General features: G+C 64.4%; 108 protein-coding genes and 1 tRNA gene (1 of these 109 only partly in view). 48 read left to right on the top strand and 61 right to left on the bottom strand.

Annotated elements, in window-relative coordinates; translation table 11 throughout:
* The 10 genes from murD to GTP44_RS05040 form a co-directional block, all read left to right on the top strand.
* A protein-coding gene (murD, locus tag GTP44_RS05085; RefSeq protein ID WP_161018582.1) for a UDP-N-acetylmuramoyl-L-alanine--D-glutamate ligase crosses the window boundary here: on the top strand, positions 1-215 show its final stretch. 1294 nt of this gene lie to the left of the window's left edge; 215 of the gene's 1509 nt are visible here — the last part of the coding sequence; its start codon lies beyond the left edge, outside the window; its stop codon occupies positions 213-215.
* Positions 215-1435 carry a putative lipid II flippase FtsW gene (ftsW, locus tag GTP44_RS05080; RefSeq protein ID WP_160989488.1) on the top strand — a complete coding sequence of 407 codons (1221 nt, stop codon included), beginning with the start codon at positions 215-217 and terminating at the stop codon, positions 1433-1435. Before murD ends, ftsW begins: the two co-directional genes overlap by 1 nt.
* Positions 1432-2511 (top strand): undecaprenyldiphospho-muramoylpentapeptide beta-N-acetylglucosaminyltransferase, encoded by a 1080-nt coding sequence (gene murG / locus GTP44_RS05075; protein ID WP_161018581.1) that lies wholly within the window; start codon positions 1432-1434, stop codon positions 2509-2511. The genes ftsW and murG overlap by 4 nt, the downstream gene beginning before the upstream one ends.
* Positions 2508-3911: a UDP-N-acetylmuramate--L-alanine ligase gene (gene murC / locus GTP44_RS05070; protein WP_160989486.1), complete on the top strand. Its 1404-nt coding sequence runs from the start codon at positions 2508-2510 to the stop codon at positions 3909-3911. Before murG ends, murC begins: the two co-directional genes overlap by 4 nt.
* 3 nt (positions 3912-3914) lie before the next feature.
* Complete coding sequence (locus GTP44_RS05065; RefSeq protein WP_161018580.1) at positions 3915-4901, top strand: D-alanine--D-alanine ligase; 987 nt, start codon at positions 3915-3917, stop codon at positions 4899-4901.
* Positions 4902-4908: 7 nt separating this feature from the next.
* Positions 4909-5703 (top strand): cell division protein FtsQ/DivIB, encoded by a 795-nt coding sequence (locus GTP44_RS05060; RefSeq protein WP_160989485.1) that lies wholly within the window; start codon positions 4909-4911, stop codon positions 5701-5703.
* Positions 5704-5717: 14 nt separating this feature from the next.
* Entirely contained in the window at positions 5718-6950 is a 1233-nt protein-coding gene (gene ftsA / locus GTP44_RS05055) for a cell division protein FtsA (protein ID WP_160989484.1), read from the top strand.
* 158 nt (positions 6951-7108) lie between these two features.
* Positions 7109-8335: a cell division protein FtsZ gene (gene ftsZ / locus GTP44_RS05050; protein ID WP_160989483.1), complete on the top strand. Its 1227-nt coding sequence runs from the start codon at positions 7109-7111 to the stop codon at positions 8333-8335.
* 77 nt (positions 8336-8412) lie between these two features.
* Positions 8413-8916: a peroxiredoxin gene (locus GTP44_RS05045; protein ID WP_160989482.1), complete on the top strand. Its 504-nt coding sequence runs from the start codon at positions 8413-8415 to the stop codon at positions 8914-8916.
* An 87-nt stretch (positions 8917-9003) separates the two neighbouring features.
* Entirely contained in the window at positions 9004-9393 is a 390-nt protein-coding gene (locus tag GTP44_RS05040) for a ClbS/DfsB family four-helix bundle protein (protein ID WP_229256790.1), read from the top strand.
* Here GTP44_RS05040 and GTP44_RS05035 read toward each other — a convergent pair.
* From GTP44_RS05035 to GTP44_RS04995, 9 genes are all read right to left on the bottom strand, one after another.
* Positions 9383-10390: an FAD:protein FMN transferase gene (locus GTP44_RS05035; RefSeq protein ID WP_161018579.1), complete on the bottom strand. Its 1008-nt coding sequence runs from the start codon at positions 10388-10390 to the stop codon at positions 9383-9385. The genes GTP44_RS05040 and GTP44_RS05035 overlap by 11 nt on opposite strands.
* 73 nt (positions 10391-10463) lie before the next feature.
* Positions 10464-10772, bottom strand: coding sequence for a c-type cytochrome (locus GTP44_RS05030; RefSeq protein ID WP_160989479.1), 309 nt, complete (start codon positions 10770-10772; stop codon positions 10464-10466).
* Positions 10773-10838: 66 nt separating this feature from the next.
* Positions 10839-11351 (bottom strand): nitrous oxide reductase accessory protein NosL, encoded by a 513-nt coding sequence (locus tag GTP44_RS05025; protein ID WP_161018578.1) that lies wholly within the window; start codon positions 11349-11351, stop codon positions 10839-10841.
* Positions 11348-12172 carry an ABC transporter permease gene (locus GTP44_RS05020; RefSeq protein ID WP_202423988.1) on the bottom strand — a complete coding sequence of 275 codons (825 nt, stop codon included), beginning with the start codon at positions 12170-12172 and terminating at the stop codon, positions 11348-11350. Before GTP44_RS05020 ends, GTP44_RS05025 begins: the two co-directional genes overlap by 4 nt.
* Positions 12156-13109, bottom strand: coding sequence for an ABC transporter ATP-binding protein (locus GTP44_RS05015; RefSeq protein ID WP_161018577.1), 954 nt, complete (start codon positions 13107-13109; stop codon positions 12156-12158). The genes GTP44_RS05020 and GTP44_RS05015 overlap by 17 nt, the downstream gene beginning before the upstream one ends.
* On the bottom strand, positions 13078-14358 hold the full coding sequence (locus tag GTP44_RS05010; RefSeq protein ID WP_161018658.1) for a nitrous oxide reductase family maturation protein NosD: 1281 nt from the start codon (positions 14356-14358) through the stop codon (positions 13078-13080). Before GTP44_RS05010 ends, GTP44_RS05015 begins: the two co-directional genes overlap by 32 nt.
* Positions 14359-14381: 23 nt before the next feature.
* Entirely contained in the window at positions 14382-16550 is a 2169-nt protein-coding gene (locus tag GTP44_RS05005; protein WP_161018576.1) for a NosR/NirI family protein, read from the bottom strand.
* A 53-nt stretch (positions 16551-16603) separates the two neighbouring features.
* Complete coding sequence (nosZ, locus tag GTP44_RS05000; RefSeq protein WP_160989475.1) at positions 16604-18517, bottom strand: TAT-dependent nitrous-oxide reductase; 1914 nt, start codon at positions 18515-18517, stop codon at positions 16604-16606.
* A 131-nt stretch (positions 18518-18648) separates the two neighbouring features.
* Entirely contained in the window at positions 18649-19407 is a 759-nt protein-coding gene (locus GTP44_RS04995) for a class I SAM-dependent methyltransferase (protein WP_161018575.1), read from the bottom strand.
* Positions 19408-19501: 94 nt separating this feature from the next.
* Between GTP44_RS04995 and GTP44_RS04990 the strand changes: the two genes are divergently transcribed.
* The 3 genes from GTP44_RS04990 to lpxC all read left to right on the top strand — a co-directional run bounded on the left by GTP44_RS04990 (position 19502) and on the right by lpxC (position 22347).
* Complete coding sequence (locus GTP44_RS04990) at positions 19502-20278, top strand: helix-turn-helix transcriptional regulator (RefSeq protein ID WP_161018574.1); 777 nt, start codon at positions 19502-19504, stop codon at positions 20276-20278.
* Positions 20279-20545: 267 nt separating this feature from the next.
* Entirely contained in the window at positions 20546-21388 is an 843-nt protein-coding gene (locus GTP44_RS04985; RefSeq protein WP_161018573.1) for a DMT family transporter, read from the top strand.
* A 23-nt stretch (positions 21389-21411) separates the two neighbouring features.
* Positions 21412-22347 (top strand): UDP-3-O-acyl-N-acetylglucosamine deacetylase, encoded by a 936-nt coding sequence (lpxC, locus tag GTP44_RS04980; RefSeq protein ID WP_161018572.1) that lies wholly within the window; start codon positions 21412-21414, stop codon positions 22345-22347.
* Positions 22348-22433: 86 nt separating this feature from the next.
* Here the strand turns inward: lpxC and GTP44_RS04975 are convergent, their stop codons facing one another.
* Positions 22434-23111 (bottom strand): DUF3108 domain-containing protein, encoded by a 678-nt coding sequence (locus GTP44_RS04975; protein ID WP_161018571.1) that lies wholly within the window; start codon positions 23109-23111, stop codon positions 22434-22436.
* A 307-nt stretch (positions 23112-23418) separates the two neighbouring features.
* On the opposite strand from GTP44_RS04975, the gene GTP44_RS04970 reads away from it, so the two are divergent.
* Positions 23419-25002: an isocitrate lyase gene (locus GTP44_RS04970; protein WP_161018570.1), complete on the top strand. Its 1584-nt coding sequence runs from the start codon at positions 23419-23421 to the stop codon at positions 25000-25002.
* A gap of 25 nt (positions 25003-25027) precedes the next feature.
* Here GTP44_RS04970 and GTP44_RS04965 read toward each other — a convergent pair whose 3' ends face one another.
* From GTP44_RS04965 to GTP44_RS04870, 20 genes are all read right to left on the bottom strand, one after another.
* Entirely contained in the window at positions 25028-26230 is a 1203-nt protein-coding gene (locus GTP44_RS04965; RefSeq protein WP_161018569.1) for a PI-PLC domain-containing protein, read from the bottom strand.
* A 30-nt stretch (positions 26231-26260) separates the two neighbouring features.
* Positions 26261-26581 carry a hypothetical protein gene (locus tag GTP44_RS04960; protein WP_161018568.1) on the bottom strand — a complete coding sequence of 107 codons (321 nt, stop codon included), beginning with the start codon at positions 26579-26581 and terminating at the stop codon, positions 26261-26263.
* Positions 26578-27651, bottom strand: a complete 1074-nt coding sequence (locus tag GTP44_RS04955; RefSeq protein ID WP_161018567.1) for a hypothetical protein — start codon at positions 27649-27651, stop codon at positions 26578-26580. The genes GTP44_RS04960 and GTP44_RS04955 overlap by 4 nt, the downstream gene beginning before the upstream one ends.
* A gap of 28 nt (positions 27652-27679) precedes the next feature.
* Positions 27680-28021 (bottom strand): hypothetical protein, encoded by a 342-nt coding sequence (locus tag GTP44_RS04950; RefSeq protein ID WP_160989465.1) that lies wholly within the window; start codon positions 28019-28021, stop codon positions 27680-27682.
* Positions 28022-28030: 9 nt separating this feature from the next.
* Complete coding sequence (locus GTP44_RS04945; protein WP_161018566.1) at positions 28031-28531, bottom strand: RebB family R body protein; 501 nt, start codon at positions 28529-28531, stop codon at positions 28031-28033.
* Positions 28528-28722, bottom strand: coding sequence for a RebB family R body protein (locus GTP44_RS04940; protein ID WP_371867145.1), 195 nt, complete (start codon positions 28720-28722; stop codon positions 28528-28530). Before GTP44_RS04940 ends, GTP44_RS04945 begins: the two co-directional genes overlap by 4 nt.
* A 33-nt stretch (positions 28723-28755) precedes the next feature.
* Positions 28756-29028 (bottom strand): RebB family R body protein, encoded by a 273-nt coding sequence (locus tag GTP44_RS04935; protein ID WP_160989463.1) that lies wholly within the window; start codon positions 29026-29028, stop codon positions 28756-28758.
* 52 nt (positions 29029-29080) lie between these two features.
* Positions 29081-29350, bottom strand: coding sequence for a RebB family R body protein (locus tag GTP44_RS04930; protein WP_160989462.1), 270 nt, complete (start codon positions 29348-29350; stop codon positions 29081-29083).
* Between the two features lie 43 nt (positions 29351-29393).
* Complete coding sequence (locus GTP44_RS04925) at positions 29394-29663, bottom strand: RebB family R body protein (RefSeq protein WP_160989461.1); 270 nt, start codon at positions 29661-29663, stop codon at positions 29394-29396.
* 46 nt (positions 29664-29709) lie between these two features.
* On the bottom strand, positions 29710-30000 hold the full coding sequence (locus GTP44_RS04920) for a RebB family R body protein (protein WP_160989460.1): 291 nt from the start codon (positions 29998-30000) through the stop codon (positions 29710-29712).
* Between the two features lie 146 nt (positions 30001-30146).
* Entirely contained in the window at positions 30147-30596 is a 450-nt protein-coding gene (locus tag GTP44_RS04915) for a helix-turn-helix domain-containing protein (protein ID WP_161018565.1), read from the bottom strand.
* Between the two features lie 151 nt (positions 30597-30747).
* The gene (gene rng, locus GTP44_RS04910) at positions 30748-32214 is read right to left on the bottom strand and encodes a ribonuclease G (protein WP_160989441.1); all 1467 of its coding nucleotides are present in this window, start codon (positions 32212-32214) and stop codon (positions 30748-30750) included.
* A gap of 44 nt (positions 32215-32258) precedes the next feature.
* Complete coding sequence (locus GTP44_RS04905; RefSeq protein WP_161018564.1) at positions 32259-32879, bottom strand: Maf family protein; 621 nt, start codon at positions 32877-32879, stop codon at positions 32259-32261.
* Positions 32880-32884: 5 nt separating this feature from the next.
* Complete coding sequence (rlmH, locus tag GTP44_RS04900; RefSeq protein WP_160989439.1) at positions 32885-33355, bottom strand: 23S rRNA (pseudouridine(1915)-N(3))-methyltransferase RlmH; 471 nt, start codon at positions 33353-33355, stop codon at positions 32885-32887.
* Between the two features lie 6 nt (positions 33356-33361).
* On the bottom strand, positions 33362-34051 hold the full coding sequence (gene rsfS, locus GTP44_RS04895; protein ID WP_161018563.1) for a ribosome silencing factor: 690 nt from the start codon (positions 34049-34051) through the stop codon (positions 33362-33364).
* Positions 34051-34710, bottom strand: a complete 660-nt coding sequence (locus tag GTP44_RS04890) for a nicotinate-nucleotide adenylyltransferase (RefSeq protein WP_161018562.1) — start codon at positions 34708-34710, stop codon at positions 34051-34053. Before GTP44_RS04890 ends, rsfS begins: the two co-directional genes overlap by 1 nt.
* A gap of 13 nt (positions 34711-34723) precedes the next feature.
* Positions 34724-35638, bottom strand: a complete 915-nt coding sequence (gene hemF / locus GTP44_RS04885; protein WP_161018561.1) for an oxygen-dependent coproporphyrinogen oxidase — start codon at positions 35636-35638, stop codon at positions 34724-34726.
* A gap of 1 nt (position 35639) precedes the next feature.
* Positions 35640-36908, bottom strand: a complete 1269-nt coding sequence (purD, locus tag GTP44_RS04880) for a phosphoribosylamine--glycine ligase (RefSeq protein ID WP_160989435.1) — start codon at positions 36906-36908, stop codon at positions 35640-35642.
* Positions 36909-36914: 6 nt separating this feature from the next.
* Entirely contained in the window at positions 36915-37640 is a 726-nt protein-coding gene (locus GTP44_RS04875) for a YebC/PmpR family DNA-binding transcriptional regulator (protein WP_160989434.1), read from the bottom strand.
* 64 nt (positions 37641-37704) lie between these two features.
* Positions 37705-38820, bottom strand: a complete 1116-nt coding sequence (locus GTP44_RS04870) for a glycosyltransferase family 9 protein (protein ID WP_229256789.1) — start codon at positions 38818-38820, stop codon at positions 37705-37707.
* Positions 38821-38965: 145 nt separating this feature from the next.
* Here GTP44_RS04870 and GTP44_RS04865 point away from each other — a divergent pair, with 145 nt between their 5' ends.
* The 4 genes from GTP44_RS04865 (at position 38966) to GTP44_RS04850 (ending at position 43447) form a co-directional block, all read left to right on the top strand.
* Positions 38966-41479: an alkaline phosphatase D family protein gene (locus GTP44_RS04865; protein ID WP_161018560.1), complete on the top strand. Its 2514-nt coding sequence runs from the start codon at positions 38966-38968 to the stop codon at positions 41477-41479.
* A 90-nt stretch (positions 41480-41569) separates the two neighbouring features.
* A complete protein-coding gene (locus tag GTP44_RS04860; RefSeq protein ID WP_161018559.1) occupies positions 41570-41950 on the top strand; it encodes a methylglyoxal synthase in 381 nt (126 codons plus the stop codon).
* Between the two features lie 19 nt (positions 41951-41969).
* Positions 41970-42986 carry a quinone oxidoreductase family protein gene (locus GTP44_RS04855; protein ID WP_161018558.1) on the top strand — a complete coding sequence of 339 codons (1017 nt, stop codon included), beginning with the start codon at positions 41970-41972 and terminating at the stop codon, positions 42984-42986.
* On the top strand, positions 42983-43447 hold the full coding sequence (locus tag GTP44_RS04850; protein ID WP_161018557.1) for a DUF6328 family protein: 465 nt from the start codon (positions 42983-42985) through the stop codon (positions 43445-43447). Before GTP44_RS04855 ends, GTP44_RS04850 begins: the two co-directional genes overlap by 4 nt.
* Positions 43448-43534: 87 nt before the next feature.
* On the opposite strand, the gene GTP44_RS04845 is transcribed toward GTP44_RS04850, so the two are convergent.
* Positions 43535-44167, bottom strand: a complete 633-nt coding sequence (locus GTP44_RS04845) for a DUF4136 domain-containing protein (RefSeq protein ID WP_161018556.1) — start codon at positions 44165-44167, stop codon at positions 43535-43537.
* 205 nt (positions 44168-44372) lie between these two features.
* Between GTP44_RS04845 and pepN the strand changes: the two genes are divergently transcribed.
* The 4 genes from pepN (at position 44373) to GTP44_RS04825 (ending at position 49212) form a co-directional block, all read left to right on the top strand.
* On the top strand, positions 44373-47027 hold the full coding sequence (gene pepN, locus GTP44_RS04840) for an aminopeptidase N (RefSeq protein ID WP_161018555.1): 2655 nt from the start codon (positions 44373-44375) through the stop codon (positions 47025-47027).
* 25 nt (positions 47028-47052) lie between these two features.
* Positions 47053-48057: a class 1 fructose-bisphosphatase gene (locus GTP44_RS04835; protein WP_160989427.1), complete on the top strand. Its 1005-nt coding sequence runs from the start codon at positions 47053-47055 to the stop codon at positions 48055-48057.
* Between the two features lie 105 nt (positions 48058-48162).
* Positions 48163-48238 (top strand) — tRNA-Thr (locus GTP44_RS04830).
* A 506-nt stretch (positions 48239-48744) separates the two neighbouring features.
* Positions 48745-49212, top strand: a complete 468-nt coding sequence (locus GTP44_RS04825) for an Imm42 family immunity protein (protein ID WP_161018554.1) — start codon at positions 48745-48747, stop codon at positions 49210-49212.
* 59 nt (positions 49213-49271) lie between these two features.
* On the opposite strand, the gene GTP44_RS28175 is transcribed toward GTP44_RS04825, so the two are convergent.
* The 3 genes from GTP44_RS28175 to GTP44_RS04815 are packed head-to-tail and all read right to left on the bottom strand — an operon-like array spanning position 49272 to position 49974.
* The gene (locus tag GTP44_RS28175; protein ID WP_371867144.1) at positions 49272-49382 is read right to left on the bottom strand and encodes a hypothetical protein; all 111 of its coding nucleotides are present in this window, start codon (positions 49380-49382) and stop codon (positions 49272-49274) included.
* A gap of 15 nt (positions 49383-49397) precedes the next feature.
* On the bottom strand, positions 49398-49613 hold the full coding sequence (locus GTP44_RS27150) for a hypothetical protein (protein ID WP_202423987.1): 216 nt from the start codon (positions 49611-49613) through the stop codon (positions 49398-49400).
* 49 nt (positions 49614-49662) lie between these two features.
* The gene (locus GTP44_RS04815; RefSeq protein ID WP_161018553.1) at positions 49663-49974 is read right to left on the bottom strand and encodes a helix-turn-helix domain-containing protein; all 312 of its coding nucleotides are present in this window, start codon (positions 49972-49974) and stop codon (positions 49663-49665) included.
* Positions 49975-50348: 374 nt separating this feature from the next.
* Here GTP44_RS04815 and GTP44_RS04810 point away from each other — a divergent pair, with 374 nt between their 5' ends.
* The 3 genes from GTP44_RS04810 (at position 50349) to GTP44_RS04800 (ending at position 53138) form a co-directional block, all read left to right on the top strand.
* Positions 50349-51041 carry a response regulator transcription factor gene (locus tag GTP44_RS04810; RefSeq protein WP_161018552.1) on the top strand — a complete coding sequence of 231 codons (693 nt, stop codon included), beginning with the start codon at positions 50349-50351 and terminating at the stop codon, positions 51039-51041.
* A complete protein-coding gene (locus GTP44_RS04805; RefSeq protein WP_161018551.1) occupies positions 51034-52203 on the top strand; it encodes a sensor histidine kinase in 1170 nt (389 codons plus the stop codon). The genes GTP44_RS04810 and GTP44_RS04805 overlap by 8 nt, the downstream gene beginning before the upstream one ends.
* A gap of 71 nt (positions 52204-52274) precedes the next feature.
* On the top strand, positions 52275-53138 hold the full coding sequence (locus GTP44_RS04800; RefSeq protein WP_229256788.1) for an extracellular catalytic domain type 1 short-chain-length polyhydroxyalkanoate depolymerase: 864 nt from the start codon (positions 52275-52277) through the stop codon (positions 53136-53138).
* Positions 53139-53182: 44 nt separating this feature from the next.
* Here the strand turns inward: GTP44_RS04800 and GTP44_RS04795 are convergent, their stop codons facing one another.
* Both GTP44_RS04795 and GTP44_RS04790 read right to left on the bottom strand, forming a co-directional pair.
* Positions 53183-53350: a Flp family type IVb pilin gene (locus GTP44_RS04795; protein WP_160989425.1), complete on the bottom strand. Its 168-nt coding sequence runs from the start codon at positions 53348-53350 to the stop codon at positions 53183-53185.
* A gap of 301 nt (positions 53351-53651) precedes the next feature.
* Positions 53652-54698 (bottom strand): FUSC family protein, encoded by a 1047-nt coding sequence (locus GTP44_RS04790; RefSeq protein ID WP_161018550.1) that lies wholly within the window; start codon positions 54696-54698, stop codon positions 53652-53654.
* A gap of 90 nt (positions 54699-54788) precedes the next feature.
* Between GTP44_RS04790 and GTP44_RS04785 the strand changes: the two genes are divergently transcribed.
* The gene (locus GTP44_RS04785) at positions 54789-55676 is read left to right on the top strand and encodes a LysR family transcriptional regulator (protein WP_161018549.1); all 888 of its coding nucleotides are present in this window, start codon (positions 54789-54791) and stop codon (positions 55674-55676) included.
* A gap of 11 nt (positions 55677-55687) precedes the next feature.
* Here the strand turns inward: GTP44_RS04785 and GTP44_RS04780 are convergent, their stop codons facing one another.
* Positions 55688-56110 (bottom strand): response regulator, encoded by a 423-nt coding sequence (locus tag GTP44_RS04780; RefSeq protein ID WP_161018548.1) that lies wholly within the window; start codon positions 56108-56110, stop codon positions 55688-55690.
* A gap of 200 nt (positions 56111-56310) precedes the next feature.
* Between GTP44_RS04780 and msrA the strand changes: the two genes are divergently transcribed.
* The 5 genes from msrA to GTP44_RS04755 all read left to right on the top strand — a co-directional run bounded on the left by msrA (position 56311) and on the right by GTP44_RS04755 (position 60931).
* Entirely contained in the window at positions 56311-56814 is a 504-nt protein-coding gene (gene msrA, locus GTP44_RS04775) for a peptide-methionine (S)-S-oxide reductase MsrA (RefSeq protein WP_160989421.1), read from the top strand.
* 108 nt (positions 56815-56922) lie between these two features.
* Positions 56923-57321, top strand: a complete 399-nt coding sequence (locus GTP44_RS04770) for a DUF1842 domain-containing protein (RefSeq protein WP_160989420.1) — start codon at positions 56923-56925, stop codon at positions 57319-57321.
* A 78-nt stretch (positions 57322-57399) separates the two neighbouring features.
* Positions 57400-58131, top strand: coding sequence for a YoaK family protein (locus GTP44_RS04765; RefSeq protein ID WP_161018547.1), 732 nt, complete (start codon positions 57400-57402; stop codon positions 58129-58131).
* 107 nt (positions 58132-58238) lie between these two features.
* Positions 58239-60467 (top strand): ATP-binding protein, encoded by a 2229-nt coding sequence (locus tag GTP44_RS04760; RefSeq protein WP_161018546.1) that lies wholly within the window; start codon positions 58239-58241, stop codon positions 60465-60467.
* Between the two features lie 8 nt (positions 60468-60475).
* On the top strand, positions 60476-60931 hold the full coding sequence (locus GTP44_RS04755; RefSeq protein WP_160989418.1) for a response regulator: 456 nt from the start codon (positions 60476-60478) through the stop codon (positions 60929-60931).
* On the opposite strand, the gene GTP44_RS04750 is transcribed toward GTP44_RS04755, so the two are convergent.
* The gene (locus GTP44_RS04750) at positions 60918-62528 is read right to left on the bottom strand and encodes a response regulator (RefSeq protein ID WP_229256787.1); all 1611 of its coding nucleotides are present in this window, start codon (positions 62526-62528) and stop codon (positions 60918-60920) included. The genes GTP44_RS04755 and GTP44_RS04750 overlap by 14 nt on opposite strands.
* A 133-nt stretch (positions 62529-62661) precedes the next feature.
* Here GTP44_RS04750 and GTP44_RS04745 point away from each other — a divergent pair, with 133 nt between their 5' ends.
* Positions 62662-63240 carry a biliverdin-producing heme oxygenase gene (locus GTP44_RS04745; RefSeq protein WP_308494312.1) on the top strand — a complete coding sequence of 193 codons (579 nt, stop codon included), beginning with the start codon at positions 62662-62664 and terminating at the stop codon, positions 63238-63240.
* Here GTP44_RS04745 and GTP44_RS04740 read toward each other — a convergent pair.
* Together GTP44_RS04740 and GTP44_RS04735 are read right to left on the bottom strand one after the other, a co-directional pair.
* Positions 63203-64324, bottom strand: coding sequence for a branched-chain amino acid ABC transporter substrate-binding protein (locus GTP44_RS04740; protein ID WP_160989415.1), 1122 nt, complete (start codon positions 64322-64324; stop codon positions 63203-63205). The two genes, GTP44_RS04745 and GTP44_RS04740, sit on opposite strands and share 38 nt — an antisense overlap.
* A 94-nt stretch (positions 64325-64418) precedes the next feature.
* Positions 64419-65192 carry a hypothetical protein gene (locus GTP44_RS04735; RefSeq protein ID WP_161018544.1) on the bottom strand — a complete coding sequence of 258 codons (774 nt, stop codon included), beginning with the start codon at positions 65190-65192 and terminating at the stop codon, positions 64419-64421.
* A gap of 180 nt (positions 65193-65372) precedes the next feature.
* On the opposite strand from GTP44_RS04735, the gene GTP44_RS04730 reads away from it, so the two are divergent.
* From GTP44_RS04730 to GTP44_RS04715, 4 genes are all read left to right on the top strand, one after another.
* The gene (locus tag GTP44_RS04730) at positions 65373-65726 is read left to right on the top strand and encodes an ElaB/YgaM/YqjD family protein (RefSeq protein ID WP_161018543.1); all 354 of its coding nucleotides are present in this window, start codon (positions 65373-65375) and stop codon (positions 65724-65726) included.
* Between the two features lie 164 nt (positions 65727-65890).
* A complete protein-coding gene (locus tag GTP44_RS04725; protein ID WP_161018542.1) occupies positions 65891-67513 on the top strand; it encodes an MFS transporter in 1623 nt (540 codons plus the stop codon).
* Between the two features lie 3 nt (positions 67514-67516).
* On the top strand, positions 67517-68722 hold the full coding sequence (locus GTP44_RS04720; protein ID WP_161018541.1) for an HlyD family secretion protein: 1206 nt from the start codon (positions 67517-67519) through the stop codon (positions 68720-68722).
* Entirely contained in the window at positions 68719-70098 is a 1380-nt protein-coding gene (locus GTP44_RS04715; protein WP_161018540.1) for an efflux transporter outer membrane subunit, read from the top strand. Before GTP44_RS04720 ends, GTP44_RS04715 begins: the two co-directional genes overlap by 4 nt.
* A gap of 11 nt (positions 70099-70109) precedes the next feature.
* Here the strand turns inward: GTP44_RS04715 and GTP44_RS04710 are convergent, their stop codons facing one another.
* From GTP44_RS04710 to GTP44_RS04665, 11 genes are all read right to left on the bottom strand, one after another.
* Positions 70110-71273 (bottom strand): hypothetical protein, encoded by a 1164-nt coding sequence (locus GTP44_RS04710; protein ID WP_161018539.1) that lies wholly within the window; start codon positions 71271-71273, stop codon positions 70110-70112.
* Positions 71274-71314: 41 nt separating this feature from the next.
* The gene (locus GTP44_RS27145; protein ID WP_202412697.1) at positions 71315-71491 is read right to left on the bottom strand and encodes a hypothetical protein; all 177 of its coding nucleotides are present in this window, start codon (positions 71489-71491) and stop codon (positions 71315-71317) included.
* 6 nt (positions 71492-71497) lie between these two features.
* Positions 71498-71638: a hypothetical protein gene (locus tag GTP44_RS04705; protein WP_160989408.1), complete on the bottom strand. Its 141-nt coding sequence runs from the start codon at positions 71636-71638 to the stop codon at positions 71498-71500.
* Between the two features lie 131 nt (positions 71639-71769).
* The gene (locus tag GTP44_RS04700) at positions 71770-72228 is read right to left on the bottom strand and encodes an AraC family transcriptional regulator (RefSeq protein WP_161018538.1); all 459 of its coding nucleotides are present in this window, start codon (positions 72226-72228) and stop codon (positions 71770-71772) included.
* Positions 72200-75322, bottom strand: coding sequence for an efflux RND transporter permease subunit (locus GTP44_RS04695; RefSeq protein ID WP_161018537.1), 3123 nt, complete (start codon positions 75320-75322; stop codon positions 72200-72202). The genes GTP44_RS04700 and GTP44_RS04695 overlap by 29 nt, the downstream gene beginning before the upstream one ends.
* Positions 75323-75331: 9 nt before the next feature.
* Positions 75332-76444 (bottom strand): efflux RND transporter periplasmic adaptor subunit, encoded by a 1113-nt coding sequence (locus GTP44_RS04690; protein ID WP_161018536.1) that lies wholly within the window; start codon positions 76442-76444, stop codon positions 75332-75334.
* Positions 76445-76459: 15 nt separating this feature from the next.
* Entirely contained in the window at positions 76460-77872 is a 1413-nt protein-coding gene (locus GTP44_RS04685) for an efflux transporter outer membrane subunit (RefSeq protein ID WP_161018535.1), read from the bottom strand.
* Entirely contained in the window at positions 77869-78576 is a 708-nt protein-coding gene (locus GTP44_RS04680; RefSeq protein WP_160989403.1) for a CerR family C-terminal domain-containing protein, read from the bottom strand. Before GTP44_RS04680 ends, GTP44_RS04685 begins: the two co-directional genes overlap by 4 nt.
* Positions 78577-78860: 284 nt before the next feature.
* Positions 78861-80216, bottom strand: a complete 1356-nt coding sequence (locus tag GTP44_RS04675) for a hybrid sensor histidine kinase/response regulator (protein ID WP_160989402.1) — start codon at positions 80214-80216, stop codon at positions 78861-78863.
* Between the two features lie 66 nt (positions 80217-80282).
* On the bottom strand, positions 80283-81023 hold the full coding sequence (locus GTP44_RS04670; protein ID WP_161018534.1) for a 2OG-Fe dioxygenase family protein: 741 nt from the start codon (positions 81021-81023) through the stop codon (positions 80283-80285).
* A 5-nt stretch (positions 81024-81028) separates the two neighbouring features.
* Positions 81029-81487, bottom strand: a complete 459-nt coding sequence (locus tag GTP44_RS04665; RefSeq protein WP_160989400.1) for a MarR family winged helix-turn-helix transcriptional regulator — start codon at positions 81485-81487, stop codon at positions 81029-81031.
* A 115-nt stretch (positions 81488-81602) separates the two neighbouring features.
* Between GTP44_RS04665 and GTP44_RS04660 the strand changes: the two genes are divergently transcribed.
* On the top strand, positions 81603-82688 hold the full coding sequence (locus GTP44_RS04660; RefSeq protein WP_161018533.1) for an HD domain-containing phosphohydrolase: 1086 nt from the start codon (positions 81603-81605) through the stop codon (positions 82686-82688).
* A gap of 2 nt (positions 82689-82690) precedes the next feature.
* Positions 82691-84601: a CHASE domain-containing protein gene (locus GTP44_RS04655; protein WP_202423986.1), complete on the top strand. Its 1911-nt coding sequence runs from the start codon at positions 82691-82693 to the stop codon at positions 84599-84601.
* Here GTP44_RS04655 and GTP44_RS04650 read toward each other — a convergent pair.
* Both GTP44_RS04650 and GTP44_RS04645 read right to left on the bottom strand, forming a co-directional pair.
* Positions 84592-85407 (bottom strand): sugar phosphate isomerase/epimerase family protein, encoded by an 816-nt coding sequence (locus GTP44_RS04650; RefSeq protein WP_161018532.1) that lies wholly within the window; start codon positions 85405-85407, stop codon positions 84592-84594. The genes GTP44_RS04655 and GTP44_RS04650 overlap by 10 nt on opposite strands.
* A gap of 21 nt (positions 85408-85428) precedes the next feature.
* The gene (locus GTP44_RS04645) at positions 85429-86268 is read right to left on the bottom strand and encodes a phytanoyl-CoA dioxygenase family protein (RefSeq protein WP_161018531.1); all 840 of its coding nucleotides are present in this window, start codon (positions 86266-86268) and stop codon (positions 85429-85431) included.
* A 110-nt stretch (positions 86269-86378) separates the two neighbouring features.
* Between GTP44_RS04645 and GTP44_RS04640 the strand changes: the two genes are divergently transcribed.
* Entirely contained in the window at positions 86379-87311 is a 933-nt protein-coding gene (locus tag GTP44_RS04640) for a LysR family transcriptional regulator (RefSeq protein WP_229256786.1), read from the top strand.
* Positions 87312-87314: 3 nt separating this feature from the next.
* Here the strand turns inward: GTP44_RS04640 and GTP44_RS04635 are convergent, their stop codons facing one another.
* Positions 87315-88370 carry a hypothetical protein gene (locus GTP44_RS04635; protein WP_371867143.1) on the bottom strand — a complete coding sequence of 352 codons (1056 nt, stop codon included), beginning with the start codon at positions 88368-88370 and terminating at the stop codon, positions 87315-87317.
* A 164-nt stretch (positions 88371-88534) separates the two neighbouring features.
* Here GTP44_RS04635 and GTP44_RS04630 point away from each other — a divergent pair, with 164 nt between their 5' ends.
* Positions 88535-88987 carry a hypothetical protein gene (locus GTP44_RS04630; RefSeq protein ID WP_160989680.1) on the top strand — a complete coding sequence of 151 codons (453 nt, stop codon included), beginning with the start codon at positions 88535-88537 and terminating at the stop codon, positions 88985-88987.
* Positions 88988-89072: 85 nt separating this feature from the next.
* The gene (locus GTP44_RS04625; RefSeq protein WP_229256356.1) at positions 89073-89405 is read left to right on the top strand and encodes an apolipophorin; all 333 of its coding nucleotides are present in this window, start codon (positions 89073-89075) and stop codon (positions 89403-89405) included.
* Positions 89406-89422: 17 nt separating this feature from the next.
* On the opposite strand, the gene GTP44_RS04620 is transcribed toward GTP44_RS04625, so the two are convergent.
* The 4 genes from GTP44_RS04620 to GTP44_RS04605 form a co-directional block, all read right to left on the bottom strand.
* The gene (locus tag GTP44_RS04620; protein ID WP_308494311.1) at positions 89423-91438 is read right to left on the bottom strand and encodes a tetratricopeptide repeat-containing diguanylate cyclase; all 2016 of its coding nucleotides are present in this window, start codon (positions 91436-91438) and stop codon (positions 89423-89425) included.
* A gap of 176 nt (positions 91439-91614) precedes the next feature.
* Positions 91615-93393 (bottom strand): ABC transporter ATP-binding protein, encoded by a 1779-nt coding sequence (locus tag GTP44_RS04615; RefSeq protein WP_161018529.1) that lies wholly within the window; start codon positions 93391-93393, stop codon positions 91615-91617.
* Complete coding sequence (locus tag GTP44_RS04610) at positions 93383-95137, bottom strand: ABC transporter transmembrane domain-containing protein (RefSeq protein WP_161018528.1); 1755 nt, start codon at positions 95135-95137, stop codon at positions 93383-93385. Before GTP44_RS04610 ends, GTP44_RS04615 begins: the two co-directional genes overlap by 11 nt.
* Positions 95138-95272: 135 nt before the next feature.
* Entirely contained in the window at positions 95273-95788 is a 516-nt protein-coding gene (locus GTP44_RS04605) for a phasin family protein (protein ID WP_161018527.1), read from the bottom strand.
* Positions 95789-95969: 181 nt separating this feature from the next.
* On the opposite strand from GTP44_RS04605, the gene GTP44_RS04600 reads away from it, so the two are divergent.
* From GTP44_RS04600 to GTP44_RS04590, 3 genes are all read left to right on the top strand, one after another.
* Entirely contained in the window at positions 95970-97244 is a 1275-nt protein-coding gene (locus tag GTP44_RS04600) for an amidohydrolase family protein (RefSeq protein WP_161018526.1), read from the top strand.
* Positions 97245-97321: 77 nt separating this feature from the next.
* Positions 97322-97843 (top strand): GNAT family N-acetyltransferase, encoded by a 522-nt coding sequence (locus GTP44_RS04595; protein WP_161018525.1) that lies wholly within the window; start codon positions 97322-97324, stop codon positions 97841-97843.
* Positions 97840-98352: a GNAT family N-acetyltransferase gene (locus tag GTP44_RS04590; protein WP_160989389.1), complete on the top strand. Its 513-nt coding sequence runs from the start codon at positions 97840-97842 to the stop codon at positions 98350-98352. Before GTP44_RS04595 ends, GTP44_RS04590 begins: the two co-directional genes overlap by 4 nt.
* Before the next feature lie 43 nt (positions 98353-98395).
* On the opposite strand, the gene GTP44_RS04585 is transcribed toward GTP44_RS04590, so the two are convergent.
* Positions 98396-100210: a M2 family metallopeptidase gene (locus GTP44_RS04585; protein WP_161018524.1), complete on the bottom strand. Its 1815-nt coding sequence runs from the start codon at positions 100208-100210 to the stop codon at positions 98396-98398.
* 141 nt (positions 100211-100351) lie between these two features.
* On the opposite strand from GTP44_RS04585, the gene GTP44_RS04580 reads away from it, so the two are divergent.
* Together GTP44_RS04580 and GTP44_RS04575 are read left to right on the top strand one after the other, a co-directional pair.
* Complete coding sequence (locus tag GTP44_RS04580) at positions 100352-101986, top strand: ATP-binding domain-containing protein (RefSeq protein ID WP_161018523.1); 1635 nt, start codon at positions 100352-100354, stop codon at positions 101984-101986.
* Positions 101987-102086: 100 nt separating this feature from the next.
* The gene (locus GTP44_RS04575) at positions 102087-103718 is read left to right on the top strand and encodes an alpha-D-glucose phosphate-specific phosphoglucomutase (RefSeq protein ID WP_161018522.1); all 1632 of its coding nucleotides are present in this window, start codon (positions 102087-102089) and stop codon (positions 103716-103718) included.
* On the opposite strand, the gene GTP44_RS04570 is transcribed toward GTP44_RS04575, so the two are convergent.
* A complete protein-coding gene (locus GTP44_RS04570; protein WP_161018521.1) occupies positions 103708-105462 on the bottom strand; it encodes a sensor domain-containing phosphodiesterase in 1755 nt (584 codons plus the stop codon). The genes GTP44_RS04575 and GTP44_RS04570 overlap by 11 nt on opposite strands.
* Before the next feature lie 236 nt (positions 105463-105698).
* Between GTP44_RS04570 and GTP44_RS04565 the strand changes: the two genes are divergently transcribed.
* Entirely contained in the window at positions 105699-107774 is a 2076-nt protein-coding gene (locus GTP44_RS04565) for a TonB-dependent siderophore receptor (protein ID WP_161018520.1), read from the top strand.
* Here GTP44_RS04565 and GTP44_RS04560 read toward each other — a convergent pair.
* The gene (locus tag GTP44_RS04560; RefSeq protein WP_161018652.1) at positions 107758-109314 is read right to left on the bottom strand and encodes a POT-type proton-dependent oligopeptide transporter; all 1557 of its coding nucleotides are present in this window, start codon (positions 109312-109314) and stop codon (positions 107758-107760) included. The two genes, GTP44_RS04565 and GTP44_RS04560, sit on opposite strands and share 17 nt — an antisense overlap.
* Positions 109315-109565: 251 nt before the next feature.
* Here GTP44_RS04560 and GTP44_RS04555 point away from each other — a divergent pair, with 251 nt between their 5' ends.
* Entirely contained in the window at positions 109566-111446 is a 1881-nt protein-coding gene (locus GTP44_RS04555; protein ID WP_161018519.1) for a glucokinase, read from the top strand.
* Positions 111447-111621 lie beyond the last annotated feature (175 nt).

Genomic DNA, 111621 nt, shown 5'->3' with positions numbered 1-111621 from the left:
CCGCGCTGGCCGATACCGGCGTTACGCTGGAAGACTGCAGCACCGATCTGCCGCAAGCCGTTCAGCGCGCGCGCGACTTGGCGCAAGCCGGCGACGCCGTGCTGCTGTCGCCCGCGTGCGCCAGCATGGACATGTTCAAAAACTACGCGCATCGCGCCCAGGTGTTTATCGACACCGTGCGCGATATCGCCCTCGACGCTGGACAGGAGCTCTGATGGCCTTCCAGCTGCCGTTCCGCTTTGGTGCCAAGTCGGCTGAATCGCCGCTGGAGAGTCGCGCGCGGCAGTCGAAGATGATGGAATACGACCAGCCGCTGGTCTGGGTCACGCTGCTGCTGATGCTGTTCGGGATGGTGATGGTGTACTCGGCCTCGATCTCGCTGCCGGATTCGCCGAAGTTTGCCGCCTACGCGCGCTGGCAGAACGTCTACTTCCTTCAGCGTCAGGCGATGTTCATCGCGGTCTCGCTGATCGCCGGCCTGTTCGTGTTCCGCATCCGCGTCGCCGACTTGCAGAAGGCCGCGCCATATTTGTTCATCGGCACGCTGGTGCTGCTGGTGCTGGTGCTGATCCCCGGCATTGGCGTGGTGGTCAACGGCGGCCGCCGCTGGCTGTCGCTGAAGGTGTTCAATGTGCAGCCGTCGGAACTGATGAAGGTCGTCGCCGTGCTGTACGCCGCCGACTATACGGTACGCAAGCAGCAGTACATGCACAAGCTGACCAAGGGTTTCATGCCGATGGCGGCGGCGATCGGCTTTGTTGGCCTGCTGCTGCTGCTGGAGCCGGACCTGGGCGCTTTCGGCGTGATTGTTTGTATCGCCATGGGCATTCTGTTCCTGGGCGGGATCAACGCCATCTGGTTCGGTGGTATCGGCGCCGTGCTGGTGACGATTTTTGTCTCGATCATCGCGCTGTCCAAATTCCGCCGCGAGCGTTACTTCGCCTACCTGAATCCGTGGGAAGAAGACAATGCGCTGAACAAGGCTTATCAGCTGACCCACTCGCTGATCGCTTTCGGGCGCGGCGAGATTTTTGGCGTGGGCCTGGGGGGCAGCGTGGAAAAGCTGCACTACCTGCCGGAAGCGCATACCGACTTCCTGCTGGCGGTGATCGGCGAGGAACTGGGCCTGGCCGGCGTGCTGGTGGTGATCGCGCTGTTCTACTGGATCATCAAGCGCGCCTTCGACATCGGCCGCCAGGCCATCGCCATCGACCAGACCTTCGCCGGCCTGACGGCCAAGGGCATCGGCATCTGGATCGGCGTGCAGACGTTTATCAACATGGGTGTGAACCTGGGCTTACTGCCAACCAAGGGCTTGACCCTGCCGCTGATGAGCTATGGCGGCACGGGCGTTGTAATTAACTGCATCGGACTCGCGATCCTGCTCCGGATCGACTACGAGAACCGGGTACTGATGCGCGGTGGCAGACTATGAAACGACTGATGATCATGGCGGCGGGCACCGGCGGCCATATTTTCCCGGGTCTGGCGATCGCGCAAACGATGCGCGAGCGCGGCTGGGAAGTGAGCTGGCTGGGCACGTCCACCGGCATGGAGCAGGAGCTGGTGCCGAAGCACGGCATCGCGATGGACAGCATCAACTTCACCGGCATGCGCGGCAAGGGCCTGAAGCACTCGCTGGGCGGCGCGCTGAAGATGGTGAAGGCGTTTGCCGACTGCTTCGGCTTCATCGGCCGCCGCAAACCGGACGTGGTGCTGGGCATGGGCGGTTACGTCACCGTACCGGGTGGCCTGATGTCGCGCATGCGCGGCACGCCGCTGGTGCTGGTGAACGCCGACGCGGCGCTGCTGCTGTCGAATAAAACGCTGGTGCCGTTCGCCGACCGCGTGTGCTTCGGCTTCCCGGCCGATTTCGGCAGCGCGGCCAGCAAGGCGGTGGTGTCGGGTAATCCGGTGCGCAAGGAAATTTTGGACATGGCGTCGCCGGCGCAGCGTTTTGCCGGCCGCGAAGGCCCGCTGCGCATCCTGGTGGTGGGCGGCAGTCTGGGCGCCAGGGCGCTGAACGATGTGCTGCCGGCGGCGCTGGCGCTGATCCCGGAAGCACAGCGTCCGCTGGTGACGCACCAGTCGGGCAAGAAGAATATCGATGCGCTGCGCCAGGCGTATCAGCAGGCCGGCGTGACGGCCAATGTGGTCGACTTCATCGACGACATGGCGGCCGCCTACAGCGCGGCTGATCTGGTGATTTGCCGCGCCGGCGCCATCACCGTGTCCGAGTTGACGGCGGCGGGTGTGGCCAGCGTGCTGGTGCCGCTGGTGGCGTCGACCACCAGCCACCAGCGCGACAACGCGCAGTGGATGGCGCAGCAGAAGGCGGCGATCCATATGCCGCAGACGGAATTGAGCGCGCAGAGTGCCGCGACGCTGTTGAAAACGCTGACCCGCGCGTCCTGCCTGGCGATGGCCGAGGCGGCGCGCGAAGTCGGCAAGCGCGATGCGAATGAAGCAATCGCAGTCGTTTTGGAAGAATTAGCATTGGATAAGCTGTGAAACACAAAGTACAGAACATACACTTCGTCGGCATTGGCGGCAGCGGCATGAGCGGCATCGCCGAAGTGCTGCTCACGCTGGGCTACAACGTGTCCGGCTCGGACCTGGGCAGCAACGCTGTCACTCAGCGTCTGGCCGACATGGGCGCGACCGTGTATCAGGGCCATGCGGCGGAAAACATCGGCCAGGCCGATGCCGTCGTCACCTCGACCGCTGTACAGCAGGACAACCCTGAAGTCGTGGCGGCGCGCAGCCGCAAGATTCCCATCGTGCCGCGCGCGGTGATGCTGGGCGAGTTGATGCGCCTGAAGCGCGGCATCGCCATTGCCGGCACCCACGGCAAGACCACCACCACCAGCCTGGTGGCATCGGTGCTGGCGCAGGGCGGCCTCGATCCGACCTTCGTCATCGGCGGTCGCCTGACCAGCGCCGGCGCCAACGCCAAGCTGGGCACCGGCGACTATCTGGTGGCGGAAGCCGACGAGTCGGACGCCTCGTTCCTGAACCTGACGCCGATGATCGAAGTGATCACCAACATCGACGCCGATCACATGGAAACCTACGAGCACGATTTCGAGAAGCTCAAGCAGGCCTTCGTCCACTTCACGCATCGCCTGCCGTTCTACGGCCGCGCCATGCTGTGCATCGACGATCCGCATGTGCGCTCGATCCTGCCGCACGTGACCAAACCGGTCACCACCTACGGCTTTGCCGAAGACGCCGAAGTGCGTGCCGTGAACGCGCGCGCCGTCGGCGTGGAAATGCACTTCACCGTTCAGCAGGAGGGCTATCCGGACCTGGACGTGGTGCTGAACCAGCCAGGCCTGCACAATGTGCAGAATGCCTGCTCGGCCGTCGCGATCGCCCGCGAGATCAATATCCCGGACAGCGCCACGCAGGCCGGCCTTGCTGGCTTTGCCGGCGTTGGCCGCCGCTTCACGAAGTACGGCAACGTGGCGATCGTTGGTGACAATGCCGGTGGCGGCACGTTTACTTTGGTGGACGACTTCGGCCACCACCCGCTGGAAATGGACGTGACCATGGCCGCCGCGCGCGCCGCCTATCCGGGCCGCCGCCTGGTGCTGGCCTTCCAGCCGCACCGTTACAGCCGCACGCGCGACCTGTTCGAAGACTTCGTCAAAGTCCTCGGCACGCCGGACGTGCTGGTGCTGGGCGAAGTGTACGCCGCCGGCGAAGCGCCGGTGGTGGCGGCCGACGGCCGCGCGCTGGCGCACGCGCTGCGCGCACGCGGCAAGACGGAACCAATTTTTGTTGAGGCCATCGGCGATATGCCGGAGACCATCATGGGCGTGGTGCGTGACGGCGATGTCGTCATGACCATGGGCGCAGGCTCGATCAGCGGCGTCCCTGCCAAACTGACTAATTATCCAAAGGTCTGAATCGTGAGTACCCTCGTTAATCCATTAAGCGCACAAGATGCAAAAGCATTCGGCAAAGTTGGCGTGCTGCTTGGCGGCCGCTCGGCGGAACGCGAAGTGTCGAACATGTCCGGCGCCGGCGTGCTGGCGGCGCTGCAAAGCAAAGGCATCGACGCCCATCCGTTCGATCCGGGCCAACGCTCGCTGGCCGAACTGGCGGCGGAAAAATTCGACCGCGTGTTCATCGCGCTGCACGGCCGCTACGGCGAAGACGGCAGCCTGCAGGGCGCGCTGGAACTGCTGGGTATTCCCTACACCGGTAGCGGCGTGATGGCCAGTTCGGTGGGCATGGACAAGATCACCACCAAGATCGTGTGGCTGAACGCCGGCCTGCCGACCCCGCGCTATGCGGTGCTGAACGCGCAGTCGGACCTGGCGGCCACCGCCGCCGATCTGGGCTTGCCGCTGATCGTCAAGCCGCCGCATGAAGGTTCGACCATCGGCATCACCAAGGTGAACGAAGCGGCTGAATTCAAGGCCGCCTACGACACCGCCGCCGCGTTGGACGACTCGGTGCTGGCGGAGGAATTTGTCACCGGACGCGAATTCACGGTCGCCATCCTGGGCGGCGGCGGCACCGCGCGCGCGCTGCCGGTGGTGGAAATCGTCGCGCCGGAAGGCAATTACGACTACCAGAACAAGTACTTCACCGACGATACCCAGTATTTCTGCCCGGCCGCGCTGCCCGAAGCGCTGAGCGAGGAAATGCGCCGTATCGCCGTGGAAGCTTATCGCGCGCTGGGTTGCGAGGGCTGGGGACGCGTGGACGTGCTGCTGCGCGAGCGTGACCAGAAGCCTTTCCTGCTGGAGGTGAACACCTCGCCGGGCATGACCGGGCACTCGCTGGTGCCGATGGCGGCGCGCGCGGAAGGCGTCAGCTATGAAGACCTGTGCGTGGAAATCCTGCGCGGCGCGCGCTTGAAGTTGGCTCAACCTCAGATGAAGGGGTAAGCAGTAGATGTGGCATGACGCGAAGGCTTTGAATGCTACCGCCAGCGGCCTGTTGGTGCTGACGATCCTGGCCTGTATCGCGTCGGGCGTGTGGTGGGTGTCGCAGCGTCCGATGTTCAACCTGCGCACCATTCGTATTGAGAATATCGGTAACGAAGAACTGAGGCATGTGAATCACCTGACGCTGCGTAACAGCGCGCTGGGACGTATCAAGGGCAATTTCTTCACCACCAATCTGGACACGGTGCGGCAGGTGTTCGAGGCGGTGCCCTGGGTACGCCGCGCAACGGTGCGCCGCGAATGGCCGGACCAGTTGATCGTGGCGCTGGAGGAGCATGAGGCACTCGGCACCTGGGGCGAGGATGGGCGGCTGCTGTCGGTCAAGGGCGATGTGTTCACCGCCAATTTGGCCGAGGCGGAAGAGGACCATGCGCTGCCGGCGTTCGACGGACCGGATGGAAGTGAGAAGGAAGTGTTGTCGCGGTACGGCGAGTTGCGCAGCTGGTTCGCGCCGCTGAAGCTGGTGCCGCAGGCGCTGTCGCTGTCCAGCCGCTACGCGTGGACGGTGACGCTGGATAACGGCACCAGCGTGGCGCTGGGACGGGAACAGAGCAGCGCTACATTGAAGGAAAGGGTGGACCGCCTGGTGGGGATTTATCCGCAACTGGTGGAGCATCTACCAAATATAGACACGATAGACATGCGGTATCAGAACGGTTTGGCGCTGAGTGCACAGGGATTGAAGATTCCGGCGGAAGGCGCCAAACCAAAACCGAAAAAAACGGCACCGAAGCATAACTAGCAGGCAGAAAAGAAATGACTAAAGACGCGAAAAACCTGATCGTCGGCCTCGATATCGGCACCTCCAAGGTGGTGGCGGTGGTGGCCGAGGTGATGGGCGATGGACGCCACGAAGTGATCGGCCTGGGCCAGCACGAATCGCGCGGCCTGAAAAAGGGTGTAGTGGTCAACATCGAGGCGACCGTTGAATCGATCCAGCGCGCGCTTGAGGAAGCGGAGCTGATGGCCGACTGCAAGATCCGCAATGTCTACGCGGGCATCGCCGGCAGCCATATCCGCAGCTTCAATTCGAGCGGCATGGTGGCGATCAAGGACAAGGAAGTAACGGCCACCGACGTAGCGCGCGTCATCGAAACGGCAAAGGCGGTTAACATCCCGACCGATCAGCAATTGCTGCATACGGTGCCGCAGGAGTTCATCGTCGACAGCCAGGAAGATGTGCGCGAGCCGATCGGCATGAGCGGCATCCGGCTGGAGGTGAAGGTGCACATCGTCACCGGCGCGGTGTCGGCGGTGCAGAACATCGTCAAGTGCGTGCGCCGCTGCGGCCTGGAAGTGTCGGACCTGATCCTGCAGCCGATGGCTTCGGCCGACGCGGTGCTGACCGGCGACGAGAAGGAACTGGGCGTGGTGCTGATCGACATCGGCGGCGGCACCACCGACGTGGCGGTGTTCTCGGACGGCGCGATCCGTCACACGGCGGTGATCCCGATCGCCGGCGACCAGATCACCAACGACATCGCCATGGCGCTGCGCACCCCGACCACCGAGGCGGAAGAGATCAAGATCCGCTACGGCGTCGCCAAGCAGGTACTGGCCGATCCGGGCGAATCGCTGGAGGTGCCGGGGCTGGGCGACCGTGGTCCGCGCAACCTGTCGCGTCAGGCGCTGGCCGCCGTCATCGAGCCGCGCGTGGAAGAGTTGTTCGCGATGGTGCACCAGGTGGTGCGCGAGTCGGGTTACGAGGGCGTGCTGTCGTCGGGCATTGTGCTCACCGGCGGCACCTCGATCATGCCGGGCATGGTCGAGATGGCGGAAGATATTTTCCTCAAGCCGGCGCGCCTCGGCACGCCGGACTACCGCGGCCAGCTGGCCGACGTGGTGCGCAGCCCGCGCTACGCGACCGTGCTTGGCCTGCTGCAGGAAGCGAAAAAGCAGTACCTGCGTGGCCACATCGTCACGCGGCAGGATGGATCGGTTAAAGCAGTTTGGCAGCGCATGAAGGAATGGTTCCTCGGGAATTTCTGAGGCAGTACGAAATACGCAGTACGAAATAACGCAGCACGACAAACAACGCAGCACACACAACGAAATTTTTTATATTAAACCGCAGTTTTCAATCTCCAGTTCTCCTACCATTATGAGGACTGGCGCTTGGAAACCGCATACTGATAGGGAGTCACATCATGGAGTTCGATATGGTCGATAACGCAGCTTTGGGCACCGTCATCAAGGTCGTCGGGGTCGGCGGTGCGGGTGGCAATGCGGTGCAGCACATGATCAACAAAGGCATGTCCGGCGTGGAGTTCATCGCCGCCAATACCGACGCGCAGGCGCTGGCGACCTCCAAGGCCGGCAACGTGATCCAGATCGGCGACACCGGTCTGGGCGCCGGCATGAAGCCGGACGTCGGCCGCAAGCTGGCGGAAGAATCGCGCGCGCGCATTGAAGACGCGCTGCGCGGCGCGCACATGGTGTTCATCGCCGCCGGCATGGGCGGCGGCACCGGCACCGGCGCCGCGCCGATCGTCGCCGAAGTGGCCAAGTCGCTGGGCGCACTGACGGTGGCGGTGGTCTCGAAGCCGTTCTCGCACGAAGGCCAGAAGTGCATGGACATCGCCGACGAAGGCCTGGAACAGCTGTCGGCCAACGTCGACTCGCTGATCGTCATCCTGAACGAGAAGCTGGAAGAGATCTACGAGGACGAATCGCTGATCGAATGGCTGCAACACGCCGACGATGTGCTGAACAACGCGGTCGCCGGTATCGCCGAGATCATCAACGTGCCGGGCCACATCAATGTCGACTTCAACGACGTCAAGACCATCATGGGCGAGCAGGGCAAGGCGATGATGGGCACCGCCACCGCCGCCGGCGTGGACCGCGCTCGCATCGCCGCCGAACAAGCCGTGGCTTCGCCGCTGCTGGACGGCGTCGACCTGTCGGGCGCCCGCGGCGTGCTGGTGAACGTCACCGCGTCGCGCGGCCTGAAAGGCAAGGAGATCAAGGAAGTCATGGCCGCCGTGCGCGCCTTCGCCGCGCCGGACGCGTCGATCGCCCAGGGTATCGCCTACGACGACGACATGGGCGACAGCATCCGCGTGACCGTGGTTGCGACCGGCCTGGGCAAAGCCAAGAAACACGTGCAACTGGTACCGCAGCAAATGCTGCGCACCGGCACCCACAACAGCCCGATGATGCCATCGGCTGGCATGGGCGGCGCGGCGGCGTCGCAGGGTCTGTCGATGGGCGCGGCCGGCGGCATGGGCGGCGGCGCGGCACCGGCGTTCGACGGCATGAAGGCGCCGGCGGTATGGCGTCGCGAGTCGGCGTCGGAGCAAGTGCGCGCGATGGAGAAGAACGGCATGGAAACCTACGACATTCCAGCCTTCCTGCGCAAACAGGCCGATTAAGGCATACTTCGGGTTCCACCCAAGGAAAGAGCCGCACCTTGGTGCGGCTCTTTTTATATTTATAAAAGGAGTTATCCATGACCATCAAGATCGGCGACAAACTGCCGGAAGGCAGCCTGTCCGAATTCATCGAAACCGAAACCGAAGGCTGCGCGCTGGGCCCGAATACCTTCAACGTGCAGGATCTGGTCAAGGGCAAAACCATTGCCATCTTCGGCCTGCCGGGCGCCTACACCCCGACCTGCTCGGCGCAGCACGTGCCCGGCTACGTCAAGCTGGCCGACCAGCTGAAAGCCAAGGGCGTGGATGAAATCTGGTGCATCTCGGTCAATGACGCCTTCGTCATGGGCGCATGGGGCCGCGACCAGAAAGCCACCGGCATCGTCCGCATGATGGCCGACGGCAACGCCGCCTACGCGAAAGCGCTGGGGCTGGACGCCGACTTCAGCAAGTTCGGCATGGGCACCCGTTCGCAGCGCTACTCGCTGCTGGCGGTGGATGGCGTGGTCAAGCAGCTCAACGTCGAGCAGGGCGGCAAGTTCGAGGTGTCGAACGCTGAAACCCTGCTGGGTCAGCTGTAATCAGCAAGACGGCGCCGCTGGCGCCGTTTTTACTTTCAGATCGCCGACCTGGCGAAGGTTCCGATTCACCGTTCGCGCGAGGCGACGTTGGCGGGACACGTCGCGGCACCCACCATGAGCCCCGCCGATCTGGTGGCGTATCTGCTGGGATGGAACGAGCTGGTGTTGAAATGGCTGGAGCGCGACGATCAAGGGCTGCCAGTGGATTTTCCCGAGACCGGTTTCCAATGGAATGAACTCGGTCGCCTGGCGCAAAAGTTCTATCAGGATTACGGCGAGCTGAGTTACCCGCAATTATTGGACGCGCTGGTGCACGTCAAACAGCGGCTGGTGGGCGCTATCGCTGCGCGCTCGGACCAGGAGCTGTATGGCCGCGCATGGTACGGCGAGTGGACCAAGGGCCGCATGATTCAGTTTAATACCTCGTCGCCCTATGCGAACGCGCGCGGGCGCATTCGCAAATGGCTCAAGGCTTAGCGGCTTCGATACGGGCGCGCATCGCCGGTGTCATGTGCACCTGGCGCTGGGCGTCGACCAGCAGCACTTCTTTCAGGTCGAGCTTGTCCGCCATGGCTTGCCAGCCTTCGGGGCCTGTGATGAACAGCGGCTTGGAGTGGCCGTCCGAGCGCAGGCCGGGATCGCGGCCGCCACCGGCGATGATCGTCACCGACGCCACCATGTCGATCGGGTAGCCGCTGCGCGGGTCGATGATGTGCGGGCGGCGTTTGCCGTCTTTCATGAAGTAGCGCTCGTAGTCGCCGCTGGTGCCGATGGCTTCGTTGTCGCGCAACGCGATCTGCGCGACCGTGCCCTCGCCGCGCGGGTCGCGGATGCCCACCTGCCACGGCCGCTCGCCCGGCTTGCCGATCGCGATGACGTTACCGCCGATGTTGACCAACGCGGCCTTGACGTGGGCTTCGCGCAGGATCAGGGCGGCGCGGTCCAGCGCGTAGCCTTTGGCGTAGCCGCCGAGATCGATCATCACCGCCGGGTTGACGCTGGTGATGGTGTTGCCGTCATAGCGCAGGTCGGACAGCGACGGATGCGCGTCGACCCAGCGTTTGATCTCGGCGTCGTCCGGTCCTTGCGCGCCGATGTCGTTTTTCTGGAAGCCCCACAGCCGTATCAGGTGGCCGATGGTCGGGTTGAACAGCAGGCCGGAACGCACCGACAGCTTCTCGGCCGATTTGAGCAGGCCGACCATTTCGGCGTCGGCACGGAAGAGCTGCCCCCTGGCGATGCTGTCGTTGAGCGCGGTCAGCATGCTGGGTTCCCAGGCGTGGAATTTGCGGTGCAGGCGGTCAAACTCGCGCAGCACGTCGCCGCCGAGCAGCTCGGCGCGCTGTTGCGAGCCGCCGTAGATGGTGACGGACACCGTGGTGCCGAATACGTGGCCTTCGGTTTTGTAGAGACGGTCGTCACTGGAGCAGGCAGTCAGGAGCAGCAGGATGGCCAGCAAGGCGCGGGTGAACATGGTGTTTTCTCCGAATGAGGCCGCCGCACGCCGGCGGCGGCCCGCGGTCTTGGTTGCTTAGTTACTTAGTTACTTAGTTACTCTTGGCGATCATGTAATCGACGATGGCTTTCAGTTCGTCGTCCTTCAGGCCGGGATTGCCGCCGCGTGGCGGCATCATTCGCACGCCGCTGATAGCGCTGGCGTACAGCGCCGGCTTGCCTCTGGCGATGCGCGGTTTCCATGCGGCCTTGTCGCCGACTTTCGGCGCGCCCATGATGCCGGCGCCGTGGCAGGCCGCGCAGGTGGTGGTGTAGGTTTTCTCGGTCTTGGCCGCGTCCGGCGCGGCGCTGACGCTGGTGGTGGCGGCCAGCATGGCTGCCAGTGCTAGTAGTTTTTTCATTGTGAGTTTCTCCTCAAAAGTGGACCGGCAAAATCGCCGGGATAAAAAAGGACACGTCCAAACCGTTTAATGCTCCATGCCGTGCGACGGCATGCCGCCACTGGTGCTGTTCAGCATGGACAGCGTGATCTGGTCGAAGCGCAGCACCTTGCCGCCTTGCTGGCGCACGAAGGCGTCCGCGTCGGCCTGCTGGCCGAAGGAGGCGATGGTCGCGCCCATCGACCCCTGCGCCTTGCTGCCGGTGACGTAGAAGGCGCCGCGCGCCGGTATCCAATGGCCTTTCGGTTTCTGCCAGTCGGCCTTGCCCATGTCCTGCACGTAGAAACTGCTGGTGGCGCGGTGCTGTTCCGGCGCTAGCATTTCGCTCAGCAGTTCCATGACGTCGCAGAAGTAGTCGGTCTTGCCGTCGATAAAGCGGATCTGGGCCTTGGGGCCGGCGAAGTCGCGCAGCAGCATGCCGTCCAGCGCGCAGGCGGTGTCGTCGGAGGGATCGATGGCCGGCAGTGTCGCAGCCGTGTGCGTGCAGGCGGCCAGCACGAGCGCGGCCAACGTGCTCCAGCGCAGGCGGGTGGGGTTCATGAAAATCTCCTGAGGGCGATTGAAAACGGTAAAACGATCCAGGCCAGCATCACGCCGGCCAGCAGCGCCGGATTGGTCCAGCTGTCCGGCATGACGGTGGCGAGGCCGTACATGGCTTGTGCCTGGTCGGAGCTGAAGACATTCAGCAGGCGGAACACGTCGGCCGGGTTCAGCATCAGCAGGGCGGCGAACAATCCGCTGCTGAGCTTGCCCTGGCTGAGCACCATGACGCCCATCAGCAGCAAGTCGAACACCAGCACGAACAGGAACCACAGCGTCAGCGCGATGCCGCTGGCGCGGATGCGGTCGCGGGTGCTGACCGAGACCAGCATGGCGATGCTGAGGAAGGCCAGTCCCATCAGCACGGCGCTGCCGACGAACTGCGTGTAGCGCCAGCCTTCCGCCACGCTCAGCTGCGAGAACAGCGGTAGCAGGCCGGCGCCGAAGCCGATGGCGGTGGCGCTGGTCAGCGCCGCCGCCAGGCCAAGATATTTTCCGAGCAGGACTTCCAGTCGCGTCACCGGCATCGACAGCAGCAGCTCCAGCGCACCGCGCTCGCGCTCACCGACGATGGCGTCGTAGCCGAGGATCAGCGCGATCAGCGGCACCAGATAGATGACCAGGCTGGACAGGCTGGCGATGGTGGCGTCGATGCTGTGAAAGCCCACTTGCCCCTGCTGCGCCGCGCCGAAGTAGGCGATGGCCAGCGCGAAGATGGCGAACAGCACGGCCACCGCCAGCACCCAGCGGTTGCGCAGGCGGTCGCGCCATTCCTTGGCGGCCAGCACGCCGACCTGGCGCCATTCAATGCGTGCCGGCATGCGCGCCTCCGTAGCCGAGGAATACTTGTTCCAGTGTGGATTCGTGGATGGCGACATCGCTGGCGCAGCCGGCCAGCTCGCGCAGCACGGCCATCTTGCCGGCGCTGTCGCAGCGCACGCGCAACTGCTCGCCGTGCGCCTCCAGTGTCAGCGCCACCGGCAAAGCCGCCAGCGCCACGCGCGTGGCCGCTTGCAGCGGCAGCGGGACGGTGGCGGAGATGGTCAGCGCCAGAGGCGCGTCCATGCCGGCGCGCAGTTGCGCCAGCGTGCCTTGCGCCGCCACTTGGCCGACCTGCATGATCAGCAGTTGATCGACGCGGTGCTGGATCTCGGCCAGAATGTGCGAGGTGATGACGATGCTGGCGCCGCGCTCGCGCACCGTGCGCAGGATGGCGTAGAAGTCGGCGATGCCTTGCGGATCGAGGCCGTTGGTCGGCTCGTCGAGGAAGATGATGTCCGGCTCGCCCAGCAAAGCCTGCGCGAGGCCGAGACGCTGGCGCATGCCCTTGGAGTAAGTCTGCACCGCGCGGCCAGCCGCGTGCGTCAGCCCCACCAGTTCCAGCAGGGCGGGGCAGTCGGCGCGCGGAATGCGCTTCAGGTCGGCAAAGAAATGCAGCACTTCCTGGCCGCTGAGGTTGTCGTAGGTGACGAAGCTTTCCGGCAGGTAGCCGATCTGCCGGCGCGTCTGGCGGAACGCCGGTTCGGCGGCGTTCTGGCCCAGCACATGCAGCGTGCCGGCCGACGGCGTGATCAGCCCGAGCATCAGCTTGAACAGCGTGCTCTTGCCAGCGCCGTTGTGGCCGATCAGGCCGAACATGGCGCCGCGCGGGATGTCGAAGCCGACGTCCCGCAATACGGTGAAAGCGCCATAGCGGTGCTCGATGCCGCGCAGGCTGACGGCGGCATCAGTGGGGGGCGATGCGGGGAGCGATGTCATTCCATTTCTTCCAATTCTGTGAGATTGGCCGCATGCGCGGGTGGCGATCGAGCACGCTCGGCGCGCGCAGCAGCGGGAACTGGCGCGCGGCGAAGCGCAGCGTTTGCAGCGCCGGGCTGGCGCTGAGCATTTTGAGCAACGGGTATTGCCAGTTCAGGCGGTCGACCAGGTCGTTGGCCTCATACGGGACGTCGCCCCGGCCGTCGGCGTTCTGGTCCCAGCCGTTGTAGTTGCTCCAGTAGTTGCCTTGCCGCTTGCCCCACTCGACGTCGCGCGCGGCGACGAAGCGCACCTGCTCCTGATTGCCGATGAAGTCGTTGCCATCGACCTCGTTGTTCGACGAGCCGGCCGACAGGTGCACGCCGGTGCGGTTGTTGATGACCAGGTTGCCGCGCAGGATGTTGTACTCGGCGTCGTAGACGAAGAAGCCGCGGTCGTTGCCGGCCACCACGTTGTCCTCAATCACCGAGTCCTGGATGGTGCGCAGCATGATGCCGTGGTCGGTGTTGCCCCACGCGATATTGCGGCGCACAGTCAGGCTGCGCACTTCCATCAGCGCCAGGCCGGCGCGGTTCAGGTAGACCTCGTTGTCTTCCCAGGTGCTGTGGTTGGTGTTCATGTAATGCGTACCGTAGCGCACGTGGTGGATGCGGTTGTGGCGGAACTCGGCGTCGCGCGAGACATCGACATAAATGCCGTCGCGCGTGGTGCTGATTTCGTTGCCGATGACGCGCACGCCGCGCGTGTCGTACACCTGGATGCCGTTGCCGCGCTGCGCCGATTGCAAATCGCGCCGGCCGGTGATGATGTTGTTGGTCAGCCGCGCATCGTCCACGCCCTGCAGCCAGATGCCGAACAGGTTGGCCACCAACTGGCAGGCGCTGATGTGCACGCGGTGCGCGCCGGGCAGGATGGTAATGCCGGCGTTTTGCGCGGTCAGGTCTGCGCCGCTGTCGCGCACGATCAGGCCGGTGAGTGTGACGTCGGGAGCGGTGATGCGGATGGTGTCGCCTTGCCGCTGGCCGCTGATGGCCGGGTGGCCCTGGCCTTGCAACGTCAGCGGTTTGTCGATCAGCAGGTGTTCGTTGTAGGTGCCGGCGGCGATCAGCAGCGTGTCGCCGGCCTGTGCGCGGGCGATGGCGGCGTTGATCGAGGCGCCGGGCGTTACCTGCAGCACGGCGGCCGTCGCCAGGCCGGGGCCGCCGGCCTGTGTCAGGGCCAGCGTCAGGGCCAGCATCAGCGCGCGCATCATTGGACGCGGGGCCGGCAGCGTCATGGGTTCTCCTTGCCCTTGGACGGCAGCGCCGCGCGCAGGCTGTCCAGCGACAGGAAGTAGCCATCGGCGCCGATGCGCGTCAACGCCTGGCCCTTGGTCTCGCGCTGCTTGCGTTCCTTCACCAGCGGCGGGCAGGCGTGATCGTCGTAGTACATGATCATGCAGTCGAGGCACAGCATGCATTCCATCTGGTCGATCCTGCCCTCGCTGTCGATGGCGTGCGAGCCGCAGCCGGCGGCGCAGGCGTGGCAGGTGGTGCATTCCGCCTTGCGCTTCAGGCCGAACAGGCGGAACTTGCCGGGCAACGCCAGGCCGGCGCCCATCGGGCACAGGTATTTGCAGTACGGGCGCTCGCTGAACATCGACAGGCCGAGGATGGCGCCGATGAACAGCCAGAACGGCCAGGTACGGTTCCAGACGCCGACCAGGAAGGTGGTCTTGAACGGTTCGATTTCCGCCAGATGCTCGGCCGTCTCCATCGAGAACAGCGACACGCCGATCAGGCCGAAAAAGATGGCGTACTTGAGCCAGCGCAGCCTGTCGTGCAGCTTTTTCGGCAGCAGTTGCTGGAAGCGCTTCAGGCCGATGGCCGAGCCCAGCTTCAGCATCAGGTGTTGCAGCGAACCGAACGGGCACAGCCAGCCGCAGAACAGGCCGCGTCCCCAGAGCAGCACGGTAATGATGATGAACCACCAGAACAGGAAGATGAACGGATCGGACAGGAACAGTTCCCAGCGCCACTGGTTGATCAGCGCATGCAGCCAGGTCATGATCTGCGTGATGCTCGGCTGCGCCTTCAGGTAGAAGCCGATGAAGCCGGCGCTGATGAGCCACAGCAGCAGGCGCGGCCAGCTGATCAGCGGCTTGTGCTTGCGGCTGGAGGCGCGCACCAGGCGGTCGCGCTGCGCGTACAGCACGGCGGTGGCCAGCAGCGTCAGCAGGAAGAGGCCGATTTGCGGCATCCGGTCCAGCCAGATGTTCTGCCAAGCCGGGCGCGCCGTCACCACGGTCGGATGGCCGCCCTCCAGATAGCGGGCCGGCAGCCAGTAGGGCTGGTCGTAGTGGGCGAAGGTCTTGACGCCTTTGTTGTCGAGCTTGTTGACCAGCAGCGTCAGCGTCCACGGCCACGCCGGATTGAAGTGCTGCGAGCGGACGATGAAGATGCCGGATTCGCGGTAGTCCGGCGCGTCGGCCGGTTGCAAGTGGTACAGGTTGAGATAATCGGTGTCGCGGAAGGTGTAGGTTTCCGGGTCTTGCCGCACCTGGATGCGGTCATAGATGCCGCCGCGCACAAAGCCCGAGCCCTTGAACGAGGTCTGGCCGCTGGCGATGACGAAGATCGCGTGCTCGTCCGGCTTTAGGTCGCGCATCAGGCGCTGGTAGTTGTCCTCACCCAGCAGACTATTGCCCAGCGTCGGCGTGTTGAGGTAGCCGAAGTAGAGGTCGATGTAGTCGCCGCGCGCGCTGTCGGCGCCGACTTCGCGCGCCGAGATCGTCAGGCGGCCGAGCGCGCCCTCGTCGGCCAGCTTGCCCCAGTTGAGGCGCTCGTCGCGCGGCGTGAAGCGGGCCGGCGGGCGCGCCGCCGTGGTGAAGATGCCGACCTGGCGGCCGATTTCATAGGCGCTGCGCGAAATCACCTGATTCTCGGCGATGGCGGTCACGGTGGCGCCGCTGATCGCGTCCAGTCCGACGCTGCCGTCGCCGCCGCGGCCGATCTCCAGCTTGGCGTCGCCGCGCAGGCCGACGTACTGGTCGATGAACTTGAGCAGCGCGGATTCCGGAATGCCGGCCAGCAGAATCGGCTCGGAGTGCTTGATCACGCGCACGCCGGTGATGATGCCCTTGCTGTCCATGCCGATCAGCGTGATGACCGGCTTGCCGGAGTAGGCGGGGATGTCCACCACGTCGGTGGACAGGAACACGTAGCCGACCACCTTGCCGTCGGCGTCCAGCGCCTGCACGTACTGCGGCGAACCCAGGCGCTTGGAAAAGCGCTTCGCCAGCGGCATCACATCGGCGCAGGCGGCGTGGGCGCACAGGTCGGGACCGTGCAGCAGTTCAGCGGATAATTCAGCGTCGTAGACGGTGGCGCCGGCGATCGGCGCCGTCAGCATGGTCAGCAGCATTGCCAGCCGCGCCAACAGGGATTTTGAGATAAACGTCATGAGGATGCGCGATGCCGGCTGGTGACCCCGCCGGCATCGCCTTAGGTTACGACTCAGGCTTCAACCAGGAAACGGCTGCGCATTTCCAGGTGCAGGGCGTGGCAGAAGTGCGTGCAATACATCCAGAACGCCCCCGCGTGATCAGCCTTGAAGGTGACCGATTTGGTTTCCTGCGGATTGACGATGAAGTTGATGTTGTAGGTTGGAATGGCGCAACCGTGGGTCAGGTCTTCTACCTTGTCGTAGTTGGTCAGCGTGATGGTGACCTCGTCGCCTTTCTTGACCTTGATGACCGGCATGCTGTACGCCGGCGCCTGCGACATCAGGCGCACATGCACCTTGTTGCCTTTGCGCTCGATGCCGGCGGTTTCCGGCGTGACGGCGTTGGGGAAGTCGGTCATGTTGTAGATCTGGCGCGTCTTGACCACGTCGCGGCGGACGATGATGCCGTCGTGCGGTTCCGAGTAGGCGGTGTGGTCGGCCACCAGCTTCATGTTGGCGCCGCTGATGTCGATCAGCTGTTCCGTTTCCGGATGCAGCGGCCCGACCGGCAGGAAGCGGTCCTTGGAGAACTTGTTGCCGGAGTTCAGATACTTGCCGTCCGCCTGCGTGGTCTCGCCCATCGACGAGTAGTTGTGGCCAGGCTGATAATGGACGTCGAATTTTTCCAGGATGACCTTGGCGTTCTTGTCGCCCTTGAACTGGGCGATGGCGGCGTCCACATTCCATTTCACGGCCTGGCTGTCGAGGAACAGCGAGGTATAGGCGTTGCCCTTGCCGTCGAACGCGGTGTGGAGTGGGCCGAGGCCGATTTCCGGTTCCGCGACCACGGTGTCGCGCGGGTCTTTGACATTGCCGTCGAACCATTGCAGCACTTTGGCCAGTTCGATGACGGTGGCGGTCGGCGACAGCTTGCCTGAGCAAACGAAGTACTTGCCGTCCGGGCTGGCGTTGACGCCGTGCGGGTTCTTGCCGACCGGGACGTAGCAGCTGATCGCGGTTTTCGGATCGGCGTTGGCGGTTTTGCGGCCATCGACCACCGGCACTTTGGAGCTGCCGATGGTGGTGTACTTGCCGGCCTTGACCAGCGCTTCCACGCGCTCGATGTGCAGGAACACGCAGGCGTCGCGCTCGGCGGCCATCATGCCGTTCAGGTCGGCGGCGTTCTCGACGTTGTACTGGTTGCAGGCGGCCAGCTTGCCATCGTAGGACGTGGCGCACAGGTCCATATTGCCATCGACGCGCACTTGCCACATCACTTCCATGGTTTCGGCGCTGACGCAGCTGAACAGCGCGCCCCATTTGCTCGGATCTTCCAGGTCGCGGCCGTCGTTGGGCAGCGGGATGTGGAATTCGGCGCCGCAGAACACGCGGGTGGTGTAGTCGATTTTCGGATCAACCGGGTCGCGCTTGTCCGGGAAGATGCCGTGGAAGCCGGCCACGTTCGGCAGCTCGGTGATCTTGTCGGTTTCCATCGTGTCCATGCGGATGCGGGCCACGCGCGAGTGCAGCTTGTCGTTGATGAACAGCCAGCGGCCGTCATAGGTGCCGTTCTTGTAGCTGCCGTGCACGTGGTGGGTGTCGCCGGTGGTGTATTTCAGCGAGCCGTCGGGCTTGGTGCCCATGATGGCTTTCGACTCGTTGGTGATGCCCCAGCCGACCATGCAGTCGATGTTGAACACCGGGATGCGTTTCAGTTCGCGGCCGGACGGCAGGCCCAGAATGCGCGCCTCGCCGGAGTGGCCCGAGCTGATGAAGGCGTAGTAGTCATCCAGCTGGCCCGGGGCGACTTCGCCGCCCTTGTGCGCGGCGGGCGCGGCGGCGGTCTTGCCGCCGGCGGTGGCCTCATCCTTGCAGCCGGCCAGGCCCAACGTGACGCCGGCCAGGCCCAGCGCGGCGCTCTTGCCCAGGAAGCCGCGGCGGGTTGACGGCGTGTCGTTGGTGGTATCTATCTTCTTGCTGTCCATCGGTTGCTCTCCATCGTTGCGAATTTTTTCAACACGCATTTTCAATGCATCTTTTAGAAAAAACGATGATGTGGATCAAGCATTTCCGGACAGGTCCGCGGCGTGGGCCGCGGACTTGATCCAGGCGATGGTTATGGGCGCGCGATAAAGAGGCTGGAGTCGATGGTGAAGGAATCGTCGGCTTCCACGGCGAAGTAGCGGCGGGTTTCCTCGGGCGCGTTGCGCAGCAGGCTGCGGATCGCGGTGACGCGCTCGGCTGGCGTGCGCATGCGGGCGGTCCATTCATCAAATTGCATGCGCAGTTTCCAGCCGTAGCCTGGTTCGCTGCTGAAGCCGGCCTCGCTCAGCATGTGCGTCCATTCGGAGCGGCGGTAGTCGCGCACATGCGAGGCGTCGCGCAGCAGCTCGACCGCCTGCAAGGTGGTGTCATGCAGCGGTGTTTCCGGCGCGGTGATGTCGATGATGACGAACACGCCGCGCGGCTTGAGCACGCGCCTGACTTCGCGCAGCGCGGCCGGCACGTCCAGCCAGTGGTGGGCGGAGAAGCGCGTGATCACCATGCACATCGAGGCGTCGTCGAATGGCAGGCTGGCGACGTTGCCTTGCCGCGTGACGAGGTTGTGGTGGCCGCGTTCACGCGCGGCGTCGGCGACCACGTTCAGCATCTCCGGCGACAGGTCGTAGGCGGTGACGGATTCGGCCACCGGCGCCACCGCGAAGCTGGCGTGGCCGGCGCCGCAGCCGAGGTCCAGCACCACCGGCCGCTTCGGCAGGCTGGCGGCGATGTCGCGCAGCCGCGTCAGATCGGCGCCCTGCGCGTGGACCGTGCTGGTGAGATAGGCGCTGGCGGTATTGCCGAACTGCTGGGCGACCACGGCTTGCTGTTGCATGATGTTTTCTCCAAAAAGTGGCTGAGTCAGTGCAGAATAGGCGGGTTTTTATCCTGTAACAAGACAAGGATTTATCCTGGTATAAGGCAGCACTATGCAAAGCAAGCTTGGCGAATTCATCCGCGCTCATCGGGAGCGCACCACCCCGGCCAGTGTCGGCCTGCCCGCCGGCGGGCGGCGCCGCACGCCGGGGCTGCGGCGCGAGGAACTGGCGCAGCTGTGCGAGGTCAGCCCGACCTGGCTGACGTGGCTGGAGCAGGGCAGGGGTGTGTCGGCGTCCGGCAAGTTGCTGGCGCGGATGGCCGAGGTGCTGCACTTGAGCGCGGCCGAGCGTGGCTATCTGTTCAGCTTGGCCGAGCGGCTGGACGTGCGCCACGACGGCGACGCCGCCGATGCCGGCGAGCCGTTGGGCGAGATCGTCGCGGCGATCGACGGCCCCGCCTACATCCTCGACCGCCAGTGGGACGCGCTGGCGTGGAACGAACACGCGGCCGCCTTGTTCGGCGGCTGGCTGGATGTGGAGGAGACGGCGCCGGCGTCACCGAATCTGTTGCGCTTCATGTTCCGCAATCCGGCCGCGCGCGGGTTGATCATCGGCTGGGAAGAGCGCGCGCGCCGCCTGGTGGCGGAATTCCGCGCCGACATCGGCAAGCATGCCAGCGAGCCGGCACTGGCGGCGCTGATCGCCGAATTGTCGCAAGACAGCGAAGCGTTCCGTGCGTTGTGGACCTCGCAGGACGTGGTCAACCGCGAAGGCGGTCTGCGCCGTTTTCTGCATCCCCGCGCCGGCGAGCTTGGCTTCAACCAGATCACGCTGCACCTGGCCAAGCGTCATGATCTGAAGCTGGTGATGTTGTTGCCGACGAGTTAGCAGAGCGCAATAATGCTATTCAAGCTTGCGCGAATGCAAGTGGCGCGATCTCGGATTTTGAATGGTACGCTTCCTTGATGCTTATTGACGTGCGCGCGCTCAATCATTTATTTTTAACCGTTTGGCAATATAATGGCAGCGACGGCGCGCCATGCGCCGTGCTGGTTCCGGGCGTCGCCACAAGACGCCTTGTCGGCCCGCCCGGGGCCTGTTGTCACGGAGTGCTCTCTGTCCAATCGTCAAGAAAATCTGCACAGCATCTATGCGATGCTGACCGCCGTCGCCATGTTCTCCTTCATGGATACCACCATGAAGCTGTTGTCCGCCCACTATCCCGCGATGCAGGTGACGGCGCTGCGTTCGCTGAGCTCGCTGCCGCTGCTGTGCGGCTACATCCTGTACCGCCGCGCGTTCAAGGGCATCTTGCGGGTGCGCTGGCCGATGCATCTGTTCCGCGCGGCGCTGGGCATCTGCATGCTGACCACGTTTGCTTTCGGCCTGCGCTCGCTGTCGCTGGCCGAGGCGTATTCGATTTTCTTCATCGCGCCGGCGCTGATTACCGCGCTGTCGGTATGGGTGCTCAAGGAGCGGGTCGCCGCTGGCCAGTGGGTGGCGATCGTGGTCGGCCTGCTGGGGGTGCTGGTGGTGCTGCGTCCGGAAGGCACGGGCTTTCTGTCGCTGGGCGGCCTGGCGATTCTGGCGGCGGCCGCCTGCTACGCGGTGTCGGCCATCAGCGCGCGCATCCTGGCGCGCAGCGACAGCACCGAGTCGATGATGTTCTGGCTGCTGACGCTGATGGCCGCTGGCTCGGTGGCGCTGGCGTGGAACAACTGGGTGCCGGTGCGCGCCGAGCACGGCTGGATATTGTTGGCGCTGGCGCTGTCCGGTTTCTTCGGCCAATTGGCGATCACCAAGGCCTTCAGCACCGGCAAGGCGTCGATCGTGGCGCCGTTCGAGTACACGGCGCTGGCCTGGGGCGTGGCGATCGACTGGTTGCTGTGGCAGGCGCTGCCGGACGGCTACACGCTGCTGGGGGCGGGCATCATTATCGCCAGCGGCATCTATCTGGTGCGGCGCGAGGCGGTGCATGTTGAAGCTGAGCACCCTTAATCACAGTTCGCTATAATCGTCGGATGTTAAAACAACGCACTATCAAAGAACTGGTCCGCACCACGGGTGTTGGCCTGCACTCCGGCACCAAGGTTGAGCTGACCCTGCGTCCGGCCGAGCCGGATACCGGCATTGTGTTCCGCCGCGTCGACCTGTCGCCGGTGGTCGAGTTCCCGTCGAGCGCGATGGCGGTGGGTGATACCCGCATGGCGTCGGTGCTGGTCAAGGACGGCGCCCGCGTGTCGACCGTCGAGCACCTGATGTCGGCCTGCGCCGGCCTCGGAATTGACAATCTGTACATTGAGGTGAGCGCCGAGGAAATTCCGATCATGGATGGTTCGGCCTCGTCCTTCGTATTTTTATTGCAACAGGCGGGTGTGCTGGAGCAGCCGGCGGCGAAGAAATTCATCCGCGTGCTGAAGCCGGTGGAAATCCGCGAGGGCACCGGCGACAAGGAAAAGTGGGCGCGCCTGCTGCCGCACGACGGCTTCAAACTGGACTTTTTCATTGAATTCAACCACCCGGCGGTGGATGGCACGCAGCAGCGCGCCCAGGTCGATTTCGGCGACGTCTCGTATGTGCACGACGTGGCGCGCGCCCGGACGTTCGGTTTCATGCAGGACGTGGAAATGCTGCGCGGCATCGGCCTGGCGCGTGGCGGCTCGCTGGAAAACGCCATCGTGATGGACGAATACCGCATCCTGAACTCGGACGGCCTGCGCTATGAAGATGAGTTCGTGCGCCACAAGATCCTCGACGCGATCGGCGACCTGTATCTGGTCGGCCACCCGCTGCTGGCCAGCTACGAGGCGCACAAGTCGGGCCACGCGCTGAACAACCAATTGCTGCTGGAGTTGCTCAAGCATCCGGACGCGTATGAAATCGTCACGTTTGAAGATAACGAGACCGCGCCACCGTCCTACATGCGCCAGATGGCGCGCGAGTGGGCGCTAACTTAAACCCCGGTGTCAGGTCTGACAAAAGCACACGGGCTCAACTGCTACGCAGTTGAGCCCGTGTGCTTTTGTCAGACCTGACACCGTTTTTAGCGGCGCAGGCTGGCCAGCGGGGGCGCGGCCTGGTGGGTGTAGGTGGTCAGTTCCCAGCTGTCGCGGCTGTACAGGCGGCCCTGGGCGTCGCTGTCCTGCTGCTCCAGCTTGACGTAGTGGTTGAGCGCCGGCACGAACCAGACGGTCTCGCTCAGGTGGCCACCGGGCGCGCTGCCGTCGGCCGGACCGTAGTCGGCATGGACGAAGATTTTCAGCGCGTCGAACTCGCCGGCCGGCACCCGCACTTTTTCCCAGTCCAGCACCTTGCCCTTGATCTGGTAGCGCAAGTGCTTGCCGGCCTTGTTGTTGTCGCCGACCACCTCGCTGCTCCATTCCTTGCCCGGCGTCAGCGGGAAGGCGTAGCGCGCGAACGAGGGGGCGAAGTGCATGCCGCCGCGCTCGATCGGGTTCATCTCGGCGCTGAACAGCTGGGTGCTGATCAGGGCGCCACTGGCGGCGCGCTTGATCGCCATGTGCACGCCGGCCTCATCGATGGACGCTACCTCCATGCGGTTGATGTTGCCGGTGTTGCCTTTCCACACATCGGTGTATTGATATGTCCACGAATCCCCCACGGCTGGCGCCGGGGCCGACACCGCGTCGTGATCGCCGGCCCGCGCCAGCGCGCATGGCAGGATGAAACAGAGCACTGCAAACGAACGTTTGAAAGTCATGCTGTCTCCTTATTGTGTATTGTTCATTGACTATATAACCAACATGTCGGCATAGCTAGCCGCGGTGCAGCATCAAAAGCTGAAAAAGCCTTTCATATCGTGGAATCCGCATGGTGGGGTGCCGCATGATTTTTTTCATTTTTTAAAAAGGCATTTCGTATCAAGAAAAATGGTATCTATCTCTTTGAAAAACAAGGAATAAATTTAAGTTATATGTCTTATATAAGACTTTGTGCAACGCATCAGAATGGCCTACTATGTAGTCATGCGGTTGTGCTTATTTCGTGTTTTTCTTTAGGAGATTAAAATGTCCCAATATCAAGATGACATCAAGGCAGTCAGCGTTTTGAAAGCGCAGCAAGGTTCCGCCTGGAACGCCATCAATCCCGAATCGGCTGCCCGCATGCGCGCGCAGAACAAGTTCAAGACCGGCCTGGACATTGCGAAATACACCGCCCAGATCATGCGCGCCGACATGGCCGCCTACGATCTGGACCCGTCCAAGTACACGCAGTCGCTGGGCTGCTGGCACGGCTTCATCGGCCAGCAAAAAATGATCTCGATTAAAAAACACTTCAACAGCACCGACCGTCGCTACCTGTACCTGTCGGGCTGGATGGTGGCCGCGCTGCGCTCCGAGTTCGGCCCGCTGCCGGACCAGTCGATGCATGAGAAAACCGCCGTCTCGGCGCTGATCCGCGAGCTGTACACCTTCCTGCGCCAGGCCGACGCCCGCGAGCTGGGCGGCCTGTTCCGTCAGCTGGACGCCGCCGCCAGCGCCGCCGACAAGGCCGCGATCCAGCACAAGATCGACCACCACGTCACCCATGTGGTGCCGATCATCGCCGACATCGACGCCGGCTTCGGCAACGCCGAGGCGACCTATCTGCTGGCCAAGCAGTTCATTGAGGCGGGCGCCTGCTGCATCCAGATCGAGAACCAGGTGTCGGATGAAAAACAATGCGGCCACCAGGACGGCAAGGTCACGGTGCCGCATGAAGACTTCCTGGCCAAGATCCGCGCCATCCGCTACGCCTTCCTGGAGCTGGGCGTGGACGACGGCATCATCGTCGCCCGCACCGACTCGCTGGGCGCCGGCCTGACCAAGCAGATCGCCGTCACCAACGCGCCGGGCGACCTCGGCGACCAGTACAACGCCTTCCTCGATTGCGATGAAGTGTCGGCTGACGCGCTGGGCAACGGCGACGTCATCCTCAAGCGCGACGGCAAGCTGCTGCGGCCGAAGCGTCTGCCGAGCAATCTGTTCCAGTTCCGTCCCGGCAGTGGCGAAGCGCGCTGCGTGCTGGACTGCATCACCTCGCTGCAAAACGGCGCCGATCTGTTGTGGATTGAAACGGAAAAGCCCCACATCGGCCAGATCGGTGGCATGGTCCGTGAAATCCGCAAGGTGATGCCGAACGCCAAGCTGGTGTACAACAACAGCCCGTCGTTCAATTGGACGCTGAACTTCCGTCAGCAGGTGTACGACGCCTGGAAGGCGGAAGGCAAGGACGTGTCGGCCTACGAGCGCGCTCAACTGATGAGTGCCGAGTACGACGCCACCGACCTGGCGCAACAAGCGGACGAAAAGATCCGCACCTTCCAGGCCGACGCCGCGCGCGAGGCCGGCATCTTCCACCATCTGATCACGTTGCCGACTTATCACACGGCCGCGCTGTCGACCGACAACCTGGCCAAGGAATACTTCGGCGACCAGGGCATGCTGGGCTATGTGGCCGGTGTGCAGCGCAAGGAGATCCGCCAGGGCATCGCCTGTGTCAAGCACCAGAACATGTCCGGTTCCGACCTCGGCGACGACCACAAGGACTACTTCAGCGGCGATGCCGCGCTGAAGGCGGCCGGCAAGGACAACACGATGAACCAGTTCTAAGCTTCATTCGCCCGCTGCGGCGGGCCTACCAGGTGCTGCCATCGCCGACCGGACCGACATTCATCCGGGCGGCGATCGCCACCGGCAAAGCCACGTCGTACCACGGCGAGCCGCCGGTCCGGTGGCGAATCGAGGCATAATCGTCGACGTAGATGATATTGATCTGCGGATCGCGCAGCGCGTTATAGCAGACCCCGGCCCAGCCGCGGCCCGGTCCGCAAAACAGATCGAGCAACTGCGGATTGGTGACCTCCCGCGCCGCCGTCAGCGGCTCCCAGGTGGTGCTGACCGAGAACTGCGGCGTCAGCGTCCACGACAGCAGATGCAGTGTCCCGGGGACGCCGCCGACCGCGTTCGCTCCCCAAAATCCTGGATTGAATGGTTGCGTGGTGTAGGCATAGTTTTGCCGCGCCCGCAGCTTGTTCAACTGATCCGAGCGTATCCCTCCCAACAGCACCTGGCCCAGCGCCTGCTGGTCATCGACACGACCACGGTTGGAATACTGGTCGAACAATTGAATCGGATTGGCTGGCGGCGCGTATTTCGGCGTCAGCACGAAGAATCCCGGCATGCCGAGACCATGGTGTCCGGCCGGTGGCGTAAACGGCAGGCCGGCGACGTAAGGCTCCTGCGGCGTGTCCAGCGCACCGTCGTACAGGATCAGCACGCGCGAGCGCATCGCCGCCCCGGCCATCACTGCTGGTGGCACGGTGCCGCCTGGGGCCGGCTCGGCCAGCAACTGCCAATAGGGTGCCGCGAAAGCATGGATGTCGCTCTGGGTGTAGGGCACCAGGTAACGCGACAGGCTGGCATTGATCGCGTCCACCAGGTCGATATGGTCGTCCAGCGTGAACTTGTAGAAGTGCGAGAAGTTCAGGATGATCAGTTCGCGGTCCGAGGACGCGAGACTGTCCAGGTATTCCCTGACCTGGTTCAGGATGCCATCGGCGCCGGTCAGTTTGCCGCCCCAGTAGGCCAAGCCGTGGTAGGTCCAGAAGTCGTTGTTGTGGCGCGCCGGCCGCAGGTCGAAATAGCGGATACCGCCAGCCAGCTGATGGAAGATGTCCTGCGTCTGTGTGGCCGACAGCACGTTGCTGACAAGCTGGTTGCGATAGCAGCCGGAGTCGTGCGTGCCTGGCAGCGTGATCTGGCTCAGCGGACGCTGCGGAAATGCCGGCAGCGGCGCGGTGGGCACGTCGCTATAAAAGAGCTGGGTCATCCAGGGCATGATGGTGTCCTTGGTGGCGGTGGTACAGGATCAGGTCGATGCATCCGGTGTTTGCGGGCCGGGCACGTCCGCCAGCGCCGCATCGGCCGCTTGCATGGCGGCGTTGGCCAGGCTCTGCGCATCGGCCACCGCCTTGGCTTGCGCGTCGGCGGCCTGCTGCATGGCCGCGTTCATCGCCGCCAGATCGGCTTGCATGGCGCTGTTGACCTGCGCGATGGCCGCATCGACCTGTGCCTGCGCGGCCTGCATGGCGATGGCGGCGTAGTCGGTCGGTGATGGTGCCGGCGCAGGTGCCGGCGTTGGCGCGCCGTTGGCGGCGGCTGGTTTCGGGCTGGGGCGGGCGTTGGTCATGATGGCTGCTCCGTTGGGTTGAGGTTTTTCAGCGCGCCGAACTGGCGCAGCGACAGAATGCGATTGGCGTTCACGAACAGTTGCGCCTGCTGGTCAGCGCTCTGCAAGTTGAAGCTCAGGCTGGCGCCATCCTGTTCCAGGCGCCAGTCCTTGAGTTTGTTGGTGCTCAGGAAGGCTTGGGCGGCGTTCATATAAAGCTCGAACAGACGTGCAGCATCGGCGCCGGCTTCTGTCGTGAAGATGGTGTTGGTGACGATTTGCAGCACTGCTTGCGAGAGCCGTGAGAAGCCGATCTTGTAGCCTTGCGTCAGCAACTGGTGCATGCGCGCTTCGACTTCTGCCGGCGCCAGCAGGCGATCCGGCAACTGCGGCGCCTCCAGCGCGCCAAACGCCAGCGGCAGCAAAGTTTGCAGCGCCTGGTTGGCCAGCTGGGTGCGGGTGTCAACGTCATCGTTGAGCGCCTGCACTTTCTTGCAGTAGGCCAGATAGAAATGGTAGTAGTCGCCGAACTCCGCCACAGTGCGCGCCTGTTCGATTGCCCACGCGGCGGCTTGCTGGCATACCTGTGCTGCGTCGTTGGCCTCCTGGCCCAGTTGCGCAGCCGCCAGATGATACAAGGCGATACGGTCGTTGAAGTCGGTGGCCACGAACACCGGCGCGTCCTGCACGCCGAGCTGTTGCAGGAAATCGCTTACCGCGCCGAGCTGGCTCGCGGTGAGCAGATGGTTGGCCGCTAATATGCTGTGCGCCTGCTGTGCGACAACCTCGCCGGCATCGCCGGTTTCCACCTGGCCCAGTACGCGCAGATTATCCAGGCCCAGCGTCATCAGTTTGACCGGGCTGACCCACAGTCCCAGCTTGGGCAACAAGGTCATTGGCGAACCGTGCAGTCCCAGCTGCACTTCGGCCAGCAGGCCGGCTTCATCGGCCAGCTGGTAGTTGGCCATGGGATTGCGCATTGCCCAGCCCAGCCATTGCGGGCCGCCGTCGATATACGCCAGCGTATGATTGGTGATCTCGGACAAGCTGCTGCGCCTGTCGATGATTTTCTTTGCAACGTTAACAGTCATGATGTCGGCTCTTTCACATGGCGGCGCGTCAGCCCGCGGGGTAGGCCTTGATGACCGCGGCGGCGGTGTTGCCGACGTTGCCGAATTCGGTGGTCGCCTGGCTGATGACGTTTTGCGCGGCGGTGATCACCTCGACATATTTCGGGTCCTTGGTGGCCAGCAACTGCGCCATCGCCACACCGATCGCGGTGGTGGCGATGGTGGACAGATTGCGCATGGTGTCGGCCGAGTCCTGTACCGCGATGGCGGTCGATTGCGCCACCGACTGGTAAGCCTTGCCGGCGCCGCTGGTCATGACCACTTGCGGCGCCATGGTGGCCAGCTGGATGTTGTTGATGGTGTCGATGACCTGTGCGTTGGTGTTGTCCATGACGGTTCCTTAAGGGGCCGGCGTCGGCGTCGGTGTGGGCGCGGGGGCTGGTGTTGGCGCGGGCGTCGGTGCGCTTGCCGCCTGGGCCAGGCTGTGCAGATCGGTGGCGGCTTCCTGCGCCAGCGCGCCGGAAGCGCTGGCCATGCCTTGCAGCGTGGCGATGGCGGCATTGCCCTGGGTGTAGGCGTCCATCACCGCCGCTGCGCCGGACGGCGAGGGCGATGGGCCAGGCAGCGGCTGCACCACGGGCGGCGGCGCCGGCGCTGGCGGAGGCGGCGCCGGTGCGTGGGCGTTCAGCATGCGCGCGCAGGCGGCCGTCACGGCGGCGGAATTCAGCATGCCGGCGTTCTGCTGGCGGTTGACCGCGTTGTACATCGCCATGCCCAGCGTTTCCAGCATGACCGTATCGAGCATCGCAAACGCGTGCGCGGGCGTTTGCCCGGCCACCATGGCGCTGACGCTGTTCGCGTTGTCGATGATTTGATCGTTGACAGTACCGGGGTCGTTCATTTTGGATTCGCTCCTAGTTTAATTATCAGGACCAGTGTCTGCGACATGGCCGTAGTGGCCAACACTTGCCCGCGCTGCTGATTGGCCACGGCGTTTTGCATCGACAAGCCGATGCTGTCCGCCATGGCCAGGTAAGTCATGTCCATGGCCGCCGAAGGCGCAAGCCCGAGGCTCAGCGGTGTTGTGATCACCACTGCGCCCCTGGTTCAGCAGCCACGCCCGGATTAACCCAAGCCCAGCACCTGGCCGGTGGCAACGCCGGCCGAGGCGGTGTCGATCGACAGCATGGTGGCGACACCTTGCGTGGTCGAGGTCTGCATGGTGACGTAGGATTGCTGCTGGTTGTTGGTGGCGTTGTGCGCCGCGTTGGACAGTGCCTGGCTGGTGGCCAGGAACAGATTGCCCATCGCGACGGCGGGCGCATCGCCCAGCACCTTGGTGTTCACTTGCGAAACCGAGTCAGTGATCTGGTTATTGACTGAGGTTGGAAAAGCCATGGTAATTCCTCCTTATTGCGGTTGGATGAAAAAACCTCGGTTGGGATAGCACTCAGGCTCCGAGGATAGCCTTGGTGGCTTTGGCGCTTGCCGCCGTATCCAGCGAATACAGCAAGGCGACGCCGGTCGCCGTCGCCGCCTGCGCAGTGATGTACATTTGCTGCTGCGCGTTGGTGGCGTTGTGTGCTGCGTTGGCCAGGGCCTGGGCGGTGGCCTGATACAGGTTGCCCATCGCAATGGCGGGTGCGGTGGCCAGGACTTGCAGATTGCTTTGGGTCACCGAGTCGGTGATTTGATCGTTGACCGCAGTAGGAAAGGCCATTTCGATACTCCTTGTGATTTAAGGCTTGCTGCTACCTCATCAGTCAGGCGCCCAGAATGGTCTTGGTGGCCATGCCGGTGGATGCCGTGTCGACCGAGTACAGCGTGGCCACGCCCATGGTGGTGGCGGCTTGCGAGGTGACGTAGCTTTGCTGTTGCGCGTTGGTGGCGTTGTGGGCGGCGTTGGCCAGTGCCTGTGCGGTGGCCTGGAACAGATTGCCCATCGCAATGGCCGGGGCGTCGCCCAGTACCTTGGTGTTGGCTTGCGTGACCGAATCCGTGATTTGGTTATTGACTGCGGTTGGGAATGCCATGAGTTCCTCCAGTTAGGGACGTTGAAAAATATGCGCGGTGCCGGGATTAGCCCAGGCCGCGGACGCCGGTCGGCGACAGGATCGTTTTGGTGGCGACACCCGTGCTGGCGGTGTCCAGCGAGTACAGCGTGGCCACACCCATGGTGGTGGCGGACTGCGAGGTCACGTAGCTTTGCTGCTGCGCATTGGTGGCGTTGTGCGCGGCGTTGGCGAGCGCTTGCGCGGTGGCCTGGAACAGATTGCCCATCGCGATGGCTGGCGCATCGCCCAATACCTTGGTATTGGCCTGGGTAACGGAGTCGGTGATTTGATCATTCACTGCAGTGGGAAAAGCCATGGTTGTTTCTCCTCGGGTTGGTGTGAGAACAGCACGGTTCATTAAAGTGCTACGCGTTGATCCGTCGACAAATAGTAATCATGGAAGCCTGATCGCAATTGGGCTAAACGACGGAAAACATAGGCTAGACGATGGTCCGCATGCGCCTATTTTTGTGCGCGGCGCAATTCGCCGGGCGCGTGGCCGACGATCTGGCGAAAGCATTTCTGGAAGTGGCTAAAGTCGTTGAAGCCGACACTTAGCGCCACCGTGGTGACGCGCAACGGCGGCAGTTCCAGCAGCAGTTGTTGGGCGTGCGCGATGCGCACGCGCTGTAGAAAAAGTTTGAAGGAGATGCCGAGATGATCGCGGAATAAAAAGCGCAGATGCGATACGCTGACGCAGGCTTGCTCCGCCAACTGCTCGGCTGAGATCGCCTCGCTGTAGCGTTCGCGAATGAAGAGCAGCGCGCGCCGCAAGCCCACCGGCAGGTGGTTCAGCGCTTGCACCTCGTGCTCTTGCAAACAGCGCACCCAGTACTCCGGACTGCGCGGTGCATGGATTTCAAACGGCGGATTGCGGGCCGCGATGGCGACCGATTCCTGGAGTGCGTTCATCAGATTTTCCTTGCTGGAAGAGATAGCGATTGAGGGAAATCACTCTATGCTTCAGCAGGAAACTCTTTCTTCCCGAAACCTTCCTTCGCTTAAGTCCTTGTTTACAAAAGGCGATATGGCTTAGGCCGTGGCTTGCATGGACGATGCCGGCTTACATCAGGATGACGTCGTACTGTTCCTGATGGTAGGCATTTTCAACTTGCAGCGAGATTTTCTTGCCGATGAAATCGCCCAGCATGGCCAGGTGTTGCGACTCTTCTTCCAGGAACATGTCGACCACTTCCTGGGATGCCAGAATGCGGAATTCTCGCGGGTTAAATTGTTTGGCCTCGCGCAATAGTTCACGCAGGATTTCGTAGCAGATGGTGCGCGAGGTTTTTACCTGGCCCTTGCCGCTGCAGGCCGGGCATGGCTCGCACAGGATGTGCGCCAGCGATTCGCGGGTGCGCTTGCGCGTCATCTCCACCAGCCCCAGCGCCGAGAAATTGCTGACCGAGACCTTGGTGCGGTCGCGTGACAGCGCCTTCTTCAACTCGCCCAGCACCGCGTTGCGATGCTCGGTGTTCTCCATGTCGATGAAGTCGAGGATGATGATGCCGCCCAGATTGCGCAGCCGTAGCTGGCGCGCGATCGCGTGCGCCGCCTCCAGGTTGGTCTTGAAAATGGTGTCGGCGAAATTGCGCCCGCCGACGAAGCCGCCGGTGTTGACGTCGATGGTGGTCATCGCCTCGGTCTGGTCGACGATCAGGTAGCCGCCGGACTTGAGGTCGACGCGCCGGCCCAGCGCGCGCAGGATCTCTTCCTCCACGCCATACAGGTCGAACAGCGGCCGCTCGCCGGTGTAGTGGTGCAGCCGTGGCAGCACGCCCGGCGTGTAGGCCTGGCCGAAGGCCTGCAGGTTCAGATAATTCTCGCGCGAATCGACCTGGATGGTGGCCGTCTCGTCGTGCACGAAGTCGCGCAGCACGCGCTGGGCCAGGCTCAAGTCCTGGTGCAGCAGCGTGGTGGCCGGCCTGGTGCGGGCGCCGTGGGTGATCGCCGCCCAGGTCTTGCGCAGGTAGTCGACGTCGGCGGCGATGTCGGCGTCCGACGCGTCCTCGGCCTGGGTGCGGATGATGTAGCCGCCTTTTTCGTCCTTCGGCAGCAAGCTTTGCAGACGTGTGCGCAGCGCCTCGCGCTCGGACTCCTTCTCGATTTTCTGCGATACGCCGATATGCCCGTCCTGCGGCAGATACACCAGCATGCGGCCGGCGATCGAGATCTGCGTCGACAGGCGCGCGCCCTTGGTACCGATCGGGTCCTTGATCACCTGTACCGTCAGCACCTGACCGTCGAACAGCAGTTTTTCGATCGGCGTCGGGGCGGCGTTGGCGCCGCCGTCGTGGCTGCGCGCCTCCCAGATGTCGGCCACGTGCAGGAAGGCCGCGCGTTCCAGGCCGATGTCGATGAAGGCCGACTGCATGCCCGGCAGCACGCGCACCACCTTGCCGGAATAGACATTGCCGGCCAGCCCGCGGGTGAGGGTGCGTTCGATGTGGAGTTCCTGCACGGCGCCTTGCATGATGAGGGCGACGCGGGTTTCCTGCGGGGTGATGTTGATCAGGATATCTTCGTTCATGCCCCGATGATACACGGCGGGCGTCGGCGACGCCACCAGGGTGGTTATGGCAGCGGCAGGCCCGCCTGACGCAGCAGTTGCACGGTCTCGTAGATGGGCAGGCCCATGATGCCGGAATGGCTGCCGGCGATGTGCTCGATGAAGGCGGCGGCCGGGCCCTGGATGCCGTAGGCGCCGGCTTTGTCGTAGGGCTCGGGCGTGGCGCAGTAGGCGGCGATGGCGGCCGGCGACAGCACGCCGAAGCGCACTTCGGACACTTGCGTGATCTGCGCCGCGAAGTCGGCCGACTGCACCGCGATGGCGGTCATCACCTGGTGGTTGCGGCCCGACAGCTGTTGCAGCATGGCGCTGGCCTCGGCGGCGTTGGCCGGCTTGCCGAGGATGGCGCCGTCGATGGTGACGGTGGTGTCGGCCGACAGCACCGGGCGCGGCGTCATGCGGCGCTTGATCACCAGGTCGGCCGCGAAGGCCGCTTTTTCCTTTGCCACCCGCGCCACATAATCGAGCGGCGCCTCGCCCGGCAGCACCTCTTCGGTGACGTCCGCGCCGCGCGGGCCGTCGCTGCGCAGCAGCAGCAGTTCGAAATCGATGCCGACCTGGCGCAGCAGCTCACGGCGGCGCGGACTTTTGGAGGCGAGGTAAATCTTCTTGTCGACAGGCTTCATTCAGCTTAAACGCGGTGATAGGGGTGGTTCTGCGTGATGGTCCAGGCGCGGTACAGCTGCTCGGCCAGCATCACCCGCACCATGCCATGCGGCAGCGTCATGCTGGAAATGCGGATCAGACCCTCGGCGCGCGCCTTCAAGGCCGGATCGAGGCCGTCGGCGCCGCCGATCAGAAACGCGGTGTCGCGGCCGTCCTGCTGCCAGGTTTCGAGCTGCTGCGACAGGCCGACCGAGGTCAGATCCTTGCCGCGTTCATCGAGCGCGATGATGCGCACCGATTTCGGCAGCGCCGCCTCGATGCGCTCGCGCTCCAGCGCCATCGCGGTGGCGGCGGTCTTGCTGCCGGAACGCTCGACCGGCTTGATTTCCTTCAGCACGATCTTCAGTTCCGGCGGCATGCGCTTCACATACTCGGCGTAGCCGCTTTCGATCCAGGCCGGCATCTTGTGGCCGACCGCAGCGATAATCAGCTGCATGCCGGATTACTCTTCGGTTTTTTTGATGCGCTTGATGACGGTCTTGGCTGGCGCCGCGTCGTCCGCTTTCGGCTTGGCCGTGCGTGGCTTCGGCGTGGCTTTCAGCGCCTTGATGGCGGCCACGGTGGTCTTCGGCGCGCCGACCTTGATCTTCTTGCCGGCGGGGACGGCGGCTGGCTTGGCGGCGGCTTTTTTGGTCGCGGCGGTGGCGGTGGTCTTGGCGGCGGCTGGCTTGCGCGCAGTGGTCTTCTTCTCCACCACCGGCGTGGCGGCCGGGGCTTTTTTACCGGCGGCCAGGTGGCTGCTGATCTTCTTCGGTTCCGCTTCTTCCGCTTCCTTGGTGCCCTTGCGCTTGGCGGCGCCCAGTTTCACCGGCTTGTCGCCCCAGATCTCTTCCAGGCGGTAGTAGGCGCGGATCGGTGCCTGCATGATGTGGACGATCATGTCGCCCAGGTCGACCAGCACCCATTCACCGGTGTCCTCGCCTTCCATGCCGTAGACGTCGCCGCCGGCGGCCTTGACCTTGTCGCGCACCGAGGCGGCCAGCGCCTTGGTCTGACGGTTGGAGGTGCCGGAGGCGATCGCGATGCGGTCGAACAGGCTGGTGAGGTGGGTCGTGTCGAACAGGACGATGTCTTGGGCCTTGACGTCTTCGAGGGCGTCAACGACCAGGGTTTGCAGTTTTTTGATGTCCATTAGCTTTTGTATAGATGATGTTGTTCAATATAGTCTAGCACTAGCGGCGGGATAAGCGAGTCTGCCTTCTCCCCCCGTTGTAATGCCGCACGTATCTGGGTGGCGGAAATATCCACCGCGAAGTCTTGTGCCAGATAAGTCAGACCATGCGGCGTGTTACGGATTTGTTCGGGCGTTCCCAGTCGGCTGGAAAACGCCTGCGCCACCGCCGGCGGCAAGCCGGCGGTGGCAAGGTCATAGCCGGGGCGGGCCGCCACGCAAATATGTGCGTAGTCGAATAGCGCCTGCCATTGATGCCAGGTGTCGAGCCGCTGCAGCTGGTCGGCCCCCATCAGGAAACTGACCGAGGCTATGGGCCCCAATTCGCCGCGCACATTGCGCAGCGTATCGATGGTGTACGTGGGCAGCCCTTGGGCGCCACGGGCGATTTCTTGCAGGTCGACCGCCACGCTGAACGGGCGGCCGGCGAACGCCAGCGCCAGCATGTCGGCGCGCTGTTGCGCCGACGCCTTCAGTGCGCCTTTCTGCCACGGCATGCCGGTGGGGATCACGCGCAACTGGTCGACTTGCAGCAGCGCGGCGAAATACTCGCCCAGCGCGACATGACCTCGATGCACCGGATCGTAGCTGCCTCCCAGCAGTGCGGTTCGGTAGACCATCAGCACGCCACCGTTATGCGGCGAGCCAGTCGCGATGCGGCAGGAAGTCGGTGTACAGCGCCGCCTCCGGCGAACCATCCTCGGGTTCCCAGCGATAGCGCCATTTGACGATCGGCGGCATCGACATCAGGATCGCCTCGGTGCGGCCGCCCGACTGCAGGCCAAACAGCGTGCCGCGGTCGAACACCAGATTGAATTCGACATAGCGGCCGCGCCGGTAGGCCTGGAAGTCGCGTTCGCGCTCGCCGTAGGGCGTGTCCTTGCGCGCTTCCAGAATCGGCAGGTAGGCGGTGATGAAGGCGTCGCCCACGCTGCGCACCATGGCGAAGCTTTGCTCGAAGCCCGCCGCGTTGTAGTCATCGAAGAAGATGCCGCCCACGCCGCGCGCTTCCTGGCGGTGTTTCAGGTAGAAGTACTCGTCACACCATTGTTTAAAGCGCGCGTGCAGGTCGTCGCCGAACGGGGCGAGGGCGTCATGGCAGGTCTGGTGAAAGTGCTTCACGTCCTGCTTGTCGCCGTAGTACGGCGTCAAATCCATGCCGCCGCCGAACCACCATACCGGCTCGCCGGCGCTGTTGGTGGTGCTGAAGAAGCGCACATTCATGTGCACCGTCGGCGCATACGGATTGCGCGGATGGATCACCAGCGATACGCCCATCGCTTCCCACGGATTGCCGCCGATGTCCGGGCGGTGCGCCGACGCCGACGGCGGCAGCTTGGCGCCCAGCACGTGCGAGAAGTTGACGCCACCGCGCTCGATCACATTGCCTTCTTCCACCAGACGCGAAATCCCGCCGCCGCCCTCGGCGCGCTGCCACTCGTCGCGCAGGAAGGCCTTGCCGTCGATGGCTTCCAGCCCTTGCACGATGCGCGCTTGCAGGTCGAGCAGCCAGGCTTTGACCGCGGTGGGATTCGGTTGGTCCGTCATCTTAGTGCTTCAGACCGCGCCAGCCGATGTCGCGGCGGCACTGCGCGCCTTCGAAGTGGATCTGATCGACCACTTCGTAAGCTTGTTTCTGCGCCAGCTTGATGCTGTCGCCCAGGCCGACCACGCACAGCACGCGGCCGCCGGTCACCTGCAACTGGCCGTCCACCTCGGCGGTGCCGGCGTGGAAGGTCACCGATTCCGGCGTTTCGGCCGGGATGCCATCGATCACCGCGCCTTTTTTCGGCGTGTCCGGATAGCCTTCGGCGGCCAGCACTACGCCCACGGCGGTGCGGCGGTCCCATTCCAGTTCCACCTGATCGAGCGCGCCGTTGACGGCGTGTTCCATCACGCCCAGCAGGTCGGTCTTCAGGCGCGCCATGATCGGCTGGGTTTCCGGATCGCCCATGCGGCAGTTGAATTCCAGCGTGCGCGGATTGCCGGCGGCGTCGATCATCAGGCCGGCGTACAGGAAGCCGGTGAAGACGATGCCGTCCTTGGCCATGCCGGCGATGGTCGGGTTGATGATCTCGCGCATCACGCGCGCGTGCATCGCCGGCGTGACGATCGGCGCCGGCGAGTAGGCGCCCATGCCGCCGGTGTTCGGGCCTTCGTCGTTGTCTTTCAGGCGCTTGTGGTCCTGGCTGGTGGCCAGCGGCAGCACATTTTTGCCGTCGCACATGACGATGAAGCTGGCTTCCTCGCCGGCCAGGAATTCCTCGATGACGATGCGCGCGCCGGCGTCGCCGAAGCGGTTATCGGCCAGCATGTCGTCCACCGCGCGGTGCGCCTCTTCCAGCGTCAGCGCCACCACCACGCCCTTGCCGGCGGCCAGGCCGTCGGCCTTGATGACGATCGGCGCGCCGTTGGCGTCGATGTAGGCGTGTGCCGGCGCCACGTCCGAGAAGGTCTGATAGTTGGCGGTCGGGATGCCGTGGCGCTGCATGAAGGCCTTGGCGAAGTCTTTCGACGACTCCAGCTGCGCCGCCTCCTTGGTCGGGCCGAACACTTTCAGGCCGCGCGCGCGGAACAGGTTGACGATGCCGCCGGCCAGTGGCGTCTCCGGACCGACCACGGTCAGGCTGATGCCTTCGGTTTCGACGAAGTTGGCCAGTTCGTGCAGGTCGGTGATATTGACGTTGACCAGGCGCGAATCGCGCGCGGTGCCGCCGTTACCCGGAGCCACATACACCATCTGGATGCGCTCGGACTGCGCCAGTTTCCAGGCCAGCGCATGTTCACGGCCGCCGGAGCCGACTACCAAAATTTTCATAAGTCCTCAGTCTTCGATCAGGGTGTTGGAATACACTTCCTGCACATCGTCCAGCGCTTCCAGCGCATCCAGCAATTTCTGCATCTTGACCGCGTTGTCGCCGGTGACGGCGATTTCGACGTCCGGCTTCATGATGATCTCGGCCACTTCGGCCTTGAAGCCCTTGGCTTCCAGCGCGTCCTTGACGGTGGCGAAATCGTGCGGGCCGCACAGCACTTCAATGCCGCCTTCGTCGTCGGTGAGCACGTCCTCGGCGCCGGCTTCCAGCGCCGCTTCCATCAGCGCGTCCTCATTGGTGCCGGGGGCGAACAGGAACTGGCCGCAGTGCTTGAACATGAAGGCCACCGAGCCCTCATTGCCCATGTTGCCGCCGTTTTTGTTGAAGGCGTTGCGGACTTCGGCCACGGTGCGCACGCGGTTGTCGGTCATGCAGTCGACGATGATGGCCGCGCCGCCGACGCCGTAGCCCTCGTAGCGGACTTCCTCGTAGCTGGCGCCGTCCTCGCCGCCGGTGCCGCGGGTGATCGCGCGTTGCACGTTATCCTTCGGCATATTGGCGTCGGCCGCCTTGTCGATGGCGAGGCGCAGACGCGGGTTCGACGTGACGTCGCCGCCGCCCATGCGCGCAGCAACGGTGATTTCCTTGATCAGGCGAGTCCAGATTTTGCCGCGTTTCGCGTCAGTTGCTGCCTTTTTATGCTTGATGTTGGCCCATTTGCTGTGTCCAGCCATGTTCGGTCTTCCTTCGGCGGTGTATCGATTGGTAATCGTTGGAGAATGCGGTGAGGGCGGTATTCTAGCATAGCGGCCGGCTCAGAATCTTTTCCATCACCTCCGGCAGACCGATTTGCGTCACCCAGTCGCCGAATCGGCCAACCGTGATGATGGTGCTGTTCTGGCGGTCGATCGGCACCCATTCCGGATTATTCTGGCGCATCAGGGCGATCACCGGCACCCGCACCGCGTTTGCCAGGTGCATCACCGCCGTTTCCACCGTCACGATCAGGCTGCACAGGCTGAGGATGGCCGGCAGCTGGAAGAAGTTGTCCTCGGCCGAGAACAGGTGGGTGGCGGGCGGCGCCTCGCTGGCGTACAGCGCCCGCGCGTGCTGCAACGCCTCCGGCACCACGTTGACCACAAAGCCGGCGTCGCGCCACTGCGGATGGTCGCGCAGCGCGCGGATCAGCGCGAACACCCGTTCCAGCGGCCAGCAGCGCTCCTCGCCCTTGGAATAGGCGTTGATGAACACCACCGGCGCGCCGGAGGCCAGGCCCCAGGCGGCGAACTGGCCGCGCGCGTAGTCCATCCAGCGCTCGGGAATGTCGATCGTGGGATAGCGCTCGGCCGGTGCGATGGCGACGCCGAAGGCGCTGGCGAACCATTGCGCGTAGATGTCGCTGACATGCGGCACGTCGCGCTGCTGCGATTCGTACAGCGGGATGGTGGCGTCGAACTTGCGGATGCTGAGCCGCTTCGACAGTTCGAAGAAGCGGTACTTCTGCTTCGTCAGGCCGACGATGAAGCCGCGCGGGCTGATCTCGCGCGCCAGCCGCGCGTAGCGGTGGCAGGCCATGTGGGTCAGCGACACCACCAGCGGATAGTCCTCGCGCTGTGCCTCGGCGATCGATTGCGCGTGCAGGTCCGGGCTGTAGTTCTGGTCATACAGCTGGTCGATGCAGGGACTGGCGCGCAGCCAGTCGTACAGCGAGTAGTTCTTCAGGTGCGGCCACTGCGCCGGGTCGTCGGTGCGCCGGCGTTCGTCGACCCACAGGTGGATGGCCAGGTGCGGGTGCGCGCGCTTGAGGGCGCGGAAGCACATCTGCATGTAGGTGAAATCGCCGATGGCCATGTGGGTGATCACCAGCACCTTGGTGGCCCGGGCGAGCAGGGAGGGAGAAATCAGTTGTGTCATCAGTCAGATCTTGCGCTAGTTAAACCATGTTAACGCCCTAACAGATGTTTCCGCTAGAGGGGAAGCTCCATTTTTTGTAGAGAAGCTGTCATATCCGGCTGCTAAGGTTTTCTTTTTATACATAACTTCAGCGGCGGGAGCACATATGGACAGACGGCAGTTTCTCAAATTCGGCAGCTTTATCACGGTGTCGGCGGCAACCGGGGCCGCCCTGACGGCCTGCGGCGGCAGCGACGGCGCGGCGGACAACGGCCTGGCGCTGGCCCGCGGTGCCTGGAAATTCCCGCAAAGCGTGGCCTCGGGCGACCCGCGCGCCGACAGCATTTTGCTGTGGACGCGCGCGGTGCCGGCGGCGTCGGACAATGTGGCGGCGGTGCCTTCCGCCGCCACCACGGCGCTGCGCCTGATCTGTACCGCCAGCGACAACGGCGCGGCGCTGGGCAGCAACGCGGCACTGAGCGGCGCCACCGTGGCTGATGTACGCCTGCCGCTGCAAGCGCAGTACGACAACACCATCCGCCACAAGCTGACCGGCCTGACGGCGGCCACCACGTACTATTACCAGTTCATCGCCGGCGACAACCGCTCCAACGTCGGCCGCTTCAAGACCGCGCCGGCGGCCGACGCCGACGTGGCGCAGCTGCAGTTCGTCTACATGACCTGCCAGGACTGGAGCGTGAACCACTGGGGCGCGATGTCCGCCATCGCCGCCGAGAATCTGGACTTCATCGTCCATCTGGGCGACTACATCTACGAGACCGTGGGCGAGGACTTCCAGCTGGGCGCCGTCGAGAGCCGCCACGATGCGCTGGTGCTGCCGGACGGCGTGTTCAAGAACGGCAGCGCCGGCGCCAAGTACGCCAACTCGCTCAACGACTACCGCTACCTGTACAAGAAGTACCGCACCGATACGCGCCTGCAGGCGCTGCACGAACGCTTCGCCTTCATCGCCGTGTGGGACGATCACGAATTCACCGACGACGCGTGGCAGGATGCGCAGACCTACGACGGCTCGTTCAACGCCGACGGTTCGGACCTGCACCAGTCGGCGCGCCGCCGCAACGCCAATCAGGCGTGGTTTGAATTCATGCCGGCCGACGTGACGCTGGACGCGGCCAACACCACCTTCCAGAACATCAAGATCTATCGCGACTTCCAGTTCGGTAAGCTGATGCAACTGGTGATGACCGACGAGCGCCTGTACCGTTCGGACCACGTGATTCCGGAATCGTCGGTGAACCCGGCCACCGGCAAGCCGCTGGGCCGCATCGGCTCGCGCTACCTGGTGCCGCAAGACCTGTTCAACAGCGTGGAGGCGCAAAAGATGGCCGGCGCCAAAACCATCGGCCTCGATCCGCTGACCACCGCCACCATCCTCGGCAACCCGCAGCGCCAGTGGTGGATGGACAAGATGCAGTCCGCCACGGCGACGTGGAAATTGTGGGGCAATGAAGTGTCGCTGCTGCGCATGGGGATGAACGGCGTCGATGCCGTCGCCACGCTGCTGGCGTTGAACGCGGTGTCGTCGCTGGCGACGGCGGTCGGCACCACGGCGGCCGCGGCGGGCGGCAACTTCGCCGTGGCCGGCGCGATGGTGGCGGCGGTGACGGCCGGCGCAGCGGCCACCGTCGCACAGGCTGGCGGGGTCACCATCGCCACCTCGGCGGCGAGCGGCGGCGCGCAGGATGCGCAAGCGGCGGCCGGCGTCAAGGCTGGCCTGACGGCGGCGCAGGCGTCGATCGCGGTGGCGACGTTCGGCAAGGTGGCCGCCGCGGCGAGCGCGGGGCAGAGCGGCGCCGCCTTGGCCGCCGTGGCCGGGCAAACCATCGCCTTCGGCTACATCAAGCCGGAAGTACAGGAGAACAAAGCCAACTCCAAATTTGTCGCGGCATCGGGCAAGAAGGAGGCACTGGCGGCGTTCTTCACCAAATTCCTGCTCAACTGCGACCAGTGGGACGGCTACAACAGCGAGCGCAAGGCGCTGATGGCACACCTGAAGACCAACAACGTCAAGAACGTGGTGGCGATCACCGGCGACATCCACGCCTTCTTCGCCGGCACCGTCAACGATGATTTCGACGCGACCGGCGGCGGCACGCCGGTGATGGTGGATCTGGTCTCGGCCGGCATCAGCTCCGACTCCTTCTTCAGCTACCTGCGCGACGCCTCGGCCGCGCTGGGCGATATCGGTGTGTTGGTGGCGTATCCGCTGGCGGTGCCGGTGCCCGGTATCGGCACGGTCAACCTCAGCTTCAACCTGCTCGACTACACGATGGGCAAAGCCGCGCCGACGGTGGCGGCGCTGGCCGAACAAACCCGCGTGCAGCTACGTGGCGCGCTGGCGGCGAAAGGCGTGCCGGAAGCGCAACTGGATGCGACCGTCAGCGCCGTGCTGAGCGGCCTGCCAGCCAACGCCGACTTCAGCACCAACCTGCTGTCGCTGGCACAGCAACTGTCCGCGCTCGGCAACAACCCATGGCTCAAGCACCTGAACACCGATGCCCAAGGCTACACGCTGGTGACGCTGACACCGGGCAAGCTGACCGCGCAGTTCAAGCAAGCCAACAAACTGGTCGGCACCAGCGCCCCCGCCGCCACCATCGCCCGCACGACGACCGCGACGGTGACAGCGGGTTCGCCGTCGGTGATCATCAGTTAGGCGCTACCGGCGGGGTGCATAGCCGCGTCCCGCCGGCAGTCCTGCGCAGGCTGGTATGATCGGTATCGTCTCAATAAAAAAGGATTCAGGATGACGTTCCGCATCGCGCTGATTGCGCACGACAAGAAAAAAGACGACATGATCACGCTGGCCAGCGAATACCGGGCCTTCCTCTCGGGCTGCACGCTGGTGGCCACCGGCACCACCGGCGGCCGCTTGCAGGACGAGGTCGGGCTGACGGTCGAGCGCAAGCACTCCGGCCCGTTCGGCGGCGACCTGCAGATCGGCGCGCTGCTGGTGGAAGGCCAGATCGACTGCGTGATTTTCCTGCGCGACCCGATGACGCCGCAGCCGCACGAGCCCGACATCAACGCCCTGGTGCGCGCCTGCGACGTGCACAATACGCCGTGCGCGACCAACATGGCGTCCGCACATCTGGTACTGTCTCAACTCCAGCAACGTGCTGCCTGATAATTATTGGAGAAGGTAAATGGTCAAGGCGATCCGCATCAACCGCGTCGGCGGTCCCGAGGTGATGGAACTGGTGGAGATCGACCTGCCGCCGCCCGGCCCCGGCGAAGTGCGGATGCGCCATGAAGCCATCGGCCTGAACTATATCGACGTCTACCACCGCACCGGCCTGTACCCGCAGCCGCTGCCCGGCGCGCTGGGCGTGGAGGGCGCCGGCGTGGTGGAGGAACTGGGCGAGGGCGTCACCGATCTGCAGGTGGGCGATCGCGTCGCCTACGGTGGCCGTCCGCTGGGCGCGTACTCGGAAGCGCGCAACATCCCCGCGTCGCAACTGCTGGTGCTGCCCAAACAGATCGAATTCGACACCGCCGCCGCCATGATGTTGCAGGGGCTGACGGTGCAATACCTGTTCCACCGCACGGTGCCGCTGAAGGCCGGCGACACCATCCTGTTCCACCGCACGGTGCCGCTGAAGGCCGGCGACACCATCCTGTTCCACGCGGCGGCGGGCGGCGTCGGCCTGATCGCCTGCCAGTGGGCACGCGTGAAAGGCATCAACCTGATCGGCACGGTCGGCTCGGAAGAGAAGGCGGCGCTGGCGATTGAAAACGGCGCCACGCATGTGATCAACTACAACCGCGAAAACTTCACCGAACGGGTGAAGGAACTGACCGGCGGCAAGGGCGTGTCGGCGGTGTACGACTCGATCGGCAAGGACACCTTCATCGGCTCGCTGGACTGTTTGCAGCCGCTGGGCACGATGGTCAGCTTCGGCAACGCCTCCGGCCCGGTGCCGCCGTTCAGCCTGACCGAACTGGCCAGTCGCGGCTCGCTGTTCATCACCCGGCCATCGCTGATGGCCTACACCGCCCAGCGCGCCGATCTGGAAGCGATGGCCAAGTCGCTGTTCGGCGTGGTCAGCAGTGGCGAAGTGAAAATCGACATCCGCCAGCGTTACGCGCTGGCCGACGTGCAACAGGCGCACCGCGACCTCGAAGCGCGCAAGACCACCGGCTCGACCATTCTGCTGCCATGAGCGTGCGTCCCGACCTGGAAGACGAGGACCGCGAGGGCGACGGCGACTTCTCCGACATGCTGAGTGAAATGCGCATCCTGCTGCCGGGCGCGCAGATGCTGTCGGCCTTCCTGATCATTCTGCCGTTCAACCAGGGCTTCTCGAAGATCGTCCATATGGAAAAGCAGCTATTCCTGGCGACCTTCTTCTTCGCGCTGACCAGCCTGGTGTTGCTGAGCGCGCCGGCGGTCCAGCACCGCGTGCTGCGGCCGCTGAAGGACCGCGTCCGCTTCAAGCGCATCGCCACGCGCCAGATCGTGGCCGGCGCCTTCTCGCTGGCGATCGCGCTGGTGCTGGGAACGGACCTGGTGATTTCGGAAGTCTTCGGCGCCGCCGTGGGCCTGGCGGTAGCGGCCGTGATGGCGCTGCTGATCCTGATCTTCTGGTGGCTGATGCCCGCCTACCTGCACCGCAAACTCTGAAAAACGGTGTCAGGTCTGACAAAAGCACACGGGCTCAACTGCTACGCAGTTGAGCCCGTGTGGTTTTGTCAGACCTGACACCGGAATTTAGGTTTTCGGCTCGATCGTGATGTCGATCGTGCGCGGCACGCCGTTTTGACCGGGGAAGCCGGCGAAGGCGCTCTGCACCAGTGCCGGCATGACGCGTGGCGTGGCCTGGATGCCGCTGGTGTTCTGCACCGTCACGTCGTACAGCTTGCGGCCGGCAACGTGGTTGATGGTCACGCGCAGCTGGCGCTGGTACTGGTGCTTGATGCGTTCCTCGATCCGGCTCGGATAGAAGAACGGGTCATAGTAGAACGGACGATAGGCCCAGCGCGAATAGCCCCAGCCATAGCGGCCGTAGTAGCCCGGCCCCCAGTACGGCCCCATGAACGGGTCTTCCTGCAGCACCCGCACCGGATGGTCGATGGTGAAGTATTTCATGCCAACGAGCAGCTTCGGCTGCTGGCCGTCAGACACCTGCTGGAAGCCCAGCTTGCCCAGCTCGTTGGACACCAGCACCTGATAGTTGCGGTATTCCAGCGTGTCGTCGGCGCCCTGCGGCGCTTCGAAGGCGTAGGTCTTGTCCTGGATGTCGCCCCTCCAGTCGTTGAACGCGGTCACATTGCTGCTGATGGTGGTGGCGCAGCCGCTCAGCAGCAGGACGGCGGCAGTTGCCAGCGTGGCGAGATATTTCATGATGATGCCCTCTCAGTAAGACGGTATTTTCCAGAGCTAAGTTTATGTCGCACCTCCGGAGCTTGCACGATTATTACAGAATGTTACCGCATCGTGGAAAGCGGCAACTTACAGGTGGGAAAGCTTGGCGAAAACGCCAATTCACGCATCGGCCGACGCCGGTATTGGTAAAATAGGCTTTTGCCTTCGTCCATCCGAGTCTCCCATGCGCACTGACAGCAGCCCAACGACGATTTACCGCCAAGATTACACCCCTCCTGCCTACCTGGTAGACACGGTAGAACTGGGATTCGACCTGGCCCCGGCCCGCACCGTGGTCGCCAACCGCATCACGCTGCGCCACAACCCCGCCGCCAGCAGCCACGACATCGTGCTGCACGGCGAGGATATTGAACTGGTGCAACTGCGCCTCAACGGCCGCCTGCTGCAGGTCGGCGACTACACGCTGACCGAAGCGCTGCTGACCATCCGCAACGCGCCGGCCGAGGTGGTGCTGGAAATCGAAACCGTGTGCGCGCCGGTCAACAACACCTCGCTGTCCGGCCTCTACGTTTCCAACGGCAACTTCTTCACCCAGTGCGAGGCCGAAGGCTTCCGCCGCATCACCTTCTTCCCCGACCGTCCGGATGTGATGGCCAAGTACACCGTGATGCTGCGCGCCGACAAGGCACAGTATCCGGTGCTGCTGTCGAACGGCAACCTGGTGGAACAGGGCGACCTCGGCGACGGCCGCCACTACGCCAAGTGGGAAGACCCGTTCAAGAAGCCGTCCTATCTGTTCGCGCTGGTGGCGGCCAAGCTGGTGTGCCAGGAAGAGCGCTTCAAGCTGGCCGATGGCCGTGACGTGCTGCTGCAGGTGTGGGTGGAGCCGGGCAACCTCGACAAGACCGACTACGCCATGCAGTCGCTCAAGCACTCGATCCGCTGGGACGAGCAGCGCTTCGGCCTGGAGCTGGATCTGGACCGCTTCATGATCGTCGCCGTCGGCGACTTCAACATGGGCGCGATGGAAAACAAGGGCCTGAACATTTTCAACACCAAGTTCGTGCTGGCCAACCCGCGCACCGCCACCGACATCGACTACGCCGGCATCGAGGCGGTGGTCGGCCACGAGTACTTCCACAACTGGACCGGCAACCGCGTCACCTGCCGCGACTGGTTTCAGCTGTCGCTGAAGGAAGGCTTGACCGTGTTCCGCGACCAGGAGTTCAGCGCCGACATGATCGGTACCGACACCGGCCGCGCCGTCACCCGCATCGACCAGGTGCGCACCCTGCGCCAGGCCCAGTTCCCGGAGGACGCCGGCCCGATGTCGCACCCGGTGCGGCCCGACTCCTTCGTCGAGATCAACAACTTCTACACGGTGACGGTGTACGAGAAGGGCGCCGAAGTGGTGCGCATGTACCAGACCCTGCTGGGCCGCGACGGCTTCCGCAAAGGCATGGACCTGTACTTCGCGCGTCACGACGGCCAGGCCGTCACCTGCGACGACTTCCGCGCCGCCATGGCCGACGCCAACGAGCGCGACCTGACCCAGTTCGAGCGCTGGTACGCGCAGGCCGGCACGCCGGTGGTGACCGCGCGCACCCGTTACGACGCCGCCAAGGGCAACTTCGACATCATCCTGTCGCAGCGCGGCCAGCCGGAACAGCTGCCGTTCCACATTCCGGTGGCGGTCGGCCTGCTGGGCGCCGACGGCAAGGACTTGCCGCTGACGCTGGAAAACGGCAAGCACGAAAAAGGTGCCAAGGGTGACCAAACCACGGTGGTGCTGGAGCTGACCGAGCAAGAGCAGATCTTCCGCTTCCGCAATGTTGAAGAGCGGCCTACCCCGTCGATCCTGCGCGACTTCTCGGCGCCGGTGATCCTCGAACACGACTACACCGACGACGAACTGCTGCACCTGTTCAACCACGACAGCGATCCGGTCAACCGCTGGGAAGCCGGCCAGCGCCTGGCGATGGAACGCCTGCTGAAGCTGACCGCGCAAGTGTCCGCGCACGGCGCCGCCAACCTGAAGCTGGACCAGACCTTCATCAACGCCATGCGCACCGTGCTGACCGACGACACGCTGGACCCGGCCTTCCGTGAGCTGGCGCTGATTCTGCCGTCGGAAACCATCATCGCCGAGCAGATGGACGTGGTCGATCCGCAAGCCATCCACAGCGCGCGCCAGTTCATGCGCCGCACCATCGGCGCCGCGCTCAAGCAAGAACTGCTGGCGCAGTACCACGCCAACCAGACGCCGGGCGACTACAGCCCGGACGCGCTGTCGGCCGGCAAGCGGGCGCTGAAAAACCTGTGCCTGTCCTACCTGCTGGTGGCGCCGGCCGAGTCTGAACTGAAGTTGGCGCAACAGCAGTTCGCCAACGCCACCAACATGACCGACCGCGCCGCCGCGCTGGTCGCGCTGATTCACAGCGGCACCGACGCCGCCAGCCACCTGAGCGCGTTCTACCAGGACTTCGAAAATGAAGCGCTGGTGATCGACAAATGGTTCGCCATGCAAGCTGCCGCGCCGACCACCGACGTGGCGACGGTGCGCAAGCTGATGGCGCATCCGGCCTTCACGCTGAAGACGCCGAACCGCGCGCGCGCGCTGATCTTCAACTTCACCAACGGCAATCCGTCGCAATTCCACTCCGCAGACGGTAGCGCCTACGCCTTCTGGGCCGAGTACGTGATCAAGCTGGACGCGATCAACCCGCAGGTGGCGGCCCGTCTGGCGCGCGCCATGGACCGCTGGCGCCGTTACGCGCCGGCGTTGCAGGCCAAGATGAAACAGGCGCTGGAGCAAGTCGCCGCCCAGAAGCTGTCGAACGACGTTTCGGAAGTCATCACCAAAGCGCTGGCCAATTAAACATCCCAAGCAACCAAGGACACACATGAAACGAGTCAGTCTCACCCAATATCTGGTGGAAGAACAACGCCAGAACAACACGATCCCGGCCGAACTGCGCCTGCTGATCGAAGTCGTCGCGCGCGCCTGCAAAACCATCAGCCACTCGGTCGGCAAGGGCGCGCTGGGCGAAGTGCTGGGCACCGCCGAGACCGAAAACATCCAGGGCGAAGTGCAGAAAAAGCTGGACATCATCTCCAACGAAATCCTGCTCGAAGCCAATGAATGGGGCGGCCATCTGGCCGCCATGGCATCGGAAGAAATGGAGTCGATCCACCCGATCCCGAACCGCTATCCGAAGGGCGAATACATGCTGCTGTTCGACCCGCTGGACGGCTCGTCGAACATCGACGTCAACGTCTCGATCGGCACCATCTTCTCGGTGCTGAAAGCGCCGGAAGGCATGGCCCAGCCGACCGAAGCCGACTTCATGCAGGCCGGCACGAAACAGGTGGCCGCCGGTTACGCCGTGTACGGTCCGCAGACGATGCTGGTGCTGACTACCGGCCACGGCGTCAACTGCTTCACGCTGGACCGTGAAATGGGCTCGTGGGTGCTGACCCAGCGCGACATCCAGATCCCGGCCAAGACCAAGGAATTCGCCATCAACATGTCGAACCAGCGCCACTGGCATCCGCCGGTGCAGCGCTACATCAGCGAACTGCTGGCCGGCGACACCGGCCCACGCGGCACCAACTTCAACATGCGCTGGATCGCCTCGATGGTGGCCGACGTGCACCGCATTTTGAACCGCGGCGGCATCTTCATGTACCCGGCCGACACCCGCGACACCTCGATGCCGGGCAAGCTGCGCTTGATGTACGAGGCCAACCCGATGGCCTTCATCGTCGAACAGGCAGGCGGCGCGGCCACCGACGGCCAGCAGCGCATCATGGACATCCAGCCGCACAAGCTGCACCAGCGCGTGCCGGTGTTCCTGGGCTCGCGCGACGAGGTGGCGGTGGTGACCGGCTACCATCGCGAGGGCTGATAAGCCCCAGATCCGCGTGATGCAATGAAAAAATCACAACTGGACCAAAAAATATCGCTTTGGGACTGGTTGGATGAATAGTTCTTTGTTAGAATGCGGGTCGTCGCCGCTTTAGCTCAGTTGGTAGAGCAGTTCATTCGTAATGAAAAGGTCGCCAGTTCGATTCCGGCAAGCGGCACCAGAACTCAGCAATACGTAGTATCAAGAAGTATCAAAACCCGCTCCTTTCATAGGGAAGCGGGTTTTTTTATTATCTTTCAAAATTCGTCGGCGTACCATGAAATCTGCGACATGTGAGGGACAATTTGGCGTCAGGTCCCTCACACGAAAAATTTTTCTGTTGAGTTGCAGGGAAAACTGACCCACTTTCCCCACAGCGACGCTATCTGCGATCGGAAACTACAGAGCCTTCCTATGCGGAACGGCGTTCATCTAGCGAGTTGGACACATACTCGTTACAGCTATCAGGCTGGTTCAAGGCAGAGGTAGCCAAACTCCGCAAGCAGCGACGCAATCTAAAACAACTTCACATGGATCTGCAAGAGGTGGGTTATGAAGGGCATACGACCGCGTGGCCGCGTTTGCCAGGTAGTGGAAGGCGGGTCAGTTAGAGTGGGGCAGTTCTGCGAGCAAACGAACACCGAAACTTCACTCAGTATGCCAAGGATCGTTTAGAAGGAAAATGGAATGCTTTTTGGAAATAAAAATAAATTTGCAGTGGAGTGTGACGTAACCCTGACGACTACCAGATGGGTATATGGCTACTTCTGGTTTTACCTCAACGGTCATCGGATCGGCAGCGAAGATGATTCATCTGTCGATTTGAATGGATGCAGGAACTGGATCCGCGATTTTGTGAACGAACCATGTGATCGTTATGAAGAGCACCTATACGACTTGCCGAAAGACGTCGTCTTTGAGCTATTGGCCGGGGAAAATGCCGAGGTGGACGGGTACCGCAAATATGACAATATTTACGCGCGTTTTCACATATCTTATTTGGGGATGTCTTCCTTTGATGAGTGGACAATTCTATTAGTGAAAAACGAGCTGGGCCATGAGCGTTGTGTATGGCGCCACCGCGAAAATGAAATTTTGGAGGCGTATCTTGAAAAAGATGAACTCGAAAACGTTTTGGCGGGATTTCATTTGTAGTGATCGCGATTTGATCTGACAGTTACCCCGGTTTGGCGCCTGCGACTGTCAGGTCAGATTCAGTCGTTTAATATATCGATGGACATAGCGAAGGGGCCTGGCCGAATCCACACGCCGGTGCCGTCCCAGCACACCAGCTTGAGGCGGGTACGATGGCGGTTGGCGAACACATAGGCGGTGCTATCCTAAGGCGGGCGCCCCAGGGCCTGTTGCACGTGCAGCGACAGGCCATCAATGCCGGTGCGCAGACTGAGCGGCGCCGCTGCCGCAACCGCTGGCACAACCTGCACCGGCAACAACGCCAGCGTCACTGCCGCACCTGTCAACCGCCGAACCCAGTAACCGACCTGCCGTATGGGTATGACGCGTTCTTGCCAGACTTTTTCCTGTTCTGAATTCACCACTATCTTCCCTCCCGAATCATCGAAAGTGTCAGTGTGACGAGGCCGATCACGAATTCATAGTTGGCTCGGCTGGCCGCTTACGTTTCACCGCCGAGTCGAGCCGGTCCAGGCAGCTGACGATTTGGTCGCGGGCGATGTCTCGAAATTTTCCGAGTAGCAGATCGGTGAGCCAAGATACTGGCACATCAAACATTTTCGCAGCTTGAGCGTGACTCATGCCAAGGTTGTTCAGCTTGTCATCAAGCTGGCTGGTAAGCATGGCCTTTGCCAGCATTTCGTCGGCATCTGGAAAGCCAAGGTCAGCGTAGACATTCTCGCTGCCTTCTTCTACGGGTTCGCTATTAATGATTCTGATCATGGCTGATTGCTCCTCTCCATCGCTGCCGCAATCACCAGACGCGCCTTGATAAGGTCGATTTGGCGCTTCGGCGCAGTGATGCCATGATTGGACTTCTTTTGAAAACAGTCCCGTACGTACATAGACCGCTCTTGCGTAACGGACGGTGTACACGGCGTGACAAGTGTTGCCTCAATACGCTTCGACGACCTCCAACACGCCCTCATTGCCGAATCCCGATAATGGTTTTGCCTGATCGTGATTTTTTTTAGCTAACCAACCGGTTAGACCTCAAACAGGCAAAGAGGTTAAAAATGCTTTCGCAAGGTCGGGTGCATGCTTGCTTGAAATATCGTTCTCTGTCATGTTAGGACTTTTAGTCCTCCAAGTGAACGATGAACAGCAGCTCTCTAGCCATTCTGGTAGTGGAAGACCACCCAACGATTGCCCGCCAGGTGGTGACGTTTCTCGACGGTTTGCGCTGGCACACCGATCACGCGGCCACCGGCGCGCTGGCGATTGAGCTGGCCACGCGCGAGGCCTACGACGTGGTGCTGCTGGACCTGAATCTGCCCGATGTGGACGGCCTCGATGTCTGCCGCGCCATCAAGCAGCGCGCGCCGCGCAATGTGCCGGTGCTGATGCTGACCGCGCGCGATGCCTTCGAGGACAAGGCGCGCGGTTTCCACGAGGGCGCCGATGACTATCTGACCAAGCCGTTCGATCTGCGCGAGCTGGCCTTGCGCTGCGAGGCGCTGGCGCGGCGCGGCCAGTTGCACGTCAAGCAGCAGTTGCAGCTGGGGCCGCTGACCTTGCTGCAGCGGGAGAAGAGCGCGCTGTTTCACAACGCGCCGCTGGCGCTGACGCAGATCGGTTTCAAGCTGTTGCTGAAGTTGTGCACCATGTATCCTCAAGCTGTGTCGCGCTCGGCGCTGATGCACGAGGTGTGGGGTGCCAATCCGCCGGACAGCGACGCGCTGAAGTCGCACATCTACGCGCTGCGCAAGCAGCTTGAGCAGGCCGGTGCGGAGACGATGATCGTCACCATTCCCCAATTGGGCTACCGCCTGGTGTTGTCGGATGTTTAGCTCGATCCGGCATAGCCTGTTTGCCGTGCTGGCCGGTTTTACGGTGCTGATTTGCCTGTGCTATACCGGGCTGGCGCTGGTCATTTCCTACGTGACGGAAGATAAGCTGGTGGATCGCCTGCTGGAGCGCGAGGCGGCCAGTATGGCGGCGCATTTCCGCGAGCGGGGCGAGATCCCGCCGCCGGCAAATGATTTCATCCGCGCCTATTCCAGCGTGCAAGCCTTGCCGGCGGCGGTGCGTGCGCAAGTTGTGGCCGGGCGCGAGCGGGCCGAGATAGCCACCGACACAGGTCCGCACTATCACTTGCGCACGCTGCAACTGCCGGCAAGCAAGGTGTATCTGCTGGCGGACGTGCGGCCGCTGTTGGTGGTGTCGACGCTGTTTCAGGAGGTTGGCGGCTTCCTGACAGCGGTGGCGCTGGGCTTGATTGCACTGGCCTTGTTGCTGGCGTATTGGCTGTCGCGGCGGCTGGTGGCGCCGTTGTTGGTGCTGGCCGACGAGGTGCGTGGTCAGACGCCGCCGTTCACTGCGGCGCGGCGGTGCGATGAAATCGGCTATCTGGCGCAGAAGCTTGAGGCTACGCTGGGGCAACTGCATGCGTCGCTGGCGCGCGAGCATGCGTTTACGCGCGATGTCAGCCACGAGCTGCGCACCCCGCTGACCGTGATGCGCAATGCGCTGACCGCATCCCCTGCCTTGAGCGCGCCGGATGTGGCGCAGTTGCAGGCAGGACTGGCGGAGATCGGCAATACCGTCGATGTGCTGTTCGGCCTGGCGCGTGCCGAGCATATCGCGCAGGAGGTGATTGAACTGCGCGGCTGCATCGAAGAAAGCCTGCTGCGCCTGATCACCGAGGAGGTCGCGCTGGTGCTGGATTTGCCGGAGCGGCTCTCGGTGCTGGGCAACCGTCACCTGACCACGCTGCTGATCAACAACTGCCTGGGCAACGCCTTGTTCCACGGCGGACCGGCATCGCGGCTGACGCTGGCGTTCGCCGATGGCGTTCTTAGCATCAGCAATACGGTGAATCAGGCCGCAGCCGTGCAAGGTTTCCAGCACGGCCAGAATCTGCTTCAGCGCATGGCTGCGGCGATGCGCTGGCAGATCAGTTTTCATGCCGGTGAGACGGCGTATCGGGTCGATATCGTGCCGCTGCAATAAGCGCGGAAATTTCACCGCGATTTCACCTGCTGTTTCTTAAGCTGCGTGTTCGTTAACTTTATCGAGTACGCATGATGAAAATTCTGATCAGTTTCCTTGCCCTGATGTGCCTGGTCACGCCGGCGCTGGCGCAGGTGAAGTCGCTTGTTTATAAGGAAGAGAAGCGGCGCTATCTGGTTTATACGCCGCCTGCCTATGCGACGCAGCCGCAGAAAGCGTTTCCGCTGGTGTTGAATTTCCATGGCGGCGGCATGACCATGGCCGAGCAGATGCTGTACACGCAAATGAACCGGGCGGCGGACCGCCATCAGTTCATCGTGGTTTATCCGCTGGGGATCAAGCAGGATTGGAATGTCGGCTTCGGCATGTCTTATCGGGAGGGTACCGATGATATCGGTTACACCGAGGCGCTGCTTGCCAGGCTGAAGCAGGATTACCGTGTGGACGCGCAGCGCGTGTATGCGACTGGTTTATCGCGTGGCGGTTTCTTTTCGTTGCGGATCGCGGCGGAGCTGCCGCAGTTGTTTGCGGCGGTGGCGTCGGTCGGCGGGCCGATGCCGGAGCCGGTGGTACAGCATCACACGAAGCCGGGCAATGTGGGCGTGCTGCTGATCCACGGTACGGCTGATCAGGTGGTGGCGTATGGCGGTAAAGCAGGCGCTTATCTGTCGGCCGAAGATACCTACAACTACTGGCTGAAGCGGAATGGCGTCGCCGCCGAGGCCGCATCGCGCTTGATCGATACCGACGCTAATGACGGCACCAGCGTCACTTGGCTGGAGCAGGGCAATGTGGCGCTGGCAACGGTCACGGATGGCGGGCACACCTGGCCGGGCGCCGATCCGTTCAATGTCGGCCTGCCGATTGGCAAGACCACGCGCGATATCGATGCCAACGAGGTGATCTGGCAGTTCTTCAATAAGCATCGCCGATAAAAAAATCCGGCACGCAGGCCGGATTTGGTTGGAGCTGATGTCGATTACGACGATTTGATCAGGCCCGAAATGTACGTCAGCGAAGCGGTGATTTTCGGGCCCAGAATGGCCAGGCCGGCGGTGATCGCGGCGGCGATGGCGGCGGCCATCAGGGCGTATTCGATAGCGGTGATGCCGTCTTCGTTGGCGATGAAGTTTTTGATTGCGTTCATGATTGAATCCTCGTTAAGTTGGTTGAGTGTGGGGTACTAAATCAACTAAAACGGGGTTCAGGTTTTAGGTATTGCGTTACTGCTTGTGTTCCGATGAAAGTTATTCTACGCCACTTGCCGTCGCCGCACAGCGGACAAACGTCATCTTTTGTCGTGACATTTGTCACGCCGGTCTGGCCTTCTTGCTCAGCAGCAGAGCAGCGGCGGCCGTGCCGACCACACCCAGCACCAGCCGCGTCGCCCGCGCAGGAGCACGCCGATTCGCGTTTTGGCCGGCGGCACGCGCGTGAGTGCGCTTGGCTTACTTGCGCAGGCGTTCCGTCAGCGGCCACAGCACCAGCGTGGCGGCGATGGCGATGGCGCTGCCCAGCAGATTGTTTTCCAGCCGCGCCAGCGCGTAGTTGTATTCGATGGCGGGCATGGCGTAGTCGGCCACCAGCACGAAGGAGGGCGTCAGGAAGGCGACGAACACGCTGTAGCCGACCGGGCGCAGGGCCATGGTCAGGCCGATCAGCGGGAACACCGCCAGCGCGATCTGCAGCGGCGTCAACGCCAGCGCGCCGATGGTGACGGCGATCAGCGTGCCGATCACCGTGCCGATCGCGCGCTCGACGCTGCGCGGCAACGTGCCGGCGGCCGATGGCTGCAAGATCAGCAGCACCGCCATGGTGGCCCAGTAGCCGCAGGGCAGCGCCAGGATATGCACGGTCAGGTAGGCGGCGGTGGTGGCGATGCCGAGGCGCAGTGCGAAGTGCATGCCGTCGCTGGACAGCGAGGTGTGCTCGCGCAACTGCGCCAGCGCCGCGCGCACCGTCTGCACGGCGGCTTGTCGCCAGTGGGTGTGGTGGTGGTCCGGCGCGAAGGGGCGGATCTGCCACAGCACCATGCTCAGCGCGGTGGCGAACAGGCAGCCGAACAGGTACAGGCCGAGGTAGGCCATGTCGCCGGCCGCCGCCGATGGGTGGTCGATCATCACCACGCAGGCGGTGGCGGCCAGGATCGCCACCTGGTATGGGCGTTCGCCCCAGACGCGGGTCAGGCCGGCCAGCGTGACGAAGATCAGGATCGCCAGCGCGCCGGCGGTCGGGCTCAGCGCCGCCGTGTAGGTGACCAGCGCGCCGCCGGCGGTCGACAGCGCGGCGAACGCCAGCATCGACGCCAGCCGGCTGCGCGCGGTGTTCGGCGCGGTGGCCAGCGAGGTCCAGAAGGCGCCGATGGCGGCCCACGAAAAGTCCGGCACGTTCAGCGCGCAGCCGACCAGCAGCAACAGGGCGCAGGCCGTGGCGGCGCGCACGCCTTCCATCAGGTTGGCTTTGGCGGCGGTGGTGGTGATGAGTTTCTTGACCATGACCACAGGTTAAAAGACCGTCGCCCGCAAATCCAATATTTCGTGATAGTCTCTTCAAGACGAAAAAGATATCGATACACAAGGAGTCATATGGAATTTCGCCAGTTACGCTATTTCCTGGCGGTGGCCGAGCATCTGCATTTCACCGTGGCGGCCGAGCGGCTCGGCATCGCCCAGCCGCCATTGAGCCAGCAGATCATCAAGCTGGAACGCGAGATCGGCACCAAGCTGTTCATCCGCCATCCGCGCCGGGTCGAGTTGACCGAGGCCGGTGCGATCTTCAAGGAGCGCGCCCGGCGCGTGCTGGAAGACGCCAACGACGCGCTGGAGCACGTCAAGATGGCGGCGCGCGGCGAGAGCGGCCATTTGTCGGTCGGCTTTGCCGGCTCCACCGTGTTTCATCCGACGGTGGCGCGGTTGCTGCGCCGCTTTCGCGAGGATTATCCGGGTGTGAAAATCCGCACCGAGGAAAGCAACGCCGCCGCGCTGGTCGGCAAGCTGGCCGACGCCCAGGTCGATTGCGCCATGATCCGCCTGCCGCTCGATTGCGGCGACGCCGTCGTCACCACGCTGGTGCAGGAGAAGATGATCGCGGTGCTGCCGCACGGCCATGCGCTGGGGCGCCGCCGCAGCATCGATCTGAAGCAGCTGGCCGCCGATCCGTTCATTCTGTACCCGCGCGCCATCGGCCCGGAGCTGTACGACGCCATCATCAGCGCCTGTCACACGGCCGGCTTTTCGCCCAAGATCGAGATGGAGTCGCCGCAGATTTCATCGGGCGTGAACATGGTGGCGGCGGGTTTTGGCGTGGCCATCATTCCGGAGTCGATCGGCCAGTTCCGCGCCGAGGGCGTGACCTATCAGGATCTCCGTAACAAGGACCTCGGCACGGCCATCGCTTTAATCACGCGGCCGCGCGAGAAATCAGTCACGGTGAACAACTTCCGTGAGCTGGTCCGGCAGTTTCACAAGCGCTGACGACAGATGAATCAGGAGGCTTCGGCGACGGCGATGGCGCTGAGTTGCGCGCGTTTGGCCAGCGCGTTGCGCACGGCGGCCAAGATGCGTTCCAGGTTGGCCGGCTTGATCACATGTTCGTCAAAGCCGGTGTCGACCACGCGCTGGCGGGTCAGCACGTCGCCCCAGGCGGTGAAGGCGATCAGCGCTACGTCGTCGTAATCGGGCACGGCGCGCAGCGCGGCCGCCACCTGGTAGCCGTCCATGCCGGGCATGCCAAGGTCGAGCAAGACCGCGTGTGGCTGGAAGGTGCGCACCGCCTCCAGTCCGGCCATGCCGGCATAGGCGACCGCGGTGCGGTAGCCTTGCAACTCCAGCAGTTCCGCCGAGATATCGGCCGCTTCATTGTTATCGTCAACGACTAGAATACGTGGGATTGAATTGGTCTGGTCCATGATCTCAGAACGGTAAAAAAACGTGACGTTCGGCTGGGTCCAGGCCGGGGAATTTGGGAGCGCGACAGATTAAAGGGCACGCGGGGCGGGAGCTGAAAGGCTTTCCTGCAATCAATTATAGTGGGATTTTGGCCGTCCGCTTGAAGAAATCTGCATTTGTCTCCAAATTGAGCAACATCATCTAGGGAAAAGGAATCGATATGACGCGCAAAACGGAACAGGCCATTCTGGCCGGAGGTTGCTTCTGGGGAATGCAGGACTTGATCCGCAAGCAACCCGGCGTGCTCGCCACGCGCGTTGGCTACACCGGCGGCGACGTGCCCAACGCCACCTACCGCAACCATGGCAGCCACGCCGAGGCGATCGAGATCGTTTTCGATCCGGCCGTCACCAGCTATCGCAAAATGCTGGAATTTTTCTTCCAGATTCACGACCCGAGCACCCGCAACCGCCAGGGCAATGATATCGGCACCAGTTATCGTTCCGCTATTTTCTACACGGACGAGGCGCAGAAGGCGGTGGCCGAAGAGACCATCGCCGACGTCGATGCGTCCGGCCTGTGGCCGGGCAAAGTGGTCACCGAACTGGCGCCGGCCGGCCCGTTCTGGGCGGCGGAACCGGAGCATCAGGACTATCTGGAGCGCATTCCTCACGGCTATACCTGCCATTATCCGCGTGCGAACTGGGTGTTGCCCAAGCGTTGAAGACGTTGTAAATCAAGGCCTTGCAAGACGGAAGATAATCGGAAGGAAACTTTCTGGCGGTGTGGCTACAGTGCAGACCTGTTTCGCGTCTTCATTTTAGGAATTGCCATGAGCCAGTTATTTGCCGCCGTCTATGAAGTCCACAGCGCCTCCCTCGGCCGTCCCTCGCTGCGCCTGAACCTGGTGGTGAACCGGGTTAGCGGCAGCGTGGTCGGCACCGCCACCGTGGAGACCGTCATCGGCGATATCCACGAAATGTCGGTGCGCGGCCATCATCTGGAAATCGACAGCGGGTCACCGTTGCAGGCCATCGTGCTGGCCGGTACGCCACCGATTTTCGCCGTGTTGGACGAGCAACCAAGTTCCTTCCAGGCATTGATGGTATTGCCCACGGCCAATAAAGAAGGCCAGGCTTACTTCAAGATGAATGTGGGGAAAATCTATCCGCGCGTGATCGATGTGCGCGACGGCGTGGCCCGTGCGGTGTTGCCGGAGGTGGCCTACTAGTATACCTTGGAGGCTGGGCGCCATTTTTCAGGGCGCCCGTAACCGATGTTCGCTGACCCCTCCACGCGCGAGACCGCCATGCCCATGCACTATCTGCGGAGCTATGCCAGCCCGCAACGCGATGACCTCGGCAACCGCCGCCTTGGCCGCTCGCTGGCCTTCGTCGCCGGCGCGGTCAATGCCGGCGGTTTTTTCGCGGTGGGTGAATACACTTCGCACATGTCCGGTGTGGTGTCGTCCTTGGCCGATAACCTGGCGCTGGGCAAATTCACGCTGCTGCTGGCGGGACTGACTTCGCTGCTGGCCTTCTTCCTCGGCGCGGCCACCTCGGCCATTCTGATCAACTGGGGCCGGCGGCGCGAGGCCCACAGCCGCTATGCGCTGCCGCTGATGCTGGAGGCGGCGCTGCTGCTGGTGTTCGGCCTGATGGGCGCGCGGCTGGCGGCGCACGGCCACATCGCCGCCACGGTGGCGCTGCTATGCTTTGTCATGGGGCTGCAAAACGCCATCGTCACCAAGGCTTCCCGCGCGGAAATCCGCACCACCCACGTCACCGGCCTGGTGACCGACATCGGCATCGAACTGGGCAAGCTGTTCTACTGGAACCGCGACCACGCCGCCGGCCGCGTCACTGCCGACCGCCGCCGCCTGGCGCTGCTCAGCTCGCTGCTGGCGATGTTCCTGGCCGGCGGGCTGACCGGCGCCTTCGGCTTCCAGTACCTCGGCTTCAGCGCCACCGTGCCGCTGGCCTGCGCGCTGTTGCTGCTGGCCGCCGTGCCGCTGCTGGACGATGTGCGCGGCGCCGGCTAGCCGCGGCGGCGGCATTGGTTCAGGACGGATGAGCCTGTTGTGCGTCGGCGCGTGGTGGAGCTTGGTATGATACAGACTCGATAATTCCGGATTCGTCCGTCCCCGCCATGCCCCAGGACAGCCCCGCCATCGATATCAATAGTTGCGATAGCGAACCTATCCGCACCCCCGGCGCGTTGCAGCCGCATGGTTTTTTGCTGGCGCTGGCTCCCGGCGCCGCGCTGGAGGTGGTGCAGACCAGCGACAATCTGGTGCGCTGGACCGGCGTCGCCCCGCAGCAGGCGCTGGGTCGGCCGCTGGCGCAGGTCATCGGCGCGGCCGCCGCCGGCACGCTGGCGCCGCTGCTGGCGCGCGGCGAGTTGCGCGAGCGGCCGGCCTACCTGGCCACCCTCGGCTGCGACGGCGAAGCGTTCGACGTGCTGGCGCATGCGTGGGACGGTCTGGTGCTGCTCGAATTCGAGCCGGCGCACGGCAGTTACGGCGCCGACCTGCAACACCTGTACCCGCTGGTCGGCGACTTCCTCAACCAGATCAACGAGGCCGACACCATCGAGGCGATGTGCGCGCTGGCTGTCAACGAAATCCGTGCCCTGACCGGCTTTGGCCGGGTGCTGGCCTACTGCTTCGATCAGGACGAGGGCCATGGCAACGTGCTGGCCGAATCGCTGGCCGACGGCTATGACAGCTATCTGGGCCAGCGCTTCCCGGCCAGCGACATTCCGCGCCAGGCGCGCGAACTGTACCTGGCCAACCGGGTGCGCCTGATCCACGATGCCAACTACACGCCGTCGAGGCTGACGCCGCCCGATAATCCGCTCACCGGCAAGATCAACGACCTGTCGTTCTGCGCGCTGCGCAGCGTCTCGCCGGTGCATCTGCAATACATGCGCAATATGGGCACGCAGGCGTCGATGTCGGTGTCGTTGGTGGTCAAGGGCAAATTGTGGGGGCTGATCTCGTGCCACCACGCCGAGCCGCGCATGCTCAGCTTCCATCAGCGCACCGTGTGCGAGCACCTGGGCCAGATTCTGGCGCTGCACATCAAGAACCGCCGCGACGCCGACGAACTGCAGTTCCGCCTGGAGGTGCGGCGCTCGATGGTGCGCATCCTCGGCGGCCTGACGCAGGGCGCCGACTTCATCGAAAACCTGCGCAGCGTACTGCCCGAACTGCTGCACTTCGCCCGCGCCGGCGGCGTCGCCATCGTCATCGACGACCGGCTGATCGCCTTTGGCGACACGCCGTCCGACGAGCAGATCCGCGCGTTGGCCGGCTGGCTGGGCGCCCATGTGCACAGCGAGGTGTTCCACAGCGCCCATCTGTCAACCGCGTACGCGCCGGCCGAGGATTTCGTCGCATGCGCCAGCGGCCTGCTGGCGATGCAGATTTCGCGCATCCACCAGCACTACCTGCTGTGGTTCCGTCCCGAACATGTCTACCACATCGACTGGGCCGGACGGCCGGACGGCAAGGAGCTGCGCGCCGGCCAACTGACGCCGCGCACCAGCTTCCAGCTGTGGCGCGAAACCATACACGGCACCAGCGTGCCGTGGCGCGACGGCGAAGTGGAACTGGCGGTGGAGTTCCGCGCCGCACTGGTGGGCATCGCGCTGGAACGCGCCGAGCAGATGGCCGACCTGGCCGAGGAGCTGGGCCGGGCCAACAAGGAGCTGGAGGCGTTTTCGTATTCGGTGTCGCACGACCTGCGCGCGCCGTTGCGCCACATCGTCGGCTTTTCCGACCTGCTGATGGAAACCGCCGGCAGCGACAACCCGGAGCGGCGCCAGCGCTTCCTCGCCAACATCAAGGACGCGGCGCGCCTGGCCGGCAAGCTGGTGGACGACCTGTTGAGCTTTTCGCAGATGGGCCGCGCCGCGCTGCGGCCGATCCGCGTGCGCATGGACGACCTGGTGCGGGGCTGCATCGACCGGCTGGCGCCGGACCTGCCGCCGCACCGCATCGACTGGCAGGTGGCGCCGCTGCCGGAAGTCACGGCCGATCCGGCCTTCCTGCAACTGGCCCTGTATAATCTGCTGTCGAACGCGGTCAAGTTCACCGCCAGGAGCACTCCCGCCGTGATCCGCATCAGCAGCGAACAGCTGCCGGGCGAAACCGCGTTCCACGTTGCCGACAATGGCGTCGGCTTCAATATGGAATACGCCCACAAACTGTTTGGCGTATTCCAGCGCCTGCACCGCATGGAAGATTTTCAGGGCACGGGCATCGGTCTGGCCAATGTGCGCCGCATCGTCGAGCGCCATGGCGGCCGGGTCTGGGCGACTTCCGTGCCGGGGGAGGGCGCGACGTTTTCGTTCGCCTTACCCAATCATGATTGAGAGTTCGTATGTTAAAGCCCATCTTACTGGTCGAAGATAATCCCAACGATCTGGAATTGACGCTGATCGCGCTGGAGCGTAGTCAGTTGGCCAATGAAGTGATCGTGGTGCGCGATGGCGCCGAAGCGCTGGACTACCTGCACGCGCGCGGCGCCTACGCCACGCGCGAACAAGGCAATCCGGCCGTGGTGTTGCTGGACCTGAAGCTGCCGAAGGTCGACGGGCTGGAAGTGCTGGCCGAGATACGCGGGTCGGCCACGCTGAAAAGCATGCCGGTGGTGATGCTGACCTCGTCGAGGGAAGAGCAGGATCTGGTGCGCAGCTATGAACTGGGCGTCAACGCCTATGTGGTCAAGCCGGTGGATTTCGCGGAATTCGTTCGCGCCATCGCCGACCTGGGCATCTTCTGGGCGGTGCTCAACGAGCCACCGCCAGGGTCGCACCGCTACATCAAGCCGCAGTAGCCGGCACGCTCCGGCGTAGCAGGTGGCGGATGCGCGCGCTCAGCACCTCGGCGGTGTAGGGCTTGTGCAGCAGATGCACACCCGGCGGCAGCTTGCCGTCGTGCGCCAGCACCCCTTCCGCATAGCCCGACGTGAACAGCACCTGCGCCTTGGGCAGCTTGCGCTGCACCAGCCGGCTCAGTTCCAGGCTGCTGACCTTGCCCGGCATGATCACGTCGCTAAACAGCAGGTCGATGTGGGCGCCTTCCTCGATCAGCCGTGCCGCTTGTTCGGCGTCGGCGCTGCTCAAGACGTTGTAGCCCAGTGCCGCCAGCAGACCGACGGTGGCGTCGCGCACCGCTTCCTCATCTTCCACCACCAGTATGGTTTCCGCGCCGCCGCTCAAGGGCTGCGTCGTCGTCGTCGGCAGCGCGGTCGGCTTGCCCAGGCTGCGGCGCAGGCAGATCTGCACGCAGGTGCCGGCGCCGGGCGTGCTTTGCAGCGCGATCTCGCCGCCGGACTGTTTGACGAAGCCGTAGGCCATGCTCAGTCCCAGGCCGGTGCCCTGGCCGGTCGGCTTGGTGGTGAAAAAGGGTTCGAAGGCGCGCAGGCGTACCTGTTCCGGCATGCCCTGGCCGGTGTCGGCGATTTCGATCAGTACGTAGTCGGCACCGCTGTCGCCGTGGTGGTCCGGCAGCGGCGAGCCGGCCGGCAGGTTGCGCGCGCGGATGGTCAGCGTGCCTTCGCCATTCATGGCGTCACGCGCATTGATGGCCAGGTTGAGGATGGCGTTATTCAATTGGCCGATATCGACCTCGGTGTTCCACAGTTGCGGCGCGATGTCGGCCACCACCAGCGCGCGCGGGCCGAGCACGCGGCGCAGCATGTCGTCCATATTGGCCAGCACCGGCTCCAGCGCCACCACCGTGCTTTGCAGCGGCTGGCGGCGCGCGAACGCCAGCAGATGCTGCGCCAGCCGCGCGCCGCGTTCGACCCCGGCCAGCGCGTTGTCGATGCGCGTCATCCCTTGCGGATTGACGCCGCCCATCATCTTCACCAGTTGCAGGTTGCCGCCGATGATCTGCAACACGTTGTTGAAGTCGTGCGCCACGCCGCCGGTTAGCTGGCCGATGGCTTCCATTTTCTGCGACTGGTGCAGCGCGGCCTGGCTGGCGCGCAGTTCCTCCTCGCGCTGGCGCAGTTCGAGGAAGGCGGCGTCGCGCTGGCGGCGTGCCTGGTAGGCGGCGCTGTGGTAGCGGATGCGCGCTTCCAGCTCGCGCGCATCCGGCCATTTCACTAAATAGTCGTTGGCGCCCAGCGCGAAGGCGCGCGCCTTGATGTCGGCGTCGTCCTCGGACGACAGCAGGATGATCGGCACCTGCTCGGTCTCCGGCGCGGCGCGCAACATGCCGATCACGTCGAAGCCATCGGCGCCGGGCATGCGCAGGTCGACCAGCACCACCGTCGCCTCGGTCTCCTGGCACAGCGCTACCGCGTCGTCGGCGCGGTCGTGATAGCGCAGGCGAATGCCTTGCTGGCGCGACAGGTGGTAGCCGATCAGGTCTTCGGCCATGGCTTCGTCGTCAATCAGCAGCACGGAGCAGGGTGGGACGGTCATATCGTTCATAGTCAGACTGTGATAATTACAGAAATTCTACCCGAGCATGGGCGCCCGCGAATGTGCTGTTGCGTACCGTGCGCAGCGCGCGCCTGTGTACAATCATCACATTATGTTGAATCTGGGGAATAAGTTGGACGTCTTGACCGCCTTGCGGACCGCCACCGCGGAGCGCCACAGCGCGCTGGACACGCGCACGCCGCTGGCCGCCGAGTCGCCCGATTTACGCGCCTACCGCGATCATCTGCACCTGCTGGAAGCGTGGCTGGCGCCGTTGCAGCCGGCGCTGGCGGACGGACAGCCGGGCCTGCCGCCGCGCGACCACCTGGCGCTGATCCGCGCCGACCTGGCCCATCCTGCGCTGGACGGCCTGCCGGCACTGCCGGTCTTGGCGCCGGCGCCGCTGCCGCATCTTGACGATGCCGCCTACCGCTGGGGCGTAGCCTACGTGGTCGAGGGATCGCAGCTGGGCGGCGCGGTGCTGTACAAGCGGCTGGCGCAGCGGCTGGCGCCGCATCCGCTGGCCTATCTGCGCGGCGACGGTTCGCCCGGCCCGCGCTGGCAACAATTCCTGGCCGCGCTGCGCGCCGCCGTGGTGACCGAGCGCCAGATCGAACAAGCCTGCCGCGGCGCGCGGCAGGCTTTCGACAGCCTGATCTGGCTGGTCGAGCGGCTTAATAGCTCGTCAGCGCCACCGGCTGGCCGGCCTTGAAGGTGAAGATGGTTACCGGCGACTGCTTCATGTCGCCCTTGGCGTCGAAGGCGTAGGTGCCGGCCACACCCTGGTAGGAACCGGCGCTGATGACCGGCTGCACCTTGGCCGGATCGGTCGAATTGGCCTTCTGCATCGCTTGCGCGTACAGCATGGTGGCGTCGTAGTAGGCGGCCGCGTAGACGTCGGCGTCCTGCTTGAAGCGGGCCTTGAACTTGGCCTTGAAGGCCTGGCCGGCGCTGGCCTTGTCCAGAATCGCGCCGCCCTGCGAGCACAGCACGTTGTCGCCGACGGCGTCGCCGCCCAGCTTGCCCATTTCGGCGGTGCAGATGGTGTCGCCGCCCAGCAGCTTGGCGTTGATGCCCAGCTGTTTCATCTGGCGCGCCATCGGCGCCGCCTGTGGCGCGTAGCCGCCGAAGAAGATCGCTTCGACCTTCTTGGTTTTCAGCTTGGTCAGGATGGCGGTGAAGTCGAACGCCTTGTCGTTGGTGAACTCGTGGCCGACCACGTTCATGCCGGCGGCTTTGGCCGATTTCTTGAACTCTTCCGCCACGCCCTGGCCGAAGGCGGTGCGATCGTCGATCACGGCCACGGTTTTGAACTTCAGTTCCTTGGCGGCGTACAGCGCCATTTTCGAGCCCAGCTGGGTGTCACTGGCGTTGACGCGGTACAGGCCCTGGTAGCCTTGCTGCGTCAGCTTGGGATTGGTGGCGACGGTGGCGACCAGTGCGCCGGCGTCGTTGTAGGCGCGCGAGGCGGGAATCGCCACACCCGAGTTGTATGGGCCGACCACGAAGCGCACGCCTTTGTCGATCAGTTTCTGGGCGGCGGCCATGCCGGCTTTCGGGTCGCCCTGGTCATCTTCGGACAGCAGTTCAAACTTGAGCTTCTTGCCGGCCACGGTGATCGGCTTGGCATTGAGCTCTTCCACCGCCAGGCGGGCGCCGCTTTCATTGTCCTTGCCGGAGAACGCTTGCGAGCCGGACAGTGGGCCGCTGTGGCCGATTTTGACGAGGGTGTCCTGCGCTTGGGCGCCAAAGGCGGCGAGCAGGGCCAGCGCGGCGGCGGTGTGCTGCAATTTCATGCGATCTCCTGAATGACGATGGTGTGGTGATTATTCCCGAAAACACAGAATATTATCGTGCGAGTTAGGGGGATAAACCAGCGTCAATCAGAATTTAATTTGGTGCGGTGCCGATGGCGCGGCTGGGCGTGGTGGCACTGACCGCGGCGACCGGCGGGATGGCGGCTTGGGCCACCGGCGCGGCGCGGCCGGCGGCGCCGGCCACGTCCACGATGTGGTAGGCGGCGATGGCGGCGGCCAGCGCCGGGTTGTTGCGCAGATCGGCCGGCATGTTGGTGGGGGCCTGAGCCGCCGCCAGACGCTCGGCATACTGTGTCGCCTGCTCGCGGAAACTGCTCAAGGTATTCTGCAATGTTGTCGTGGTCTGCTGATCATCGGCATTGAGGGCGGCGCGCAGCAATTCGGGCTGCAGCGACAGGCCGCTGGTCAGGTCCGGCAGCGGCGGCGGCTGCAAGGTCACGCCGAGCCGCGCAAGGTTCTGCGCCTGCGTGGTGGTGCCATCAGTGCCATCGCCAGACGGCTGATTCAAGTTGTTGACCAGTTCGTTAAGCAGCGAGGTCTGCTCCGGCTGCGCGGGATCGGAGTCGACCGAAGGCAACAAATTGAAGGCATTCACCACATCCTGCACGGCGGCGTTGATCGTATCCGCTTGCTGCGTTTGAGTCAGCTGTGCCTGAGCATTGGTCACCGCCAGCAGGAAACTCGCCACCGGCGACAACTCCACCTGCACCGACGCCGCCGGCGGCGCATCCAGCGCCGAACCCACGGCGTTGATGCCGGTGTTATCGACCGTCGACGCTTCCGCCGCGCGATTCACCGCTGGTACATTCGTCGCCGTCGATGGCGTCAGGGATGGGATGGGAAACATGCCGCTCTCCAGAAAAGCTTATGGGTCATGGATAGCATGCGCTCCTCAGACGGTCGCGTCCGTGTGCCAGTTCACATAAGCGGTCATTTTGCTGACCGTGCGCTTCCGCACGGTCAAGCACGGTTGATCGGTCTATCGTGATCATTCGTTCACCGCACCTACCAACGAGAGGATCGCATCATGGAAAACAGCATCGACAGCAAAATCAACAACACTCGCGACGGCGTCACCCAGATCGGCAAAGACCTGCGCGCCGACGCGCATGCCACCATCGATAAAGTCGCTGAAAAAATCCCACCAGCGACCGAGCGTCTGGCCAAGCAAGCCCACAACGGCGTCGACAAAGTCGCCGACACCGCCGAAAGCGCCTCCGAGCGTCTGGCCGTGCGCGGCAAGCAAGTGGTGGAAACCTACAAGAACATCACCGAATCGAGCCGCAACCACGTGCGCGCCAACCCGGTGATCTCGGTACTGGTGGCCGCCGCCGCGGGTTACGGCATTTCCAGGCTGCTTGGTTCGCGCAGCGGCAAATAAGCTTGTTTTGCGTGGATGGCGCCGCAGCCGGGGCAACCGGTGTTGCGGCGTTGTCCCGCGCTGTAACGCGCGGTCACGTCCAACCCGCCTCTCACTTTTAAAGTATGTATTGATGTCCTGCATGATGATATGCTTGCCATAATGCATACTAAAATTTCCGACGCATGGACGTTTACGCCCCTCAAACCTGGCAGCCACACGAACGTCCCAGCTTACCCGGCTCGCCGTCCACTCCGCATCACACCTTCCCGAAACGCCTAGCGTTTCTGGTCGTCGGTTTCATCGTCGCCATCACCGGTGGGCTGGGGAATGCGCTGGTGTCGGTCAACCTGCCATACCTGCAAGGATCACTCGGCGTGTACTCGACCGAGATCCAGTGGCTGCCGGCCGCCTATGTGATGGCCAATGTCTGCATGAACCTGTTGCTGGTCAAATTCCGCCAGCAGTATGGGCTGCGGCTGTTCACCGAATTATTCCTGGTGCTGTACGCGGCGGTGACCGTGGCGCACTTGTTCGTCCATGGTCTGGGTTCGGCCATCGCGGTGCGCGCGGCGCATGGCATGAGCGGCGCCGCGCTGACCACGCTGGGCCTGTACTACACGCTGCAGGCCTTCCCCGCGCAGTACCGGCTCAAAGGCGCGGTGCTGGGCATCGGCTTCTCGCAGCTGGCGGTGCCGATGGCGCGGCTGTTCTCGTCGGACTTGATGGAGATCGGCGAGTGGCGCGGCCTGTACTTCTTCGAACTGGGGCTGGCGCTGGTGTCGCTGGCGTGTGTGCTGTGCCTCAAGCTGCCGCCGGGTGACCGCATCAAGGTCTTCGAAAAAATGGACTTCGTCACCTTCGGCCTGTTCGCGCCGGGCGTGGCGCTGCTGTCGGCGGTGCTGGCGCTGGGCCGCGCCGTGTGGTGGCTGGAGGCGCCATGGGTCGGCTACGCGCTGGCCGGATCGATCGTGCTGATCGCCGCCGCGCTGGCGATCGAGCACAATCGCGCGCGCCCTTTGATCAACACGCGCTGGCTGTCCAACGCCAACATGGCGCGGCTGGCGCTGTCGGTGCTGCTGATCCGCGTGGTGCAGTCGGAGGCCAGCGGCACCGTGGGCTTCATGCAGGCGCTGGGCCTGAACAACGACCAGATGCTGGCGCTGTGGTGGATCGTGATGTTCGGCGCGATTGCCGGCATGGTGGTCAGCGCGCTGACGATTTCGCCGACGCGCGGTACGGCGCAGTTGCTGTTCTCGCTGGCGGTGATGGCGCTGGGCGCGTACATGGATTCGGATGCGACCAATCTGACACGGCCCGAAGACATGTATCTGTCCCAGTTCCTGCTCGGCTTTGGCGGCGCGATGTTCGTCGGGCCGACGTTTATCTCCGGCTTTGGCGCGGTGATCGCGGCGCCGAATAACCTGGTCAGCTTCTCGGTCATGTTCAGCATCACGCAGACGCTGGGCAGCTTGCTCGGCACCGCGCTGACCGGCACCTTCCAGGTGTGGCGCGAGAAGTACCATTCCAGCATTCTGGTCGAGCATCTGACGCTGCTCGATCCGCAAGTGGCGGCGCGTATTCAGTCGGGCGGCCTGGCGTCGCTGGGCGGCGCGGCCACGCGCGAGGCCAACATCCTGGCCTATAACGATGTCTTCCTCGCCATCACCGTGCTGGCGCTGGTCACCATGGCGTGGCTGCTGGCGCGCTGGCTGTGGACCGAGTGCGTGGTTTGCCAGGGCAAGTCCGGACCGAACGCGCAAACCGGCATGGCCAATGTCTCTCTTAATAATTCTGGATCTCGCTAAAACATGGATAAAAACACGCCAGACAATCCCTCTTCGTCAGACAGCCGCGTGGCGGCGGTGGCCGCCGCGGCGGCAGCGGCAGCGGTAGCCGCCTCCGCGCCCACCGCGCCGGCGCCGGACCGGCGCGCGCAGATTATTTCGGCGATCCTGTTCGCGCTGGTGGCGCTGGTCGGTGTGCTGATCGTGCTGTATGCGTGGCGGCTGCCGCCGTTCAGCAGCGCCGTCGTCTCCACCGAGAACGCGCTGGTGCGCGGCCAGGTGACCTTGATCGGCACGCAACTGCCGGGCTATGTGGTGGATGTGAAGGTGCAGGACTTCCAGCACGTGAAGCAGGGCGAGGTGCTGGCCTTGATCGATGACCGCATCTACCAGCAGCGTTACGAACAGGCGCAGGCCCAGTTGGCGGCGCAGAAGGCGGCGCTGGAGAACTGGGCGCAGTCGCGCCGCGCGGCGCAGGCCGGCGTGCTGCTCAACGAGGCCACGCTGGCCAACGCGCAGGCGCAGGCGGCGAAGTCGCTGGCCGATTTGAAACGGGTGGACACGCTGGCGGCCGACGGTTCGCTGTCGCAGCGCGAGCAGGACGCGACCAGGGCGGCGCGCACGCAGACCATGGCGGCGGTCGAGCAGGCGCGCGCCAATCTGGAGATCTCCAGGCAGCAGGTGCGCACGGTGGCCGTGAACAAGCAGTCGCTGGAAGCGGCGGTGGCGAATGCCGAAGCGGCGCTGAAGGCGGCCAGGGTCGATCTGGACAACACGCGCATCACGGCGCCGGAGGACGGCCAACTGGGACAGGTCACGGTGCGCAAGGGCGCCTACGTGAACACCGGTGCGCAGTTGATGGGATTGGTGCCGAAGCAGCTGTGGGTGATCGCCAATCTGAAAGAGACGCAGATGAACCATGTGCAAGTGGGGCAACCGGCCACCTTCAAGGTGGACGCGCTGGACGGCGCGCAACTGACCGGCGTGGTGGAACGGATTTCGCCGGCCACCGGATCGGAGTTCAGCGTGCTGCCGGCGGATAACGCGACCGGCAACTTCGTCAAGATCGCGCAGCGCATTCCGGTGCGGATTCGCATCGACCAGGGACAGGCCAACGCGCGCCGGCTGGCGCCGGGCATGTCGGTCATCGTCAGCATCGACACCTCGGTGAAAGTGCGCGAAACCAGCCGCACCGCCGATTCCACGGCCGCCGCCGGAGCCAAGCCATGAGCAGCCGCATCGCAGCAGGCTGCGCTGCGCTGCTGCTGGCCGGCTGCGCGGCGACCGTCGCGCCGCCGCCGGCATCGAGCTTGCAGACGCCGGCCGCCTGGCGCACCGCCGCCGAAGGGCAGGGCAGCGGTCCGGTGGCGCGGCAGTGGTGGCAAAGCTTCGGCGATCCCGCGTTGACAGCGCTGGTCACCAAGGTGCTGGAAAACAACGGCGACCTGCGCATCGCCCGCGCCCGCGTGGCGCAGTACCGCGCGCAGATCGGCGTCGCCGAGGCGGGGCGCAAAGCCAACGTCAGTGTCGACAGCGCGCCATCGCGCGCGCGCCAGCTGGCCTACACCGGCGCGCCCTACGTGACCAACATCTACCAGGCCGAATTCCAGGCCAGTTACGAAATCGACGTGTGGGGCCGGCTGGCCGCGCTGACCGACGCCGCCACCGCCAGCTATCAAGCCGAGCAAGCCAACGCCGACGCCGCGGCCTTGTCGATCGCCGCCACCGTCGCCACGGGCTACCTCAACCTGCGCGGCCTGGACGCCCAACTGGCGCTGACCGAAGCCACATTAAAGCTGCGCGAACAATCCGCCGCGCTGGCCAAGAAACAGTTCGACGTCGGCTACAGTTCACGGCTTGAATGGCTGCAAGCGCAGGCTGAATACCAGACCACGGCCGAACAGGTGCCGCAACTGAAGCGCCAGATCTTCGAGCAGGAAAACGCTTTGGCCATCCTCACCGGTGGCAACCCCGGACCGATCGCGCGCGGCGCCGAACTGGCCGACTTGCAAGCGCCGCCGGTGCCGGAAGGGCTGCCGTCCGAACTGCTGCGCCGGCGGCCCGACATCGCGCGCGCCGAATACAACCTGATCGCCATCAACGCCAACCTGCAGGCCGCGCGCGACCAGTTGCTGCCCTCATTCAAACTGACGGCCACCGGCGGCGTACAAAACCTGCAATGGCACGACTTCGTCAACGCCCCGACCGCGCTGTGGCGGCTGAGCGGCATCGTCGCCGCGCCGGTGTTCGACGGCGGCCGCGTACAAAGCCAGACCGACGCGCTGGCCGCGCAGCGCGACCAGACCATCCACGCCTACGAAAACGCCGTGCGCACCGCGTTCGCCGAAACCGAGAATAGCCTCGGCGCCATCGGCCGATTAAAAGAGCAGGCGATTCAGAACGACGCGCGGCGCGCCACCGCCGCCGAAACGCTGCGCATCGCGCACAACCGCTACCGCAACGGCTACGCCTCCTACCTGGAAGAACTGGACGCCCAGCGCACGCTGTACAGCGCCGACGTCGGACGGCTGCAACTCAAGACGCGCATGCTGCTCGCCTCGGTCGACCTGTACCGCGCCATGGGCGGCGGCTGGACCCACCCCTAAAAAAACCGGTGTCAGGTCTGGAGTTTTTCGCGACTTATGATGACTTGCAGGTAAAAGCCATCCGGCTCATAGGCTGGCCAGGCGTGGGCAAAGTTGTTTAGCATGATGTGATACTGTCTCGCGCTACGGCCGATGTCCAGATCGAAATCGGTATAACGGCGGTATAAGGTGTTGGCCGTCAACCTGAAGCCGAAATCCAGCAGGTCCTGCGCAATCTTTGCGCTAATCGTGTCTTTGTTCCCAGTTGCGTTGTAGACCGTTTCCCCTGTATAGCGGCGCGTGTAGCTTACCAGCGCGCCGCCCAGCGCACCGGTCCAGGTAGACTGCTTGCCCTGGTAGGCGCGCGGGCGGCTCCAGCGCAGGCTCAGGTCGGAAAAGAAGGACTGCATATAGGCCGCGTCACCTGACTTTTCGATCTCAAATCGCCGCACCGATCCGCCCAGGGTTTTGATGAGGCTGAGTTCTTCCAGCCGCGCCTTTTCCTTGAGCAGCTGTTTCACCACCGGTTCGCTGAGCTTGAGCTTATCGGACTTGAGCAACCATGCCGCCTGGTTGCCGACCAGCAGATGTCGTCCACCCAGCTCACGTATCTGCTCAAACTCGCTCAGCAGCCCGAGGCGGGCGAGCACCCGCGCGTCCAGCGGTTCCGCATCGCTGCGCGGTTTGTATTTTGCGGGATGCAGGATGTCGCTCTCGGCCATCCAGGCCAGGAACATCAGCGGAGCGGGGGGATGTTCCATGGCCAGACTACGATCGACCAGGCGATAGCGCACCACGGCTGGCGCCGAGCGGAATTCCGGCGCCAGTCGCATGGCGATGTCCAGCAGCTCCGCGCCAGGCAGTTCATGCATCAACCCGCCCATGCTCAGAATCAGCGCGGCGAAGTAGGTTTGCTGGTGATCGCTGATTTTTTTCAGCATGTCGTCCGACATGTCCGGCGGCGCCGGCATGTCCTCTATCTTGACCGATTTCCAGATCGCGGACGTGTCGTCAGCCAGCAAGACTTCGAGGAAGCACAGGACATAATGCTTCCACAGTTCCGCCTCGACGCCGGTGGCACCGGCTCCTTCCACCTCGCGCGCAACGCTGTTGATGATACCCTCCAGCGGACGCATTTCCGTATCGGTGAATTGGGAGAACACCAGCGCCTGATTGAAGTACAGGCGATCCAGCATGTCCAGCGCGGTGCTTTGCCGTGTCGTGGTGCGTACCATCATCAGGCCTGGTCGTGACGCGAACGTTTGCAGTCGGCTTCTTTTTGCGACGGCGTGCGGTCCGCGCCCTTGTTGTAGCGGTGGTCGTGCGAACCATCCTTCTTGTTGCCGCCGTAGGGAACCGCGCCGTGCGTGCCGGCCGGACGGCCGTCTTGTTTGAACAGTTTGAACAGGTCCATGATCGCTTACTCCTTGTCGCTGTTGTTCTGGGACTGGTCGTCGCGGACCACGGAGTCGTAGACATCCGATGCCGCTTTGGCGGCGACCGTGGTGACAATGGCGGAAACAGCGAGTTCGATCAAGGTTGGGACAGCGAGAAACAGCATGATTATTCTCCATTCAGTGTGATTGAAAACCGATGGCTATCGGTTAAACAGGAGAATATCAATGCTTCGCGGTGTTGAAAATTGCGTAATCTCATGTACCGTTTTCTACACTGCCCGTTTACTGCGCCAGCTTATTTTACCGGAATGCACAGCTCCGATTCGAACACGCCGGTGGCCGGGGCCATGACGTAATCGGCCGGATAGCGCTCGAAACACAGGCCCGGCGCGGCCTGGCCATCGGCGTGTACCTGTCTGAAGAAGGCGTCCCAGGCGGCGGGCACTTGGTCGCCGCTACCCTTGAACGCCGCCACCGCGTAGCGGCCGGCCGGGATGCTGCCTTCCTTGGCCGGCGGCTGCACGGGCGAGCCGGCCGGCACTTCCACGCAGGCGTCGTAACGGCATTCGCTGGCCGGCGTGGTGTTTGGGTCGTCCTGCGCCACCCCGTAGGTCACCTTGCCGGTCAGGCCGTAGGCCTGCTGCCACGGCGTGAACACTTCTTTCCAGAACTCGCCGATCGCCGCGCCGAACGGGCCTTTGTAGCGCAGGTAGGCGATTCGGACTTCAGGCAGCTCTTTGATCTCGTATTGCATGCTTGTCTCCTTGTTCCGCCGGCTGGCGGCGCAGCTTGCGCATCATGCGCTTGAGCCAGTGCTCAAAGTCGTCGACATAGGTGAACACGGCCGGCACCACCAACAGGCTTAATAACGTTGAAGTAATCAGGCCGCCGATCACGGTGATCGCCATCGGCGAACGGAAGCTCGGGTCGGCGCCCCAGCCCAAGGCCAGCGGCATCATGCCCGCGCCCATCGCGATGGTGGTCATCAGTATCGGCCGGCTACGTTTGTGGCAGGCGTCGACCAGCGCTTCGAAACGCCCCATGCCCGCCTGGCGCGCCAGAATAGCATAATCGACCAGCAAAATTGAGTTTTTGGTGACGATCCCCATCAGCATGATCAAGCCGATCATCGATGGCATCGACAGCGCGCTGCGGGTGATCAGCAGCGCCACGAAGGCGCCGCCGATCGACAGCGGCAGCGCCGCCAGAATCGTCGCCGGCTGCATGAAGTCCTTGAACAGCAGCACCAGCACGCAGTAGATGCACAACACGCCGATCAGCATGGCGAGGCCGAAGCTGGCGAACAGCGCGGCCATTTCCTGGGTGTCGCCCAGTTCCGCGATCTTCACCGATGCCGGCAAGTTTTTCAGCGCCGGCAGCGCGCGCGCCTCGTCGTTCACCTCACCCAGCGCGCGCTTGCCCAGCTCCACTTCCAGCGTGACGTTGCGGCTGCGGTTGAGCCGATTGATCTGCGCCGGCCCGCTTTCCATCGTGATGTTGGCCACGGTGGCCAGCAGCACCGGGCCGTTCTTGCCCGGCACCGTCAGGCGGCCGATGGCGTCCAGGTCGGCGCGCACCGCGTCCGGCAGCTTGACGCGGATCGGCACCTGGCGCTCCGGCAGGTTCATTTTGGTCAGGTCGGTGTCGTAGTCGCCGGCGGTGGCCACGCGCACGGTCTGGCCGATGGCGGCGGCGGTCACGCCCAGGTCCGCCGCCTTGGCGAAGTCCGGCTTGACGATGATCTCCGGCCGCACCAGCGAGGCGGTCGAGCGCACGTTGCCCACGCCTTGCAGCGTGCGCAGTTCGCGTTCGGCTTTTTGCGCGGCTTCCTTCAGCGCCACCGGGTCTTCGCTGCGCAGCACCAGCTGCATCTTGACGCCGTTGTCCGGCGGGCCGACCTTGAAGCGGGCGCCGGGAATGGCGTCGAGCTTGTGGCGCAGGTCGGATTCGATGTCGGCCATCGATGTCTTGCGTTCGGTGCGGTGCACGGTGGTCAGCGTCAGCACGGCGGTGCGGGCCTCGGCGGCGGCGCCGGGCGCAAAGGCGTCGCCACTGGAGCCGCCGCCGATGGAGCTGAACACCGACTTGATGCCTTTGACTTCCATCGCCGCCTTGCGCGCGCGCTCGGCGACCACGCTGGTTTCGGCCAGTGTGGAACCCGGCGGCAGTTCCAGCGTGATCTGCGTTTGCGCGCGGTCGGCGGCCGGCACGAAGCCGGTCGGCAGCAGGCCGGTGAGCAGGATCGAGCCGACAAAGAAGGCGCCGGCCGCCAGCGCCGTCACCAGACGGTGACGCAGGCACCAGCGCATCACGGTCATGTAGCGCGACATCAGCCAGCCGTCTTTGTCCTCGACATGCGCTTTCGGCTTGAGGAGGTAGGCGGCCATCATCGGCGTCAGCAGCCGTGCCACCACCAGCGACGCCAGCACCGCGATCACGGCGGTCCAGCCAAACTGCTTGAAGAACAGGCCGGGAATGCCGCTCATGAAGGCGGTCGGCAGGAACACCGCCACCAGCGCGAAGGTGGTGGCGATGACCGCCATGCCGATTTCGTCGGCCGCCTCCAGCGCCGCCTCCATCGGCGTTTTCCCCATGCGCAGGTGGCGCTCGATATTTTCAATTTCGACGATGGCGTCGTCCACCAGCACGCCGACCACCAGGGCCAGCGACAGCAGCGTGACGATGTTGAGCGTGTAGCCGAACAGGTAGATGCCGAGGAAGGCCGGCAGCACCGACAGCGGCAGCGCGGCGGCGGCGACCAGCGTGGCGCGCCAGTCGCGCAGGAACCACCACACCACGATCACGGCCAGGATGGCGCCTTCGTACAGCAGGTCCATCGAGCCGGCGAAGTCTTCCTCGACCGGGCGGGCGTTGTCGATCACCTGTTTCAGTTCGACGCGCGGATTGGCCTTTTGCAGTTCCTCGACCGCCGCGCGCGCGCCGTTGGCGACCGCTACTTCGCTGGCGCCCTTGGTGCGGAAGATTTCGAAGCCGATCACCGGCACGCCGTCCTGTAGCGCCACGGCGCGCGGCTCGGAAACGGTGTCGGTGACGGTGGCCACCTGGTCGAGGCGCACATGGCGGCCGTCCGGCAGCGGCAGGTCCATGGTGGCCAGTTCGGCCGCCGTCTGCACGGTGGCGATGGTGCGCACCGATTGTTCGGCGCCGCTGACGTCACCGCGTCCGCCCGGCGCTTCCTTCTGCACCTGGCGCAGCTGGCGCGAGACGTCCAGCGCGGAGACGCGCAGCGCCGCCATGCGGGCGTCGTCCAGCTCCACCCGCACTTCGCGGTGCACGCCGCCGACGCGCTTGACCGCGCCCACGCCGTGCACCGCCAGCAGCCGCTTGGCGACGGTGTTGTCGACGAACCAGCTCAGTTCCTGGCTGTCCAGCTTTTCGCCCGGCGCCTGCGCGGCGGCGGCGGTGAAGGTCAGCACCACGCGGCCGGCGGTGGAGGCCTTGGTGACGCTCGGGTCGCGCAGCTCGGCCGGCATGTCGGCCTTGACGCGGGCCACCGCGTCGCGCACGTCGTTCACCGCGTCGGAGATGTTCTTCTCCAGGATGAATTCGACGGTGGTGGTGGAGACGCCGTCGAGCACCGTGGTGTAGATGTTCTTCACGCCTTGCAGCGTGGCGACCGAGTCCTCGATCTTGCGCGAGACTTCGGTTTCCAGCTGCGCCGGCGCGCTGCCGTCCAGCGTGGCGGTGACGGTGACGATCGGCAGTTCGATGTCCGGGAAGTCCTGCACCGGATTGGCCTTGTAGGCCATCAAACCGGCCAGCGACAGCAGCGCAAACAGCATGATCGCCGGGATCGGGTTCTTGATGGAGAGGGCGGAGAAGTTCATATCCTGTCCTTATCGGGCGACGACGCTGACCAGGTCACCGTCGTTGAGGAAGCCGGCGCCGCGCACCACGATCCGGGTGTTGGCGTCCAGCCCGCCCAGCACTTCGATGCGCTCGCCGAGGCGGCGGCCCGGCTTCACTTTGAGCTGGCTGACATGCTGGTCGCCGTTGAGACGGAACACGAAACTGAAGCCGTCGCGCACGACGATGGCCTGCTGCGGCACGGTCATGGCGTCCGACGCGCCCAGCTCGAACTGGCCGCTGGCGAACATGCCGGCCTTGAACGGCGCGTCCTTGGTGCCGGCGTTGGGCGGCAGGTCGACATACACCAGCGCGGAGCGGGTCTGCGGATCGACGGTTGGCGCGATCATGCGCACCTTGCCGGTGACTTCGCTGCCGTTGGCGGCTTTGACCACGGCGCTGACGCCGGGCTTGAGCTGGCGCAGGTCGGCGGCGACGACTTCGGCGCGCCATTCGAGCCGGCCCTGGCGGATCATGCGGAACAGCTCCGTGCCGGCGCCCGACACCGCGCCGACGGTGGCGCTGCGGGCGGAGATGACGCCACTGTCCGGCGCCACCACCCTGGTGTACTTCAGGCGCAACTGCTGGCTGGCCAGGGCCGCTTTGGCCGAGGCGATGCGGGCGTTGGCGGTTTGTTCGGCGGTGTTGTATTGGCTGATCTGCTGCGCGCTCAAGGCGCCGGAGTTTTGCAGCGTGCGCGCACGCGCGGCGTTGGCCACGGCGTCGGCGGCGTTGGCCTCGGCTTCGTGCAACGCCGCCTGCGCCTGCGCCAGATCGGCGTTGACGGTGTCGGCGGAGAACACCGCCAGCACATCGCCGGCCTTGACCACGTCGCCGACGTTGACCCGCACCTCGGTCAGGCGCAAGCCGTTCGATTCGCTGGAGACGCTGGCCTCCTGCCAGGCGGCGACGTTGCCGTTGGCGGTGAGTTTGATCGGCAGGCTGGCGGCGCTGGGTTGGGCGACGGTGACGGTCAGCGCGGCCTTGGCGGTGGCCGCCGGATTTTTGTCGTCGGCGGCCTGCGAGTAGGCGGTGATGCCGGCGGCGACCAGTGCGAAGGCGACGCCGAGGATGTAAGCGAGTGGTTTCAGTTTTGCGTTCATAGTGAGCGAAGAAGGTTAGTTGGCGACGGCCATCGGTACGGCGGGCGCGGTGAAGCCACCGCCGGCGGCGCGGTATAGGGCCACCCAGGCGGCGCTGCGTTCGCGCTGCAGGTTGATCACGGTTTGTTCGGCGGCCAGGCGCGTGCGGCGCGCGTCTTCCAGCTCGAACAGGCTGGCCATACCGTTCTTGTAGCGCTCATCGACGGCGGCGTAGTTGGCGCGATAGCCTTGCAGCGCGGTTTGCGCGTCGCCGGCGCGGGCGGCGGTGCTGTCAAGGTTCACCAGCGCCTGTTCGGTTTCGCTGACGGCCTGGCGCACGGTGGCGCGGTAGCTGACCACGGCGGCGGCGTAGCGGGCCTTGGCCGATTCGACGTTGGCGCGGCGGCGGCCGGCGTCGAACACCGGCACCGACAGCGCGACCGGGCCGATGGTCCAGGTGTCGGTCTTGGTGTTTTCGCCGTCGCTGCGGAAGTTGGCGACACCGATGGCGCCCGACAGCGACAGGCGCGGATAGCGCTGCGCCTCGGCGTTGCCGACATCGGCGCTGGCCGCGGCCACTTCGCGTTCGGCGGTGAACACGTCCGGGCGCTGGCTCAACGTGGCCGCCGGCAGCGCGGGAATCGCGATGGCCGGCGCCACCGCGGCGATGGCCGGCGTGGCGGCGGCCAGCTTGCGGCGCAGCTCCTGCTCGGCCACGGCGCTCAGCGCGGACAATACTTTGACGTCGATGTCGCAGGCGGCGCGTTGCGCCAGATAGCGGCTGTTGCCATCGGCGGCGCTGGCGCGCGCCAGCGCCAGGCTGGCGGGCGATTCGAAGCCGGCGCCGGCGCTCAACTCGGTCAGGCGCGCGGTGTCGGCGCGCGAGCGCGCATCCTGTTGCGCCACCGCCAGCAACTGCTCGCAGGCGCGCAAGCCGTAGTACTGATTCGCCACCTCCGCCGCCACCGACACACGCGCATCATGCCAGCCGGCGTGCGCGCTTTCCATGCGCGCCTGCGCCGCATCGCGCGCCGCCCGGTTGGCGCCGAAAATATCGATCTCCCACGAGGCGTTGAAGGCCGCCTGCGACGTGGTCCCCATCGGCATGGCCGACTGCTGGTTGGCGCGGCTGACCGACGCCGCCGCGTCGACGTTCGGCGCCAGCGCCGCGCCGGCGGCCACACGCTCCGCGCGCGACTGCGCGATGCGCGCCGCCGCCGTCGCCACGCTCGGGCTGACCGCCTGCGCCGACTCGATCAGCTGCGCCAGTAAATCGTCGGACTGGCCGCGCCACCAGGCGGCGAGATTGGCCTGGCTGCCGTTGTGCGGCAATGGCGCCTGCCACTGCTGGGGCGCCAGCGACGCCACCTGCCGCGCCGGACCCTGCACCGCGCAGCCGCCCAGCGTCGCGGCGACGGCCAACGCCGTCGCGCGTAAAAAGATACTCATGCTTTCCCTTGTTGAAGTTTGGTTTTTTCCGCCAGCACCAGCGTTTCCGCAAATCCGGTCAGTTGCTCGACCCAGGTGGTGATCGCCTCCGGGCCGGACATCAGGTTGGGCGTGATCGCGTTGACCACATCGCGCCCGATCAGCATTTGCAGGCACATCGCCGCCAGCGCGTACCCGAGCAGATGCACGCGTTCATCCGGCTGCTCCAGCCCCAGATGGCGGCACAGCACGCCGGCCAGCGCCATGTGCTCGGGTTTGAGGTTGACCTCGATTTCGCGCTGCCACAAGCCGGTCGGCTCCAGCATCTCGCGGAAGAACAGACGCAGCAGCACCTCGGCGTCGGCGCCGGCCATCAGCGGCGCCACCATCTGCTGGTAGAAGCCGCGCAGCGATTCGCGCAGCGTGAAGTGCGGCTGATCGAACAGGGCGATGTTGTTTTCCACCGGCGTGCAGACGGCGGTGAAGCAAGCCTGGTACAGGCCGGCCTTGTCGCCGAAGTAGTAGCTGATGGCGGCCACGTTGGCGCCGGCCGCCTGGGCGATCTCGCGCGTCGAAGTCTTGGAGAAGCCCTGTTCGCCGAACAGCCGCATGGCCGCCTGCAGCAGCCGCTCGCGCGACTGCTCGCCGTCCGAACGGGGCTTGCGGCCGTCGTCGGCTGGCTGGCTGGGATCGTGGGGCGTAGGTTGGGTAGGTTTAGCGTTCATGGCGGCGATTACATCACATAATCCAAACAAATGATATAACTAAATCGATTGTTTAATTTATTGCTGAAAGGTGTCAGCGCTGTAGACGTTAGCCGTTTGAAAATATTGCGGGAAAGGGAAAAACGCGGGCAAAAAAAAACCCGCGACCTTGATGGTGGCGGGTTGAATTCCAATGTTCAGCGAACGGTTGGAGGAGACAGTTCCAACTATACCCCTCTTTATGTTGCACTGCAATAGCGTAGAATTACGTTGTCATTACGGTCATCTTGACAGGGCTAAAACCGTCATTTCACCGGCAACGCCAGCGTGAAGGTGCTGCCCTGGCCGAAGTCGCTCTTGAAGAACAGCGTGCCGCCGAGCAGATTGGCCAGGTTCTGGCACAGGTACAGCCCGAGGCCGGCGCCCTCGGCGTGGCGGGTCGAGGTCGAGTCCAGCTGCGAGAAGGCCTGGAACAGCTTGGCCTGGTCTTCCTCGCGGATGCCGGCGCCGCTGTCGGCCACCGAGAATTCGATGCTGCCCTTGGCGCCGTTCTCCCCCGGCCTTTCGGCCAGCGTCAGGCGCACCGTGCCGGTCTCGGTAAACTTGATGGCGTTGTTGCCCAGGTTGAGCAGGATCTGCGTCAGCGCGCGGCGGTCGGTTTCCAGCACGATGGCCGGATCGGCCAGCGCCGTCTCCAGCTTCAGATTCTTTTGCACCGCGAGCGGGCGCAGCGTGTCCACCACGTCCTTGACGATGTCCTGGCACTGCACCGACTCCAGCTCCAGCGTGACCTTGCCGGCCTCGATCTTGGCGACGTCGAGGATGTCGTTGATCAGCGACAGCAGGTGGCGCGCGCTGGTGCGGATGGTGTTGAGCTGCTTGTCCTGTTCCGGTGTCAGCGGGCCGGGCAGCTTCATCAGCAGCGCGCCGGTGAAGCCGATGATGGCGTTGAGCGGCGTGCGCAGCTCGTGCGACATGTTGGCGATGAAGGCCGACTTCATGCGGCTGGCCTCGGCCAGCTCCAGGTTCTTCAGCGCGATTTCGCGGTTGATGGTTTCCAGCTCGCCGGCGTGGTGCGCCAGCCGCATATTGAGTTCGATCACCTGGCGCTCGCGCGCCTGCAGCTCGCTGTTGACCTGCACCGCCTGCTCATAGGTGGAGATCAGCAGGTCGAGGATTTGCTGGCGGTCGGCGTTGATGAAGTGCTTCTGCTCGCCCAGATACAGGGCGATGCCGATCTCCATGTTCTGGTTCTTGCGCAGCTTCTGGTTCATCAGCATGTGGCCGATGCGGTTGAGCAGATAGTCTTCGGCGTAGGGCTTGCGGATGAAGTTGTCGGCGCCGCACTCGATGCCGCGGATGATGTCCTTCGGGTCCATCAGCGAGGTGACCAGGATCACCGGGATCTCGCGCAGCTCCGGATCGGCCTTGATGGCGCGGCACAGCGTGTAGCCGTCCATCTCCGGCATGACGATGTCGGACAGCACCAGGTGCGGCTTGCGCTCGCGGATCGCCTCCAGCGCCAGCCGGCCGTTGGGCGCCACGCGGGCGTTGTAGCGCATCGACTGGATCAGACGACGCAGACGTTCGGCCTGGGTGGGACTGTCTTCGACGATCAGAATTTCTATTTCATCGGGCTGTATTTCGTAGCTGGTGTCCACAGACCACCCTCCTGTTGCATAGTTGGCAGCACCAACTATATCGGATTACCCCATGCAGGGGAACCCTTAGGCGGCAGTTTCCTCGCCCTGGAAGCCGCCGGCGCGCCAGGTCAGCACCAGCGTGTCGCGGTGACCGTGCCATCCCAGCGGCTGGATCGGCGTCGACTCGTGGATGACGGCGGCGTCGTCCAGCAGCAACAAGGTCCATGGCGCAGTCATCGTGAAGCGCTTGCCGTTCGGGCCGTTGGCCTCGAACACGCGCGTCTCGCCGCCCTTGACGCCGTCGCGGGCGATCAGGATCACGGCGACGAAGTCGACGCCGTCACGGTGCGCGCCTTCCGGCGTCGGCCGGCCGATGCCGTCGGCGGTGTCGATGCGGAACTGGTGCGCCTCCACATACCACGGCGCGGCGCGGTCGCGTGCCGCACTGCACAAACGGCCGATGGCGGTGATCAGCGCCGGCCACGCCGGCTGCGCCACCGTCAGCGGCAGCACCGGCTCGAACAGCCGGTGCATGCCGCCGTGCAGGGCGTTGTATTCAAGCGGCTGCCAGTGCGCGCGGTGCGGCGTTGGCGTCAGCGCGCGGTCCTGCTGCACGAAGCAGGCGTGGCGCCGGCGCCGGTAGCGGCCGCCGTCCTTCAGGTAGTTGTCCAGCGCCAGCGTGTCCCAGCTGGGGATCAGCGCGTCGAGCGTGGCCAGTGGCAGGCCGGCCAGCGTGGCCACATCGTCGGGTTGCAGCAAGGCGTAGCCTTGCTGGCGCAGGGCGGTGGCGGCGTCGGCCAGCGCGGTGTAGATCGGCGTGCTCATCGCGCTCAACCGGCGGAGGCCATCAGGCTGGCGCGCAGCTGGTCGAGCTGCTCTTTCATGCCGACCACCTGGTCGAGCGTGCATTGCGTCGCTTGCAGGATGGAAGGCGGCAGCTTGGCCGCCTCGTGGCGCAGCGCGTCGCCGTGCGGCGTCAGCTTGATGATGACCTGGCGCTCGTCGTTGGCGGCGCGGGTGCGGGTCAGCAGCTCGGCCGCCTCCATGCGCTTGAGCAGCGGCGTCAGCGTGGCAGAGTCGAGGAACAGGCGTTCGCCGACTTCCGATACGGTCAGTTCGTTCTTTTCCCACAGCACCATCATCACGAGGTACTGCGAGTAGGTCAGCCCCAGGCCGCGCAACAGCTTGCGGTAGAGCTTGCTCATCGCCAGCGAGGTCGAATACAGGGCGAAGCAGAGTTGGCCGTCCAGTTGCGGGACGGCAGAGGTGGGGTGCGTTTGATTGTCCATGTCCCTAGTATAGGTAGCGTGCTATATAATTGCAAGCGAGGGCGGCGAAAATAGTTTCAGTAGGTAAATCCGCTCGGTTATGATGTTGGTAAGCACATACAGGGAGCAGCGGCGCATGAATGTCAAAAAAGCCATCGTACTGATCGTCGATGATGCTTCGGACAACCTGATCCAGATGAACGGCATGCTGGAGGATCACTACGAAGTGCGGCTGGCCAACACCGGCCGCGCCGCGCTGGACCTGATGCAGCAGGTGCCACGCCCGCAACTGGTGGTGCTGGATGCGCACCTGCCGCTGATCGACGGCTACGGCGTCTGCCAGCAGCTCAAGTCCAGCCCGGATACAGCCGACATCCCGGTCATTGTCCTGCAGCGCGAGCCGGACGCGCGGCGCGCCTTCGGGCACGGCGCCGCCGACGTGGTGCTCAAGCCGGTACAGGCAGAGGAGTTGCGCGCGCGGGTCGACACGCACCTGCAGCTATGCCATTCGCGCGAGCTGCTCAAGCAGCAGCGCAACCTGCTGGAGCACGTGGTGGAAGAGGTCACGCTGGAACTGAGTCAGATGCTCGACGCGATGATCTGGGCGCTGGCGTCGCTGGCCGAAACGCGCGAATACGAAACCGCCAACCACCTGCGCCGCGTGCAGCACTATGTGCGCGCGCTGGCGCGCCAGCTGCGGTCGCACCCGCGCTTCGAGGAGGAGCTGAGCGACGCCAATATCAAGGCGCTGTTCAAGGCGGCGCCGCTGCACGACATCGGCAAGGTGTCGATCCCGGACGCCATCCTGCTCAAGCCGGAGCGCCTGACCGACGCCGAATTCGACGTCATGAAGCTGCACACGGTGTACGGCCGCGACGCCATCGCCAACGTCGAACACGCGCTGGGCTACACCAACACCTTCCTGCGCTACGCGCGCGAGATCACCTACTCTCACCAGGAGAAGTACGACGGCTCCGGCTACCCGCAAGGCCTGCGCGGCGAGGCGATTCCGCTGTCGGCGCGCCTGATGGCGGTGGCCGACGTGTACGACGCGCTGATTTCCCGGCGCGTCTACAAACCGGCCTTCACCCACGAAACCGCGATGGAGATGATACGGCAGGGCAGTGGCGAACATTTCGATCCGGACGTGGTCGATGCGATGTTGACGGTGGAGCTGGAGTTCATGGCCATCGCCAGCCGGTATAGCGATCCCGCCACCTGATCATGCGCGCTCGCGGTTACCTGGCGTTCTTTGTCGGCATCTGCCTGACAGCATGGACCTGCTATTTCGTCATGGAAGAGCAGCAGAAGCAGCAGGTGCGGGCCGGCTTCCAGCGCGACACCGAGCAGGTGGCGCGCGACACGCAAACCCGCTTGCAAATCTACGCCGATTCGCTGCAGGGCATGAAGGGCATGTACGCCATCAACGACCGTATTGATCGGCGCCAGTTCCGGCGTTTCGTCAGCGAGCTGCAGATCGCCAAGCGCTATCCCGGCTATCAGTCCTTGCAGTTTGTGCGCGTGGTGTCGGAGGCCGAACTGGCGGCGTTTGTCGAAGGCGTCAAGCGCGACGGCTATCCCGACTTTCACGTGCACCCGGCCAGCCGCCGTCCGCTGCACTACATCATCGACTACAACGAGCCGATGAAGGACAACGAGAACGCCTTTGGGCTCGACCTGTCGGCGCTGCCGCAGCATCTGAAAGCGCTGGAGCTGGGGCGCGATACCGGCGAGATCGTCGCCACCGAGCGCATCACGCTGGTGCAGGACGCCACCGGCGAACCTGGCTTCGTGGCGCGCGCGCCGGTGTACCGCGGCGGCATGCCGGTGGAGACCACGGCGCAGCGGCGCGAGGCGCTGTTCGGCTTTGTGGCGATTGTTTTCCGTGTCAATGTGCTGATGCGCGAGGTGATCGATCCGGCGCTGCTGGAGCATCTGCACGTGCGCATCGAGGATGGCGGCTTCCAGAACGGCAAAGCGCCGCCGCCCGGCGCCGACACGCTGCTGTTCGACAGCGACGGCAAGGTGGAAACGCACCAGGAGCGCGCCGACGCCGTGCCGGGGCTGACCGCGCAAACCGTGCTGCCGGTGGGACAGCGCAACTGGATCATCAAGTTCGAGGGCCGTTCCGGCGTGCGCTATGGGCGCTCGCAGCTGCCGGTGCTGCTGATCGGCATCGCCGGCGTGATCATCAGCGGGCTGATCGCGGCGCTGCTGGTGACCAACCGGCGCGAAACCGATGCGCGTGCCGGGCTGGAAGGCAGCCTGAAAGAGCTGGAAAGCCAGAAGCATCAGGCGGAACAGGCGCGCAACGATCTGTCGCGCGTGGTGGCCACGCTGAAGCAGGCGCAGACCAATCTGCAAACCTCGGAGAAGATGGCGTCGCTGGGGGCGCTGGTGGCCGGCGTCGCGCACGAACTGAATACGCCGATCGGCAACAGCCTGCTGACGGCCACCTCGCTGAGTGACATGGTGCGCGACTTCGAGCGTCGGCTGCAGGATGGCGGCGGCGTCAAACGCTCGGCGCTGGAAGCGCATCTGAGCGACGCGCGCAAGGCCTGCGACATCATGGCCAGCTCGCTGACGCGCGCGGCGGACCTGATCACGTCCTTCAAGCAGGTGGCGGTGGACCAGGCCAGCGGCCAGCGGCGCCGCTTCCGGCTCGACGACGTGGTGCACGACACGCTGGCCACCTATGCGGCGCAGCTGCGGCGCGCGTCGTGCACGGTGACGGTGGACGTGCCGGCCGATCTGGCGTTCGATTCCTACCCTGGCAGTTTGAGCCAGGTGCTCAGCAACTTGATCGGCAACACGCTGCTGCACGGTTTCGACGGCCGCGAGAGCGGCGCGCTGACGGTCAGCGCGCGGCGCGAAGGCAAGGACCTGGTGTTGCTGCAGCTGAAGGACAACGGCGTCGGCATGAGCGACGTGGTGCTGCACAAGATATTCGATCCCTTCTTCACCACCAAGATGGGACAGGGCGGTTCCGGGCTGGGGATGAATATCGTTTATAACATTGTGACCAGCGTGCTGAAAGGGACGATCCGCGTGGAGTCGGTGCCGGCGGCGGGCACCAGCGTGCTGCTGGTGCTGCCCCTGTCACCGGCGCGCGAAGAGGAAGCGCTTCAGGCGTAGCGCTGGCGCAGCAACTGCAGCATCGCCACATTCTGCTGCCACGGGTCCGACACTTGCTGCTGCGTGTAGGGCAGCGTTTGGGTGTAGGGCGCCGGACCGAATTCCGGCGTCAGCGTCATCACGGCGGCGCCGGCGGCGCGGCGCAGACGGATCACTTCATCCCACCACGACAGGTGCGCTGCCAACGCGGCCCGCGCTTCCGGCGCGCGGAAGTCGCTCACCTGCGGACCTTGCGGGTGCCCCACGCGGGCGTGGATGTGGCGCACGTGTGGCAGGGTTTGCGCCAGCGTCTCCGGCTGGTCTTCCAGCAGCGATTCGCAGGCGCAGCACCAGTGCGACAGGTCGGCCGTCAACCGCAGCTCGGGCATGTGCCGCAGATAGGGTAGCAGCAGCATCGGGTGGCCGCTGAAGCGGCTGCGGTGGATCTCGTGGACAATCGGCACGCCGTGCTGGCGTGCGATGTCGGCCGCCAGTTCCAGCAGTTCGCGGTTCTGCTCCGGCGTGAAGTAGTCCTTGCCGGTGTGCGAGTTCACGTGCAGCGGTTTGGCGGCGCAGGCGTTGTGCAGCAGTTCGGCCAGCGCCGCCTTGTGTGGCGCGAAGCTTGGATGGAACACCGTCTCCCACTGGGCGACGATCAGGTCCAGGCCGGCGTCGGCGATCTGGCGCGTCCAGTCGTCGCGCTGCGCGGCGTCCAGCGGCAACGACATCTCGATGCCGTCGAAACCGGCGGCCTTTACGCGCTCGATGAAGACCGGCGCCGGCAGCTCGTTGTTGCCCCACTGGGCGGCGAAAATTTTGATTTGCATAGGGTCTGCGCGGGAACGACGTTAGAGGAAGCCGCGTACCGGCAGTTTGTCGTCGCGCTGAATCCAGTTTTGCGGCGAGTAGCGGGTGGCGCCGTCGGTCACGTGCAGCGTGTAGGCGTGGCGCGAGACCGGCGAGCGGTTCGGCGCGCTGTAGTGCGGCAGCAGGCCGTGGAAGCATACCAGGCTACCGGCCTTGCATTCCAGCGGCACGGCGGTGCTGTCGCCCGGCCATGGCATATCGCTCAGTTTTTCCATCCGCACGTCGTCGCCGTTGCGCAGGAAGCGCTCGCGCATCGGGCCGCGATGGCCGCCCGGTTCGGCCCACATGCAGCCGTTGTCCAGCGTCGCGTCTTCCAGCGCGAACCAGAAGGTGGTCACGCTGACCGGATCGGTGTCGAAATAGGTCGCGTCCTGGTGCCAGCGCACCTCGCCGCCGATGCCCGGCTGCTTGAAGATGTACATCGACTGCCAGACTTTGGGATAGGCCAGGCCGACGTCGCGCGCCAGCTGTTCCAGGCGCGGATCGGCGGTGAAGGCGCGGAAGGCCGGGTCCAGATCGTGCATGGCGTGGCCGATCTTGTTGATCGACAGTTCCTTGGCCTGTTTCAGCTTGCCGTCCGCGCCGAAGGCTTCTTCCTCGAAGAAGCAGCGGATGGTGTTGTCCGAGCCGAGGAAGTAATCGTCGGTGGTTTTTTCCTGCTCGATGGTGCTGAAGATGCCGGATTGGGCGCTCGGGTCGAAATCGTTGACAATCTCCGCGGCGCGGGCGCGCAGTTTGGCGATGTCCCCGGCGCTCTTGAAACCGGGGATCACGATGTAGCCATCGCGTTGATACTGTTGTTTTTGTGCGTCTGTCAGCATGTCTGGCTCCATGGCGGGATATTTGATATAGCGCATTTTACGGGGCTGTCCGGGGCGTCACAATCGGCAAAAGGTTGACACATTGTCGCTGAAATGGCGACAATCGCTGCATGGATCAGCTACGGGCAATGGAAATTTTTGTGGAAGTGGCAAGGCTGCGCAGCTTCAGCGAGGCCGGCCGCCGGCTGGGCCTGACGCGCGCCATGGTCAGCAAGCACATCTTGCAGCTGGAGGACAAGCTGGGCGCGCGGCTGCTGCACCGCTCCACGCGCGAAGTCAGCCTGACCGATGTCGGCCAGGCCTATCTGGCGCCGTGCACGGCGACCGTGTCGCAAGCGCGGGAAGCGGCGCGGGTGGTGGCGCAGGTCGGCGACGAGCTGGCCGGGCCGCTGCGGATACAGGCGCCGTCGAGTTTCGGCAGCGAGTGGCTGTCCGGCGCGGTGGCGCGCTTCGCCTTGCAGCATCCCTTGCTGGAGCCGATGCTGTTTGTGGATGACGCGTTGCTCGATCCGATCAAACACGGTTTCGACCTGACGATCCGGGTGGGTGGCATACCGGACGTGCACGCGCTGGCCATGCGTCCGCTGGCGCCATGCCGCGGCGTGCTGTGTGCATCGCCGTCGTACCTCGCGCGGCACGGCACGCCGGCCACGCCGCAGGAATTGCGGCAGCACCGCTGCCTGCACTTCAGTCACCTGACCGACGGCACCCAATGGCATTTCACGCGCGGCGAGGAACAGCAATCGGTGCGCGTGCCGGCCGCCTTCACCGCCAACAACGGCATGGTGCTGCAGCAGGCCGCACAGCAAGGGCTTGGTATCGTCTACAACACCACCTTCCTGGCCTGGCGCAGCCTGATGGAAGGCACGCTGGTGCCGGTGTTGAGCGATTGGGAACTGCCGCTGAATCATCTCAGCGCGCTGTATCCCGCCAGTCGCCAGCCATCTCCCAAGGTGCGCGCGCTGATCGACTTCCTGGTGGCCGAATACCATCCCGTGCCGCCATGGGACCGGGCGCTGAGCGACAGCGGGTTGCTGATTTAGTTGTTAAGGAGGTGGCAGGTTCCAGCTGCCGTCGCGGTACACGCGCGTCTCATCCAGGTAGACGCCATCGGTGACAGCGAAAACGTCGATGTGGTAGCGGGCGTCCTTGCGCTTCAGCTGTGGCTTGGTGTAGACGCCATGCTTGGCGCCCAGCGACAGGTGGATGCCGCACATGCGCTCATAGGTGCCGATGTCGTCCACCATGTGCTCGCGCGTGAAGGCGCGGTTCATGCCGAAGCCCAGTTCGCGCAGCCATACCTCGCCTTCGTGCGCGCGGATGATGGACAGCATCTGGTCGAATTCCGGCGTGCTGTTTTCGGCGCCGACCACGCGGCCTTTGTCGACGATGATGGTGATCGGCGTGGCCGGCTTGTTGACCAGGAATTGGGTGTCGCCGAACACGAAGATGCGCGCGCTTCCGCTGACCGCTTCCAGATCTTTTGCTTCGGTGAACACCTCGCCCAGCGGGAACTGTCCGCCGACATTGGTCATGCCGCTGTAGTCGCCGATATTCAGCTTGGCCGGTTCGAACGGCGACGCGAACACCAGTTGCGCGCCGTCGCCGCTATCGACCACGCCACGTTGGGCGCCGTCGATGCGCGTCTTCAGCGCGTGGCCGACGCCGCGATAGTACGATGGATCGTAGGCCAGCGAGGCGATGTAGTGCAGTCCTTGCTCGCCCGGCATGCGCGACAGGTGCACATGCTCGATCACTTTCAGTCCGCGCTTGAATAGCTCGATGCGGATGCGGTAGGCGTCCATGCGGAAGCTGGTCGACTGCACCAGCACCACCAGGTCGCCGGCGCGCAGGCGCTCAAACGCGGCGAGGATGACCGCCGGCGTGGTGCTGTCGAAGTCGATGAACTCGGCGTCGGGCGCGGCGCGGCGGTAGGCTTCGGTCAGCGCGCGATTCAGGTCGGTGCGGGTGTCGTAGACGATCAGCGCGGCGTGCGGGGCGCGGTGGGCGAGGGCGATGCCGAGGGTGTCGCGCAGATGGCGTTCGGCCTGGTCGACGGCGGCTTCGGGAATGGCGCCAAAACGGGAGGGGGAGGACATCATGCTGCGGCGGTTAAAAAGATCAGCCCGCATTATAAGGGAGTTGTTAAGGGAGTTGTCGCCCGTACCACGGTGCTGCGCATTCTCCTTGTCTTGCTTATGTTGGCGAGATAGAATGAAAAAAAATAGCCTAGCAGCAACTCCGTGGCGACAAGACAGGAAGCATGATGACCAGAGTGATGGGACAGGATTTGCCGCTGGAGCGACCGGATAGCACCGGCCGCGCCGCATTGTTTGTGCCGACCGCGTCGATCAAGGCCGACGTGCTGGAGACGGTGCGCATGGGGGCGGCGATTGTCGGTTATGGCAATCATGACCGAACGCTAACCATTTACTACGAGAGCAACCGCTTCAACGAGGCCAACCTGGTCAAGTGGGAGCAAAAGGCGCGCAAGGCGTTCGAGCGGCTGGCGGAGAACCTGCCGACCGTGTCCAAGATGGTCAGCAAGCCGGAGAACTTTGAGCAGGTGGGCTACATCAGCAGCAAGGGCATCCTGATCCGCCGCATGGAAAAGCTGCAGCAATGGCTGACCCAGTCCGACATGCTGGACGGCGCGCCGCAATCCGAAACCATCGACTTCGCGCCACCGCCGCCGCCGAAGAAAATCGTCGCCGAGTAATTCCGCTGGTCTGGCAAAACGTGCGCTGCGCGGAGACGGAGTTATGTATGCTTCTGGAAACAACTCATTCTTTCAGGAGATGACCATGATGATCCGTTATGCCGCAGTGACGTTGACCGCGCTGGCCCTGCTGGGTGGCTGTCAGAAAAAGGATGATCCGGGCGTGGCCGGTCCGGCCGAGCGCGCCGGGCGCAAGGTGGACCAGGCGGCCGAACAGGCCACCGCGCGGCTCGACAGCGCCGCCAAGCAAGCCAACGAGCAGTTGAGCGAGGCGGCCAAGGAAACCAGCCAGCGTCTGGACAAGGCGGCCAACCAGGCCGGCGAGACGCTGAACAACGCCACCAAGGAGGCCGGGCGCAAACTGGAGCAGGCCGGCGAGAAGATGCAGACCGCCGCCGAGGAACGCGAGAAGAAGTAAGCCCCAGTAAGCCCCAGTCAGGGCGTGGAGGGTGGCGTCTCCGCTTCGCCGCCCAGCACCACGCTCAGGTCGACGAAGCCTGAACGCCAGGCGCTTTCCAGATCCTGTTCGATCGCCTCCATCGAGGTCAGATGGAGGTTGTGGAAGCCGCGCACGCCGTAGGCGCGGTTGCGTCCATGCGCCTTGGCCAGATACAGCGCCATGTCCACCAGGTTGACCGTGCGCTCCCACGGCAGCGGCACATTGTCCGGCGCCAGCGGGAACGGCGCATAGCCCACCGATACATTCACCGTGATCTCATGCTCGCCGTACTTCAGCGACTGCGAGGCGATGCAGTGCAAGATGCGGCGCGCGATGTCGTCCACGCCGTGCCGCTGCACCGCCGGCAGGAAGGCGACGAATTCCTCGCCGCCCCAGCGCACGATCATGTCGGTCTCGCGCAGCGCGATGCGCAGGTTCGCGGCGATCATCTTCAGCACCGCATCGCCGGCGGCGTGGCCGTGGCGGTCGTTGATCTGCTTGAAGTGGTCGGCGTCCAGCAGGAACAGCGCGCCGACCATGCCGTCTTGCCGCTGCTGCAGCGTCAGGCTGCGCATGAATTCCTGGAAGTGGCGGCGGTTGTACAGCGAGGTCAGGGGATCGAGCGTGGACTGCGCCTTCAGTTCCAGGTTCTTCACCTTCAGTTGCGCATTGGTGTTGCGCACCTTGCGGTAAAACAGACCGACCACCGCGGCGGCCAGCGCGAACACCAGCGCCAATAGCCACCACACGTGCTGCTGCAGGCGGCGGTTGTCGATCTCGGTGCCCTTGACCTGGTTTTCGTGGCGCAGCATCTCGATCTGGCGCCGCTTCTTTTCGGCCTCGTACTTTTCCTGTAGTTCCAGCGTGATCTGCTGGCGGCGCTGTTCAAACAGCGCGTTGGCGATGTCGCGCTCGCGGTGATACGCCGCCAGCGCGCCGGCCAGATCGCCCGCGCGCTCCAGCGTTTCGCCGTACTCGCGCAGCACCACTTGCAGATCGGGCTTGTTGTTCTCCTGTTCGTAGCGCGCCATGCCCAGCTCATACTGTTGTTTGCCCTCGGCCAGCCGCCCCATGCCCACGTAGGCCTGACCGAGATTGGCGCGTGCGGTCGCCTCGGTCGACTGGTCACCGGTCTTTTGCACCGATAGCAGCGCCTCCTGCGCATACCGCGCCGCACGTGGATAGTCGCGCTGTTTCAGGTAGCTGTCGGCCAGGTTGGCCAGCGTGACGCCGACCATGCGCTCAGCGCCCATCTGGCGTCCCAGCGCCAGGCTTTCCTGCAGTACGCGCAGGGCGCGCTGCGGCTGGCCGGCGTCGATCGCCAGGCCGTACTCGATGTTCTTGGCCATGGCCATGCGGCCCGGCGAGTGGAGTTTTTCGGTTTCCTCCAGCAGTTCGGCCAGCGTGTCGGCGGCGCTGTCATAGTCCTTCATCTGCGTGTGCAGCTTGGCCAGCGCGTTCAGCGCGGCCGCGAGGCTCAGGCGGTCGCCCTCGGGCGGGCGCGCCATGTCCACCGCGCGCTGCAGCGTTGACAGCGCGGCCGGGAAGTCGCCTTGTTCAGCGTAGGCCTGGCCGGCGGTGATGGTGGCCTGCACCTTGAGCGCCTGGTCGCCGGTGGTCTGCGCCAGTTTCTCGGCCTCGAAGGCGAGGCGGTGCGCGGCATCCACGTCTGCCCTGGCGAACAGCACGTAGGCCCTGGCCAGCATGCCTTTGGCGATGATGACGTTGTCGTGCAGCGACTGGCCGAAGGCGATCACCTGGTCCGCCGCCTGCAGCGCCGCGTCGTTCTGCCCCAGACGCAGGCGCACGGCGCTCATCTGGGTGAGAAATTCGGCACGGGTGTTGGCGGGCGCGGTGGCCAGCTCCGGCTGCAGCTTTTGCAGCTCCGCCAGCGCATCCTCGGGCACGAAGCGGCTGCGCTCGCGGATGTCGAGGATGCGTTCATTGAGCGTGGGCTCGGCCAGCGCGGCGGCCGGCGTCAGCATCAGCGTCGAGGCGACGGCGAACCCCAAGGCGCGCCGCCACGTGTGCCACCAGCCATTGTTCCTTGATCCCGCCAACTTGACGCCCTCGCATATTGCCTTGTCATGTCCGGCCAATTATATGCGTGCCCAAGCGGGAGAGCCCCGGGCGGCGCGATTTTTCGCTAAAACGCGTGCTTTTCGGTGGCTTTACAACGATAGCGGCTTTAATCCGCCAGCTGTTGCAACAGGTAGAGGCGTTGATACAAACCGCCGTCGATTTGCATCAGCTGTTCGTGGGCGCCGGTTTCCACGATGCGGCCGTGGTTCAGTACCACGATGCGGTTGGCGTCGCGGATGGTCGACAGGCGGTGGGCGATAGCGATCACCGTCACCTTGCCGCGCAGTTCATCCAGCGCGGTCTGCACGATCTGCTCCGTTTGCGAATCGATGTGCGAGGTGGCTTCGTCCAGCAACAGGATGCGCGGCGTGCCGGCCAGCGCGCGGGCGATCGCGATCAGCTGCTTCTGGCCGACCGACAGGCGCGAGCCGCCTTCGCCCAGCGGCGTGTCGTAGCCTTGCTCCAGCGCGGCGATGAAGTCGTGCGCGTGGGCGGCGCGGGCGGCGGCTTCGATCTGCTGCTGCGTCAGGCCACGGCCCATGTCGATATTCTCGCGCGCGGAGGCGGCCAGCAGGAACGGGTCCTGCGGCACCAGACCGACATCGGCGCGGAAGCGTTCATTGTCGATATCGTCCAGCGGCACGCCGTGCATCAGGATGCTGCCGTGCGGCGCCGGATAGAAGCGCAGCAGCAGCGACAGCAAGGTGGATTTGCCGCTGCCGGTGTGGCCGACGATGCCGATGAAATCGCCTTGCGGGATATCCAGCGACAGGTCGTGCAGCACCGGCTGGCCGGGATTGTAGGCGAAGTGCAAAGCGCGGATGGCGACCGCCGGCGCGTTGCTGTCATGGGTAAGCGCGCGTGTGGCGCCGCCGGCCGCGTGTTCTTGCGCCGCGCCTTCCGCCAGCAGCGTCGCCACGCGCGCGGTGGCCACCACCGATTGCTGCAATTGGCTGAACTGCATGGTGATCTGGATCAGCGGCTCGATCACGCGCGCCAGGTAGCTGATGAAGGCGTACAGGATACCGACCTCGGTGGCGGTCATCTCGCGCTGGCCGAACAGGAAGATCACGGCGGCCAGCAGCACGATGTTGAACAGGTCCAGCGCGGGGCGCAGCAGCCAGGCGTTGGCGCGCAGCTCCGACAGGCGCGCGGTGTAGTGGTCCTGGTTGGTGGCGGCGAAGCGCTGGCCGAAGCGCTGCTCGGCGTTGCTGGCCTGGAGCACGCTCATGCCGCCGATGGATTCGGCCATCTGGCCATTGATCTCGCTGCGCAGCGCGCGCGCGCGCGTGACCGCTGGCGCGCTCCAGCGCTGATACAGCCAGACGATCAGCAGCACCGCCGGCAGCAGCGCCAGCACGATCAGCATCAGCCGCCAGTCGAGGAAGGCCATGGCGCAGACGGTGCCGATCAACACGATGGTCGAATCGAGCATCACGAACAGCACCTGGATGTACAGGCTCTTGACCGCCTCGGTGTCGTTGGTGACGCGCGAGACCAACTGGCCGGTGATCGCGCGGTCGAAGAACGACATCGGCAGCAGCAGCACGTGGGTGTAGACCATTTCGCGCAGACGCATTACCGAGCGCATGGCGAGGCCGGACAGGCGCACCAATTGCAGGTAGCGCAAGCCGCTGGCGATCCAGCCGGTCAGCACCAGGCCCGCCAGCAGGCCGGCCATGCGCGGCCAGTCCAGATGATGCGGCAGCAGGTGCTCATCGATCAGCGCCTTGCCCATGATGGGGCCCATCACCTCCAGCAGCGCGGCGACGATCAGCCACAGCACCGCCCACGACAGGTGGTGCTGGTCCGGCAGGGCGGCGCGGCGCAGCAGCGCGAACGCCCGCCGCATCTGGCCGGCGTTGGATTGTTCTTCAGGCTTCATCAAGACTTGCTTCCAATTGTTGATAGCGCCACTGGCTGGCATACCAGCCGTCCAGTGCCAGCAGTTGTTCGTGCGTGCCGGTTTCGGTGACGCGGCCGTCGCGCAGCACGATAATCAGATCGGCGCTGACCACGGAGCTGAGGCGGTGGCTGGCGATGACCGCGCTGCGGCCCTGGCGTTGCGCGCGCAGTTCTTCGAGATGGCGGAGGATGCGCGTTTCGGTGCCGGTATCGACGGCCGACAGCGCGTCATCGAGCAGCAGCAGATCGTTATCGGCCAGCAGCGCGCGGGCGATGGCCACGCGCTGGCGCTGGCCGCCGGACAGCGTGATGCCTTTCTCGCCGACCTGCGTCTCGTAGCCGTCGGCGAACAGCAGGATATCGTCGTGGATGGCGGCCAGGTTGGCCGCGTGTTCGATCTGCGCGCGCGTGGCGTCCGGTTTGGCGAGCGCGATGTTGTCGGCGATCGACGCCGAGAACAGAAAGGACTCCTGCGGCACCCAGCTGATGGCGGCGCGCAGCGCGTGCAGCTTGTACTGATCGAGCGGATGACCGCTCCATTGCACGCTGCCGTGTTGCGGCGTCAGTTGACGCAGTAGCACGCGCAGCAGCGTGGACTTGCCGCTGCCGGTGGGGCCGACCAGGCCGAGGGTCTGGCCGGGCTTGAGCGCCAGCGAGATATCACTGATGGCCGGCGCGCTCTGACCGGCGTAGGCGTAGGCGACATCGCGCAGCGTGATCGGGCCGGCCGGCACGGAGGTCAGCGTGCCGTGATCGTCGACCGCCAGCGGCGTCTCCAGCATCGGGTGCAGGCGCTGCCAGGCGGCGCGACCGCGCTCGATCAGCGACAGCACCCAGCCGGCGGCGAACATCGGCCAGATCAACTGGCCCAGATACATGGTGAACGCGGTCAGCGCGCCGACGGTCAGCTGACCATGCCAGATCAGATAGCCGCCCAGGCCCAGCGTCAGGCCGCTGGCGGCGGTCAGCGTCAGGCCGACCGCCGGTTCATAGGCCGCTTCCCACACCTGCGCGCGCAGGCTGGCGTCGGACGCGTTGGCGGCCAGCTCGGAAAACTGTCTGGCGCTGCGCTGCTCCAGGCCGAGCGCGCGCAGCGTGCGCACGCCGGACAGCGTCTCCTGCACATGATCGTTCAACGCGCTGAAGCGCTTGAGCGAATCGGTGGACGCGGTATGGATATGGCCCGAGATATACCAGAACGCCCACGCCATCAGCGGGAAGGGCAGCAGGGCGATGCACGCCAGGCGCCAGTCGACGCCGAGCAGCATCACGCCGAGCACCATGACCAGCGTCAGGGCGCCGTCGAAGCCGGCCAGCATCGCCTCGCCGGCGGCCATCTCGATGGCGTCGATATCGTTGGTGGCGAGCGCCATCAGATCGCCGGTGCGCTGGCGCTGATAGAAGGCCGGGCCTTGCAACGTCATGCGGGTATAGAGGCGGGTGCGCAGCGACACGCCGAGCTGATAGGCGGCGCCATACAGGATCTGGCGCCAGGCGACGCGCAGGAAATAGATACCGAGGCCGATCAACAGCAGCGCGCCGATTTCCGTCAGCAGCGCGTTGCCGGACAGCGTGTGATTGGCCAGGTCATCGATCATGGCGCCGACCTTGCGCGGCACCCAGATGCTGAGCACGGCGACGCCGGCCAGCATGACGCCGGACACAGCATAGGCGCGGCTGTGCTGGCGCACAAAGCCGCCGATCAGCAGTGAGAGTTTAGACATGCATATTGCCCCGAAAAGCGTGTAGCCCGCTAGGATACAACATGCACGAAAACCGGGTGTCAGGTCTGACATTCGCACACGGGCTCAACGGCGTAGCCGTTGAGCCCGTGTGCGAATGTCAGACCTGACACCGTTTTACTTCTTGAGCCTGGGGGCGGCTTTGGCGGGGGCTTTCACTTCGATGAATTCGGCCTGCTCGGGAATCGGCGCGGCGGCCGGCTTGGCTTTCACGACTTTGGGCACCACCGCGACTTCGGTCGCCACCGGCGGCGTGGCCGACACGGTGGCCACCGTGGCCTTGGTCGCGGCCAGCTCGGTCACTTGCTGGAAGGTGCTTTGGGCGCTCTTGACCAGCTCGCTCTGGGCGCTGGCGGCGATGCTGTACAGCTCGCGTCCGTAGGCCAGCAGCGCGTCGAAGCCGCCCGGCTGCGCGGTCGGCAGGCTGAAGAATTCTTTCGGGTCTTTCAGCGTCAGCCATTGCTTGGCCGCCGCCGAGGATTTTTCCATCGAGGCCTTGGTGGTGTCGATGTTCAGCGCGATGAGTTTCTCGGCGCTGTCCACCGCCGTGCTGGCCAGCGTGTTGAGGATGTGGAACTGGGCTTCCAGCTGGGATTTGGTCGCTGCGGAAAACTGCTCGGTCATCGATGACATAATTTCTCCTGAGATTATGATGCAACGCAATAAGGCCATTCTAGCCAGCATTGATCGCGATGGAAAGTTATTTTTTCCGCATGGGCGGATACCACGCCATCTCATTTAGTGCGACGCAACAATTGGTGTATTTTGATGAATTTGCCTACAATGGTTTTACTTCAAATCAACGGGAGCGCGGATGGATGTCGTGATACGCAACGCCAATCTGGCGGACGGACAGCGGGGCGTCGATGTCGCCATCGCGCAGGGCCGCATCGTCGCCGTCGGCCCGCGTTTGGCCGTGCGGGCGCCACAGGAGATCGACGCCGCTGGTGATCTGCTGAGTACGCCTTTCGTGGATGCCCACTTCCACATGGACGCGACCTTGAGCTACGGCTTGCCGCGCGTAAACGTGTCCGGCACGCTGCTGGAGGGCATCGCGCTGTGGGGCGAACTCAAGCCTCATCTGACGCAGCAGGCGCTGATCGACCGCGCCCTGCAGTACTGCGACTGGGCGGTGGCGCGCGGCCTGCTGGCGATTCGCTCCCATGTTGATATCTGCGACGACCGCCTGCTGGCGGTGGAGGCGCTGCTGGAGGTGCGGCGCCGTGTCGCGCCGTATCTGGATCTGCAACTGGTGGCCTTCCCGCAGGACGGTGTGCTGCGCGCGCCCAACGCGCTGATCAACCTGAAGCGCGCGATCGCCATGGGCGTGGACGTGGTGGGCGGCATTCCGCACTTCGAGCGCACCATGGCCGAGGGCGCCGAGTCGGTGCGCATCCTGTGCGAATACGCCGCCGACCAGGGCCTGATGGTGGACATGCATTGCGACGAGTCCGACGATCCGCAGTCGCGCCATATCGAGACGCTGGCCTATCAGAGCCACCGCCTCGGCCTGCATGGCCGCGTCACCGGTTCGCACCTGACGTCGATGCATTCGATGGACAATTATTACGTCAGCAAGCTGTTGCCGCTGATCCGCGAGGCCGGCGTCAACGCCATCGCCAATCCGCTGATCAACATCACGCTGCAGGGCCGCCACGACAGCTATCCGAAACGCCGCGGCATGACGCGCGTGCCGGAACTGCTGGCCGCCGGCGTGCCGGTCGCCTTCGGCCATGATTGCGTGATGGACCCGTGGTACAGCCTGGGCTCGGGCGATATGCTGGAGGTCGCGCAGATGGGCCTGCATGTGGCGCAGATGACCGGCCAGGACGCCATGCGCGACTGTTTCCGCGCCGTCACCAGCACGCCCGCCGCCATCCTCGGGCTGGAGGGCTACGGCATCGCCCCCGGCTGCCACGCCGACCTGGTGCTGCTGGACGCGACCGATCCGGTGGAGGCGATCCGCCTGCGCGCCGCCCGCCGCATGGTGATGCGGCGCGGAAAAATCATCGCCGAGTCGCCGCGCGCGCAGGCGCGCCTGACGTTGCCGGGCCGGCCGGAGCAGGTCAATTTCCGACTGACGCGCTAGGGCTTCGGGTTGGACAGGCTGGACTTGGCTGCTGAAATACAAGACAATGGATATTGTTAAATCCATATGGAGTTGCCTTGAAAGAAATCGCCATCCGACCCGCCACGGACGCCGACTTTGGCGCCATGTGGGAAATATTTCAGGAGTTGATCGCCAGTGGCGATACCTACTACTTCGCCGCCGATACCAGCCGTGACGATTGTCATGCGTACTGGTTCGGTCCCGGCATCCAGACCTTTGTGGCCGTGCTCAACGGCGAGCGCCTGGTCGGCATGTACCGGCTGACGCCCAATCAGCGCGACCGCGGCTCGCACGTGGCCACCGCCGCCTTCATGGTGAGCCCGGCGGCGCAGGGCGTCGGCGTTGGCAAGTTGCTCGGCAGCCATTGCCTGGCCCGCGCCCGCGCGCTGGGCTATCTGGCGATGCAGTTCAACTATGTGGTCAGTTCCAACATGCCAGCCGTGCTGCTGTGGAAGAAGCTGGGCTTCTCCATCGTCGGCACGTTGCCGCGCGCCTACCGCCATCAATATCTCGGCTACGTCGACGTCTACGTGATGTATCAGTTGCTGGAAGACCCCACCCATTGGCCCGACGCATGAAGATCCTCGAAACCGAACGCCTGACGCTGCGCACCATCGAGCCCGACGACGCGGCCTTTTACTACGAGCTGGTCAACGATCCGACCTGGCTGGAGCATATCGGCGACAAGGGCATCCGCAGCGTCGAGGGTGCACGTACCGCCATCATTGACGGACCATGCGCGATGCAGGCGCGGCACGGCCATTCGCTGTATGTGATGGAGCGCAAGAGCGACGGCAAGCCGCTGGGCCTGTGTGGCCTGATCAAGCGTGACACGCTGCCGGCGGTGGATATCGGCTACGCCATCCGTCCCGCCTATTTCGGCCAGGGTTATACCTACGAGGCGGCCGAGGCGGTGGTGGCCTATGCGCGCGACGTGCTGGGCATCCAGCGGCTGATGGGCATTACCAGTCCGGGCAACACGGTGTCGATCAAGCTGCTGGAAAAGCTGGGTCTGACGTTTGTCGAACACAAGGCGATGCCGCCGGATAACCGTCCCACCAATCTTTACAGCCTTCAGCTGATTTAACCGCCGCTGCCGGCTGAGGGCCGGCAGCGGAAGGTGTGGCTGATTACTGCTTCTCAGCCGCCGCGAAGGCGGCGTTTTGCTGATCCAGCCAGGTCTTCAGCGGCGCGAAGTATTCGAGCAGCGCGTTGCCATCGATCTTGTCTTCGCCGGAGATGGCTTTCAGCGCTTCCGGCCACGGCTTGCTGGCGCCCAGTTCCAGCAGCTGCCGCAGCTTGGCGCCGGCTTTGGCGTTGCCATACACCGAGCAGCGGTTCAGCGGACCGCTGTAGCCGGCCTCGCGGCACAGCGCGCGGTGGAACTGGAACTGCAGCATGTCGGCCAGGAAGTAGCGCGCATACGAGACGTCGGCCGCCACATGGTACTTGGCGCCGGCGTCGAAGCCCTTGGCGTCGTCGCCCGGGGCCGGGCGTTTCATGCCCATGTATTGCTCGCGCAACTGCCACCAGCTTTTGTCGTAGTCGGCCGGCTTGGTCTTGCCGGCGTAGACGTCCCAGCGCCATTTATCCATCGTGTAGGCAAACGGCAGGATCGCCACCTTGGCCAGCGCGCGCTCCAGCAACTGCGGGATGTCGGCGGTGACGTCCGGCTCCTGGTCCATCAGGCCGATCTGCTTCAGATAGGCCGGCGTGATCGACAGCGCCACGGTGTCGCCGATGGCTTCGTGGAAGCCGTCGTTGGCGCCGTTGCGGAACAGGAACGGCTGGCCGGTGTAGCCGAGGAAGTAGTAGATGTGACCCAGCTCGTGGTGGATGACGGTGAAGTCCTCGGCGGTCGGGGTGATGCACATCTTGATGCGTACATCGTCCTTCTCGTTGATCGGCCAGGCGGACGCGTGGCACACCACATCGCGGTCGCGCGGCTTGGTCAGCAGCGAGCGTTCCCAGAACGAGTCCGGCAGCTTCTGCATGCCCAGCGAGGTGTAGAAGCCCTCGGCGTACTTGGTCATCTGCCTGGCGTCGGTCTTGCGTTGCTCCAGCACCTTGGTCAGGTCATAGCTGCTGGCGCCGGTGGCCGGCTTCAGGATCGGATACAGATTGGTCCAGCTCTGGCTCCACATATTGCCGAACAGGTGGGACGGAATCGGGCCGGTCAGCGGCACCACGTCGGCGCCGTAGGTGGCGCGCAGCTTGTGGCGGGTGTAGGTGTGCAGCGCATCGTACAGCGGCTTGACCTGCTGCCACAGGCGTTCCATCTCGGCGGCGAAGGCCTCCGGCGGCATGTCGTACTGCGAGCGCCACAGCGCGCCGGTGTCGGCGAAGCCCATCTGCCGCGCGCCCTTGTTGGACAGGGCGATGTAGTCGGCGTATTTCTGCTTGTAGTCCTGCGCTTGCGCGTGCCAGCCGAGCCACATCTGTTTCAGCTTGGGCTCGTCGTGGCTGGTGGCCAGCACCTTTTCCATCTCGCCCAGGGCCATGCACTCGCCGGGCTGCGGGCAGTATTTGGCTTTGCCGTAGGCGCCGTTCAGCGCCGCCTGCAGCGCGGCGTACTGCGCGCGTTCCTTCGGGTCGGCGAAGACCACCGTCTGCTGCAGCAGCGACAGCTTGCGCGCCGAGGCCGCCGGCAGCTTCAGGCCGTTGAAGCGGCGGGCGCCGATGGCGGCCTCGCCGGAAGCGCTCAGATAGCGTTCGGCGAAGAAGGACGCGATGCCTTCGGTATCGTCGGTGATGAAGTTGGAGCCGACCCAGGCGGCGCGCGCCTGCTCATTGTTCTGCGTATTGAGTTTGGCCTCGGTATCGGCGAGGAAGCGTTCGGCCTCGGCGACGGTCGGTTTGGTGGCGGGGGCGGCCAGCGCGGTGGCGCCGGTGGCTGCGAGGGCGGTAGCCAGCAGCGTGCTGATAATTTTTGGTGTCACAGACATCTCCCTGAGTGTTGATAGCGAATAATACATGGTGTCAGGTCTGACATTCGCACACGGGCTCAACTGCGTAGCAGTTGAGCCCGTGTGCGAATGTCAGACCTGACACCGTACAATAGGCTTTTTTATGATGGCGTTGAATTTATGGCTCATCTTCACCCTACCGGCTGGCAAGAGATGTCGGCGACCGGCGCGGCGGCGCGCGAGATCGAAACGCTGGCTTATCTGAACACTACCCTGGCCGAGGCGCCGTATCATATCTATCACGGCGTGCACTGGACGAATGTGGAGAAGGGTTTTTCGGCCTTCGATCAGGTGGACTTTGTGATCGTGGCGCCGAACGGCCGCCTGCTGTTGATCGAGCAGATCGCCGGCTTCCTCAACGAGACGCCGGATGGTCTGGTGAAGCAGTACGCCGGCAAGCCGCGCAAGGTGGCGCAGCACATCATGCGCGCCATCAGCGTGCTGACCGAGCGTTTCGGCGGCGCGCTGTCGATCGATTATCTGCTCTACTGCCCCGACTACATTGTGCGCGATCCGCATTTGGCGGGCCTGGACCCGCGCCATATCGTCGATGCCAACAACAAGACGCAACTGGCCCGCATGGTGCGCGATATCCTGCCCGTCACCGACGCCAGGCCGGATGCACAGTTCGACAAGGTGACGCGCTTCCTCGGCAATATGCTCAGCCTTCGTCCCGATCCGAGCGCGATGATCGGCAACGCCGCGCGCATGGTGGCGCGGTTGTCGGGCGGCCTGGCGACCTGGGCGCATCGGTTGGAGTTCGCGCCGTTCCGTCTGCGCGTGGCCGGTACCGCCGGCAGCGGCAAGACGCAGCTGGCGCTGGCCGAGTACACCGCCGCCATCGACGCCGGCCTGTGTCCGCTGTACGTGTGCTACAACCGGCCGCTGGCCGATCATATCGAGAGCCTGGTGCCGCCGGGCGGCCGCGTGACCAGCTTCCATTCGCTGAGCGATGCCTTCGCCCGCCAGCGCGGGCAGATTCCCAATTACGCCGCGCCGGATGTGTGGAGCGATATCGAGGCGCAGATGGCGTCCTCCGAACTGCCGCCGGACTGGCGCTACGATGTGCTGATCGTCGACGAGGGCCAGGATTTTTCGGCGGCGTGGCGCGATATCGTGCTGCGCATGCTGAAGCCGGACGGCCGCGCCATCTGGCTGGAAGATCCGAACCAGAACCTGTACGGCAAGGACAGCGTGGACTTGCCTGGCTGGGTCAAGCTGCATTCGGACACCAACTACCGCAGCCCGCGCCAGATCGTCGACCTCCTGGCGTCGATCGGCGCGACGCAGACGCCGGTGGAGGCGGGCAGCCCGTTCAAGGGCGCCGATATCGAGGAACTGGTCTACCCGCACGGCGACACCGAGGCGATGCTGGTGCAAACGCGCAAAGCCATCAGCTCGTGCCTGTCGGCCGGCTTCGCGCGGCACGACATCGCCATCGCTTCGTTCCGCGGGCGGGAAAAGTCGGTGATCCTGCACCTGGATCAGTTGAGCGAGGTGCATACGCTGAAGTCCTTCACCGGTGAATACGATTTGTTCGGCAATCCGCAGTACCGCGACGGCGGCCTGCTGGCGGAATCGGTTTGCCGCTTCAAGGGCCAGTCGGCGCCGGCCATCATCTTCACCGAAATCGATTTTGAGCAGATGGACCAGCTGGTGCTGCGCAAGCTGTTCGTCGGCATGACGCGCGCGCGCCTGAAGCTGGTGCTGGTCCTCAGCGACCGCGCCGAACAACAGCTGCTCGACCGTCTGTAAGCGGTGCGCGCATAGGGGGCGACGAGGCGCAGCCTGTCTGAGGTAAGATCGTTGGCAAGACGAGGAACCGAGGTCTGTCACCCAACTATGCGGAGCGAACATGAGCATCACGACGGTCAATACCACTCCCTTCCCCGGCCAGCGGCCGGGCACTTCCGGCCTGCGCAAGAAAGTCGCGGTGTTCCAGCAAGCCGGCTATCTTGAAAATTTTGTACAGAGCGTGTTCGACACGCTGGGCGATTGCGGCGGCAAGACGCTGGTGCTGGGCGGCGATGGCCGCTTCCATAACCGCGTCGCCGTGCAGACCATACTGCGCATGGCGGCGGCGCACGGCTTTGCCAGGGTGCTGGTGGGGCAGGGCGGCATTCTGTCCACGCCCGCCGTCAGCTGCGTGATCCGCAAGCACGGCGCCCTCGGCGGCATCGTGCTGTCGGCCAGCCATAATCCGGGTGGGCCGGACGGCGATTTCGGCATCAAGTACAACATCGCCAACGGCGGCCCGGCGCCGGAAAACGTCACCGAGGCGATTTTTCAGCGTACCGAAACCATCGCCCATTACCGCATCAGTGACGCGGCCGATATCGATGTGAACCGCCTCGGCCCCACCCGCATCGAGCAGACCGAGGTGACGGTCATCGATCCGGTGGCCGACTACGCGGCGCTGATGGAGCGCCTGTTCGACTTCGACGCCATCCGCCAGCTGTTCGCCGGCGGCTTTCGCATGTGCTTCGATGGCATGCACGCGGTCTCAGGCCCGTATGCCAAGGCGATCATCGAGGGCCAGCTTGGCGCGCCCGCCGGCACGGTGATCAACGCCGTGCCGCTGGAGGATTTCGGCGGCCATCATCCTGACCCGAATCCGGTCAACGCCGCGCAACTGATCGAGATCATGGCCGCCGATAACGCGCCGGACTTTGGCGCCGCCTCCGATGGCGATGGCGACCGCAATATGATCCTCGGCCGGAAATTCGACGTCACGCCGTCCGACAGCCTGGCCGTGCTGGCCGCACACGCGACCCTGGCGCCAGGTTACCGCGCCGGTTTGAAAGGCATCGCCCGTTCGATGCCGACCTCGCGGGCGGCCGACCGCGTGGCCGAGGCGCTGGGCATTCCGTGCTTTGAAACGCCGACCGGCTGGAAGTTCTTCGGCAATCTGCTGGACGCCGGCATGGCCACGCTGTGTGGCGAGGAGAGCTACGGCACCGGCTCGGACCACATCCGCGAGAAGGATGGTTTGTGGGCGGTGCTGTTCTGGCTTAACCTGCTGGCTGTCACCGGCAAATCGGTCGAGCAGCTGGTGAGCGAACACTGGAAGCGCTTCGGCCGCAACTACTATTCGCGCCACGACTATGAAGCGGTGGAGACCGAGGCGGCCAATGAGTTGATGGCTTCCCTGCGCATCAAGCTGGCCACGTTGAAGGGGCAGGACCTGGGCCACCACGTGGTGGCGCTGGCCGATGATTTTGACTACACCGATCCGGTCGACGGCGCGGTCGCCAGCCGGCAGGGCATACGCATTGTGATGACCAACGGTTCACGCGTGGTATTCCGCTTGTCGGGAACCGGCACCGAAGGGGCGACGCTGCGCGTCTATCTGGAACGCTACGAGCCCGATCCGGCTTTCCACCAGTTGCCGACGCAGCAGGCGCTGTACCCGCTGGCACTGATCGCCGAGCAGGTCGCCGGCATCGCCGACTGGACCGGCCGCGCCCATCCCACCGTCACCACCTGAGATAGGCGGCGAAGGCCGGCGCCTCCATCGGCGCCGCGAACAGATAGCCCTGCGCCTCGTCGCAGCCGGCGTCGCGCAGGAAGGCCAGCACCGCTTCGCTTTCCACGCCCTCGGCCACCACGCGGTGGCCCAAATCCTGCGACAGCGTGATCATCGCCTTCACCAGCGCCTGCTGGCGCGCGCCGTGTTCCAGGTCGCGGATGAAGGACTGGTCGATCTTCACCACGTCGGCCGGCATCTTCTGCAGGTAGGACAGGCTGCTGTAGCCGGTGCCGAAATCGTCGATCGCCAGCCCCACGCCCAGCGCGGCGATGTCCGCCAGCGTGGCGTGCGCCTTCAGCGGCTCCTCCATGATGGCGCTTTCGGTGATCTCCAGCTCCAGGCAGTCCGGCGGCAGATGGTGGCGCGCCAGACAGGCATGGACGCTGTCGGCGAAGCCGTCTTCACTCAGGTTGGCCGCCGACACATTGACCGACACTTGCAGCGCCATGCCGGCCTGGCGCCACGTCTGCTGCTGTCGCAGCGCCGCGTCCAGCACCCAGGCGGTGGTGGCTTGCGCCAGGCCCGAACGTTCGACAATCGGAATGAATTCGCCCGGGCTCACGGCGCCCAGCGTCGGATGGTTCCAGCGCAGCAGCGCCTCGGCGCCGAGGCAGGCGCCGGTGGCGACGCAGATGCGCGGCTGGAACACCAGGCGTAGCTGGTCACGGCTGGTCAGCGCGGCGCTGAAGTCGTTGAGCAGGTTGAACCGGCGCTGATACAGCGCGTCTTCCTCGTGCGAGTACACCGCCACATGGCTCGGACGGGCCATGGCGTCGAACGCCGCGCTGCGCGCCTTGCGCAGCACCGACAGCGCGTCGTCGTGGTGGACCTCGAACGGCACCACGCCCGCCGATGGCGTGGCCACGTGGTGCGTGCGGGCGATGATCTGCGCCCGCTGCATGCGCGCCTCTACCTTCGGCAGCCACTCGGCCAGCGTCCGGCCCGGCGGCGACAGCAGCATGAACTGCGCGGTGGCGACGTGGTAGATGCGCTGGCCGCGGCCGATTTCCTCGCGCAGCCAGCGCGCGCCTTCGGTCACCAGTTCGTCCAGATAGGTCGACTTCATGGCCCGCGCGGCGTGGTTCAGCTGATCCGGCGTGGCCAGGTTGAGCAGCACCGCGAGGCGTTGTTCGTTGTCGCCGGCGTCCAGTTGCAGATCGTGGAAATCCTCGATGTACTGGTGGCGGTTGGGCAGGCCGCTGACGGCATCGACGCGGCCCAGCGCGTGCTGCAGTTCGATCTGCGCCATCACCATGCCGGCCAGGTCGCACAGCGCCGACAGTTCTTCCGGCGCCGTATCGCGCGGCTCGGTGCCGAGCACGCACATGGCGCCGAGGCAGTGGCCGTCGTTGGTGGTCAGCGGCGCACCGGCGTAATAACGGATGCCCTGGGCCGCCAGCAGGCTGTCGCGGTAGTAGTCGTCCTGCGCCAGGTCGGGAATCACCAGCACGTCGCTGCTGTCGGCGATCTGGCCGCAGGGTGCGCGCAGACGCGGAATCGAGTCGTGCTCGACGCCGACGCGCGACTTGAACCACTGGCGGTTGGCATCGCTCAGCGAGATGGCGGCGATCGGCAGCTTGAACAGGCTGGCCGCCATGCGCGTGATGCGGTCGAAGGCCTCGCTGGACGGCGTGTCCAGCAGGTTCAGTTTATGCAGCGCATCAAGGCGGCGCGCCTCGGCGTTCGGTTGGGAGTTCAGCATGTGCAAATCCGTCAAGCAGTTCAGGTGCAATGCGGGTCAGGGCACGGCGAAGATCGGGAGCGGGGATGGGGCTCGAAATAGAGGAAATGTCAATATTATTTCTACGAGTAAAGATATGGTATCACGGCGTCGCTCCCGCCGCGTAAAGTTTGCGGAATCGTGCGCGAGAAAAATTTGCAATTGATAATGCTTCTCATTTATATTGTCGGACTTTCTTCTTTCTCTACGGGTACTGTATGTTGTTTCGCATTCGAAGTTCCGCCCTCGCGGTTGGTCTGATGTCCGCCGCGCCGCTGCTGTTTGCGCAGGAGGGCGAGCAGGCGCTGCCCCAGGTCACGGTGTCCGGTGACCGCAGCACTGATCGCTATAATCCATCGCATTCCAGCGGCGCCACCCGCACCGACACGCCGCTGCGCGAGCTGCCGCAGGCGGTACGCGTGATGACGGCGCAGCAGATCGAAGACCTGGGCGCCTTGCGCCTGGCCGACACGGTTGATTATGTCAGCGGCATCTCGCGGCTGAACGACTTTGGCGGCACCTGGGACAACTTCGGCATCCGTGGCTTCAGCAGCACTGAAATGGGCTTCCTGGTCAACGGCTTCGCCGGTTCGCGCGGCTACAACCCGCCACGCGACACCGCCACCGTGGAGCGCTTCGAATTCCTCAAGGGACCGGCGTCCGCCGTGTATGGCAGCACCGAGCCGGGCGGCACCATCAACATCGTCACCAAGAAGCCGATGTTCACGGCTCACAATGTGGCCGAGGCGAGCGTCGGCAGCCGTGGCCTGCGCCGCGCGACATTGGACAGCACCGGCGCCCTGAGCAGCAACGTCGCCTACCGCCTCAACCTGATGACGGAAGAGGGCATGAGCCGCTCGTCGCTGCTGGACAACCGGCGCCATCTGGTGGCGCCGGCGCTGACCTGGGTGATCGATAACGCCACCGTGCTGAATTACGAGGGCGAGTTCATGCGCGCGAACACGCCGCTGGATCGCGGCATCATCAATGTGCGCGGCGTGCTGGGCACGCTGCCGCGCGACCGCGTGCTCAACGAGCCGTCCGACCGCAATATGCGTCTGAACAGCGATACCCATCAGCTGACGCTGGACCGCGTGCTGGCTGAGGGCTGGCGCGCCAAGGTCGGCGCCAGCTACAAGGAAAGCACCTTCGATGGCGAGTACACCGAGGCCACTTCGCTGGCCGCCGACAACCGCACGCTGAACCGTCAGGCCACCTGGCGCCAGCTGCCGTCGCGCGATGTGTCGATGCAGGCGGAGGTCGAGGGCAAGTTCGAGACCGGCGCGATCGGCCACACGGTGCTGTTCGGCGCCGAGGCGTCGAGCCTGTTCATGAATATCGAGATTCAGCGTTCGACCAATTACCCGATCGATATCTACGCGCCGGTGTACGGCAAGCCGGCGCCGCCGCTGACGCTGCTGACCAGCAGCTCGGACGAGCAGCAGCGCGTGAAGGCGCTGTTCGCGCAGGATCAGATCAGCCTGTCGTCACAGTGGAAGCTGCTGGCCGGCCTGCGCTGGGACGAGTACCAGCAGCACGCGATCAACCGCGTGGCCAAGACCGACGTCCGCCAGAAGCAGAGCGAAGTGTCGCCGCGTGCCGGCCTGACCTATCTGCCGACCGCGTGGAGTTCGCTGTATCTGTCGGCCGGCAAATCGTTCCGCGGCAACAGCGGCACCGACATCGCCGGCCGCGCCTTCGATCCGCAGCATGCGACCTCGTATGAGGCCGGCCTCAAGCTGCTGAGCGCGGACGAACGCCTCGGCGCCAACTTCGCCGTGTTCGACATCACCAAGACCAATGTGCTGACCGCCAGCGATGTGCCGGGCTACTCGGTGGCGGCGGGCGAGGTCAAGAGCAGCGGCTTTGAAGCCGACGCCTTCGGCCAGCTCGACGACCACTGGCGCGTCAGCGCCAACTTCGCGTGGATCGACGCGCGCGTGACGAAGGACAGCACGCTGCGCAGCGGCGCGCGCCTGATGAACGTGCCGAAGACCAGCGCCGGCCTGCTGCTGATCCGCGAGGCGGCGCTGGCGGGCGGTGGCCGCTGGGGCATCGGCGGCGGCGCCAACTACGTTGGCGAGCGCTCCGGCAATCCGGCCGACACGTACTCGCTGCCGTCGTATGCGACCGCCAAGCTGCTGGGCTACTGGCAGGTCGACCAGCGCACCCGCCTGTCGCTGGACGTCAACAATCTGTTCAACCGCGAGTACTACAGCAACTCGTGGAGCAACCTGTACGTGGTGCCGGGCGTGGCCCGCAATATCGTCGCCCGCGTCAAGGTTGACTTGTAGCAGAACGATAGTTGTCCACCATCTTGTAGCGCGTGGCGTACAGCGCGAAGATGGCGGTGACCACGGCGGCAAAGGCGGCGAAGAAGAACATCTGGAAGGCGATCGGACTGAGCCCGCTGTGGGCGATCCAGCCGCCGACCACATCGTTCTTCACCGCCGAGTTGACGATCAGCACCCACAGGTTGCCGACCGTGACGGCCAGATACCAGAAACTCAGAATGATGCCCTTCATCGACGCCGGCGCCTGGCTGTAAGCGAACTCCAGGCCGGTGGCCGACACCAGCACCTCGCCCAGCGTCAGCAGCGCATACGGCAGCAACTGCCACAGGATCGACACGTGGTCGCCGCCATCCATCCACAGCTGGATCATGCCGATCACCACCCACGACGAGGCCGACAGCGCGATGCCCAGGCCCATGCGGCGCAGCGGCGTTGGCGTGATGCCGATGGCGCGCATCAGCGGGAACAGCAGGATGTTGTTCAGCGGGATCAGCAACATCACCAGAATCGGATTGACCGCCTGCATCTGCGCCGGCAGCAGCGTGAACTCCCAGCCGAAGATCGACAGCAGCGGGCTGTCCATGGCGTTGGCCTGGACGATCCAGGTCGAGGCCTTCTGATCGAACAGCGACCAGAACGGCGTGATCATGGCGAACACGATCAGGATGCGCAGCACCGCGCGCACACCCTCTACCGCGGCGTCGGTGTGGACGCCGCGCGCGCGCTCCAGTTGCATCGACACGCCGACGCCGCCGAAGACCAGCACCAGCACCAGCGCCGTGCAGGCGGCGATGACGAAGCCGATCGACGGCGTCAGGCCCAGCGAGATCAGCGCCGCCACGGCGCCGGCGCCGGCCACCCACAGGCCGGGACGCGATTGCCCCGGCGTATGCGCCAGCAGCGCGGTGCGGGCGACGCTGCTGAAGGCGTCGGGATTGGGCGCGGCCGGCGGCACGTGCACATACTTGTGGCGGCCCAGCCAGAACACCACGGTGGCGATCGCCATCAGCAGGCCCGGAATGCCGAACGCCACGCTCGGGCCGTAGTCGCGCAGCAGCACCGGCATCAGCAGCGAGGCGAAGAAGGAGCCGAAGTTGATGATCCAGTAGAAGGCGTCGAACACCAGCTTGGCGCGGTTCTTGTTGGTCTGGTCGAACTGGTCGCCGACGAAGGCCACCACCAGCGGCTTGATGCCGCCCGAGCCGAACGCGATCAGCGCCAGCCCGAGGTAGAAGCCTTCCAGGTTGTGCTCGAAAATCGCCAGGCAGGCGTGGCCGGCCACGTAGATCAGGCTGAACCAGAACACCGTCTTGTACTTGCCCCAGTAGCGGTCGGCGATCCAGCCGCCCAGCAGCGGGAAGAAGTACACGCCGATGACAAAGGTGTGGAAGATATGCTTGGCCTCGGCGGTGCGGTCGCCGATCGGAATGAACAATAGCAGCGTACTGAGCAAGAAGGGCGTCAGGATGTTGCGCATGCCGTAAAAGCTGAAGCGCTCGCAGCCCTCGTTGGCGATGATGTAGGGAATTTGCCGGGGCATCGGCCCGTTGCCGTTATTGCTCACGCTGTGTACTCCTGTGGTTGCGTAGTGTGACCACTACTGTTATCGCGGGCATCCTGGTAAAAATGCCCGGTCGTTGTTGTTGGGGACGGTCATTGGTGATCATCGTCCCCCCGCAAAACGGGACTATAACGCATCACGGGGCGTGATTGCGACGTGCCGTCCCGCCCGGCGTAGTGGGAAATCAACAATTCAGGTATGCTTCCGCCAACTGTCCGGACTGAACGACGATGAAACCTGCCGAAGTGGATCAAAAACTGCACCGTAGCGCCTTCGCCGACGGCCCGCGCCTGCTGGCCGACATCGGCGCCACCCACGCCCGCTTCGCGCTGCAGACCGCCCCCGGCGAGTTCCGCGCGGTGCGCGTGCTGCAGTGCGACGACTACCCGGACATTGTCGCCCTGGTGCGCAGCTATCTGTCCGAGCATGCCGGCATGAACCTGGGCCTGAAACACGCGGCGCTGGCGGTGGCCAACCCGGTCAGCGGCGACCACATCAGCATGACCAACCGCGACTGGGAGTTCTCCACCGACGCGGTGCGCCGTGCGCTCGGCCTGCACACGCTGCTGCTGGTGAACGATTTCACGGCGCTGGCGATGTCGCTGCCGGGCCTGAAGCCGGGCGACCTGATGCAGGTAGGCGGCGGCAAGCCGGTGGCCAATTCGGTGATCGGCGTGCTGGGGCCGGGTACCGGTCTGGGCGTGTCGGGCGTGATTCCCACGGTGGACGGCTTCGTCACGCTGGGGTCGGAGGGCGGCCACACCAACTTCGCGCCGGCGGACGAGCGCGAGTATGCGATCCTGCAATACGCGTGGCAGACCTGGTCGCACGTGTCGACCGAGCGGCTGATCTCGGGCCCCGGCATCGAAATCACCTACCGCGCGCTGGCGCGGCGCAACGGCCGCCAGGTGCGCGAGCTGAGCGCCCAGGAAATCATCGCCGGCGCGCTGACCGACAAGGACCCGCTGTGCCTGGAAGTGCTGGAATGCTTCTGCGCCATGCTGGGCGGCGCCAGCGCCAACCTGGCGGTGACGCTGGGCGCGTTCGGCGGCCTTTTCATTGGCGGCGGCATCGTGCCGCGGCTGGGCGAATGGTTCGCCAGCTCGCCGTTCCGCGCGCGCTTTGAAGCCAAGGGACGCTTCACCAGCTACCTGACCGAGATTCCGACCTACGTGATCACGACGCCGAATCCGGCGTTTTACGGCGTGGCGACGATCCTGTCCGAACACCTGCGCGGGCGCAGCGGCGCCAACACGCTGATGGAGCGTGTGCAGCATCTGCAGCACGAACTGACGCCGGCCGAGCAGCGCGTCGCCCAACTGGTGCTGGAGCAGCCGCGGCTGGTGTTGAACGAACCGATCGCCGACATCGCGCGGCTGGCCGAGGTGAGCCAGCCGACCGTGATCCGTTTCTGCCGCTCGCTGGGTTTCCTTGGCCTGGCCGACTTCAAGCTGAAGTTCGCCAGCAGCCTGACCGGCTCGATCCCGGTGCGGCACAGCCAGGTGCGGATCAGCGACAGCACGCACGACCTGAGCGCGAAAGTGATCGACAACACGGTCTCGGCGATTTTGAAATTCCGCGATCAGCTTGATGTGCGCGCGCTGGACAAGGCGATCGCGCTGGTGGCCAAGGCGCAGCGGGTCGAGTTCTACGCGATGGGCAACTCGCGCGTGGTGGCGCTGGACGGCCAGCACAAATTCTTCCGTTTCCGCATCCCCACCGCCGCCTATGGCGACGCCCACCTGCTGACGCTGGCGGCCGAGCTGCTGAAGCCGGGCGACGTGGTGATCGCGATATCGAATTCCGGAAAATTGCCTGAATTGCTGGCGGCGGTGGACGCGGCGCGCGCGGCCGGGGCCGACGTCATCGCCATCACCGCCAGCCACTCGCCGCTGGCGAAGAAAGCCAGCGTGTGCCTGACGGTGGATCACACGGAGGACAGCACCACGTTCCTGTCGATGATCTCGCGCATCCTGCAACTGCTGCTGATCGACATCCTGTCGGTTGGCATCTCGCTGGACGCGCAGAACGCCCGCCTGGTGGTCGAGCACAAGAGCAGCCAGGGTGACGCCGACCACCGCCGCCTGCTGATCTCCCACCTCGACGGCTAATAAAAACCGGTGTCAGGTCTGACATTCGCACACGGGCTCAACTGCGTAGCAGTTGAGCCCGTGTGCGAATGTCAGACCTCGTATATTGAATCTACCGCGCCATCGCCGGATAATGTGGAGGTGGCAACGGTCAGGCAGGGTGACGCCGACCAGACTTTGGGTAGTTGAACCCGTG

Source organism: Duganella lactea (assembly GCF_009857505.1).
GTDB lineage: Bacteria > Pseudomonadota > Gammaproteobacteria > Burkholderiales > Burkholderiaceae_D > Rugamonas > Rugamonas lactea.
Note: the sequence above shows the minus strand (reverse complement) of the source record. Positions and strands in the feature narration are given on the sequence as shown.

What these genes read in the sequence shown, in the direction of transcription:
- GTP44_RS04740 (WP_160989415.1), bottom strand. Translation starts at nt 64,324, where the DNA reads ATGAAATTGCAGCACACCGCCGCCGCGCTGGCCCTGCTCGCCGCCTTT.
- GTP44_RS04660 (WP_161018533.1), top strand. Translation starts at nt 81,603, where the DNA reads ATGAATGTCAAAAAAGCCATCGTACTGATCGTCGATGATGCTTCGGAC.
- nosZ (WP_160989475.1), bottom strand. Translation starts at nt 18,517, where the DNA reads ATGGACAGCAAGAAGATAGATACCACCAACGACACGCCGTCAACCCGC.
- GTP44_RS04770 (WP_160989420.1), top strand. Translation starts at nt 56,923, where the DNA reads ATGAGCCAGTTATTTGCCGCCGTCTATGAAGTCCACAGCGCCTCCCTC.
- GTP44_RS05025 (WP_161018578.1), bottom strand. Translation starts at nt 11,351, where the DNA reads ATGAACCCCACCCGCCTGCGCTGGAGCACGTTGGCCGCGCTCGTGCTG.
- GTP44_RS04765 (WP_161018547.1), top strand. Translation starts at nt 57,400, where the DNA reads ATGCCCATGCACTATCTGCGGAGCTATGCCAGCCCGCAACGCGATGAC.
- GTP44_RS04560 (WP_161018652.1), bottom strand. Translation starts at nt 109,314, where the DNA reads ATGCCCCGGCAAATTCCCTACATCATCGCCAACGAGGGCTGCGAGCGC.
- GTP44_RS04700 (WP_161018538.1), bottom strand. Translation starts at nt 72,228, where the DNA reads ATGCAATACGAGATCAAAGAGCTGCCTGAAGTCCGAATCGCCTACCTG.
- GTP44_RS04655 (WP_202423986.1), top strand. Translation starts at nt 82,691, where the DNA reads ATGCGCGCTCGCGGTTACCTGGCGTTCTTTGTCGGCATCTGCCTGACA.
- GTP44_RS05045 (WP_160989482.1), top strand. Translation starts at nt 8,413, where the DNA reads ATGACCATCAAGATCGGCGACAAACTGCCGGAAGGCAGCCTGTCCGAA.
- GTP44_RS04920 (WP_160989460.1), bottom strand. Translation starts at nt 30,000, where the DNA reads ATGGCTTTTCCCACTGCAGTGAATGATCAAATCACCGACTCCGTTACC.
- ftsA (WP_160989484.1), top strand. Translation starts at nt 5,718, where the DNA reads ATGACTAAAGACGCGAAAAACCTGATCGTCGGCCTCGATATCGGCACC.
- lpxC (WP_161018572.1), top strand. Translation starts at nt 21,412, where the DNA reads ATGTTAAAACAACGCACTATCAAAGAACTGGTCCGCACCACGGGTGTT.
- GTP44_RS04680 (WP_160989403.1), bottom strand. Translation starts at nt 78,576, where the DNA reads ATGAACGCTAAACCTACCCAACCTACGCCCCACGATCCCAGCCAGCCA.
- GTP44_RS04725 (WP_161018542.1), top strand. Translation starts at nt 65,891, where the DNA reads ATGGACGTTTACGCCCCTCAAACCTGGCAGCCACACGAACGTCCCAGC.
- GTP44_RS04585 (WP_161018524.1), bottom strand. Translation starts at nt 100,210, where the DNA reads ATGTCTGTGACACCAAAAATTATCAGCACGCTGCTGGCTACCGCCCTC.
- GTP44_RS04615 (WP_161018529.1), bottom strand. Translation starts at nt 93,393, where the DNA reads ATGAAGCCTGAAGAACAATCCAACGCCGGCCAGATGCGGCGGGCGTTC.
- GTP44_RS04750 (WP_229256787.1), bottom strand. Translation starts at nt 62,528, where the DNA reads ATGACCGTCCCACCCTGCTCCGTGCTGCTGATTGACGACGAAGCCATG.
- GTP44_RS04580 (WP_161018523.1), top strand. Translation starts at nt 100,352, where the DNA reads ATGGCTCATCTTCACCCTACCGGCTGGCAAGAGATGTCGGCGACCGGC.
- GTP44_RS04780 (WP_161018548.1), bottom strand. Translation starts at nt 56,110, where the DNA reads ATGGACCAGACCAATTCAATCCCACGTATTCTAGTCGTTGACGATAAC.
- GTP44_RS04800 (WP_229256788.1), top strand. Translation starts at nt 52,275, where the DNA reads ATGATGAAAATTCTGATCAGTTTCCTTGCCCTGATGTGCCTGGTCACG.
- rlmH (WP_160989439.1), bottom strand. Translation starts at nt 33,355, where the DNA reads ATGCAGCTGATTATCGCTGCGGTCGGCCACAAGATGCCGGCCTGGATC.
- GTP44_RS04915 (WP_161018565.1), bottom strand. Translation starts at nt 30,596, where the DNA reads ATGAACGCACTCCAGGAATCGGTCGCCATCGCGGCCCGCAATCCGCCG.
- GTP44_RS04795 (WP_160989425.1), bottom strand. Translation starts at nt 53,350, where the DNA reads ATGAACGCAATCAAAAACTTCATCGCCAACGAAGACGGCATCACCGCT.
- GTP44_RS04710 (WP_161018539.1), bottom strand. Translation starts at nt 71,273, where the DNA reads ATGCTGGATCGCCTGTACTTCAATCAGGCGCTGGTGTTCTCCCAATTC.
- GTP44_RS04645 (WP_161018531.1), bottom strand. Translation starts at nt 86,268, where the DNA reads ATGCTGACAGACGCACAAAAACAACAGTATCAACGCGATGGCTACATC.
- GTP44_RS04610 (WP_161018528.1), bottom strand. Translation starts at nt 95,137, where the DNA reads ATGTCTAAACTCTCACTGCTGATCGGCGGCTTTGTGCGCCAGCACAGC.
- GTP44_RS04950 (WP_160989465.1), bottom strand. Translation starts at nt 28,021, where the DNA reads ATGGACAACACCAACGCACAGGTCATCGACACCATCAACAACATCCAG.
- GTP44_RS04990 (WP_161018574.1), top strand. Translation starts at nt 19,502, where the DNA reads ATGCAAAGCAAGCTTGGCGAATTCATCCGCGCTCATCGGGAGCGCACC.
- GTP44_RS04845 (WP_161018556.1), bottom strand. Translation starts at nt 44,167, where the DNA reads ATGAAATATCTCGCCACGCTGGCAACTGCCGCCGTCCTGCTGCTGAGC.
- GTP44_RS04875 (WP_160989434.1), bottom strand. Translation starts at nt 37,640, where the DNA reads ATGGCTGGACACAGCAAATGGGCCAACATCAAGCATAAAAAGGCAGCA.
- GTP44_RS05010 (WP_161018658.1), bottom strand. Translation starts at nt 14,358, where the DNA reads ATGCGCGCGCTGATGCTGGCCCTGACGCTGGCCCTGACACAGGCCGGC.
- GTP44_RS04670 (WP_161018534.1), bottom strand. Translation starts at nt 81,023, where the DNA reads ATGAGCACGCCGATCTACACCGCGCTGGCCGACGCCGCCACCGCCCTG.
- GTP44_RS27145 (WP_202412697.1), bottom strand. Translation starts at nt 71,491, where the DNA reads ATGGACCTGTTCAAACTGTTCAAACAAGACGGCCGTCCGGCCGGCACG.
- GTP44_RS04865 (WP_161018560.1), top strand. Translation starts at nt 38,966, where the DNA reads ATGGACAGACGGCAGTTTCTCAAATTCGGCAGCTTTATCACGGTGTCG.
- GTP44_RS05030 (WP_160989479.1), bottom strand. Translation starts at nt 10,772, where the DNA reads ATGAAAAAACTACTAGCACTGGCAGCCATGCTGGCCGCCACCACCAGC.
- GTP44_RS04855 (WP_161018558.1), top strand. Translation starts at nt 41,970, where the DNA reads ATGGTCAAGGCGATCCGCATCAACCGCGTCGGCGGTCCCGAGGTGATG.
- purD (WP_160989435.1), bottom strand. Translation starts at nt 36,908, where the DNA reads ATGAAAATTTTGGTAGTCGGCTCCGGCGGCCGTGAACATGCGCTGGCC.
- GTP44_RS04985 (WP_161018573.1), top strand. Translation starts at nt 20,546, where the DNA reads ATGCTGACCGCCGTCGCCATGTTCTCCTTCATGGATACCACCATGAAG.
- GTP44_RS04930 (WP_160989462.1), bottom strand. Translation starts at nt 29,350, where the DNA reads ATGGCCTTTCCTACTGCGGTCAACGATCAAATCACCGACTCGGTGACC.
- GTP44_RS04945 (WP_161018566.1), bottom strand. Translation starts at nt 28,531, where the DNA reads ATGAACGACCCCGGTACTGTCAACGATCAAATCATCGACAACGCGAAC.
- GTP44_RS05035 (WP_161018579.1), bottom strand. Translation starts at nt 10,390, where the DNA reads ATGTTCACCCGCGCCTTGCTGGCCATCCTGCTGCTCCTGACTGCCTGC.
- GTP44_RS04960 (WP_161018568.1), bottom strand. Translation starts at nt 26,581, where the DNA reads ATGACCAACGCCCGCCCCAGCCCGAAACCAGCCGCCGCCAACGGCGCG.
- GTP44_RS04955 (WP_161018567.1), bottom strand. Translation starts at nt 27,651, where the DNA reads ATGACTGTTAACGTTGCAAAGAAAATCATCGACAGGCGCAGCAGCTTG.
- murG (WP_161018581.1), top strand. Translation starts at nt 1,432, where the DNA reads ATGAAACGACTGATGATCATGGCGGCGGGCACCGGCGGCCATATTTTC.
- GTP44_RS05015 (WP_161018577.1), bottom strand. Translation starts at nt 13,109, where the DNA reads ATGACATCGCTCCCCGCATCGCCCCCCACTGATGCCGCCGTCAGCCTG.
- GTP44_RS04640 (WP_229256786.1), top strand. Translation starts at nt 86,379, where the DNA reads ATGGATCAGCTACGGGCAATGGAAATTTTTGTGGAAGTGGCAAGGCTG.
- GTP44_RS04730 (WP_161018543.1), top strand. Translation starts at nt 65,373, where the DNA reads ATGGAAAACAGCATCGACAGCAAAATCAACAACACTCGCGACGGCGTC.
- pepN (WP_161018555.1), top strand. Translation starts at nt 44,373, where the DNA reads ATGCGCACTGACAGCAGCCCAACGACGATTTACCGCCAAGATTACACC.
- GTP44_RS04625 (WP_229256356.1), top strand. Translation starts at nt 89,073, where the DNA reads ATGATGATCCGTTATGCCGCAGTGACGTTGACCGCGCTGGCCCTGCTG.
- GTP44_RS04805 (WP_161018551.1), top strand. Translation starts at nt 51,034, where the DNA reads ATGTTTAGCTCGATCCGGCATAGCCTGTTTGCCGTGCTGGCCGGTTTT.
- GTP44_RS04965 (WP_161018569.1), bottom strand. Translation starts at nt 26,230, where the DNA reads ATGCCCTGGATGACCCAGCTCTTTTATAGCGACGTGCCCACCGCGCCG.
- GTP44_RS04600 (WP_161018526.1), top strand. Translation starts at nt 95,970, where the DNA reads ATGGATGTCGTGATACGCAACGCCAATCTGGCGGACGGACAGCGGGGC.
- GTP44_RS05005 (WP_161018576.1), bottom strand. Translation starts at nt 16,550, where the DNA reads ATGACGTTTATCTCAAAATCCCTGTTGGCGCGGCTGGCAATGCTGCTG.
- GTP44_RS04810 (WP_161018552.1), top strand. Translation starts at nt 50,349, where the DNA reads ATGAACAGCAGCTCTCTAGCCATTCTGGTAGTGGAAGACCACCCAACG.
- GTP44_RS04685 (WP_161018535.1), bottom strand. Translation starts at nt 77,872, where the DNA reads ATGAGTATCTTTTTACGCGCGACGGCGTTGGCCGTCGCCGCGACGCTG.
- hemF (WP_161018561.1), bottom strand. Translation starts at nt 35,638, where the DNA reads ATGACGGACCAACCGAATCCCACCGCGGTCAAAGCCTGGCTGCTCGAC.
- GTP44_RS05020 (WP_202423988.1), bottom strand. Translation starts at nt 12,172, where the DNA reads ATGCCGGCACGCATTGAATGGCGCCAGGTCGGCGTGCTGGCCGCCAAG.
- GTP44_RS04755 (WP_160989418.1), top strand. Translation starts at nt 60,476, where the DNA reads ATGTTAAAGCCCATCTTACTGGTCGAAGATAATCCCAACGATCTGGAA.
- rng (WP_160989441.1), bottom strand. Translation starts at nt 32,214, where the DNA reads ATGAACGAAGATATCCTGATCAACATCACCCCGCAGGAAACCCGCGTC.
- GTP44_RS04860 (WP_161018559.1), top strand. Translation starts at nt 41,570, where the DNA reads ATGACGTTCCGCATCGCGCTGATTGCGCACGACAAGAAAAAAGACGAC.
- GTP44_RS04630 (WP_160989680.1), top strand. Translation starts at nt 88,535, where the DNA reads ATGACCAGAGTGATGGGACAGGATTTGCCGCTGGAGCGACCGGATAGC.
- GTP44_RS04850 (WP_161018557.1), top strand. Translation starts at nt 42,983, where the DNA reads ATGAGCGTGCGTCCCGACCTGGAAGACGAGGACCGCGAGGGCGACGGC.
- GTP44_RS04695 (WP_161018537.1), bottom strand. Translation starts at nt 75,322, where the DNA reads ATGAACTTCTCCGCCCTCTCCATCAAGAACCCGATCCCGGCGATCATG.
- GTP44_RS04835 (WP_160989427.1), top strand. Translation starts at nt 47,053, where the DNA reads ATGAAACGAGTCAGTCTCACCCAATATCTGGTGGAAGAACAACGCCAG.
- ftsW (WP_160989488.1), top strand. Translation starts at nt 215, where the DNA reads ATGGCCTTCCAGCTGCCGTTCCGCTTTGGTGCCAAGTCGGCTGAATCG.
- rsfS (WP_161018563.1), bottom strand. Translation starts at nt 34,051, where the DNA reads ATGGACATCAAAAAACTGCAAACCCTGGTCGTTGACGCCCTCGAAGAC.
- GTP44_RS04735 (WP_161018544.1), bottom strand. Translation starts at nt 65,192, where the DNA reads ATGTTTCCCATCCCATCCCTGACGCCATCGACGGCGACGAATGTACCA.
- GTP44_RS04690 (WP_161018536.1), bottom strand. Translation starts at nt 76,444, where the DNA reads ATGAACGCAAAACTGAAACCACTCGCTTACATCCTCGGCGTCGCCTTC.
- GTP44_RS04975 (WP_161018571.1), bottom strand. Translation starts at nt 23,111, where the DNA reads ATGACTTTCAAACGTTCGTTTGCAGTGCTCTGTTTCATCCTGCCATGC.
- GTP44_RS04590 (WP_160989389.1), top strand. Translation starts at nt 97,840, where the DNA reads ATGAAGATCCTCGAAACCGAACGCCTGACGCTGCGCACCATCGAGCCC.
- GTP44_RS04785 (WP_161018549.1), top strand. Translation starts at nt 54,789, where the DNA reads ATGGAATTTCGCCAGTTACGCTATTTCCTGGCGGTGGCCGAGCATCTG.
- ftsZ (WP_160989483.1), top strand. Translation starts at nt 7,109, where the DNA reads ATGGAGTTCGATATGGTCGATAACGCAGCTTTGGGCACCGTCATCAAG.
- GTP44_RS04760 (WP_161018546.1), top strand. Translation starts at nt 58,239, where the DNA reads ATGCCCCAGGACAGCCCCGCCATCGATATCAATAGTTGCGATAGCGAA.
- GTP44_RS04970 (WP_161018570.1), top strand. Translation starts at nt 23,419, where the DNA reads ATGTCCCAATATCAAGATGACATCAAGGCAGTCAGCGTTTTGAAAGCG.
- GTP44_RS04575 (WP_161018522.1), top strand. Translation starts at nt 102,087, where the DNA reads ATGAGCATCACGACGGTCAATACCACTCCCTTCCCCGGCCAGCGGCCG.
- GTP44_RS04555 (WP_161018519.1), top strand. Translation starts at nt 109,566, where the DNA reads ATGAAACCTGCCGAAGTGGATCAAAAACTGCACCGTAGCGCCTTCGCC.
- GTP44_RS04790 (WP_161018550.1), bottom strand. Translation starts at nt 54,698, where the DNA reads ATGGTCAAGAAACTCATCACCACCACCGCCGCCAAAGCCAACCTGATG.
- GTP44_RS04890 (WP_161018562.1), bottom strand. Translation starts at nt 34,710, where the DNA reads ATGGTCTACCGAACCGCACTGCTGGGAGGCAGCTACGATCCGGTGCAT.
- GTP44_RS04870 (WP_229256789.1), bottom strand. Translation starts at nt 38,820, where the DNA reads ATGACACAACTGATTTCTCCCTCCCTGCTCGCCCGGGCCACCAAGGTG.
- GTP44_RS04720 (WP_161018541.1), top strand. Translation starts at nt 67,517, where the DNA reads ATGGATAAAAACACGCCAGACAATCCCTCTTCGTCAGACAGCCGCGTG.
- GTP44_RS04715 (WP_161018540.1), top strand. Translation starts at nt 68,719, where the DNA reads ATGAGCAGCCGCATCGCAGCAGGCTGCGCTGCGCTGCTGCTGGCCGGC.
- GTP44_RS04925 (WP_160989461.1), bottom strand. Translation starts at nt 29,663, where the DNA reads ATGGCATTCCCAACCGCAGTCAATAACCAAATCACGGATTCGGTCACG.
- GTP44_RS04650 (WP_161018532.1), bottom strand. Translation starts at nt 85,407, where the DNA reads ATGCAAATCAAAATTTTCGCCGCCCAGTGGGGCAACAACGAGCTGCCG.
- GTP44_RS04635 (WP_371867143.1), bottom strand. Translation starts at nt 88,370, where the DNA reads ATGATGTCCTCCCCCTCCCGTTTTGGCGCCATTCCCGAAGCCGCCGTC.
- GTP44_RS04665 (WP_160989400.1), bottom strand. Translation starts at nt 81,487, where the DNA reads ATGGACAATCAAACGCACCCCACCTCTGCCGTCCCGCAACTGGACGGC.
- GTP44_RS04705 (WP_160989408.1), bottom strand. Translation starts at nt 71,638, where the DNA reads ATGCTGTTTCTCGCTGTCCCAACCTTGATCGAACTCGCTGTTTCCGCC.
- GTP44_RS04605 (WP_161018527.1), bottom strand. Translation starts at nt 95,788, where the DNA reads ATGTCATCGATGACCGAGCAGTTTTCCGCAGCGACCAAATCCCAGCTG.
- GTP44_RS04570 (WP_161018521.1), bottom strand. Translation starts at nt 105,462, where the DNA reads ATGCTGAACTCCCAACCGAACGCCGAGGCGCGCCGCCTTGATGCGCTG.
- GTP44_RS04935 (WP_160989463.1), bottom strand. Translation starts at nt 29,028, where the DNA reads ATGGCTTTTCCAACCTCAGTCAATAACCAGATCACTGACTCGGTTTCG.
- GTP44_RS05060 (WP_160989485.1), top strand. Translation starts at nt 4,909, where the DNA reads ATGTGGCATGACGCGAAGGCTTTGAATGCTACCGCCAGCGGCCTGTTG.
- GTP44_RS04905 (WP_161018564.1), bottom strand. Translation starts at nt 32,879, where the DNA reads ATGAAGCCTGTCGACAAGAAGATTTACCTCGCCTCCAAAAGTCCGCGC.
- GTP44_RS04825 (WP_161018554.1), top strand. Translation starts at nt 48,745, where the DNA reads ATGCTTTTTGGAAATAAAAATAAATTTGCAGTGGAGTGTGACGTAACC.
- msrA (WP_160989421.1), top strand. Translation starts at nt 56,311, where the DNA reads ATGACGCGCAAAACGGAACAGGCCATTCTGGCCGGAGGTTGCTTCTGG.
- GTP44_RS04995 (WP_161018575.1), bottom strand. Translation starts at nt 19,407, where the DNA reads ATGCAACAGCAAGCCGTGGTCGCCCAGCAGTTCGGCAATACCGCCAGC.
- GTP44_RS04565 (WP_161018520.1), top strand. Translation starts at nt 105,699, where the DNA reads ATGTTGTTTCGCATTCGAAGTTCCGCCCTCGCGGTTGGTCTGATGTCC.
- GTP44_RS04815 (WP_161018553.1), bottom strand. Translation starts at nt 49,974, where the DNA reads ATGATCAGAATCATTAATAGCGAACCCGTAGAAGAAGGCAGCGAGAAT.